Consider the following 115,343-nt stretch of genomic DNA (forward strand, 5'->3'; position numbering starts at 1 on the left):
TCATGCAGCGCACCGCCATCCTGAACGTCGTCGGCCTCACCACCCGGCTCATCGGCGAGCACACCCCGGCCATCCGTGCCTTCATCGAGCGCAACCGCTCCACCCTCATTGAGCCCGTCCTGCCCGCCGTCACCTGCACGGCCCAGGCCACCTACCTCACCGGCCGCCTCGCCCGCGATCACGGCGTCGTCGCCAATGGCTGGTACGACCGCGACTACGCCGAGCACCGCTTCTGGAAACAGCCCGAGCAGCTCATGCAGGGCGAAAAACTCTGGGAGGCCCTCCGCCGCGTCGATCCCCAGTTCACCTGCGCCAAGCTCTTCTGGTGGTTCAACATGTACTCCACCGCGGACATCTCCATCACCCCACGCCCGCTCTACCCGGCGGATGGCCGCAAAGTCTTCGACATCCACACGCATCCGATGCCCCTGCGGGACCGCATCAAAAAAGACCTCGGCCCTTTCCCCTTCCGCCACTTCTGGGGCCCCGGCTCCGACATCAAATCCTCCATCTGGATCGCCGAAAGCGCCAAATGGATCGAGGAAAAGCACTGGCCCGGCCTCTCCCTCGTTTACCTCCCCCATCTCGACTACAATCTCCAGCGCGTCGGCATCGACATGGAGAAAATCCGCTTCGACCTCCGCCAGATCGACAACGTCGTCGGCGATCTCATCCGCTTCTACGAAACGCGAAACATCAAGGTCGTCCTCCTCTCCGAATACGGCATCACCAATGTCGAGCAGCCCGTCCACCTGAACCGCGTCTTCCGCGAGAAGGGCTGGCTCAACATCAAAGACGAACTCGGCCGCGAAACCCTCGACCTCGGCGGCTCCAAAGCCTTCGCCATCGCCGACCACCAGATCGCCCACATCTACCTCAACGATCCCAGCATCCTCGCCACCGTGCGCGCCACCCTCGAAGCCACCCCTGGCGTCGCCCAGGTCCTCGGCAAGGTGGAAAAACACCTCGTTGGCCTCAATCACGAGCGCAGTGGCGACCTCATCGCCGTAGCCGATGCCAAAAGCTGGTTCACCTACTACTACTGGCAGGACGACCGCAAAGCCCCCGACTTCGCCCGCTGCGTGGACATCCACCGCAAATGCGGCTACGACCCAGCCGAGCTCTTCCTCGATCCCACCATCAAGTGGCCCAAGCTCAAAATCGCCGGCAAGCTCGCCAAGAAAGCCCTCGGCCAGCGCATGCTCATGGACGTCATCCCCCTTGATGCCACCCTCGTCAAAGGCTCCCACGGCCGCATCCCCGAAGACCGCGCCGACTGGCCCGTCCTCATCGGCGACTTCGATCAGCTCCCCCGCACCGGCATCCTCTCCGCCCACGAAGTCTGCAACCACCTCTTCCGCCTCTGCTCCAGCGGGAATGGGTATGCGGGTGTCTCCCGCTAGAGAACGTTTAACCTCCTAAACTGGGAACCTTGCGCCCGGGAAATTCTCCGACGGCCTGTGTGTGAAGTGGTCCGCACACTCTGTGTGCGGTTTATAGGCAATCTTGCACACGAGGAGCGGCGCAAAGGATGAGGCGGGTCTTAGTTACTCCAGCGCTTTAACGGCGAAATCTAAAGCTGTCATCATTTGGTGGCTATTCAACCTTCATTTACGGGCAAAAAACATAAAAATGTGGGTTGTGCGTGGGTGTGACTGTGTTATGATGTGGAAGGTAACGGCTTTTATTCGCCTCTTCTGTGTATCCATGGTCTTCCTGGCTTTGGCGGAAGGGACGGGCTGTTGCCTAATGAAAACGACACTAATGAAAATCACACTGATGACCCAGCCGGGTGCCTGCAACGCCCCGGCATTTTATAGCTAGTCACCTGGATAGTTCCTGGTGGCTGGTTTCCGCGACTGAATTCCATGTCCACGACACCCAAACCCAAACAAAATAATCCGTCCAACGACGATCGTTTCTCCAAATACGAACAAAGTTGGAACATCACCTTCAAAGATTGCTTCCTCGCGTGGCTCAAGTCAGAGAAGGTTCCTATTAGGAGATTTATGCTAATTCTCTTTATCTGCCTGCTGGCAGGTATTTCGGTACTAGCATGGCTCTCAGCTCCTCCCCAAGCTTACTGGATCGCCTCCTTCACGTTTATTGTGACCTTGGCGACCTCTCTTTATCTCCAACATTTTGAAAAAGGATAAGATCAGATTGAGCATGGACGTTACTCCAGAGGCAAAAGACAGACTGGAATCCGTTCAGCGCAAAAGCGGTGCTGGCACTCTCATTGAAGTTTTCAAAAAGGCCATGGCTCTATATGAGCTTGTGCTGGATCAACAGGCCTCCAAGGGCAAGGTGATCCTCGAAAACCCCGATGGTAGTCGCGAAGTACTGCGCATTCTCTAACTCATTTAACTAACTTCTAGCCAGCGCCCGGCTTGGGGCGTCGTGCGACAGTAATGAACTGGTCGCGGGAACTAAAAAGCCGCCTTTGGAGCAAAACTCCAAGGCGGCTTGTTTTATTTATATGAAGGCAACTAGTGCAGTGCTTTCGCCCCTCACCCCCCAGCAGTGATCTGCACCACCTCGATCACATCCCCCTCTTTCACGCTCGCCCCATCAATCTCTCTCGGCAGTAGCGCCACCTGATTCTGCTCCACCACCACCGGCTTGCCACCAAGTCCAATGCTCTCCAGCAGCGACCTCACCGTCTGCGGTCCATCCAGCTCACGCTTCTCTCCGTTCAAAGTGATCTTCATAGCAAAAGTCGTCATTTAAGCAGCCAGGATCGAAGCATCCCAGTCCTTCCACACCGGATCCAGCCCCTGCAGCCGCAGCATCTCCGCCACACTCTGCGGTGATCTCTGATCCGCGATGCCAAACTGCCCTTCGGCACGGTTTGACTCCGCCTTCTCAGCCACTTCCACGCGCTTCCCACGCACCGTCAGGTGCAGGTCATCATTTCCCGCGCCCGTGTAGCCACCCGGCTCCGTATGGCTGCCCGCGCTCATCACCGTGATCCCCAGCGGTGCCAGCGCATCCCGCAGCGGTGCAGATTCCCGCGTGCTCAAAATGATCCCCACTTCCGGGAAGATGATGCGGTAGGCGCAGATCGTCTGCACCAGCGCCCAGTCCGGAAAATCCGTCATCGGCGTAAAGCCTCCCGCCGCCGGCCGCAGCCGCGGAAACGCCACCGTAAAACTCGATTTCCAGCAGTGCTTGTACAAATGCTCCAGATGCGCCGCCAGTCGCAGCGCTTCCAGCCGCCAGTCGCTCAGGCCAAACAACGCGCCAATGCCAATCCGGCGAAATCCACCCGCATACCCGCGCTCCGGGCAGGCCAGCCGCCAGTCAAAATCCTTCTTCGGCCCCGCCGTGTGCATGTCCTTGTAAATCTCACGGTCATAGGTCTCCTGATACACCACCAGGCCCTCCGCGCCCGCCTTGACCATGCGCTCATACTCCGGCGCCTCCATCGGCCCGACCTCGATGCCGATCGTCGGCACAAACTCACGAATCGCCCGGATGCACTCCTCCAGGTAGCCATCGCTCACAAATTTGGGATGCTCGCCCGCCACCAGCAGGATGTTCCGAAAACCCTGCGCCACCAGATGCTTCGCCTCTGTCACCACCTGCTCGATCGTCAGCGTCACACGCAGGATCGAGTTGTTGTCGCGCGAAAATCCGCAGTAGCTGCAGTTGTTCACGCACTCATTGGAGACATACAGCGGCGCAAACAGCCGCATCGTCCGCCCAAAATTCCGCCGCGTGATCATCCGCGACTCCTTCGCCATCGCCTCGATCTGCGCCGGCCCCTTCGGCTCCAGCAGCGCCGCAAACCTCTCCATCAGCGGCGTTTTGCGCGCCGGGAGGGCATCAAGCGTGGGAATGAAGGACGTCAGCATAATTGGGGGGCTGATATAATACGCACCCGCCGCCCCATGCAACGCCACGAACACCAAATTCACCCCATTCACCCCATTCACCCCTCCAAGGCACGGGATCTCCCCACCCCGAGAAATCTACCTTCCCCACTCTTTCTCTGCCCCCTCTGCCTCTTTGCCCCTCCGCGGCAAAACCGAACGTCCCCAACCCACACTCCACCACTCCACCACTCCACCTCAGTCACCCCACATACTGCGTCATAAACACCTCATTCCCCTCCGCATCCCGAAACACCCCCAGCAAAATCGGCTCTCCCTCACGCTGTTGCGGCGACTGCAAAATCTTCGCCCCCGCTTCGGCAATCTTCTCCGCCATCGCCAGCACGTCTTCATACTGAAAGCTCAGCCCCGTCGGATTCCGCGAGCCATCATGCCCTCCATGCAGTGCGATGATCGCATCGCCAAACCGCAGCTCCGTCCAGAACTCGCTCACAAAGATCTCCTCCAGGCCGATCACATCGCGGTAAAACGTCACCGCCCGTTTCATGTCGGCGGCCATCAGCATAAACTTCACTTTTTCAGGTTTCATCGGCGGGAGGAATCGTTGTCGGGTTTCGCTGGGTCTGAGGCTGCCACCTGGCTGTAAAACCGGGCTTTGTCTTGGGCAAAGCTCACCTCAAATCGTTTGCTTAGCATCATCATGCCACCCACAGCGATCATCCAGATCAGCCCTCCTCCCAAAATCACCCCCGGGGAAAACCACAGCATCCACGTGTTTTCGATGAACATCTGTGCGGGATCTTGGGCATCGTAATAAACGCCAACCTCATCACCACGCTTAAAATGATCGGACCGCGCCGCCCGCGATGATTGGACCTTGTGCAAGCTTCCCCCCGCATCACGGAACTCCACCACCGGATAATAGCTGATCACCTGCTTCGCCTGCGGCGATTCACCCGGGCTCCGAGTGCTCAGAATGCCGACCACATCCACAATCACGCCCGTGGTTTTTTCAGAGCTGTAAAGAAACCTTGCCGTGCTGGCGGTCCATATCAGCCCGGCACCTGCAATCAGCGCACCAAAGACAAAAAACCCACACAGGATTCCCTGCATCGTCCATTTTTCAGGGGCCAGTTCCATCATGGCCGCAAGGTGAGTCCCCTCAGGTGATCCGGCAAGCGAAGAACAACGGGCAAACAGTCCGCCGCCTTCCCATCCTCCATTTCCCAGCACCCCGCTTGGCGCTTCTGCGTTTCAGGCTACACTCGGCCCATGTGGAAAAACATTGTCATCCTCCTGCTCGCCTCCGCGCTGGCGGCTTCGCTCCTTCTGCGGCGCGGTGCCGGATCGCATGCGGCACCTTCCGGGACAGCTGACCTTTCACCCTCCCGCCCTGTCCCTCCTCTGGTGCAGCCTCCTGCGGTCCTGCCTTCGCCCCCGGCTCCCGTGGTCACCCCCCCAGAGAAAGGCCCGCCTCAAGACGCCCCCGCCCTCCAGCCTCCCGCTCCTCTCAATGCCGTCGCAAAGGTGCTGCAGGAGGCCCGCGCCAATCCGGTTCTTACCGGCACCTCCATCGGCTTCTGCCTCATCGACAGCAAAGGCGCGGTCACCATGGATGAAAACGCCGGGACCGCCCTCATTCCCGCCTCCAGTTTCAAAACCCTCACCACCGCCACCGCTCTGGAAATCCTTGGGCCGGACTTCCATTTCACCACCGAACTCAAATCCACCGCACCCATCCAGGAGGGTGTCATCAAAGGCGATCTAGTCATCGTCGGCGGGGGCGATCCCATGCTGAAGCTCGAAGATCTGAAAGCCTGGGCCGCCGATTTAAAACAGCGCGGCCTGACTCGCGTCACCGGCACCATTCGTGTAGATTCCAGCTTCTTCAGCGGCAGTCTCTACGGCGACTTTTGGAATTGGGGCGACATCGGCAACGGCTACGGCAGCGGCGTCGCAGGGCTGAATCTCAACCACAACCGCTACATCCTGATGTTTCAGGCAGGGCCCGAGGTGGGTTCTCCCGCCCAGCTGCTCGGCATCAATCTCGAAGTCCCCGGCGCCATCTGGAAGAATGAAGTGACCACCGGCCCTGCCGATTCGGGCGATGGCGTCATGATTCACGGTGGCGAAAACACCACAGCCATCTACCTGCGCGGCACCGTCCCTCTGGGAGCCGCAAAATTTCAAGCCCGCGGTGCCGTGCCAGATCCCGCCCGCTTTGCCGCGCACCATTTCCGTGCCGCACTTCAGGACGCCGGCATCCAGGTGGGCAGCCCAGCCACCGGCGCTAGCCCCGCCAAAAAAAGCGGCAGTGGCAATGGCCCTGCCAAAAGCAGTGGCAGTGAAGGCGCCACCAGCATCGCCCCAGCCACCGCCAGTCATTCACTACTGAAACACGACTCCCCGCCGCTGCTCGACATCATCAAAAGCATCCACAAAGTCTCCGACAACCAGGAAACGGAATGCGTCTTCCGCCTGCTCGGCCTGAAGGCGGGCAAACCATCTGCGGAAGTGATCCGCGAACACTGGAAAACCCGCGGCCTCGAATTCGCCGGCCTCCGCATGGAAGACGGCAGCGGCCTCTCCCGCGCCGACTTCATTCGTCCTCTCGATCTCGCCCGCCTCCAGTTCCTCGCAGGCACCGGCCCGCAGGGGATCGCATACAAAGCATCGCTCCTCTCCGAAAACGGACTCACCTGGAAGATCGGTGCCATGTCCGGCATCCGCACCTACACCGGCTACGCCAAAACCAAATCCGGCGAGGAATACTGCTACGCCCTCATGGTCAATCACTACACCGATGGCAAAACCGTCTCCGAGCTTTGCCGCCTCGTGCTGGACGCGATGATGGGCCTCTAGCTCTCCATGGTTGGGCCATGCCAGCCACTGCTCAGGCGAAACAAAGTAGCCTTGTTCCTGCGGAACAAGGAACGCGCTGCTTCAACCCACCACACACTCATGGCAGTTCGCAAAACGAGCGCGCATGGGGTCTTCGGTTCACATTAGAAAGATAAAGAGGCAAAGACGGCAGAGATGGGATTCATTCTCTGCTCCCTCTGCATCTCTGCCCCTTTGCGGCAAAATCGAACGTCTCATCAACTTCGAAACCGCATGTCGTCGAGAGCTCCATCCGGCCCCTCCGCACCCTACTTCAGCTCCTGAATCCGCAGATTCCGAAACTTATACGTCTGCCCCTTCTCCCCATGATGCTGAATGGCGATCACGCCGCTCGCATCCTTGTCGTCTTCCACATCCGTGGTCAGCACCCCGTTCACGAAAATCTTCAGGCTCTTCCCACGGCATTCAATCCGGTAGTTGTTCCAGTCATTGCGCTTGAAGGCATCGCCCGCACGGGCGCGGAAGGCCGCTTCGCTTTCCTTGTTGCCCTTGATCGGACTCGCAAACCACATGCGCCGCCCTTCATCATACAAGCCGCCGCTCCACTTGCGGTTCGCATCTCCGTCCACTTCCGCCTGATAACCAAACACCTTGTTCTTCTCCACATGCGCCCGGAACATGAAGCCGCTGTTCGCCTGGCCCGGAGGCAGCAGAATGTCACCTTCAAAGATGAAGTCACCGTAGGTCTTCTCCGTCACCACAAAGAACTTCTTCTCCCCCGTGAGATGAATCTCCCCGTCCACAATGTCGATCTGGCCCCACTCATACGGGTTCTTCCAGCCCGTGAGCGTTTTTCCGTCAAAGAGTGACACAAAGTCATCAGCGAAAGCAGGAATCGAGACGGCCAGGGCGAGTGCGGCAAATAGAAGGCGTGGTTTCATGGTGGGTGTCCGGTATAAAGACGGTCAGTCGCATCAAACAAGGTGAAAAGCGCGGGGCTCTCGACAAACTCACCGCCTATTCCCATGCAGTCGCGCAAAGAAACAGCCTGGAAAAAGAACCGGAAGCTTGGAGATGTGAAAGGCGGCAGAACTCAGCCGAAAATCACCGACAACATTTTCGCGCGCGCCCATTCATTGCAGCGGCCGGCACCCGGAACTGAATTGCCCATTTTCATCTGCGACAATCCATCCAGGGACTTCTTCTTTCCCGTTTCCGAGCAGGAAATCCGGCGCGAACTGGCGCACTTGCCTCGCAAAGACTGGAAAGGCATCACCCACATCTGGTTCAGGCGCTTCAAAAAAACGGACTACGAAGGGGGCGAGCTCCCACTGGCTCAGTTTTGCTGTGGCTCCGGTGTGCGCCTAATCGTTCTCTACCCCTGGCCGGTGAGCATGGAATGGGAGCATGGCACCAGGATTCCGGCGTTAAAACAGCAGAGAACCCTCGAGATGTATGGCGCCAGCCTGCACCACCGGGTCGATGGCTGGGTGTCTTCCTGGACCCTGGCCGGGCTGAAGAATTTCTACATGGAGCATCTGTTCTACCATGAGGTCGGCCATCATGTGGATCGTTACTTCCGGCGCTGGAGCAAGGCCAATCACAGCGTCATTGAAGAAGTGGCCAATCAATACGCCTTCAGCAAAACCACCAAGCGCTCCATCGTCTTCCGGGACGATCAGTTATGACCTTCCCGCCAAAATCTCCAGTGCCTGCAAAACTCAGAGCATGCAGGCACCGTGCGTTGAGGAAGCAGCCTAGTTGCCGCCTCTCAATTCCCCCACCACTTTAGGCACCGCCATTTGGGTGGAGTTGCCAGAGCCGCCGGCCGCGCGGTTGTAACCGCCGCCCAGAGCCTTGTAGGCTTTCACAAACGCATTCAGCTGCTCCTGCTTCAGCTCGATCAGATCAATCTTGGACTCAAGCGCATCACGCTGGGTCAGCAGCACTTCCGTGTATTCCGCACGGGCGTTGAAGAAGAGCTGGCCGGCGATGTTGATGGAGTCGTTCAGAGCCGCCACCTGCTGGGCCTTGAGATCGTAGCTGCGGCCGTAGTTTTTGATCTGCGCGAGTTGGTTCACCGTCTCGACGTAGGCTTTCAGCACCGTCTGCTGGTAGGTGTAGATCGCCGCGATCTGACGCGCGCTCGCACCGAGGAACGCTGCCTTGATCGCACTCCGGTTGATCAGCGGTGCCATCACGTTGCCGGCAATACCATAAACCAGCGAAGCCGGGGTGGTGAACGCGGACTCCAGCGAGAAGGACTGCAATCCCAGGGCTCCTTTAAGGCTGAGGGAAGGGTAGAATCTCGCCGCCGCAGCCTTCACATCCAGCCCGGTCGCCGCCAGTTCCAGCTCCGCCCGCCGCACGTCCGGACGGTTCCGCAGCAGTTCGACAGGCAGCCCCGTGTTGATGCGGCCAAGCATCAGTTGCTCGAAGCCCTCCGACCTCCGCTTCACGTGCTGGGGGTAGCGACCAACGAGGTAGTTGAGCTTGTTTTCAGCCACCGTGATCTGCTGCTGAACTTGGAACTGATGGCTTTGGTTCTTGAGCACTTCAGCTTCAAATCGGCGCACGGCAAGCTCCGTCACCCGGGCGTTCGCTTTCTGCAGCCTCACCGTCTCGAGCGCATTCTTTTGAATCTCAATCATCCGCTTCAGGGTCGTCAGCTGGTTGTCAAACGCTACCAGCTCATAGTAGGTCTGGGCGATCTCGGAGACGATGTTCGTGATCATGAAGTTCCGCCCTTCCTGGGTGCCCAGGTAGCGCAGGATCGCGGCATCCCGCTCGTTGCGCAGCTTCCTCCAGATGTCCACTTCCCAGTCAAAGTCGGCGGAGAAGCCGAAGTTCGGCATGTTCTTGGGAAGTGGGACGCCTGCTGCAATTTCGTTGGCGGTATTGTCTTCCACGGCTCCGGCGGCCGTATGCCTGCCCACTTTGTCCAGCCCGGCGGTCGTGCCTGCGGTCACAAAGGGGAGAATGGCGCCTTTGCGCGCACGCACTTCGGCCTTCGATGCCTCAATCTCCTGCAGCAGGATGTTCAATTCCTGGTTGTTGCTCAGCGCGGTGCTGATGAGGGATGTCAGGTTTGGATCCTTGAAATACTCCTTCCATCCGATCACCGCAGAATTCTTCGTTCCAGCCGTGTCCGGAAAGTTGGCTGGCAGCGGCGGATCACTCGATGGCAAAGGGTCGCGGCGGAGCACGGAAGAGCACCCCTGCACCAGGACGATTAGACAAACGAAATTAAATGCTAGGAGCTTGTTCTTCAGGTTTTGCATGTTCATGATGGCCGTACTCTCCGAGTTCGCTCAGCGGTGTATCGTCTTCATCTGGGAGAAGTTTTCCACGGGCTGCGATTGTGCCGAAGATATAATAAAGTCCTGGGACGACAAGCAGGCCGATAACCGTCCCTAAAAACATCCCGCCAGCTGCCGAGGCACCAATCGTCTTGTTGGCGATCGCACCGGCACCATGCGCCCTGAGCAGCGGAATCATCCCCGCAATGAAGGCGAAAGAGGTCATCAAAATCGGACGGAAACGTACCTTGGCGCCTTCAATGGCCGACTCAAGGATGGACAATCCTTCCTGATGCCGTTGAGAGGCGAACTCGACAATCAGAATGGCGTTTTTGCCCAGCAGGCCCACCAGCATGATGATGCCCACCTGCGCATAGATGTCGTTGTCCAGACCCATCGCTTTCAGCAGCGCAAAGGACCCCATGACCCCGATGGGCAGGGACAGGATCACCGCCAGCGGCAGAGTGAAGCTTTCGTACTGTCCCACAAGCACCATGTAAACGAACAGCAGCACCACGATGAAAATATACATCGCCTCATTGCCTCGTCCCACCTCGTCAAACGAGAGACCGGCCCAGCCGATGTCAAAGCCTCGCGGCAGGGTCTTCTTCGCCACGTCTTGAATCGCTTTGATGGCATCACCGCTGCTGAAACCCACGGCCGGCGCACCCTGGATGGACGGGGCAGGGTAGGCGTTGTAACGGGTGATTTCATTCAAGCCCAGCTTCGGCTTAAGACTCATGAATGCCGAATACGGCACCATCTCGCCCTTTTCATTGGCGACGTACATGTCCTTGAGATCCTTCGGCAGTTTCCGGTAGTCCGGATGTGCCTGCACATACAGCTTGAAGAACTGGCCAAACTTGATGAAGCCCTGTTCGTACGTGCTGCCGATCATGACAGAGAGGTTGTCCATCGCCTTCCCAATCGAGACCCCCTTTTGCATCGCCACTTTGTTGTCAATCACGAGCTCGATCTGGGGATAGTTGGCGCTGAAGAACGTGAAGAGACCGCGGAGCTCTTTGCGCTTCCCGAGCGCCGTCATGAACTCATCGTTCACCACCTGCAGCTTGTCGTAGTCGCCCGTGTTGGTTTTGTCCAGCAGTCGGAGCGAGAAACCACCCGCAGCACCGTAGCCGGGAACCGCCGGAGGCTCGTAGAACTCGATCGTGACTCCTGATATGGCTTTGCACTTTTCTTCCAGTTCCGCGATGATCTGAGGTGCGGTCAGTTTCCGCTCCTCCCAGTTCTTCAGATTGATCAGACACGTGCCGGCGTTCGATCCGCGGCCCTCCGTCAGCACTTCGTAGCCCGCCAGCGATGACACGGAGTCAACCCCTTCAATGGTCTTGGCCAGCTGCTGCAGCTCGGTGGACTTCGCAGAGGTGCGTTCCAGGGTCGAGCCTGGGGGCGTCTGCAGAATCGCGTAGATCATTCCCTGGTCCTCCGCAGGAATGAAGCCTGCGGGCAGTTTTTCGTTGATGAAATAAATCGCCGCACCGGCCAGCCCCAGCACCGTGAACGTTATCAGTCGCCGGTGCACAATCCTTCTGAGAATGGCGACGTAAATGTCCGTCACCTTGTCAAACACATGATTGAAGGCGGCCAGCAGCAATGCAATCGGCCCGCGCCATTTGCGCTTGTGGCCGGGCTCGTGGTCGTGGCCATGCTCGGACTTTTTCAAAATCATCGCGCACAGCACGGGCGTCAGCGTCAGCGCCATGACGCCGGAGAGCACGATGGCCACCGCCATGGTGATCGAGAACTGCCGGTAAAAGACCCCCACCGGACCGGTCATGAACGTCACTGGCACGAACACCGCGGTCATCACCAGCGTGATCGCGATAACCGCACCCGCGATTTCATGCAGCACCATCTGCGTCGCCTTGTAGGGGGAGATGCTCGTGCCATGCATTTTCGCATGCACGGCCTCCACCACCACGATGGGGTCGTCCACCACGATGCCGATCGCCAGCACCAGCGCGAAGAGCGTGATGAGGTTGATCGTCACTCCAAACATCTGCATCAGGAAGAAGGCGCCGATCAGCGAGACCGGCACCGCCAGCGTCGGAATGAGCGTTGAGCGCCAGTCCCCGAGGAACACAAACACCACGAGCGCCACCAGAATGAAGGCCTCGATCAGCGTGTGCAGCACCTTCTCAATCGAGGCATCAAGGAAGTTGGCCACATCGTAGCTGATCTTGTAGTCCATCCCTGACGGAAACGTCTTCTCCTTGATCTCCACCAGCTTCTCCTTGATCTCCTTGATGACTTCGTTCGCGTTGCTCCCGAAGCTCTGCTTGATCACGATGGCCGCAGAGGGCAGTCCGTCCAGGTCGGAATACAGATCGTAGAATTCACTGCCCAGTTCCACGGACGCCACGTCCTTCAGGCGCAGCAGTTCACCATCTTCCGTGGCTCGCAGGATGACGTTCTCATACTGCTCGACGGTGTTGTATCGGCCCACATAAGTGAGCACATACTCCAGCGACTGGGAAGTCTTGCTGTCCGCTCGCCCGATTCGCCCTGGAGACCCGATCAAGCTCTGCTCCGAAAGCGAATGCATCACCGACTCTGTTGAGACGTTGTAGGCTCGCATGCGGTCCGGCTTCAGCCAGATGCGCATGGCGTACTGTCGCGTGCCCAGGATCTTGGCCAGACCTACACCGCGAATACGGCTCAGTTCGGGGATGAGATAGATGTAGCCGTAGTTGAACAGGAACTGCATGTCCGCATTCTTGTCCGTGCTGAAAAGGTTCACGTACATCAGCATGTTCGGCGTCAGGTTGTTCACGATCACGCCTTCGCGCTGCACCAGCGGAGGGAGACGGCTCATCACCTGGTTCACGCGGTTCATCACGTTCACGGTCGCCTGGTTCGGATCGGTCCCCATGTGGAAGATCACCTGAATGGTTGCCTCACCCGCACTCGTTGCGTCCGAGGTCATGTACTTCATGTTGGGCACCCCGTTGATCGAGCGCTCCAGTGGAATCAAACACGACTCTTCCAGAACTTTCGCGCTCGCTCCCGGGTAGTCCAGGGTGACCATGACCGACACCGGCGCCACATCTGGGAACTGGGAGATCGGCAGGGTGATCATCGAAAGCCCCCCCAGGAACAGGATGATCAGTGAGATAACAATGGCCAGGGCTGGCCGGCGCAGAATCTTCGTAAACATGGGTCAAATCCTATAATTATTCAGCATGCAGTTTCATGTCCTTGAAAGCCTCTTCGGGCTTCTTGAAAACATACTCTGCTTTCTCTCCGCTCTTGGCCTGCCTCATTCCTTCGAGAACAATCCTGTCCTTCTCGGTCAAACCTTCGCTGACGATGAAGACATCCTCCAACTCCTCGCTGATATGGATGCGCTGTTGCACCAGCACATCATCCGCTCCCACGATGAACACATAGTGATGGTCCAAAATCTCAAACGTTGCTTTTTGGGGCACCAGCAGCGCACCCTTGACCATTTTGTTCATGCGAATGTTGCCCGTCTCGCCGTGCCTGAGAAGGCGGTCCGGATTCGGAAAGTCCGCACGGAATGGAATGGTGCCGGTTTGATTGTTAAACTCCGCCTCGATCACGTTGACTCTTCCCGGCTGGTTGAACGTCTTGCCGTTGGCCATCACCAGTTCGACCTTCTTTCTCTCGTCCGGCTGCTCTTCAGACATGTAATCCAGATACTCTGCCTCAGGGACGTTGAAATAGACCCACATCTCGCTGTTGTCAGACAGCGTCGTTAGCAGATCCCCCTCATCCACCAGGCTGCCATTCCGCAGGTGCAGGCGGTCCATCAGCCCCGGAAAAGGCGCATTGATGTTGGTGAAGCCGAGGTGCGCCTGCGCGAGGTTCACCACCGCCACTTTTTGTTCCCATTTGGCCTTGGAAATGGCCAGCTCCTTGTCAGACACCACCTTGCTGTCCGTCAATCGCTTGGTGTTTTCATACTCAACCTTGGCCACTTGGGCCTCAGCCTCGGCGCTTGTCAGCTCTGCCTGGTAAACCAGCGGCAGAATCTTGAACATCGGTTCGCCTTCCTTGACGAGCTGGCCCTCCTTCACAAAGACCGATTGCAAATAGCCACGCTCCACCGCGCGGAGCTCAATGTTGCGGCAGGAACGAATCTGGCACACATATTCACGCGTGACCAGCGTATCCCTCTTGATGGGGTTGGTCAGGATCATCTGAGCCTCCGCCTCCTTCTCCTCATGCTCAGCCTCCTTGTGATGGCAGCCGCTTAACAGGAGGCTGGCCGCCAAGCCAGCATAAATGAGGGATTTCCGGGAAGCGATATGCAGTAATTCCATTCTTGGCCATACGAAGCCACAGAACCCGGGCTATTCATATACCCTCCTCAAGGGGTTTTAACCCCCACCCCCGACACCAGTGTTAGCGTTCAATAGGAACGATAAGCGCTACATGGCTATAAATAAAACAAGAGGTGTAATACGATAAAAAGTTAAGACTCAATCGTTAAAACCCATCCTCGCCCCACGCCACACGCCCTCCGTCATCACAATCCTCGGCGCCTCGGGGATGCCCCGCTCATTCTGCTGGTACTGCGTCACCAGCAGATCCACCGCCGCCGCACCGAGGACATCCGCCTGCTGGTCGATCCCCGCCACCTCCGCCATGTCCGCCCGCCAGCCCAGCGAGACATGATCCGGCCTGCGCGAGGAGGGCAGGGTGGCCAGCCACTCTTTCACCAGATGGCCTCCATCGATCACCACATCCGGCTTCGCCGTGCGCACCCACTGCAGGAAATCATTGCGACTCAGCGACTTGCGCAGCGCCAGCAACTCACCGGGCTTGGCCAGCGGGTGATGCGCCAGAAAACTCGCCGACCACGCTCGAAACATCCGCTCATTGATCGTGCTGCCGCAGTAAAAGCCGATCCGTTTGTACCGCTGCTTCTTCAGCATCCGCAGCGCCGTCATCATGCCCAGATAATGATGGTGATGCACCCGGTGCAGCTGCGGCCGCGCATACCCCAAGCCGATCACCACACTGCTGAACTTCTCCCACGCCATCGACACATGCCCGCGGCTGCGCGACACCAGCGGCGAAAGAATGAACCCCGGAATCCCCCGCGCTTCCAGAATGTCAGACAGCCGCCGCGCCGTCATCCCCCGCGCTGCCAAGTGAAACTCCTCCAGCTGAAAGCCCAGTTTCGCCGCCTGCCGGTGCGCCCCCAGCACCAGCTGCTGCGACCACGACGAACGCTCGATCTCCTGCGAACTCCGCTCCGCCCAAACAAAGGCCAGCGTCAGCGGCGCCGCCACACGCCGCGTGCTCCTCATGTGTGTCATCAGCTTCGCGATCTCAGGATCAGGCTGGTATCCCATCTCCTCTGCCGTCTGTACAATCCTCTCCCTCAGAGCCGCCTCCACATGCTTCCCCCCACGCAACGCGCGCGAGACCGTCATCTTGGAAATGCCGAGCTTGAGGGCGATGTCGTTCAATGAAGCGCGTGCCATCCCGCACTCTACACAAGCTCACCCATTGAATCCAATGTCGGTGTTGCAGCCGCTGCGTTGCATCGCTTCACTGCCATAGCCCGCATATTTAACCCGGACGTCCGGCCTCTCCCAAACGTATACCCCGCGAAGAAATCAAAATCATGGATATCCAACGAAACGGCTCACAACCCTCCGGCAAAGGCCCTGCCGACTGGTTCACCGGCACCGTGCGCATCGATCCACTTTTCCAGCCATCTTCACCAGCACGCGCCGCCGGTGCCTGCGTTACCTTCGAGCCCGGTGCCCGCACCGCATGGCACACCCATCCGCTTGGCCAGACCCTGATCGTCACCTCCGGCTGCGGTCGCGTGCAGCGCCTCGGCGGACCCATCGCAGAAATCCGCCCCGGGGATGTCGTCTGGTTCCCTCCCGGCGAAAAACACTGGCACGGCGCCTCGCCCACCACCGCCATGACGCACATCGCCATCCAGGAAAGCCTCGACGGCAAAGTCGTCGACTGGCTCGAGCACGTCACCGACGAGCAGTATCAATCCATCCAACCCAACTCCTAACCTCCCTCCCATCATGCCCACCGCCAAATCCTACGCCGCCTCCAGCGCCACCTCACCCCTCGCATCCCTCCAGATCCCGCGCCGCGATCCCACTGATCGCGATGTCGAAATCGAAATCCTCTTCTGCGGCGTCTGCCACTCGGACCTTCATCAGGTCCGCAATGAGTGGAGCGCCATGCCCACCACCTATCCTTGCGTCCCCGGTCACGAAATCGTCGGCCGAGTCACCCAGGTCGGCTCCGCTGTGAAGAAACACAAGCGCGGCGACATCGTCGGCGTCGGCTGTCTCGTCGACTCCGATCAAACCTGCCCGCAGTGCCAGGCCAATCTTGAGCAGTTCTGCCCGCACTCCACCTTCACCTACAATTCGCCCGACAAACACGGCACCGCCCCCGTCACCTACGGCGGCTACTCCAGCAGCATCGTCGTGGACGAGCACTTCGTCCTCAGCGTCCCCGGAAATCTCAGCCTCGCAGGTGTCGCCCCCTTGCTCTGCGCAGGCATCACCACCTACTCCCCCATGCGTCGCTGGGGCGATCTCAAAGGCAAAAAAGTCGGCGTCATCGGTCTCGGCGGTCTTGGCCACATGGGCGTGAAGTTCTCCCACGCCTTCGGTGCCCACACCACCGTGCTCAGCACCTCGCCCAAAAAGAAGGACTCCGCCCTCGCCCTCGGTGCCGATGAAGTCATCATCTCCACCGACGCCAACGACATGCAAAAGCACGCCGGCAGCTTCGACTTTATCCTCGACACCGTCTCCGCCGATCACGACATCAACGCCTACCTCAACCTCCTCAAAATCGACGGCACCCTCACCCTCGTCGGCGCTCCAGACAAGCCCCTCCCAGTCTCCGCCTTCGGCCTCCTCTTCGGTCGCAAGCGCCTCGCCGGATCCCTCATCGGCGGCATCGCCGAAACCCAGGAAATGCTCGACTTCTGCGGCCAAAACAACATCACCTCCGACGTCGAAATCATCCCCATCCAGCAGATCAACGAAGCCTACGACCGCCTCCTCAAAAGCGACGTCAAATACCGCTTCTCCATCGACATGGCCTCCCTCAAATCCGAGTAAGTGAAAGTGCGTGGCGTCCTATCAATTCAGGACGCCAAATCAGGCTCTCCCTCTCCCCGCCCCAGGCACACGCCAAAAACGCATCGTTGCCTTCGGGGAGAGGGTTGGGGTGAGGGGGCCGACCAAAAGCTCTCGCCAGCATCAAAGCCCCCATTCGTCATTCCTCGTGTTACCGTAACAGAGACTCAATGATTGCATTACGGGCCGTTTCCCGTTTAAAACCACCCTCAACCATGAAATCCGTCCTCCTCGCCACCCTCCTCACCCTCGGCTCCGCCAGCGCTCAGCCGCTCTGGATCGAAGCCGAATCCTTCTCCACCCCCGGTGGCTGGGTGCTCGACACACAGTTCATCGATGCCATGGGCTCCCCCTACCTCATGGCCCACGGCATGGGCAAGCCTGTCAAAGACGCCTCCACCGACATCGAACTCCCCGCAGGCACCTACACCCTCTGGGCCCGCACCAAAAACTGGGTCGGCCCCTGGGACGCCAAAGGCGCACCCGGCCGCTTCGAGATCAGCATCAACGGCAAAAAGCTCGACCACGAATTCGGCGCCACCGGCAAAGACTGGCAGTGGGAAAAAGCCACCCCCGTCAAAACCTCCGGCAAAACCACCCTCGCCCTCCACGACCTCACCGGCTTCGATGGCCGCGTCGATGCCATCATCCTCAGCAAAGACGACTCCTTCACCCCGCCCAACGACCTCGCCGCCACCAACAAACTCCGCCGCCAGCTCCTCGGCCTCCCAGACAAAGCCCCTGAGACCAGCGAATACGACCTCGTCGTCATCGGCGGTGGCTACTCCGGCATGGGCGCCGCCATCTCCGGCGCACGCCAGGGCTTGAAAGTCGCCTTCGTTCAAAACCGCCCCGTCCTCGGTGGCAACGGCTCCAGCGAAATCCAGGTCTGGGCCATGGGCGGCACCCGCCGCGGCCTCTACCCCCACCTCGGCGAGATCGTCGAAGAGTTCGCCGACCGCGCCAGCAACAGCCCCGCCGCCAATCCCCAGGAGTTCAACGACAAGCTCAAAGAAGACACCGTCGAAGCCGAAAAAACCATCTCCCTCTTCCTCAACACCCACGTCTACGGCGTCGAAATGAGCGCCGACAAAAAGAACATCCGCAGCGTCATCGGCCTCGACACCAAGACCGGCAAAGAGACCCGCTTCGTCGGCAAGTTCTTCGTCGACTGCACCGGCCACGGCAGCGTCGGCGCACTCGCCGGAGCCGAGTTCATGATGGAAGAAAAAGGCCGCATGGGCATGAGCAACATGTGGGTCATGCAAAACCTCAAGAAGCCCGTCACCTGGCCCCAGACCCCTTGGGCCCTCCCCCTCACACTCGAAGACTTCCCCGAGCCCAAAGCCCTCGCACCCGTCGGCAAAAAGAACGCCGAAAACATGAAAGGCTACGACCTCGGCTACACCCCCGTGCCCGATCCCGCAGACTACGTCCATGGCGAATGGTTCTGGGAAAGCGGCTTCGACAAGCACCCCATCAACGACCTCGAACTCATCCGCGACCACAACTTCCGCGCAGTCTACGGCGCCGTCACCGCCCTCAAAACCCTCAAGGCCGAAAAATACGCCGACTACGACCTCTCCTGGCTCGCCTACATCGGCGGCCCCCGTGAATCACGCCGCATCGTTGGCGACATGATCCTCAATGGCGAAGACATGGTCAAAGGCATCATCCATCCCGACGGCTGCGTCCCCACCACCTGGGACCAGGACCTGCACTATCCCAAAGAGCAGTACGCCAAAAACTTCCCCGACAATCCCTTCATCAGCCGCGCCGAATTCGGCAAGCACACCGACCGCAAAAACGGCTACCCCGTCCCCTACCGCTGCTTCTACAGCAAAGACATCGGCAATCTCTTCATGGCAGGTCGCACCATCTCCGTCGAGCGCCACGCCCTCGGCTCCACCCGCGTCATGCGCACCTGTGGCATGATGGGCGAAGTCGTCGGCAAAGCCGCCTGGATCTGCGTCCGCCACCACACCAGCCCCCGTGGCGTCTATGAGCAGTACCTCGACATTCTCAAAGACCTCATGTCCCAGCCCGGAGCCATGCGCCGCGACTCCCTCGAAGCCGATCTCAAGCTCCCCCCCAACGCCAAAAAACTTCCCGACCTTCCCCCTCCCGGCACCTCCGCCGACAGCATCGACCCCAAAAAGCTCGAAGGCCTCGTCATCGACGACACCGAAGCCGAGCTAAGCGGCAAATGGGCCCACGGCGAAGGCCTCAAGCCCTACGTCGGCAAACACTACAGCTACGGCTCCGACAAAGACGCCAGCGCCCGCTTCGCCTTCAGCGTCAAACAGACCGGAAATTACGAAGTCCGCATCTACTTCCAGCCCCACGAAAACCGCGCCAAAACCGCCCCCATCACCCTCCTCACCGCCGACGGCGAAAAAACCCTCACCGTCGATCAAACCAAAGCCCCCAAAGACCCCCAGGGCGCCTACTCCCTCGGCACCTACAAATTCACCGCCGGCGAAGAATCCGCCGTCATCTTCCGCACCACAGGCGCCGGCGGAAACGTCCACCTCGACGCCGTCCAAATCCTCCCCGCCAAGTGATCATCTCCTGCCTGCTCTTGCCATGGAAACGATCTCCATTCCGTTGAGCAAGCACAAGCTTGTGCTGATGACTGCGGGCAGTTGGGTGCTTGTGGCGCTTTGTGGATGGAACATCTTGGCGCATGATGGCCCGGCCAATGGATTGCTCGACAGGATGTTTTCTTGGATTGGATTTCTTTTTTTCGGCTGTTGCGGAGTGTTCGCAGCCTGGAAGCTTTTCGATAAGCAGCCAGGATTGATCATCGATGCCGAAGGCATCGTGGACAATTCCAGTGCAATCGCTGTCGGACGCATCCCGTGGGCTGAGATCACGGGATTCGGCATCTCTAAAGTCTTCGGGCAAAGGTTTATCACCATCAGGGTGACGACTCCTGAAAAGTACATCGGCGTCAGAGGCTTTGTTCGAACTTGGATCAATTCGACGAACATGAAAATGACCGGCAGTCCCATCAATATTTCAGAGGGCATCTTGGAAACAAATTTTGATGGTCTCTTAAACCTTCTGACAGATGCTGGGACGCACTTTAAAACGTCGGCCAACAGGTTCAAGGATGCGTCTGAATGCGTTGCAGATGTTGACGGCGAAGCAAAGTAGCCCAGTTGCGCCGCAACTGGGTTCATGCCCCGGGAGCGCGGCATTCCAATGCCGCTCTGGCTCACCAAGGGGTGGTTGAATCGATAACCTTTCATACACCCCCCCGCGTGTCTTCATTCCCTGATCCCGGAGGGATCACAGCCGGTAGCCAGGGGTAAGCTCGCGCAGCGAGCGCCACCCCTGGAAAGCCGCATCCAGATCCGGAAAGCAAACCCAGTGCTTTCTTCTCACACCGCGCTCACCAGAAGCGTCTGCACGAACCTCCGCCTCAGGTCGCAGGCTCAACACGCACCACTGAGACCCCATTCGCCCCCTCCTCGACCCCGCGCTTGCCCCACCCATTTTTTGCACCCATAATACCCCATGATCGCCACCTATGAATCCATCATGGATGCCGCCCTGCAGCTCACTCCCGGAGATCGTTGCCGGATTGCCGCAGGCCTGTGGGACTCCGTTGGCAGTCCTCCGCATGAACTCGAAGAAGACGACCTTGAGGCAGTCCTGAATCAACGTGAAGCAGAAATGGATCAAGACCCTTCACTGGAAATCAGCCATCAGGAATTCATGGCCCATTTCGATGCCCGGCGTCAGCCGTAAAAGCTCTGGCCAAGTACGATAGACACTCCTGTCTGTCGGCCTAGGCTCACTCGCGAGCGCGGAGTATTGGGATAGACAAAGAGCGCCTGTCGTATTTCGCCCTATGTCTCAATCGCATCATGATGCCCTGCAACTGAACTCAGGCTCCCAAGCCCATAAGCTGACACAGCCGTAGGTGCCAACCCACGGACAGCATTCCCACAAACGTCTTCTCATCGTGGAACCGCGTAGCGGTCATACATTCACGAGCCGCAGTAAATGAGTCCGCAAAAGGGGCCGCACAGTCCATTATGCGGCGCTGCGTAGGCTCTCACTTCCGCACAAAACGGCTGTCTTCTTCCTTACCAGAGCTCAATAGCAAAGCGTGGACGCCAGACGGCGAATCACGGCCAGCGGTAACCTTGCGCCGCTCCTCATACCAGCCGATTATTTTGAACTTGGCTTCTCTTATGAAGAAGAAGTAAATGAAAAACCTAATAATTAGAATCGGATAAATAAGGGTTTCACATGAATTCTCTTGCTGAAGACCGTTGTAAAGGATAACACCTGATTATCCATGTTGTACCAGGGTAAACTTGTTCCCGCAATTCGGACGATCCAGCCTCTCGCCGTAAAAATCGAAGATCTTCGTCCCCGCTCCGACCTTACTTTTAAGGTTTTCGATTCGCTCACGATCTGTAAACAAGATCTACACCATTCTCTCCTCAACGGATGTTTAATCAGAAACTGTGAATTCCATGAAGCCGTGCTGTCTCGATGTGATCTCGAACAGATGCAGGTAGTCAAGTGCAGGTTTATCAATGTGGATTTTCGAAATGTTGAAATGACCTCCACAGAGGTTGTGAATTGCGAGTTCATCGACTGCACATTCGATGCAATCCATATTGAAGAATGCCATTGGAAAGACTGTATAATTGAGAGAAGCTCTTTTAAACAGGCAGTCATTCAGGAAACAACATTCGAAAACTGCACGCTTAAAAGCAATGACTTTAGAGGCGCGTCCATCCAGCTAAATGTATTTCGCCGGTGCGCTTTTGAGAACATGGTCCTGGGAAACTGTACGTTCTTGAATCAAATCATGTTGATGTGCAGCTATAAAAACGTGCGCCTTAACACCGAATCGATTGGCTCATTATTTGGCATCACCGAGGCAGACCTGCTTTCTTTTGAACTGATTTATCTTGGCCAAAATGTAGTCAGTGTAGAAAAACCCGAGGAAATAGTTGCCTCTCTTGAGACCGATTATGCGCAGAGACATTGGTTTTTTATGCTGGAAATATTGCGTCTCAATTTCGGACGCGCTCCGAAGATCATTGCTTTAGAAGCCTGTCTAGGAGCGGTATTGTGGCCTTCTACTTTGGGCGTTCAAGTTAAGTCTGCTGACGTATGTTTTCTAGAGAACATCGTTACGGAATTGCGTGACAGCAAGGAGCTTCCTGGGTTGACCGTTTTGAACATGCCGGAAGAGATCAAACGCCATCTCGAGAAGAATTCATCCCTGGGACGCAAGCAAATTGGAGATCAAAAATTGCAGCATCTTTATTCTAAGATGCGCGAGATGATGTTAACCATGCTAGGCGAGCTTAACCATACCGTAGAATTTCTAGTGCCCTCCAAGAGAGACAAGCCCGTCACCATCAAACTCACATTTTGCTTCAAACCTCAGGTTAACATTACGCATTTTATGCAACAACTGGTTGAGTCGTCAGGAATGGTGGCCGCTCGACCAACAAAACTGATGCGGGAAAAAAACGGTTCTTATATTGCGTTTATCCAAACGACACTTGTAACGCTCGCGTCGCTTCAAATTGCGTTATGGCTCATCAATGGGTGCCTCCATCAGATCATTGAGTTGAAAAGCCGGGTGAAAATCGCCTCTCAAAAGAACCTACCCAAAGTAATTCGAGATCGAGCCCTGCTTCCTGAGCAGAACATTCCAAAATGGCTAACAATTGGAATTCAAGGCATTTATGCCAAGTTAATTGGAAACCCGGACCACCTCAAACAAGCAGCCATAGATTTTGGCAGGGACAATTTACAGGCAATCGAAGTTCAGGCATCAGAAAAAACACCCGCATCCAGCGCCGACAAAACTACTCGCATGAACGGTAGGAAGAAACGAAGCTAAGGACTCTTGCCACGGTGGGCATAAAACGCCTGTGAGCTCTGGCTAGATTCACCCTGAATGAGAAGCCGATATCTGGATTTAATCGGCTGCGGTTTCCGGGAATGATGGATCCCCCTGTTTCTTGTATCAAAGCACTCAAGAACTTCATGGAATTCCCCAAGCTTGCAGGATTTTCCGGTACATAGCAGCTGACAAAGTGACCGAGGGAATGGTCATCGATCTCTACAGACGTTTCATTTTTAGAAAGGCCCAAAAGCATTTTCTTTTGAGAATCGACAGCTTGTAAAAAATGATCAAGGTATGTCTCGAAATTTGACGACAGATAATGGGCGATAGCCATCATGGATGAACAGCCAAGCCCACCAGACCAAACATCCACCCATTTTTCCATCAACTCCTTGTGCCTGATGTCGAATGCCACCAAGGAAAATTTCATTCCATTAATGCACGCCGCTTTATGGGGAGAATATATTCCGATGAAATTTGGGTATTGTCCGAGTGAGCGCGTTAATTCTTTGCCGGGTAGTGAGAGGCATTCGTCGCCAATTACTATCCATCCAGACTCTAAAAGATTTTTTATTCGATCAATTTCATTATTATCAAGATAAACGCTAGCGCCATATACCGGATTCGTGACCCACAGAACCGATGGTGTTCGCCTTCTCTTTGATTGCAAGTGTGGAAGTACATAGCTCATCCCAATCCTGTTCATGAATTTCGTATGGATTCTGATTCCTAGGCGTGGACCAGCATGAAAAAGTGAAAAATAGGCAGGGCATGCGGCAATGACATCTTTAACACCCTGGCCTTTAAGCCAGTTCAGAACACATAAAATTGATGTTGTGTTTGATGAGTTCAGAATGGCGCTTTGGTTCGGCGTCCCTCCAAGCTTGCTTAGAATCTGAGGCGTATCGGTAATTTGATATGAAAAGTGATAAGGAATGACATCATTAAGACTTGGGATATCAAGATGGTGCAGGAGTTCTGATTGAAACTCTGGGGTAGGGTCCCAGTGAGAAACATTGAATGGGCTTATGCCTTGCCGGATTTTGTATTCATGTTCGATCGCCTCAATCGCTTCAATGCACTCAATTTCGGGTATGCCGTTGGATTTCATCGGATTTGCGGCACTCATTTTTAGGCTCTTTTGAAGGCGTGCAGCGTTGGATAATCAGGTGTTATCCTTCATTCAGCGGGCATGGATTGGCGAGTAGCTGGCGGGGGTGGTGCTGGGCAAGGATATCCCGTTGGGACTTCTGATTGACGTGGACGTAGATCGTCGTGGTGCTGATGGAACTGTGGCCCAGCAGGTGTTGGATGAAGCGGATGTCCACCCCCTGTTCCAGCAGCATGGTGGCGACAGTGTGCCGAAACACGTGGGGGGTCATCTTGGTAACTCCTGCTGCCGATGTGAGCCGTGCCAGTGCGAGCCTGATCGACTGCTCGGAAAGTCGCCGACCGTGCCGATTCACAAAGAAGAACTTGCTCTCCGGGCAGACCTTGCTGCGGAGCTCCGAATACCGGCTCAGTGCGGAGCATACCTGCTTGCCGGGAATGGGGATGAGTCTCTCCTTGCTCCCCTTTCCCTTTACCCAGACAGAGGCACGCACGAGATCGACCGCCGCAGGCGACAGATTGGAGATTTCCGAAACGCGCATTCCCGATGAGAACATGAGTTCGAAGACGGCGATGTCCCGGCATGCTTGGTGGCTGACGTGGTCATCAGTCGCATCTTCCTTTTGCTGGGAGTAGATTTGTTGGAAGAGGCCGTTGAGAGTGGTGAGCCCGACGGTTCTGGGCAGGGATCGTCCCAGGCGGATGTTCAAACGAAGGCTGGCTGCCGGGTTTTCTGTGGCGATGCCCTCCATCTCTAAGTAGCCAAAGCAGGACTTCAGGGCGGCCATCCGGCGGCGCTGGGTTCTGGGCTTGAACGCGTTCAAGGCCTGCAGATAGTCTTTAACGAGGGGACGTTTGATGGTCCCGATTTCCAGACCATCGCCATTGGGATCAACAAAATTGCTGAAGTGCTTGAGATCCAGGCGATAGGCTTTGAGAGTGTGCGAGCTGAAGTTTCGCTCGAATTGGCAGTGCCGTAGGAATGAGGTGATTGAGTCTTTGAGAAGGGCCATAATGCACTCCTCGCAATCACATCAGATGAACAACTCTCTTCTTGAGAAAATTTTTGTACAGCTCGGACTTTGGGGTTCAAGAAGAACTACGAGATGGAGCCGATGTGCTTGCAGAACATTTAGTTTGCTTGAGGCAATGAAATTGAAGCAGCTTCCGCCTCGTGACAAAATGTGAGGACGTGACATGAAAAGCTCTACGGCAGTTGTTCTTCCGGAGTGTGGCTGGTGATGCATTTCGGTCAACGACGATGGGTTCTGCTTCCCGGCCGCAGCTGCATCAAGCCTCCCCTACGCCACCCCCCGCCTCCGACTAAACAGCCCATACTTCGGACTGAAAACATACGCGATCACAAAGAACACCCCCAGCACCACAATGATCGTCGCGCTCACGCTCCACCCCAGCGGATACGATAAAAAGAAAGCCGCCACCGAACCCACGGCACCAATAATCCCACCGCCCCAAAACAGCGCACGCGCATTGTTCGTCAGCAGATAAACCGTCGCCGCCGGGGCCACCATCAGCCCCACGCTCAGAATGCAGCCCACCGCCTGCAGCGATGAAATCAGCACCAGGATCGTCACCGCAAACGTCGCATAGTTTAACAGCCGCACCGGCACTCCCAGACTCGCCGCAATGTTCGGCTCAAACAGATAAATGAGCAGCGGCCGCTGCAGCGCCGTCAGCGTGATCACCGCAATCGCGCTGATCCCAAACGCGATCCACAAGTCCGAGTCCGCCATGCCCACGATGCTGCCAAACAGCCACTCATCCAGCTTCTGCCGCATGTCCAGATTCTTCAAAATCAGCACGCCTCCAGCAAACGCCGTCGTGTACAGCACCCCCATCGCCGTGTCCTGATCCAGCCGCGAAGTCCGCGACAAAAAGATCGATCCCAGCCCCACAATCAGCGCCGCAAAAATCGCTCCCGCCAGCGCACTCCACTGCGTGAGTCCGCCGATCAACACCGCCAGCGCAATCCCCGGCAGCAGCGAATGCGACAACGTCCCAATCTTAAGCGCATCCTTCCGCAGCACCACAAACGCACTCACAAACCCATTGGCAAAACCAATCATCAAACACGCCATCAGCGTCCGCTTGGCAATCGGTTCAGCAAGGAAATCAGTGAAGGTGGACATAGGAAAATGCAGATTTACACCGCGATAGATTAGAAGGCCGCCGAGAATACCTTCAAACTCACCAGGGGTAATGACGTTAGCCTCATTTTAACCACAGAGGCACGATGAACACAGAGATGCTGACTCAAAATCCGTTTTAAAAACTCTGTGTTCATCGTGTCTCTGTGGTGAATTTCTTTGCCCAAATACAGGCCTGTTTTCAATGAAAGGCGGCATGTCTGTCAGATCATCTCTCTAATCTCCGGCCTCTGCGGTCTTCTAATCTCTGCGGTGCAATGGTTTGGTTCAGTCTGTTCATACGCTCATTCAGTTGGGGCATCAGAATTCTGGAGGATCGGATCAGTGTGCAGTCAGTGTCCCATCAGTGGTTTAAATTCTGGGCCTGGCCACGCCCCTCTCCGCTCTCATACGCACTCGCAATATTCCCCGGCGTGAACACCTCACTCACCGGCCCGAACGCAATCTGCTGCCTTCGAATCAGCAGCACGTCATCAAAGTTGCCCGTCACCGTTTGCAGATCGTGATGGCTCGCAATGAGCAGCCGCCCCTCCGCCGTCAGCTCTTTAAACAGCCGACTCAGATTCTCCTGCGCCGGTTTGTCCAGACCCGTGAACGGCTCATCCAGCAGCAGCACATGCGCCTCCTGCGCCAGCGCACGGGCAATGAACGCCCGCTGCTGCTGACCGCCCGAAAGCGCGCTGATCTGCCGGTCCTCCAAATCACACAGCTCCATGCTTTTCAACGCACGTTCGACGATCTCCGCATCATGTCGCGAATACTGCCGCCACCACCCAAGGTTCGGATAGCGCCCCATCTCCACCAGACCACGCACCGTGATCGGGAAATTCCAGTCCACATCCCCCCGCTGCGGCAGATAGGCGATCTCATGGCTGCTCCGCGTCAACGGTTTGCCACGCCACAAAATCTTGCCACCGCCCCCGGGAATCAGCCCCGCCAGCGACTTCAACAACGTGCTCTTGCCCGCACCATTGGGGCCAATCAGGGCCATGCTCCGACCACACTCCGTGGCAAAGTTAATTTTCTCCAGCGCCCGCACTTCCTGGTACTGCACACTGAGATCCACGACTTCCAGCCGATGATGCTGCGTATGCTCACAACCACCGCCCCAGCAGACGTGCTCCTTCGTATGGACATGGGGAACAGCAGCACTCATTTCCATTCAAAGGTAAGTACTTCATCCAGACTGCCCGCCGAAGACCAGCGCGTCTCGCTGCGCGAAGCAAAACCATCCGGCTCAAGCTCCAGCGTGATCGAAGTATCTGGCGTGCCATCAGCCCAAGTCGCACTCAAAAAAACATCCACACCATCTTTGACCGAGGGCAGGGCGGTCTGCACTTCGATGGGCGAGCCTCCAATCTCAGCCATCAATTCCTTGTCAGCAATCTTCACGCTCAGCGTCGCCGGCTTGTGCGCATACCGCAGCCGCAGCAAGGTCTTCACATGCTGCGTTTCCTCAACCTTCGCCGCAGCAGTCTTCGCCTGAGTCACCGTGCCAGTAAGATGGCTCAGCGGCACCGCCAGCACGATGAACGTGAGGGCGAGCAAAAAAATCTGGATGGGCGGAAAACCACGCATGGCTTATTTCACAGGAGCAGGAGCCAGCGCCGCCACAATCGACCTCACATTGTGCGCCAGCATCGTTTCAAACGTATGCGCCACCTTGGCCGTGCCATCAGCAATCAGCGGCTCACCAATCTTCACCCCTGTGCTGCGCGCAATCTCCGCCAGCACCTTCGGATTCGCCTGATCCTCCGGAAAGATCGCCTTGATCCCATGCTCACGGATCTCCTCGATCGTCTCCGCCACATGCTTTGATGACGCATCATCACTCCGTCCGATGCCCAGCAGCGAAATCGGCTCAAACCCATACTCCTTGCAGAAATACCCAAAGGCCCCGTGCGCCGTCACCAGCAGCCGATCCTTCTTCCCCACCTTCGCGATCTCCTTCTGCGCCCAGCTCTTGAGCTCTCCGAAACGCTTGCTCGCCGCCTTCGCCCCAGCCGCATACGCACTCGCATTCGCCGGATCAATCACACTCAGCTCATCCGCCACCACACGCGCCGCCCGCTTCATGTTCTCCGCGCTGTGCCACCAGTGCGGGTCCTCCGACCCGTGGTGATGATGATCATGCTCATCACCATCCTTCTCCGCATGCTCATGATGATGCTCCTCAAACGGGATCGACGGAATCTTCGCCCCCACTTCCACCAGCTTCACTCTCGCACCCAAGCTGTCGCGCAGCTTGTCCAAAAAGCTCTCCAGCCCTTTGCCAGACGCCAGCAGCAGCTTCGCCCCGCGCATCTCCGCCAGGTCTTTGGGGGCCGGTTCAAAATGATGAACGTCAGCCCCCGGCTTCAAAATCTCGACCACCTCCACATTCGCCCCACCCACCTGCTGCGCGAGATCGGCCAGGATGGGATGCAGCGTGGCGACTTTGGTGGTGCCAAAGCAAGGAAGTGCGGCAGCCAGAAAACCAAGGGAGCGGAGAAAAAGCTTCATAAATAAAAACTAGGATACGAAATCGAAAATACAAATGATTTGCAATTGCAATCAGTTTGCATATCTGATCAGTTATTATGCAACTCACTTGCACTATCTCACAACGACTCCGCCTCGGACTCCTCTTCACCCTCTCCTACGGCGCTCTGATTGCTGAATCCGACACAAGAATTCAGCAGTTGTCCACCCTCGACAGCCATGTCGAAGACATCCCTCTGGACGAGATGGTCATCACCGCCCCCCTGCAGCGCCCCCTCTTCCAGCAAGCCCAGGCCGCCTCAATCCTGAGCGGCCAAAACTTGACCCTCGCCATCGAACCCAGCCTCGGCCAAACCTTGGCCCGCATGCCCGGCGTCAGCAGTTCCTACTTCGGCCCTGCTTCCAGCCGGCCCATCATCCGCGGCTTGGATGGAGACCGCGTTCGCATTCTGCAAAACGGCCTCAATACCATCGACGCCTCCGCCACCAGCGTGGATCACGCCGTGAGCTTTGACACTTCCAATCTGAAGTCCGTCGAAGTGGTGCGTGGTCCTGCAACACTTCTCTATGGCTCGAACGCCATTGGTGGAGTCGTCAATTCGATCGATGGCCGCATCGTGGACGAGAAAATCGACGGAACGATTCGTGGTGCGCTGGGAGGTCGCTACAGTTCCGTAGACAACGGTTATCTCTCCAGCGTCATGGTCGAAGGCGGTTACAAAGGCCTGGCCTTTCATGTGGAGTCCTTTACGCGTGCGGCTGAGGACTTCCGCATTCCCGGCAATGCCCGAACGACCAACGAGCAGACGATCAATCCGCTTCCTCCGGGTGAAACAGAAACCCGCAAGATCATGCCCAACAGCAACCTTCGTTCCGAAGGTGTGACCAGTGGTCTGAGCTACATCTGGGACAAAGGTTTCTTCGGCTTCGCCTGGACGGAATTTCACACCAACTACGGTTCTCCTGCCGAGCAGAATGTGGTCATCGACATGCATCAGCAGCGCCTGGATGTGCGTGGTGCCTTCTACAAGCCGCTGCCGCGCATCAAGGAGATCAACTACAAGATCGCCACCTCCCGCTACCAGCACACCGAGTACGACGGCGGCATGCCGGGCACCCTCTTCAAGAACAATGGCTACGATGCCCGTGTGGAGGTGAAGCATGAAAAGATCGCCGGGATGGAAGGCGTGGTCGGTTATCAGTCAGACCGCAGCGAGTTCAGCACCTCCGGAGATGAGGCCTTTCTGCCATCGACGATCACGCAGGCGGATGCCGTGTTTCTCTATGAAGACATCAGCCGGGGGCCGCTGAGCTTCCAGTTTGGCGGGCGCTACGACCACATCTCCGTGGAATCACTCAACAGCGCCGCCTTTGGTCCGGCACTGGCACGAAGGTTTGACAATCTCAGCAGTTCGGTGGGCATCGTCTTCACTCCGAACGATGAATACGCCGTCGCATTCACCATCAACCGTGCCGAGCGTGCTCCAACCTATCAGGAGCTGTTTGCCAATGGCACGCATGCAGCCACCGGTGCCTTCGAAATCGGTGATCCCAACCTCCAGCAGGAGAAGTCATTGGGCTTTGATCTCAATGTACGAAAGCGCATCGGCTGGGTCACCGGCAGTGTCGGCGGCTATTACAATCGCTACAGCAACTTCATCGGCCAGTTTCCGACGGGTGTGGTGCATGTCGTCGGGGGGGAGAGCTACAACGAGCTGATTTATCAGGCCACAAATGCCGAGTTCATCGGCTCTGAAATGGAGGCCACCTTCCACCTGCTGCATCCCATCACCTCCGAGCCCTCCGAGCACCAGAACAACCTGCACCTGCAGTTGCGTGCTGACGTGGTGCGTGCGCGTGATACCAAAACGGGTCTGTCTCTGCCCCGCATTCCGCCGTTCCACCTATCCAGCACTTTGAGCATGGAGCGCGGTGCTTTCGGTGCTCGTCTCGAAGGCATCTATGCCGCGCCACAAAGCCAGCTGGCGATGAATGAAGCCCGAACCAACAGCTACTTTCTGGTCAATCTGACCCTGACCTACCGCATTGTTCAGGGGCCAACCACCCTCGATCTCTATGTCAAAGGCATGAACCTGACCAATGAAGATGCCCGTGAGCATACCTCTGTCCTCAAGGATCGTATTCCGCTGCCGGGACGCGGTCTCGTGGCGGGTCTTAAGCTAACTTTCTGAGTCGGCGTAAGTAGCCGTCGGGTTAATAAAGTATCAAAAATGATACGCTAAACGGTTCTTTTTTCCAAACATGAGATAATTTCCATAGTATTCGGTTGCCGCTAAACCTATATTGAGTATAATTTAGGGTATTCAGTAGACTTTAAGGCCATGGAAGCAACCAACACTCATTCCAAGATGCTAGACACGGGTGCCGTGTTCCAGGCACTCGAAGCACGGCGTGCATGGCGGGAAAATGAGCAGTTGTCCCCCCACTTTTGGGTGCTCGTCAGCGTATTGGGTGACTTGGTGATGGCCATCTTGGCGGCTTATCTGGCTTTCTGGCTTCGGTTCCATACGGTCCTCCGTGAAATTGGAAATTTCGACAGCATGTCGTTTCGTCAGTATGGTGGCCATATGGCGCTTGGGAGCCTGTCGCTCATCCTGGTGCTGGGCTGGCAGGAGATCTATCACAAGAATGTGCTGCTGCGCACCCGCTGGGTGTCTTCCAAGATTGCCAAGGGGGTGCTCGTCTGGACGGCCGGGTTCCTTGCCATCACGCTTGCTCTGAAGCTGGAGCCCAGCATCTCCCGTGTCTATGTGATGCTCAATGGAGCCACCGCGTTGCTGCTTCTTCTGGGCTGGCGCACGCTTTTCATCTCATGCCTGCGTGCGCCGGGCCGCATTGAGGCTTTGCAGCAGCGCACCTTGTTTGTGGGATGGAATGCTGAGGCAGTTTCCTTGTGGAAGACCATGAAGCGGGACCAGACCGGCTCCTTTGACATCATGGGCTGGGTCAGGACTGGCAGTGATGAGGATGGCTGTCCGGTGGACGAAGTCGTGCCATGCCTGGGGGATCTTCACGAAGTGGAGCACCTCGTCAGCACCCACGCCGTGGACATGGTTGTCGTGGCGGATCTGCATGGCCCACGTGAGCAGATGATCAGCCTCGCCAATCTGTGCGAGCGTGAAATGATCCAGTTCAAGGTCATTCCTTCATATTTCAGAGTGTTCGTTTCCGGTCTCACCCTCGAAACCATCGCCGGCACTCCGGTGCTGGGAGTCACTCGGCTGCCTTTGGATGACACGCTCAATGTCATGACCAAGCGCATTGTGGATGTTGTGGGTGCCACGATTGGACTTGTGCTGAGCGCCCCGATCATTGCCTTCTTCAGCGCCGCAGTGTGGCTGGAGTCACGTGGGTCGGTGTTCTATCACCAGCGCCGCTGGGGTTTCAATGGGGTGCCCTTCAGCATCATCAAGATCCGTTCCATGAAGATAAATGCCGAGTCTGCCAAGGGCGCGCAATGGTGCGTCAAAGACGATCCGCGCCGCCTCAAGGTTGGGGCCTTCATGCGCAAGTGGAACATTGATGAGCTGCCGCAGTTCTGGAATGTGTTGAAGGGGGAGATGAGCCTCGTTGGCCCGCGTCCGGAGCGCCCTGAGCTTATTGCCGGCTTCAAGCATCAAATCCCGCACTACAATGCGCGCCATCACTCCAAACCCGGCATGACCGGCTGGGCGCAGGTGAACGGACTGCGGGGCGACACGGATCTCGGTGAGCGTATCCAGTGTGACCTCTGGTACCTTGAAAACTGGAGCCTCTGGCTGGACTTCCAGATCATGCTCCTGACCTTCTTCAAGCGTGACAATGCCTACTGAGGAGTGAGCAAGGCTTGCGGGAAAGTGTTCGGCATCAGGTTTCGGCTTGTCCCTCAGTCTTAAGTCTTTACGATCCGGCTCAGTCATCGTCCCATGCCGCTCTTCACGGTTTTCACGCCCACCTTCAACCGCGCGCACACTCTTCACCGCGTGTTTGAAAGTTTGCAGGCGCAGACTTGCAGCGATTTTGAGTGGCTGGTGATCGATGACGGTTCCACGGATGACACGCCCGCTTTGATGGCCCGTTACCAAAGCGAAGCCAGGTTTTCTGTTCGCTACCTGCGTGAGCCGCACCGTGGTGCGCACCATGTGCACAACCTCGCCCTGCGGGAAGCGCGGGGCCAGCTCAGCATCAAGCTCGATTCCGACGACGGCTGCGTGCCGGAGGCACTTGCACGATTGAAGCATCACTGGGAAAATATCCCTGCTACCCGGCGCGAATCCTTTTCAGGAGTCACCGGCCTCTGCCGTGATCAAAACGGCCATCTCGTGGGCTCAAGTTTTCCATCGGACCCGCTGGACTGCTCAGCTGCGGAACTCGAGTACCTACACAAGGTGCGCGGGGAGAAGTGGGGCTTTCTTCGGGTGGATGTGCTCCGCCAGTTTCCCTATCCTGAGGACGTGCCTGGCAACTTCATCCCCGAGTCCTACATCTGGTGCCAGGTGTCAAAGCAGTATGTGACCCGCCACATCAATGAGGAACTGCGCATCTATTGGACGGATGCGCCCTCGCTGGTTCATGGTCCCTCCAGTCCACGCACGAATGCCGAGGGGCATCGTCTCATGTTCAAGATGGTGCTCGACCTTGAAAGCGGCTGGTTTTTCACCGCTCCGCTTAGGCTGCTGCGGGCCGCAGCGCAGTACAGTCGTTTTGCCTTTCTGCGTGGGCTTGGTGTGTCAGCGCAGTTTCGCGGCTTGAGATCCTTTGGCGGTCGTCTGCTCTGGCTGGCGGCGCTGCCGTTCGGTTACGTCCTCTGGCGGCGTGATTGTGCGCGGTTTCCGCAGTCTTAGCTTTATGAATCTTCACTCGTTCATTCATGGCAGGTCGCGGCTGCTACTGATCCTTTCCTTCCTGGTTGGAGTCCTATTCTCGGCAGAGGGCGCTGACGATGCTGTGGCGATCGGGTCACGACGTGAACTGTTTGTGGACCGCCTGCTGGTGGGGGAACTGAAAAACACGGTGCTCAAGCTGCATGAGCCGCAGCTCATGCCGCCGGTGCCGCAGCCACGCCCGCATGGGCATTATGCCACCGTGCTGCGGGCGCCGGACAAATTTCAATTTTACTACCGCGGCGACAAGGATCCCAAAGTGACGTGGAAAACGCAGGGCATCGAAGCTTATCACGATGGCGAGGTAACCCTCTACGCGGAGAGTGCTGACGGCATTCACTGGACGCTGCCGAAGCTGGGGCTGCATGAGCATCCCGCCTTCCCAGATGGCAATATCATTCTCATGAATGAGTTCATGGTGAATCACAATTTCACGCCGTTCATTGACACCCGGCCCGGGGTGCCTGCAGATGAGAAATACAAGGCGCTGGGCGGTCTGGCCTTTCAGCCGCAGCAGCAGGCGGTGCGTGAGAAGCGTGGCGTCGGCGGCCTGAAAGCGTTTGTTTCACCCGAGGGCATCCACTGGAAAAAGTTGCGCGAAGAGCCGGTGATTCCAGAGGCCTGGGGCAAATACTTTGACTCGCAGAACTACGCGTTCTGGAGTGAAGCCGAGCATTGCTACGTTTGTTATTTCCGCCGCTTCATTGGTGGATTGCGCGGCATCGCCCGTACAACCTCGCAAGATTTCATCCACTGGACGCCCTTCGTCGAGATGAAGGCGAATTTGCCAGGCGAGCATCTTTATACGGCATGTACGCAGCCCTACTTCAGGGCACCGCAGCTATATCTGGCCCTGCCCACACGATTCATGGAAAAACGTGGCGCGGCGACGGACATCCTCTTGATGAGCACACGCGGCGGGGAGACCTATGACCGCCTCTTCACGCAGAGCCTGATCCGCCCTGGGTTGAGCAAGGAGGGCTGGGCGAACCGCGCCAACTACGCTGCGATCGGAATTCATCAGACGGGGGACACGGAGCTGTCGCTGTTCCTCACCAACGGCAGGCGCTATACCCTCCGGCTGGATGGTTTTGTCTCGGTGAACGCGCCGCTGGAAGGCGGCGAGTTCATCACCCGGCCACTGACTTTCGACGGCAGCAAACTGACAATCAACTATGCGACGAGTGCGGCAGGACAGATGCAGGTGGAAATTCAGGATGCGCAGGGCCAGCCCGTTCCTGGCTTCTCGCTGGCTGAGTGTGATCCGATTTACGGTGACCACATCGACCGTGTCGTGACCTGGAAGAAGGAAAGTGATGTGGGCAGGCTGAAAGGCACGGTGATCAAGCTCAGGTTTGTGATGTCCGACGCCGACCTTTTCTCCGTGAAGTTTCAGGAAGCCTCAGGTGCCTCAAACACTGCTCTCAAAACTGGCGGTTAGGCATGAACATGCCCACTCCTCACCCCATGTCGACAACGTGCCAAACGCGGCAGTTTCACTGAGTGGTATCCACCGTATGCGGGAGGCGGTGCGCCATCGATCACTCCAAGTGGAAGGTGTAGCTGACCTGTCTGCCTGCATTGGTGTGATGACAGTGGCCTTGGGCGACGATGTATGCTTTTAGCCAAGTCCCATGCATGTCTTGCAATTCTTTTCGGCTGCTTCAGCGCCTCGGTCAGAAAATGAATGCCCCAGCACGTGGAAGCGAGAACCGATGTCAGCCCCCGCTTCCCGGTTCGAAAAAACTAAGGCCGCGTCACCTTCACACGCATGAACCGGCTCTGGCTGCCGGTGCCGATGGGGAGGTTGTCGCGAACTCGGAGCGTAGTGCTGGTATCCACCTCGATCGTGGTGCCGGTGGTGGTCCAGCTGGCGGGATTGGTCAGGTCAGTGGTGATTTCCACAGTGTAGGTCACGTCGGTGGCGGCGGGATTGCGGGCGACGGTGAGGCGCAGATTGCCGGTGCTCATGTCCGTGGTGATGGGATGCCGGGAGGGAGTGAAGGGCTCCAGGTTGAGCGCGTACTTCATGAGGTTGGGGATGCCGTCGTGGGCGGGCGTGGCGGAGTCGGCACCGGTGCCGGTGTTGGCGCTGCTGCCGAATTTTGCCAGACGCCAACTCTCGATGGGCGTGAGTGCGGGGGCGGTGATCTCGATGGTGGACACGCTCAACGCTGGCAGCGTGACCACCCAGTTTGCCAGATCCGCAGGCACCTCGCCCACAAACATGGGCGTGGTGGAGGTGCCCTGCAGGCGGTACACGCGGGCGGTGCCTGAGGCACTGATCCCATTGAATGCCACATCCTGGCTGGTGAAGGAGCGGTTGATGGCGACGATGACGTGGCGGTTTGCGTTCGTGCTGTCCTTGCTGATGTAGGACGAAACCTTGGCGGTGTCGCTGGAGGTGGTGGGGACGCAGACGTCGCCAAAGGAGCCGAGGTTGCCGTCGTAGTCGCGGTACATTTTGAAGCCCGCGAGCAGGAAGGGATAGCTGCCGCTCATGGGCCAGAAGTTGGCGGCGAAGATGCCCTTCTGTCCGAAGATGCCGAGGTAGTCGCACTGGGCGATAGTGCCTGCGATGTGGTTGTCGCCGGAGGTGTTGTACTCGGTGATGGCCAGCTTGGTGCCGGGCCAGTCGGCATCGATCTTGTCCTGGATGCGGTTCAGGATGGCCAAGGGCGCGTTCAGGATGTCCCGCGTGATCCAGGAGTCCTCGCGGTAGGTGCTGTCCCACAGGCTGCGAGGATTCTGCACGATGGCGTCGATCTCCGCATTGCTGAGCGTCGTGCCGCGCAGGGCGCCGAGACCCTTGGTGGTGCCGGGCACCACGGCATCGACATACCAGTGCATGTCATACACGTCCACCAGCCGGCGGCCTGCCGTCTGCGAGGCGGCTTTCATCCCGAGCAGGAACTTGTCGGTGAACCACATCGTGGCAGGGAATCCGGGCTCGACCTGCCAGTTGTACATGCCCATGAAGCCGTAGTTCACCGGGCCGAAGATCATGGCGTTCGGCGCCACGTCTTTGATGGCGCTGGTGAGATCGATGGTCTTTTGGATGAAGGTGTCCGAATTCACCGGCGTGCGCGTGATCTCCGAATGCGTGCTGGACCAGAGGTCGGGCTCGTTGTCGAGGCTGATGAAGGTGGGGGCCTGGGCATCGCCGTAGATGTCGCCGGTGAACTGACTGCGCAGGGCCCAGATGAACTCGTCCGCATACACATTGGCATCCGTGGTGGAGGGAGTGGCGGTAAAGGCTGAGCCTTTGCGATAGACGAAGGGCTTGAAGCGCGTGGCAAGATGATTGGGATCGTCCCGGTCCACCGGGCCGCTTTTGTCCGCCGCCACGTAGCCGAGCATCGGCACGGTGATAAGCGTGGCCTGGCCATGAGTGCGCAGGTCGGCGACGGGAGCGCGCACGGCCTCGCCGGGCACGGTGCCGCCGCCGAGGAAGTCATCGTTCTGGTAGAAGTAATCGAAGCCCGCATTGGATGCGTTGTTTTCCCAGTTGTAGGCCGTCCAGCGATTGCCGCCGTAGCGGCCGAAGGTGAGATTGCGCGGCGAGGTGGAGCGCTGCAGCAGGCGGTTCCACGTGCCCTGCGAATCATAGCCCAGCACGTCATTGATGCCGTAGATCCATTTGGAAATGGGGCGCGTGTGCGCGGTGTCTGCCGTGATGGTGACCGTGGGCGCGGCGGCTGCAGTGGTGGTGAAACTGGTGCTGGCCGTGGTGCTGAAGCCGAAGGCATCCGTGATTGTCACCGTGACGCTGTACTGCGTGAGCGGCTCGATGAGATCGAGCACAAGGGACTGGCTGATTTGCCGCGTGCTCAGGCTGCGCGTCATCACCTGCCCGCCTGCTTTTTGATAAGTGACCACGGCGGTGCTCGGCCGCTCCGCCGTCCAGGCAATGGTGGCGCGATTGCCCGTGATGTCCGTGACCCCGATGGGCGAAAGCGTGGGCGGTGTGGTGGGTGCGGGCGGCACGGTGAAGGTGCCGGTGTACACGCCCTGGTTTGGCGCGGCGCTGGCATCCGTGCGGTGACTGGTGGCGATGATGCGGTATTGATACGTCGTGTTGGGCGTGAGCCCCGTGAGCACGGTGCCGTGGGAAGTGAGGGGACTCGTGGCGGGGGCAAAGCCGGACCAGCCACTGGGCTCGCATTGGATGGTGGTTGCGTAATTGCCGATGCCGTAGTCCACCTGCGTGATGGCGGATTCATCCGTGGTGAAATTCAGCGTGTACTGCTGGTAGTCCTCGCTGAGGGAATTCGTGGTGAGCGAGATCGCCGGCGGCGTGGTGTCGGGTGCCCAGCCCGCCTTGATATCGGCGAGGCGGAAGTGCGTGGTCACCGCGCCGGCATTGTTGTATAGCAGGAAGCCCGCAAAGGCCGGCCACTTCGGCTTCATCTGCTGCAGATCGAGCGTGACGTGGATCCACTGCCCGAACTTCTGCGCGGGCGTCATCTCCAGCCAGCCGGGGATCAAATCGGTGAGGTAGGGAGGATTGTCCGTGAGGCCACCATCATCGAGATAGGCCATGAAGTTTTCGTGACCCGCGGAGTCCGGCTCGAAGTAGATGTCGAACTCGAGGGTGCGGAATTCATTGAGGAATTTCCACTGACTGTCCCAGCCCAGGCGGCGCTCGGCCAGGCCTACGGCTTCATACAGATTGGTGGGATCAAAGCGCACCTCAATCGCGTGGCCGCTGCGTCCCGGAGCGGTCGCGTTCATGTCCGTGAAGAGCGGGCCATTCTGCTCCCAGGCGGAGCGCACCCAGTCGCCCACCAGTGCATTCTGGTAGGCCCACACATAGGTCAGCGCGGGCGGCGCAGGCGGTGTGTAGGTCGGCCCCGGCACGGTATAGGTGCCCGTGGAAACGCCGCGATTGGGCAGCACGGCGGGATCGGTGCGGTGATCCATCGCGATGATGCGGTATTGATACGTCGCGCCCGGGATCAAGTACGGCAGCACGGCGCTGTGCGTGAGGTTTTGGTGCGTGCCCGCGTCAAAGCTGTCCCAGTTGCGCGAGTCATCGGACCAGGTGCGCGTGTTGTAATTGCCGATGCCGTATTCAATCGCGCAGATGGTGGGCTCGTCGGTGGTGAAGTTCAGCGTCAGGCTGTGCGCGGTGGCATCATACGTGGTCGTGCCCGTGGTCAGCACCGGAGCGGTGACATCGTCCGCCCAGCCCAGCTTCACATCGGCCAGCCGGTAATGCGGCGCGCCATTGCCCCAGCTCGCGATCAAGAGGCCCGCGAAGGCCTTCAGGCCCGGCTGCCACTGCGTCATGTCCAGCGTGATGTGAAACCACTGCCCGTAGCGCTGTCCGCTCGTCATGCCGGCCCAGCCGGGGATGAGATCGATCAAGCGCTGGTTGGTGGGCACGTCGTAGTTGCCCGTGGGCCAGAGCAGGATGTCCTCCACGCCCGTGGACCCCGGCTCGAAGTAGATGTCGAACTCGGCGGTGCGCATCTCGTTCATGTACTTCCACTGCTGGTCATTCCCTTGCTTCACATCCTGCAGTCCAAAGGCCCAGTAGGCATTTCCGGGAGCCGGGGTGACCTCGATGGCCGTGCCCGTGCGCCCCGGCGCGGTGCCCGCGAGATTCACATTCACCGGCCCAGCCAAATCCCAGACAAAATGCGACCACGTTCCCTGCAAAGTCCCGTCATACACCGGCAGGTAGTGCGGCTGCGCCGCGCAGGCGGATGAACCCAAAAACAATGGGGCCAGCACCGCCCCCAGCGCCAAACTCAAAACACGAACTCTCGAGGAAGACAGCATAAGGACAAAAGAAAGGATATGGAATGAACCAAAATGAGTCAACCACGCCGGTGAGGCAACCCCGTTGAGGGGCACGCCTGCGTCGGCCGATGATGTGCCATTTTGGGCGATGGCGGGGCCATCGCTTCATCATGGGTAGTCCCCAGCTCTTGGAGTGCTTTGTCTGTTTCCAGATGGTGCCAAATCCAGCCCGTGGTCAAATGGCGGGCATGATTGAATGCGGTGCCATTCATTTCTCGCGCCTAACCCTGCACGCTGGAGGCTCGCTCTACCATATGCAGGTCGTGCGTTTGCCCATTTTACCGCCGCACCAGTGCGGGTTCGGGATACTCAAAAGTCTTGCCTTCGTAATTGCGGATGACGACGCGTTGTTCGTCGCGGACCAGGACGTAATCGGGATTGAGGGGGACTTTGCCGCCGCCGCCGGGGGCGTCGATGACGAACTGGGGCACGGCGTAGCCGGTGGTGTGGCCACGGAGCTGCTCGATGATGTCGATGCCGTCGGCCACGCTGGTGCGGAGGTGGGAGCTGCCCTGGATCAAGTCGCACTGATACAGGTAGTAAGGGCGGACGCGGCACATGAGGAGCTTGTGCACGAGGCTCTTCATCACTTCGGCGTTGTCGTTCACGCCGCGGAGGAGGACGCTTTGATTGCCCAGGGGAACGCCGTGATTGGCCAGCATGGCGAGGCCGTCGCGCACTTCGGTGGTGAGTTCGCGGGGGTGGTTGGTGTGGATGCTCAGCCAGAGGGGATGGTGCTTTTGCAGCATCTTGCAAAGCTCGGGCGTGATGCGCTGAGGCACAAAGATGGGTACGCGGCTGCCGATGCGGATGAATTCGATGTGCTTGATGGCGCGCAGGCGCGTGAGCAGGGCATCGAGCTTGGCGTCGGAGAAGAGGAGTGGATCGCCGCCGGAGAGCAGCACGTCGCGTACTTCGGTGTGCTTTTCCAGGTAGCGGAAGGCGGCTTCGAATTCGGTGTGCAGTTCTTGTTCACCCACGCCGGAGACGACGCGGCTGCGGGTGCAGTAGCGGCAGTAGCTGGCGCAGCGGTCGGTCACCAGAAACAGGACGCGGTCCGGGTAGCGGTGCACCAGGCCCGGCACGGGCATGTGGCTGTCTTCGCCGCAGGGGTCGCTCATTTCATCGGGGTCTTCCCAGGTCTCTTCGATGCGGGGGATCACCTGCCGGCGGATGGGGCAGCCCGGGTCTTCGGCGTCGATGAGATTGAAATAATGGGGCGTGATGGCCATCGCCAGCTTGTTGCCGGAGAGCAGCACGCCAGCGCGTTCTTCCTCCGTGAGCGTCAGGTGCTCCTCAAGCTGTTTGAGGGTCGTGATCCGATTCTTGAGCTGCCAGGTGGAGCTGTTCCAGTCGGAGGGGGAGATGTTCTTGGCGGACCAATAACCTGGAGCGTAGGAGCGGAACTCCTTTTCAGGCAGCGGTGGGGTGTCGTGCATGTACTGCGGGATCGGTGGGCGCTGAGGTTAGGCGCGGGTGGGTTGCAATGTCAAACGTCCCCTGCGGGAGTTTGGGTGCATTCCATGCAAATGCCTCGCGGCCTGCGAGCGGTCAGATGCCCCCATGTCATTGATTTTGAGAAGCGGGCAGCTTCTTCCTCACGCCTGATGATCCAGCCCAGGCCGAATTAGTCGAGGTGCGAAACCACGATATAGATACACAGGGCCAGTGCCGTGAGCAGAAAGAGGTGACTGGGATGCAGTTTCATGAATGACTCGTTTCAGGGGCTCCTCATTCTTGGAATTTAAGAGGATGCCTGATGCGGAGCAGCGTGCGTGCCAATGTGGGAGGGCGGCTGCAGGATGGACCATGGCGAGCGCAAAGGAGTTTGCTGCGCAGCGACTACTCGGCCACACTCGGTGTGATGCCCGACATCGTCCTAGCCACGCTCAACGCCAAATACATTCACAGCTCTTTCGGGCTGCGCTACCTGCTGGTGAACCTGGGGGCCTTGCGGGAGCGGGCCTGCATCGCGGAATTTCAGATCAATCAGGCGCCGCTGGAAATCGTGGAGGCGGTGCTGGCGCTGGAGCCGCGGATTGTGGGCTTCGGGGTGTACATCTGGAATGTGGTGGAGACGACGGAGGTGCTGGGGATGCTGCGGCGTTTGCGGCCGGAGATCCGCATCGTGCTGGGCGGACCGGAGGTGTCGTATGAATGGGACGGACAACCCATCGTGGCGCTGGCGGACCATGTGATCACAGGCGAGGCGGATCTGAAGTTTGCCGAAGTGTGTGGTGTGCTGCTGGGTGAAGATGCGGCTGCGCTGGCGGCGCTGCCGAAGGTGATGCCCGCCGGACTGCCGACACTGGAGAAGGTGGTCATGCCCTACGATCTCTACACGGAGTCGGATCTGGCGCATCGCATCCTCTATGTGGAGGCGTCGCGCGGGTGCCCGTTCACCTGTGAGTTCTGCCTGTCCTCGCTGGATGTGCCGGTGCGTGCCTTTGCCATCGAGGCGTTTTTGCAGGCGATGCAGGGACTGCTGGATCGGGGGGCGCTGACGTTTAAATTTGTGGATCGCACGTTTAATCTGCATCTGCCGACGAGCATGGCGATCCTGCGCTTTTTCCTGGATCGCTGGAGGGACGGGATGTTCCTGCACTTTGAGATGGTGCCGGACCGCCTGCCGGAGCAATTGCGTGACATCATTCGTGAGTTTCCTGCAGGTGCGGTGCAGTTTGAGGTGGGCATTCAAACCTTTGATGAGGCGACGTCGAAGAACATCAGCCGGCGGCAGAATTTGACGCGGCTGGAGGACAATCTGCGCTTTCTGCGCGAACAGACCGGCATCCATGTGCATGCGGACCTCATCGTGGGGCTGCCGGGAGAAGACGTGGCGAGTTTTGGGCGTGGTTTTGACCGGCTGGTGAAGATGGGGCCGCAGGAGATTCAGGTGGGCATTTTGAAACGGCTGCGTGGGACGCCGATCGTACGGCACGATGCGGAGTTTGAGATGAAGTACTCGCCCGTGCCACCCTACGAGATGCTGGAGAACCGGGACATTCCGTTTGTTGAGATGCAGCGTATGCGGCGTTTTGCGCGCTACTGGGATCTGGTGGCGAACAGCGGGAACTTCACCGCTGTACTGGCGTTGCTGTGGGAGGGCAAATCGCCCTTTGCTGCGTTCATGACCTTCGCCGAGAGTCTGTATGCGAAGCTTCGGCGCACGCACCAGATCGCGCTACCGGTGCTGGCGCAGGCGTTGTTTGATCACCTGACAGGTGAGTGCGGAGTGCCGCTTGAGACTGCTGCTGGTGCCATGATGCAGGACTGGAACCGTGTGCCGGGGCGTGAGTCGCTGCGCCTGAGCGGAACGAAAGCTGCGGAGAGTGAAGCTCCGAAGCGCAGCACTGCGGGAAGCCGGCAGGCGCGGCATGTGGTGGCGGGGTAGGAGAAAATGATGGGAGTCTGCAGCAGACAGTTGCCGAAACTGCTGAGAGAACTTAACGGGCGGCTCACTGACACAGCACCATGGGACTCTTCGATAAATTCTTTGGCAAAAAGAACCCGCCTGCTGCTGCGCCAGCCAAGGCAGCGGCGCCCGCGCCTCCTAGCGATCCGGCCAAAGACCCGAACATGATCAAGGTCTTTGATTCGTTTGGAAGGGAGCTTTTCATCTCACGGGAGGAATGGGTGAAATCCATGCTGCTGCCGAACATCCAAAAGGCGTGGGATGAACCTGAAAAACTGGCGGGCTTCATCATCGGTGGTTTTGAGGATGGCTTCATCTCTGAATTGATCGAGGGCGCGGAGCGGCTGGCGGCGATTGATCCCAACCATGAGCGCGGTGCTGTTTTGCTGGCCATCGCTTTGCTGAAGAGCAAGCGGTTGGATGAGTCTGAGCGGGTGCTGCAGGCGCACATTGCCAAACATGGGGCGACTGGCGTGGTGCTCACCAATCTGGCGAAAGTGCATGCGGAACGGAATGAGCACCCACTGGCCATGCAAACTCTTTGGAAGGCGCTGGAACTGGATCCCAACCAGGACAATGCCCTCGGCTGGTACGAAGTGGAGCACCGTGAAAAGCAGGGGGAAGCGTCCGGGATTGATGCACTCAGACGCATCGCCGCCCTGCCGGGAAGCTGGCGGGCGCAGCTTTGGCTTGCACGTGCGGCCCTGCAGCGGCGCTCGCTGGATGAAGCACTTCTGCTTTACCAGGAGAGTCTGGCCAATGCGCCGCGCCCGGTGCCGGTGGATCTGCTGACACAAATGAGCGGAGACCTGGGGCAGCAAGGACATCTGCCGGAACTGGTGAACCTGACGGCCCCCCATTTTCAGGCTGAGATTCATGGCCTGCAGGTGGGCAACAATCTGATCAAGGGCCTGCTGGATCTCGGGCAGATGGATGATGCCAGATCCATCATGGACCAGCTGTATGCGCAGAAGCGTCCTGACTGGAAGGAGCATCTGAGTTTTTGGGACACAGAACTCGCCAAAACGCGGCTGGCCACTCAACCCGAAACCGTTGCTGAAAAACTGGAGGTCACTCTGCTGACCGTGGACGGACCGGTGTGGCTGAAGGCGGAATCTCCTGCGGCTGAATTGTATCCCGTCAAGGATGCGGGGGGACCTTCCATCTGCTTTCTGTGCGGCAGTGTGGAGCATGAGGCTCCGGCAGAACGTATTGAGCACCAATTGACGGATGCTGCAGGCAGGCTCAGCCGAGCACTGCCCTTGTTCTTTGCCGAACAAACCTACTGGCGGACGGATGCGCGTGTGGGCACGCTGATTCCCTGGGTGGTCAGCCCCACGAATGGTTTTATCGTCGGAGGTCGTGCGTGGAGCGATGAGCAAGCGGCGGGGATGGCGCGCCAGGGGAATGAGCCGAATGATTATGCCGTGACCGCGAATCTAAAGGTTCAAGCAGAGCCATGGCGTCTGGAGCTGCGGCTTTTGCGAACGATTGACGGAGCCTGCCTTGGCACACTGGACCGTGATTTTTCGATGGCATCGCCCGAGGCGGTCATTCCTGAGTTGATGGATGATATTCTGGCTTTGCTGCAGGCAGAGACTGGGGCCGAAGTGCTGCCGCCACCTGCCGCTTATGATGTGCCGGGAGGACAAAGCTTTTCGTATTATCTCCTGCGGCTGGAGCAACTGCTGGCCACGCGCTGCTCGGGCATGGACGGGGTGCAGCCTGGTTTTTTGAGCGGTGAGCGAGAGATCATCGAGGGGAACATTCACCTCTCTCTTGCTCATCCGAATTCACAATCGGTGCGGATCCTCCTGGCTCAAACGCTGCTGGCCATGAAAAGAATCCGCCCGGATGTGGTGGCTGAATTTCGCGACAAGGTGGAGCTCTTGCAAAGGCAGCATCCGCTGCCGGGTGCGGCGCAAGGAGTGATCGACCGTTTGATCAATGAATGCATGTCAGCATGACAAGCGATGATCCCATGCGAATGCCAGCAGTCATTCTGCCGCTCGACTACCCGCTCCTGAAAGTGGTGGGCAGTTTTGAGGAGCTGGTCATGACGCCGATGCGTGATGGCATCAATGCCTTGTGCTGGCCGCGCACGCTGCCGGGGGATTTTGGCGAGATTGTGGAGAAGCTGGGGGTGGGGAAGGGGATCACGAGCCTGGATGAGGAGCGTCTTCTGGCGCTGGAACTGAGCGATGAGGGACGGGTGGCCCGCGAGGTTTTGCTGCAAGATCAGGAGTTGCTGCGCGCCCGCGAGCTGCTGCCAAGCCTCGACTGCATCAACGGCTACGAAAATGAGATCGAGCCCGACCTGCTACGCACGGATGTGCAGTCCTGGCATGTGGACAGCGCTACTGTGGAAGCGGACACTTATTTGTGCACCTACTTCGGGGCTGCCTCCGAAGGGCTGCGGAATGAGGAGTCGATGCGGCGGGTGGATGTGCCTGAACTGCGTGCGGAACTGCGGCAGCTTTATGGCGGAGGTGATGAAGTGGGCTTTCGCGAATTCCTGAACGAAAATTATCTGGATCTGCATTACAAGCCGCTGCCGCACGCCCTGCCGTTTTCTTTTGGCCTGGGCCATCTCTGGCGCATCGCCACCCTGTATCCGGAAAGTCCGGTGCCCCCGTGCATTCACCGTGCCCCGGCGACGCTGCCCGGACAGCCGCCGCGCCTGCTGCTGATCAGTTGAAGGCAGGACGCAGCATTGCGTCCGGCGTGCAGCGGCGCTAGTCTGGGGGGCCAACCAAGCCATGCTAACCCTGCTCCGAGAAATGCTGCACTCGCCGGTGCTGGACATCGTCCAGCGCCTGAAGCATTCCACGGGCATGACGGTGACGGAGCTGTGCACGGCGATGAAGATGAGCTACATGGGGGTGAAGCAGCACTGCGTGGAACTGGAAAAGGCGGGGTTTCTGGACACCTGGCGCCGGCCCAAGGCGGCAGGGCGGCCTGAAAAACTGTACCGGCTCACGTCCAAAGCGGACGCGCTTTTCCTGAACTGCGGGTCGCCGCTGACGCTGGATCTGCTGGCAACGGCGGAGAAGGTCTATGGCGAAAGCGCTCCGCCGAAGCTGCTGTACACCTATTTCCAGTCCAAGGGGGAGGCGTGGGGGGCCAAAGTTGCCAAGGCGACGACTCTGGAAGAACGTGCCCGGCTGCTGGCCAAGCTGCGCAGCGCGGATGGATGCATGAGTGTCGTGGAGACGGATGCGCAGGGGCGGCTCCTTCTGGTGGAGCATCACCGGCCGCTGCGGGAACTGGCGGCGCGCTACGGCATCGTGGATGAACTGGAGTGTGAATTGATCGAGCGGCTCATGGGCTGTGAGGTGCGTCGTTCGGTGGAAGAAGTGTCGGGTCTGGTGCGTGTTACTTTTCACATCAAGACAACAGCGCAATCAGCATGATATCAGGTAACGCAGGCAGGACAATGGCATGGATCAAGGCAGTGGCAGCAGCAGGCATGTGCCTGCTGACATCGTGTGGCAGCAGCATCGCTCCGCTGCGGCCCGCCTGGCAGCAGGACCCGAATCTTTTTCATCACGGCTTTCCAGCTTATCAGGAGCAAATGACGAAGACCCCGCACATGGTCGCACGGATTGTCTATTCCTCGCCGGAGCGGATCGCGCAAATGATGGAACGTCAGGGCGATGTGCCGGATGCGCAGCGCGGATTTGCGCGCATGGGGGATGGCACGGTGGACCTTGCGGTACAGGACGTGGCTACGGGACAGTGGATTGAATCCTATCTCTGTGGTGGCATTCTGTTTGTGGCGGGACTGCCCCAGCAGGCTTACCGCATCGTGTTAAAAAACCGCACGCCGATGCCGCTGCAGATCGGCGTGGGGATTGATGGCAAGGACGCCGAAACAGGTGGTGTGGCGTCTCTGGGACGCGGCAACCTGCGCGTGGAAAAGAGCGGCACATTGGTGATGGATCACACGCCGCGTGGCCCGCTGTTGTTTAAGGCGGTCAACAGTGATGCGGCCTTGTTTGACACCAGCCCCCAGGGGCGCGTGGGAGTCATTCAACTGGCGGTGTTTCTTGCCTCCGACGCACCGAGCATCGGGCCGGAAAAACTGCGTGCCAGCCAGATCGCGCCTTTTGGACTGTTTCCGATCGGCAGGCCGGAGCAGTATCGCTGAGGTGCTGAGCGGTGAGTTGAGGGTTGTTTATCCAGAGCTTGTGGAGTTCGGAGAGCTTGGGTAACTTTGTAAGCTCATGCTTCGTTTTCTGCGCCGTCTTCTGCTTTTTCTGGTCGCCAGTTTTATGCTGGCGGGCGGCGTGTATTTGAACACGACGGCGTTTCATGAGCGCTGGCATGGGTTTGTGACCGGGGAGCTGGCGCAGCATGGGGTGCATCTGAATTTCGAACGCCTGACGGTGAATCCATTTGGCGGGCTGGTGGCGCGGGGTGTGAAGGTGTTCAACGATGCGAGCAAGCAGCACATCGTGGCGTCTGTGGACCGGTTGAATCTGGATGTTGATTTTGGCAGCCTGATCGAGGGCAGGGTCAAGATTGACGGGCTGGAGCTGCTGCATGCGAGCATGGCGCTGCCGGTGGACCCGGAACGGCCCGAACTGACGGTGATCGAGCTGAAGGATCTCAGCGCACGGGCTTTGCTGGAAGAGCGGCGTCTGGACATCCGGCATGCGGAAGGACTGCTGTCTGACGGGCTGCGCATATTGATCAGCGGGGTGCTGGAACTGCCGGAGTCCAAGTCAGACCAGCAGGGACCCAGTGCGCAGGAGCGGCTGATCGCGATACGCGAGCACCGTGTGCAGATTCAACATGGGCTGGACTGGCTGGCGCGGTTTCGTGCTCCGCATGTGCCCACCCTGAATGTGAAGGTCTCCGGGGCGCTGGACCGCCCTCAGGAGCTCAAGGCGGAGCTGCTGTTTCAGGCGGACGGTCTGGAGTTTGAAGATTACGTCTGGAAGGAACTCGTGGCGGAGGCGGAGTATGACGGCGGCTTTGTGGATTTGAAGCGGCTGCATTTGGTGGATCATCTGGGCACGCTGGAGGCCACTGCCACGTGGCGCATCGGTGCGGATCGCCTGCGCTTCCGGCTGACGTCGAGCGCCGACCTGCCGGGGCTTGCGCAGGCTTTCTTCAGCAGCGAGCAGCTGCGCGAGGTGGTGTTTTATGAAGCGCCGCAGCTGGCGCTGGAGGGGAACATCTTTTTGAACAAGAAACAGCCCGAGGATTTTCTGCCGGCGGAGGTGACCGGCCGGCTGGACTGCGGGCGGTTTGGCAGTCGCGGGGAGGTTTTCAATTCACTCAGCCTGACACTTGGAGCGAACCCTGAGGGCATCTTTGTGCGTGACGCGCTGCTGAAGCACAAGACAGGCACGCTGGCGCTGGATGTGATGAGACACCGCAGCCTGGGTTTCCGATACAATCTGGAATTGCGCATGGACCCTACTGTGTTTCTTCCTTTCGTGCTGCTGCCGAAGACTCGTGAAATCATCCAGCGGTTTGCCTTCGATGAGACATCGCAGATCGATGTGCATCTGTCCTGTGCCGGGCCGTCGACCAACATGCGCGAATGTCCCAGTTCAGGCCACGGTGTGCTGCGTCATTTCAGCTACAAGAATGTGGCGTTTGATTCCGCCGAAATGGATCTGGCATTTCTCGGAGACATCCAAAACTATGCGAATGTGCGGGTGCAGCGTCCGGATGGACCGGCGGAGGCGGAGCTGGTGTTTGTGAATGATGATGACAACGAGAAGTGGCTGCGGCTCGTCAATGTGCATACGGTCGCGGACGCGGCAGGTATTGTGCGTGCGTTTGCCCCGAAGGTGGCGGACCAGATCGCGCTCTACCGATTCTCCGCGGGGACGGATGTGACCGCCAACGGCACCATCGGCTACAAGGGGAACCCCCAGTTCAACAACTACAAAGTGGATTTCAAAAACCCGACGGGTGGCGCGCATTATGTGCTGTGGAACGAAGACTACCCGATCAATGCGCCGAATGGAGACGTTCATATCATTGGCAGCATGTTGAACTTCGATTTCAACGGACGACTTTTTGGGGACAGCCTGCATGCCAAAGGCGCTGTGAACCTTACGCCCGGGGTGAGAGGCTATGACGTGGAGGTGAAGGCGGGACGCTTCCCATATGCTGTGTTTAACCGCAAGCTGCCGTTTGAGGAGGTGCGGGCGGAGGTGCACAACCGGGATGGACTCTCCCGGATCGATATCGCGGCAGACGTGCTTGGAGGTGGCATGACCTTGAAGGGCAACCTCAACGACAACCGCGAGCCGAACACCTACGATGGCGAGCTGCGCATGAACGCCCTCAGCTTCCAGCGCTTTGCCCAGGTGTACTCCCCGGGCAATGAAAGCGTGGGAGACATCAGCGGCCATTTCAAATTCACCGGCCGAATGAACGACTGGAAAGCGCTGAAGGGCGGCGGGGCGCTGATGATTCTCAATGGCAACCTCCTTGCCCTGCCCGTCCTCGGGCCGCTGACTCCGATCATTGGTGCCTTCCTTCCTTCACCGATCAAGGGCTACAACGTGGCCAAGAAAGCGGACTGTACCTTTGAGGTGTCGGATGGTTTCATCGTCACTGGAAACATCGAGGCCGAGTCCAGCGCCTTTCGCATTTTCAGCCGCGGCAACGTGGACTTCATCCGCGATGACATCGACTTCAATGCCGAGGTGCGCATGCGCGGCCTGGGCATCCTGCTGTTTCCGGTGACGCAATTGCTGGCCTACAAGGGCTCGGGCACCATCGGCGACACCAAGTGGTCCCCGCGCATCTTTGGCGGTGGCAACAAGGATGAACGAAAACCACCCACTGAAAAAGAGCTGCAGGAAGCGCAACGCATCGGGGGCAGTCCGGCCCGGCCAAAGGCAACTCCCGCTCCGCCGAAGCAGCGACCGTTGTTTGGGAATTGATGCGGCTGGTTGAAGGATTTGCTGTCTTCAATGGGCGGACTGTGGCACGGAGGCCGCATGAAAGTAGAACGACTCAAATACGTCATCTGGGCCGCGGACATGAACCGCGCGGTGAATTTTTATGCCACCGTCTTTGGCGGCACGATCCTCAAGCAGAATGACATCATCAGCGAGGTGTCCATCTGTGATGGCATCATTGGCATTCATGGCGGCGGTGAGGGAAGCCGCACCTGGACCGGGCTCAGTTTTCAGGTGCCGGATGTGATCGAAGGCGCGCAGGAGATTGTCGCCGCAGGTGGTCAGCTCACGCGTGAACCGCAGCCTGAGAATGGCGAGCCGCCGCACCTGGCCATGTGCGTGGACACCGAGGGGAATGAGATCATGCTCACGCGGAAGCGCGCGCATTGATTCATGCGGTGGTCAGTGGCCTGCCGACAGGGGTTGGCTGATCATGTCCGAGCAATTCATCCAGAGGCGGAAAAGCGGTTGATAAACCGGTCAATTTGTGAACTTTCTTCAAAGTCATCTCTATGAGATCAATCAAATCCAGTATTACTGTCGGCTCTAGTATCACCGCTGGCTTTTGTATTGTCTTGGTCTGGACTTTTTTTTCTTCGGCTTTTCTGAAGCACGCTTCAGGAAAGAATGGGTACGGCGGTTTTCCCACCGCTGGCTGCAAGGATCTTTACAAGTACCTCGATCGTAGAGGTTTCATACCTGATCCTGTGCAGCATGGTACAGCAAAAGATAAGGTGCAATTTCATGGGAGCTATCATGAATCACGGCCATTCGATGTCACAATCTACACGAAGATAGCTGGCATTAAGGGGGTGCATGTCGAGATCGCGTACGACTTCCGAGGATCTGCGTGGAGTGTTAAAGACTCATCAACAAAGGCGCAAGAATTTGCACATACTTTGTGCGAATGGCTGACCGAGTACCAGAAGACGAGAAATTTGAATGCCGGATTATAGTTCTGCTGGGTTCGATCTAGGACGGATGTGTTGCGTAAGCGAGCCAATCGGAACATCTCTCATTCCTCCGATACAAAGAACTCCCGGCGAAGTTTGCTGAAGACAACTTCGGAGGTGCCGAATTTGGGGAGGAGACGGCGGCGGCCGGTGGTGTAGGTGACGTAGACTTCGTCGCGGTAGAGATGCATGAAGGGGGTGTTCACGGCGTTGTAATCGACGATGGAGAAGGCCTTGGTGTAGGTCTGGTAGTGGGAGTCGATTTGGACGACGTCGCACTTGTTGCGGGTGACGGTGTTAGCTCCCATGGAGACGCTGGGGGCGGTGAACAGGGCGACGAGGCCGATGGGCTTGCCGAAATCGCAGAGGGTGGGGCGGCCGATGCCGTAGGTCCATTTGGTGACGGGGGCGTCGAAGTGGTAGAGGTCGGTCTTGGCGGCTTTGCTCAGCATGTAGCCGGTTTCGATGACGTTGGAGCGCAGATGGAGATAGACGTGGGTTTTGTCCTGGGTGATGACGGGTTCGGCGAGGATTTTGACTTCGGTGGTCAGCAGGCGTGGATCGGGGGCGCCGAGGAGTTCCCAGGTCGCACCTTGGTCGGCGCTGCGCATGAGGATGTTGGTGAGGAGGCGTGTCTGGCCGTCCTGGGAGTTTTTGATCTGGATGGTGCTGTACAGGTGGCCGTCGAACTCGACGAAGTCGCAGGCGGTGCTGATGCCTTTGGAAAAGGATGCGCCGCTGCCAGGGCCGAAGAGGAAGTCGAGATGGCTCTGCAGGGCGGCCTGGGTGAGATCGAGCACCTTATCAGGCTGCTTGGCGATGGTGCAGCGCAGGGGATGGAGCTCGGAAAGTGTGGCGGTGGCGATGTGGTAGTCGCGGTAAAAGGCGCAGTAGGCAGGGACGGGATCGCCTTCCTGGCGGCCGGTGAAGAAGATGCGCAGGGTTTCCTCTCCCAGGGCATGGATCATGGGCGCTGAAACGAAGGTGCCGCCGAGGGTGATGCCGCCAGAGGAATCGCCTGCTTTGGCGATGTCGACCCATTTGGCTGTGGCGGTGGGATTGAGGATGTTGAAAACGGCCATGCGGGCGACCTGCCTGGCTTTGTTCTCCTCAGGGGTGGATTCATTGCACTGATACACCGCGTAGCCGATGCCCTGCACGATGCGCAAGCCGGACTGATGGGCGTAAAGCTCCTTCTGGTAATTACTGATAATCTGCGCCTGATCGACAAAGGAGCGGGAGGAGACGTGGCCGTCTGGTCGCAGGGTGGGCTCGGCGGCGAAACTGGTGCAGACCAGCGCTCCCAGGAGGGGCAAAGGGCGAAAAAAGGCGGGCAGCATGGTCTTGAAGTTATCGAGCGGCGTATGGATGTCCAAACGCGTTGCAATTGCCCCCCATTTGGGCCATTCATCCCCCCCGCCCATGACCCCCAAGATCGACCCCGCCCTGCATCGCGACAAAAAACCGGAATGGATCCGAGTGACGCTGCCGCGTGACCCGAAGTTTTGGAGCACGAAGGGGCTGATTACCGATTTGAAGCTGCACACGGTCTGCGAAGAGGCGCAATGCCCGAACCGCTGGGAGTGCTGGAGCCAGGGCTCGGCGACGTTCATGATCGCCGGGGACCGCTGCACGCGTGCCTGCGGATTCTGTGCGGTCAAAACGGCCAAACCTTTTGCGCTGGAAGCCGATGAGCCTCAGCGCGTGGCTGAGGCGACGAAGCGCATGGGCCTGAACCACATTGTCATCACCGCCGTGGCGCGCGATGACATGAAGGACGGCGGCGCAGAGCACTTTGCCCGGACCATCGAGGCCGTGCGTGAAGCGGTGCCGACGATCACGATTGAGATTCTTGTGCCTGATTTCAACGGCAAGGACGACGCGCTGGAAGTCGTGATGAAGGCGAAGCCGCACATCTTCAATCACAACCTCGAAACCGTGGAGCGTCTGACGCCGCTGGTGCGCAGCCGTGCGATGTATCACCGCAGCCTGCATGTGCTGAAGCGTGCGAAGGCAATGGCTGAAGAGCTTGGCACCAAGTGCGCGACGAAGAGCGGGCTCATGCTCGGCCTTGGCGAGACGGAGACAGAACTGTTTCAGGCGATGGACGACCTGCGCGAGCATGACGTCACCGTGCTGACCCTCGGCCAGTATCTGCGGCCATCACCGCAGCATCTGCCGGTGATCGAGTATGTCCATCCGGACACGTTTGAGAACTACAAGCAGATCGCTCTGAAAAAGGGTTTCCGCCATGTGGCGAGTGCGCCGCTGGTTCGCAGCTCGTATCACGCCTCGGATTTCAAGCCTGAGCTGGATCTGGAGTAGCGGATTATTTGCGGAAGCCGCCTGCCATGCGGTTCCAAAAGTTTGCGAGGGAGATCACGAAGCCCAGGGCCACGATTTCCTGCTCTGAGAACAGGGTGGTCAGTTGATCGTATTCCTGTGCATCGTCATGGACGGTGGCCTTGTGTGTCAGTGCCTCAGCCCAGGCCAGAGCGGCTTGCTCACGAGGGGTGAACAATGGGGAAGTCCGCCACTCAGGAAGATTTTCGATGCGTGCCTGATCTTCGCCCAAGTGTCTTGCTTCTGACTGATGGAGTTGAATGCAGTAGGCGCAGTGGTTGATCTGGGAGACGCGGAGTTCGACCAGTGCCCGCAGGTTGGGATTAATGGAGGTTTGGGCAAGGTCGCGGGTCAGATGTCGGAAGCGGGAGGTCAGTTCCGGTTCTATTTGGGAGTAATCAATTCTCATGGGCTGGTTAAAGGGTGCCGGTTTCCAACTGTTCCAGGTAGATGAAGTCGGGGGCTTTGACGCCTGCTTCGGCTCGGATTTGCACCAGCTGGGGGGATTCAAAGAACGTCCTGGCGTCGGCGATGGAAGTCCATGCGGAGAAGTGTACGATTTTGTTCGGATCGTCGTGGTAGCTGAGGACCTGAAAGGAGCGCTCGCCGGCTGCTTTGCGAATGCCTGCGGCGCGGTCAAAGATGCTTTTCCATGTCGTGTAGTCGGCGACTTCGTGAATGATGAGAACGTGCTGCACTGGGGTGGTGGGTTGAGGTGAGAGCACAGTTAAAGAGGCATTGATTCTTGTGGAAATGCTATCAATGCATCAGATTGATGCTCTAAACGCATGAGTCGACCTTCCCTACATGAGCTTGAGTGCTTCGTCGCTGTTGCCGAGGCTTTGAGCTTTTCCAAGGCTGCCGCGAAGCTCAACCTTTCCCAGCCCGCCTTGTCCCGGCAGATTCAGGGGCTGGAGTCCAAGCTGACCGCCCGCCTGCTGGAGCGCAACACGCGGTCTGTTTCATTGACGCATGCCGGCAGGTTGTACCTGGATGATGCGAAGCAGCTGCTGACCCAGCTTGACCGGGCAACCGAAGTCATCCGCCGCGTGGGGGCCGGAGAACCGCAACGACTGCGGCTGGCCTTTGTGGGGGCCTTGCTGGATGATGGTCTGGTGCGGCTGTTGCAAAAGTTTCGGACCGGGCGTCCCGATTGTCAGATTCACATGGTTGATATGGCCCCGGCAGAACAACTGACGGCTTTGGTGGGCGGAGAGATCGACGGGGCGTTCATCGGTGCGGCACCTGCCAAAGTTTCCCGGCAGATCGAGACCTTGGTCTGGAAGCGAGAGCCACTGCAGGTGGTGCTGCCGGAGCAGCATGCGCTGGCAAATGGTGCATCGCTGAAACTCGCCCAACTCAAGGCTGAAAGCTGGGTGATGGTTTCTGCCAAGGCCGCGCCGGGTTTTCGAGAGCACGTGAGTGTGCTTTGCAGGCAGGCGAAGTTTCAGCCGAAGGTGGTGCAGGAGTCAGATCGTGTGGCGGCTGTGCTTACAATGGTCGCCGCAGGGCAGGGGATCAGTGTCTTGCCGGAGTCTCTGTCACGCTGGCTCGGTGTCGGCGTGGTCTTTAAAAACATGCATGAATCGAAAGCGATGCTGACGCACGCCTTTGCATTCAGGCGTGGTGATCCTGGACATGAGTTGCAGGAGTTTGCCCGGATGCTGGCGGCTCAGGAAGGTTGATGCGGTTTTTGACATGCCATGCACAAGCATTAGGCGGAGACTAATGGAGCGGCGTTTAAAGTGAAAGCGTGTTGCGTGCGCGGCATTTCGCGTTCTCTTCGTACAACCCCAACCCACCACCATGTCCATTCGTCCTCCTGCCGAAGCCTACGAGAAAGTTCCGACTGTCATTTTCCCAGACTCCGCCAAGGCGGCCAAAACGCTGGCGCAGGAAGTGAAGCAGTTGATCGAAACCAAGAACAAGGCGGGCCAGCCTGCTGTGCTGGGCATGGCAACGGGATCAACACCTGTGCCGTTTTATCGCGAACTGATCCGTCTTCACAAAGAGGAAGGACTGAGCTTCAAAAACGTCATCACCTTCAACCTCGACGAGTATTATGGTCTCAGCGCGGATCATCCTGAGAGCTATTCGAAGTTCATGGCGGAGCAGTTGTTTGACCACATCGACATTCCGAAGGCGAACATCAATCTTCCCAGCGGCACGGTGCCGGGAGATCAGGTCTTCAACCACTGCCGCCAGTATGAGGAGAAGATCCAGGCCTCCGGGGGCATTGATCTGCAGATTCTCGGCATCGGTCGAACAGGCCACATCGGCTTCAATGAACCAGGTTCCAGCCGTGACTCGATGACACGCCGCATCACGCTGGACCGCGTGACGCGCCAGGATGCTGCCAGCGATTTCCGCGGGGAGCAGAACGTGCCGCACTTTGCGATCACCATGGGTGTGGGTACGATTTTGCGGGCGAAAAAGCTGGTGCTGATGGCCTGGGGAGAAAACAAGGCCGTCATGGTGGCCAAGGCCGTCGAAGGGCCGATGACGGAAGTGATTTCGGCCTCCTTCCTGCAGGATCACCCGGATGCGCGGTTCTTCATTGATCACGGTGCTTCGCGTGAACTGACGCGTATCAAGCTGCCATGGCTGGTGGGCCCGGCCTCCTGGACACCGCGTGAGACGCGCCGAGCGATGGTGTGGCAGGCCTTCAAGATCAACCGCCCGATTTTGAAGCTGGTGGACGAGCACTACAATGAGAACGGCCTCTCCGATCTGCTCTCCGAGCAGGGGCCGGCTTATCAGCTGAACATCCGCATCTTCAACCAGCTGCAGCACACCATCACCGGCTGGCCCGGCGGCAAGCCTGATGAGGACGACACGTACCGCCCTGAGCGTGCACGGCCGTATCCAAAGCGCTGCCTTGTTTTTAGTCCGGAGCCGCAGGATGCCATCACCGGCATGGGCGGCACGATAGATCGCATGGTGGAACAGGGGCATGATGTGCGCCTGATCTCGCTGACCTCCGGCAGCCTGCGCGTGCCGGACAGTGAGGCGGATAAATTTGCCGAGACCCTGCTGGAACTGGCCTCCAATGCGGCCAATCCCGCCACTTGGGCGGCGCAGGTGGCCTATGCGCGGGAAGCGCTGGGCCTGCTGGAAGCGAAAGGCGAGTTCGGCGAGGACCCGCCGCTGCTGCGGCAGCTCAAGGGCCTGATTCTGCGCGGGGAACTGCGCGATGCGGCGCATACGGTGGGGCTGGCCAATGACCGGGTCACCTTTTTGGACCTGCCCTTTTATGAGCACGGTCGTTACCGCCGCTTCAAGAGCACAGATGAAGACCACAAGGCGCTGGTGCGCCTGTTGCAGGAGCACAAACCGCATCAGATTTACGTCACGGGCGACGCAGCCGATCCATCGAGCGTGGCGGGCATCTGCTTCCGCCTGCTGATGGCCGCGTTGCAGTCGTGTGCGGGCGAGGAGTTCGCGGGTTCCTGCAGCGTGTGGCTGTATCGAGGCAAGGAGCGTCCGCTGGAGCCGCATGAGATCGACATGGCGATTCCGATGAGTCCTTTGCAGATCGAGCGCAAGGCCAACGCCTTGTCTCGCTACGGGGCCTTGTCCTCCCTGGAAAAAGAAGCGCCGGAAACCAATCGTGAAAACGCGCGGCTTTATGATGCACTGGGTCTGGCCGAGTACGAGGCCATTGAGACCTTCCAGCGCTGGCGCCGGGTTTAATCCGTCTTTTTAACCAGCTACCGCGAGCCTGGCATCGCGGTAGCTGCATTTTCCCAGCCGTCGAAGCTCGTCGCAGTGGGCTTCGATGCGCATGCTCTTCATGCTGGGCTGGAACCCAAGCCTGCGTGTGATGCAGTCATGCAGCAGGGCGGTGTGATCATCCTCAAACTCCACCACGCGATCGCAGTCGAGGCAGATCAGGTGGTTGTGCTGGGGCTTGTCGAGGAAATTGGGGTCGTAGTAGGTCTGGTCACGGCCCAGATCGACTTCGCGCAGGAGACCGCACTCAACCAGTAGGGTCAGGGTGCGGTAGACGGTGGCCCGGGAAACGGTGCTGTCGAGTTTGCGCGCCTTCTCCAGCAACTCCTCGGCTTTGAAGTGGTCATCGGTGGCAAAGGCAGCCTCCACAATGACATCCCGTTGCTTGGTACGGCGCAGTCCCTGGCTGGCCAGATGTTTTTCCAAGCGTTGAGTGATACGTTCGTCCATGTGGCAGAGAGGTTAGCCATGGCTGTGGATCGCGCAAGGCAGGGCTTTTTTGAAGAAGAGGGCGATGAAATGCCGGGTTTTAGGGAAATTGTGTGAAAAAATGCCGTGTAGGGCTGCGAGCTAAGCTGATGCTTAGTTTGTTATAATAGAGTGAACTAAGCGAAAAAAAGGTCGGAGGAGAGTTCCCATATAAAACAGGTCCATTTTGCAAGAAAAGCAGGCGTGGCGTTCAAATTAATTTAAAATAATTATGGATTTTATTGTTAATATTGATAAAATTACCCATACTGCCTGATTCCAAGCATGCCTTTACCATTTTCATTCTCAACCCAACGCCAAAGCTCTGAGGCCGAAAGTCCCGCAGAAGCCATAGCAATGGCTATTGCAGAGAAGGTGATGAACCATGCCCCCGGGCATGTCAGCACCGAGCCTCTGCAGGGAGTTCAGGGAAGCACCTTTACGGCTCCCGCATTGGAATCCCTGCCGCACGCAGTTCCTCAATTCCCACGTCCGGTTGCGGTGCATTCAGCCAATCCGCCCTTCAAACAAGAGCCGGAAGCCGTTCTGCCAGTGGAGATGCAGGTGACAGCCGCAATACCGCCGCCATCATCCCAGGAAGGAATGACTTCCGTCCATGACTTGCCGGCTCAAATCGAGCAGTTGCGCAACGACATCTTCGGCATCGCCATGAACGTGAGCGCCATGAATGATCGTATTGACCGCATGGAGCAGCGGCTTCCACAAGCAGGGCAGTCGGTGCAGGCCGGTATCGCCGCGTTGCGTGGTGAGATTGAAACCTGGCTGGAGAACCACCTCAATGCGGCCGTCGAGCACTGCATGAATCAAATCATCAACCGAGCCAATCCTTCGGCCAACCGTTCCGTCAACTGACCGCCGTATACCTGTTATTCGATCTTACACTTTATGAACTCCCTGAGACTCCGTATCCTGTTCCCCCTCTGGCTATTCGGCTTTTTGCCGGCCATGGGAGCCACCCGAATGATGGGGCAGCCACTTGAATGGTTCTTCGGCATGACAGGCGTCCTTCTCGGTGGCGGTGTCTTTCTGGCTGCCTATTTGATTTCAGGCTGGCTGCTCAAACCGACGACGGCGGTCATGAAGGGCACCACGGCGGTGCTGCGTGGAGTCCCCCCGGACGCTCAGTCCGCTGAATGGCTGCCGGCCGACTTCTGGAAGCTGCGCTGTGACATCAACATGATCTTTGCCAAGCAGCGCCAGGCACTCAATGCCGCCGAGCAGCATGCCTGCCAGACCGCGCAGCGCCTGCTCAATGCTGAACGCCTGTTGCGTGAGGCCTTCACGGCTCTTCAAGGCCTCTTTGCCGCCAGCGATGAAGGGGTGCTCGTGGTGGATGCCCAGGGCTCCATCATCGCCTCCAATGCCAAGCTGGATGATTTCCTCGGCAAGCCGGTCGAAGAAGTTGCCGGACGGGATTCCACGCGCGTTCTCAATGCGCTGATCGAGCGCTTTGAAGAAAAAGCCGTGATCACCGCCTGGATCGAAAAGACCACCACCCATCTCGAAGGCCAGTCTGAAACGCCGCCGCTCGTCTCCACTGACAACCGGGTTTTCTCCCTGCGCTCCAACCCGATGCGCACTGATGCCGGTGAAGTGATCGGACGCATCTGGATCGTGAAAGACCGCTCCGAAATGCGGGTGCTGGAGAACCAGCTGCGCGAGTCCCAGAAGATGGGAACCATTGGGCAGCTTGCCGGCGGCATCGCCCATGACTTCAACAACCTCCTCACGGCCATTCGCGGCAATCTCACGCTCGCCGAGCTCACCCCTGCTTCCAACCAAGCCGGAGTGCGTGACAAGCTGCAGAATGCCAACCACGCCACCACGCGTGCGGCGGAGCTCGTCAAATCCCTCCTCGGCTACTCACGCCGCAGCACCGGTGTCGCCGTACGCAAGGCCACCAATCTCAAGCGCCTCCTGGCGGACGTGCAGAACCTCCTCAAGCACAGTGTGGATCCGCGGGTCACCATTCAAATGCGCGGCGGCATGGATGCCTCCTACGCGACTGGAGACGCCACGCAGATCGAGCAGGTCATGCTCAATCTCTGCCTCAACGCCCGCGATGCACTGCCCGCAGACAAAGGCGTGATCGAAATCGCCGTCGAAAACGTCACCCATCGCATGCCGTCGAAATCAGCGGAAAGTGCTGAGGCTTCCGACTTCGTCATGCTGGTGGTGCGTGACAACGGCCACGGCATCTCTGAGGAGCACCGTCAGCGCATCTTTGAGCCCTTCTTTACGACCAAGGCTGGCAGCAAGGGCACAGGCCTCGGCCTTTCCACCGCGCAGGACATCGTGCGTGAGCACGGTGGCTGGATCGAATTCGACAGCGAAGTGGGCCGTGGCACCGAATTCCGCGTGTTTCTTCCACGACTGCTCAATCCTGAGCAGATTGAAGAGGAGATTCCGATCGACAACGGACCGGCCATCAACGCCCCGATTGGCGGTCAGACCACCATTCTGGTGGTGGATGATGAAGCTCCGGTGCGCTCCATCGCCATGAACATGCTCGGCTTCCTCGGCTACCGCGTTCTGGAGGCCTGTGACGGCCAGCAGGCGCTGGACATCCTTCTGCGCACGCAGGAGAAAGTGGACGCAGTGCTGCTCGATATCTACATGCCCAAGCTTTCGGGCCGCGACACCTTCAAGGAACTGCGCGCAGTCGGAAACGATGTGCCGGTGGTGGTTTGCAGCGGTTTTGTGATCGATCCTGACGAATTTACCATTCTCAGCCAGGGCCGGACACCGCCGGTGGACATCATGCTCAAGCCCTACTCACTGGACGGTTTGAGCAAGGCGCTTGCCAAGGCTGTGCAGAAAAAGCCAGGGGATTCCCCTGTCTTTGAGCTCACCACCAGCCGCGCACCGCAGCAGGCAGCGATGCTTGTTTCCTGAGCACAAGCGAAATCTGGGGGGAAGAACTGCCTGCCGGCGGTCATCTTTCCCCTTTTCGATTGCTGCAAAGGCGCTACCATCCGCGCCCCATGATCAAAGTCGGCCTCGTCTCCCTCGGTTGCGCGAAAAATCTTATCGACTCGGAAATCATGATCGGCCACCTCCAGCAGGCTGGCATGGTCATGACACCTGAGCCCGATCTCGCGGATGTACTCATCGTGAACACCTGTTCGTTCATCGACATGGCGAAGAAGGAGAGTGTCGGTGCGGTGCATGACGCCGTGGACCAGCGGGCGGGCTCGAAAAAGCGTGCGCGACAGAAGATCATCGTCGCCGGCTGCCTCTCGCAGCGCTTTTCAACGGAGCTCCCGGGCCTCATGCCAGAAGTGGATGCTTTCATTGGACTCGATCAGATCACGCAGGTGGCCCCCATCATTCAGAAGCTCATGGGCACCAAGGATCACGAGCAGGAAAACCTCGTCACCCGCCAGCCGCAGTACATCCCGGATTACGACACGCCGCGCTTCCGCCTCACGCCGCAGCACATGGCCTACATCAAGATTGCCGAAGGCTGCAATCATCCATGCTCCTTCTGCATCATCCCGCGCATCCGTGGCCGCCACCGCAGCCGGACTCAGGAAAGCATCATCAAAGAAGCGCAGCAGCTCATCGCGAGCGGGGTGAAGGAGATCAATCTGATCTCCCAGGACACCACCTACTTCGGCATGGACAAGTGGACGGAAGAGCGCCCCAAGCCGCGCAGCGGGGTCGATTCCACCAAGGGTGAATCTCTTTCCTCACTCATCCGCGAGCTCAACAAGATCGAAGGCGATTTCTGGATCCGCCTCCTCTACACGCATCCCGCGCATTGGAGTGACGACCTCATCCAAGCCATTGCCGAGAGCCCCAAAGTGGCGCGTTACATCGACATGCCGCTGCAGCACATCAGCGACCGCATGCTGGGCCTCATGAAGCGCGAGACCGATGGCGCCTACATCCGCGATCTCATCAAGCGCATCCGTGCCGGCATTCCCGGAATCGCCATCCGCACCACCTTCATCGTGGGTTTCCCCGGTGAGACCGAGGCTGATTTCAACGAACTGCTGCAGTTCATCCAGGACACGAAGTTTGAGCGTGCCGGCGTCTTCAACTACTCTCGTGAGGAAGACACCCGTGCGGCGAAGATGGAGGACCAGATCCACCACATGACCCGCAAGGCACGCTGGAACGAGGCCATGCGCGCCATCCAGCGTAGCATCGAAGGCTTCAACACCACGCAGGTCGGTCGCAAGATGCGTGTCCTCGTCGAGGAGCCTGGCGTCGCCCGCAGCGAGATGGACGCTCCTGACATCGACACCACTGTTTTCGTGAGCAAGAAGCTTCCCGTTGGCAGCTTCGCTGACATCACCGTCAAGGAATGGCGCGGCTACGATCTCGTGGCGGCCTAAGCAGCAAACGATCACTCAGCGGCCTTGGGCCGGAAACGTTCGGCGACGCGGTCCACACCACCGCGTGGTCCGTTCACCGGCTTGAAGGCACCGGATTCCCAGGTTGTTTTTTCCGGGTACGGGTAGAGAGGCATGTTGAGTTCGGTTTTGCCATCGATCACGCGCTGGGCGCTGAGGGTGTGAGGTGCTTCGCCATTTTCGCGCCAGTTCATGACCAGGCCGAGCATGTCGGGCAGTTTGTTGATGCCGGGGCCGGGGCCATGGCTCATGCCGGGAACGATGTAGAATTTGCAAAATGCCGCTGCTTTTTCGAGAGAGCCAAAGTGCTCGACGACGCGCTCGTAGTAATCGAGTGAGGCATGGTAGGGCACGCATGAATCGGCGGAACCAGAGATCATGATGAGTTTGCCTCCGCGCTTTTCGAAGGGGGTGAGGTCAGGGTTTTCAGCGTTGAGATAGGGGCCGAGTGCTGCGGTGTAGGTGTCGATGTCTTTGCCGAAGTCGAGGCTCTGCAGGTCTTTGTCCTTCCCGAAGACCCACTGAAAAAGATAGAGGTGACCGTGGGCGATCTTGAAGGAACTGCCGAAGGGAATGCCATCGAAAATGCGTTCGCCGGTAATCGCGTGCGTTGGGCCGTCGAAGAGTTTTTTGAGGGCATCGGCGTGCTTGTCGGTCAGCGTGGGATCTTTTTTCCGCGCCAGAGCGATCACTGCGACAATGTCTTTTTCGGTGCAGCGTGGGTCGGAGACCAGCTTGCCAGCAGTCTGTGGGAGTTCACGCGCGGCCATGTATTCGTTGCCGGCGGCGATGATGTTTTCCTCCTGCGACGCGGTGAACGGGCATTGATGGAAGATCTGCTCGTTCCACAAGAAGTAGGCATGCAGCGGAGTGCGGCAGTGGGCGGGGACATTGGCCACGATGCCGTCGTAGTCTTCGGGATAGCGCTGGGCTTCCTGAAGCGCCTGCTGGCCTCCGGTGGAGCCGCCGTTGAAATAGGAATATTCGGGGGAACGACCGTAATAGGCCTTGATGACCTGCTTGGCCGAAGTGGTCATGAGGTGGGTGGCGCGATAGCCGAAGTCTTTCCAGACATCCGGTTTGCCAATGCCGGAATCCGAGTTCGGGGCGGTGCCCATGTCCGTGGTGGCCACGGCATAGCCACGAGCCATGTAGCCCAGCAGGCTTCCGGAACTGATGCGGCCGGCGGCGCCGCCGTTGCCAAGGCCGATGAAGCGGTTGTTCCATTTTTCCGCCGCAGGCAGGCAGATTTCCACATTGATGTTGGAGTCCTTGCCCGGAGTGAGGATGAGCTTCACCACCGAGTGTGGCGGCAGATTTTTGTCTGCGGTGGCGTTGATTTCCTCGACGAGGACGATTTTACCAGCGTCGATTGGAAGCTGCCTGAGTGTGGCAAGCCGGTCTGTGTTCTCCGGAGGCGCGGCCAGTGCTGCAGTGGCCGCGAATGCTCCGAGAAAAAAGTGTCTGCAAAGATGCCGGGAAACTCTTGAGGTGGGATGGTTCATAGCTCAGTCACTGAATGATCTGTCCGTGTGGAGCTGAAAGTGCTCCGCTCATGAGCGTGCCGAATCACTGCGTTCCTTGCAACCGCTGAATGAGCTTTCCCGCGAACGAAGCGCGACTCCGAGGAGTCAGCGTCTTCTGGAGGTTCGTTTCCGCGCTTTGGCCTGCGCGCGGAGGGTCTCGTTGATTTCTTCCGGGGTCAGGACGATCGCGTGGCGGATGGTGACTTCCTCCAATTTAGCGACTTCAGCCGGCGGGGCGGACGGTGCTGCTGCTGGCGGATTGAGAGGAGCCTTCGGAGGTTCGGTAGCTGCTACGACCAGCGCAGGGGTTGATGACATTGCCGGGGCGGGAAGCGGAGCTGGATTGGTGGCAATCTCTTTTGGAGGGAGCGCGGGCTGAGAAGGTTTATTATTTTCCGGGGTCGTGAGAATGGCCCGGCGGATGACCGGTTCAGCATCGGGTGCCGGGATGCTGCTGACCGCATTCGCCGATGCCACAAGCTGAGGCTGCTGCTGGGAGGGCATGACCCTTTTTTCCGCAGGTTGCTTCTCCTCGCGTGTGATATTTCCGAGGAGGGGAAGTGCTGATGCTTCTGGCTCGAGCGCCACCGACATCGAATGATCCGCTACCACGGCAGGTGGCGGGGATGGTGAGAGGGTGGGAGGCTCGACCAACGCCACGGGCGTTTTATTCACGACGGGCTGGGGCGGCGCCTCAAGGGGCGGAATGGTCGCTGGTTTTGTAGGGATCTCTGCGACCTTCTCCTGCAAACGGACAGCGACTTGTGGGAGCGAATTCGGCGCCGCAGTGAGCACTCCTGAACTGGCATCTGGCAATTCACCAAAGATCATCCAGGTCAGTGCCCCCAGAAGCATGACCGTGGCAGCCAGGGCCAGCCATGGGAATTTAAACTGGGGATGAGAGGGACGATGGAAATCGAGTGACTTGAGATCACCACTGACAGGAGCAAGGAGGAAGGTTTTCCTCCCATGATCCACGGAGGCATCGACCGGGGCTTGGTCTTCCTCAAAATCGGAGACGAAACCTGCGCTGGTGACTTCCTGTGAAGCAAGCGGGTCCTCGATGGAGTTCATCTCGGCACTGGCTGCGGTCAGGAGGTGGGAGAGCTTTTCCGTGAATTCGGACGGGTAGGGGACGGTGCTGCCGCTCAATGCCCACTGCAGGCACTCATGCAGATAGCCTGCCGCCATTTCAGGCATGCTGGAGGGGAATTCGGCAATCTCGCGCAACTGACCTTCTCCCGTGAGAAGATAGGCCGCCAGACCGATGAAGGTGCGATGACGCTCATCACGGGCAGCGATGCCGCTTGTTTCTTCATCTGGGTTGTATTCCCATGGGCTCAGATCGATCAGCCGTGGCTTGCACAGGCTGCGCATCGTCTTGTGCAGGCGGAGCTTCACCACAAATTTTGGCCAGGCATCCAGCCGCTTTTGATGCAGGCGCTCCAGATCACGAGGGAGGACGGGGCCGTCGTAGCCGACACAGAGTTGAATATTGGCCGGATCCACATCCACGCGCTGAACACCTGTTTCCGCCGCCTGTTCCAAACCTGCATGGATCTGCCGCAGCAGAGTGATGACTTCTCCGGGATTGAGAGAGCCGCGTTTCGCCATGAGGGCGCTCAGGGACATGCCCGGCTCACGCGCTTCAGAAAGAAACGCCCAGTCAGGCCCCTTCCAGAGACCTATCATGTGCAGGAGGTTGGTCTGCCGGGCTGGATCCTGCCGCCAGACCTGCGGAGGAAGCGCCATGAAGTCAGACTGATGAGCGATGCGCTCGGGCGGCAGCAGATGCAGGGTGACCGGCTGTTCGGCGGACACGTTGACTGCCGAAATCGTGAAGGGATGGCAGCCAGAAAGCTCGGGGTTTTGGATCCGGAAACTCGCGCCAAACAGGGTTTTCAGCGGAATTTCTCCCAGCAGCAATGTCTGCAGGTGGGAGACGGGCAGCGTGGAAGGATCTGCCACCAGCAGCAGCTTGGGATTGCGCGCCTGCACCAGCGTTACGTAGGAGCACATTGCCTCGCGAATTTCGTCACGCAGAGACTTTCTCGAAATCGAATGAGCTGAGGGGCTTGTCAGGACCGATTTGATGACGAAGCGCAGGCTCGCTGGCAGTTCTGCGATGATGCTGAAGTCGTCGGGATTGCCGCCTGGATAGGTCTGCCCGGTCATGAGCAGAAAGAGCAAACGGCAGGCCTCGTCAACGAATCGCGAGCTGTGCTGGCCAAAGGCCTCGGACCTTGGCTGTGACAGGCCGTAATCATACAGCCGGAGCTGTAAAAACTCCTCTTCCTGGGTGGTGACCAACACCTGGTCCATGCGTACCGTTGAGAGCAACTGTCCTTGGTCCTCGGCTCTTCCCAGGTCTTGGAGAAGCTGATGCACCAAGGCCAGCGATGTCACGGTGGGCAGGGCCCCGCGTCGCTGGACATACTCCTGGACGAACTCTCCCTCATTCAGGTCGGTGACGAAATAGGGCAGGCCATCATCAACGCCGACTTCGAGAATCGTCATGAAGGACTGGCCGCGCATGACTGCCGCGCTTTGCAGCAGTTCCAGAGTGCGAAGCTGCAGGCCTTCATCGACCACTTCGGGCGTCACCTCCACTGGGGCCAAGGTGGTATTCGGCTCGTAAAACCTGTGGAGGAACTTGGATGGGCCCCGCGATTTTTTCGCTTTCCGGCGTGCACTGGACTTGGATTTGTGTCCTTCCAGCCGTGGGGCCGCCCACTGGCGGCGCGACTGCCAGCTCACGGGCTTGACCCAGCGTCTCATGGTGGGCTGCTGACTTGGGGCTGGAGCCGGAGCGGCTTTTCCGGTGAAAATATGGAGTTCCACCAAACGGCTGTTTCGCTGATCAAAGGCCAGCATGACCACCTCATCTTGTGCCCGCGGCAACTTGATTGGAGAGCCATTGCGATGACTTGCCAAGGCGAGGGATCCAAAGAGTTGTGGCCCTTCAATCATAACTCAAGCGTGCTGGTATGGAGAATTTAGAGAAATGTGTTCCGTTGGAGACATTGTTCTTGAGTATGATCTTTGCGACTCAATTGTGCAATGGAAATTATATATGATGGATATATATTTGAAAAACGAAGCTAGGTATGACTAATATCGTTTCCGAGTTAACCTGCGAAGGTTGCCCGAAACGGGTCATGCAATCAAAGCTGCTGAGTTGCTTGCTCTCAGGGGCAATCATGCGCATCCTGATCCATGACACGCAGCATTCTTGCCATCGGCGCACATTATGACGACTGTCCCTTTGGCATCCCTGGCACGCTTCTGCGGGCCGTGCAGAAACATCAGCGAGTGGTCATTCTCAGCCTGATCGGTGACTACACCAACTGGCCGCCGGTCAAAGGTCGGGAGCAGGGCCTGCTGGAGCTTTCAAAACAACTTGCCGCTGAGCGGGGCATCGAGATGCGTTTTTTGCCCTACAAGAGCCTGGGCTTCGAGCCGACGCTGGAGACCAAGCGAGCCGTGGCCGAAGTGGTGGCCGAGGTGAAACCCGACACCGCCTTCATGCTCTGGCCGCGCGACCGCCATCCTGACCACGAGGCTGCCAGCGCGATCTGCCATGCGGCCTTGTATCAACCGGCGCGCCTGCTCGGGCGCGATGAGGTGAAGGCACCCTCACGCGTGTATTGGTACGACAACGGCCCCGGGCATACGATCGGCTTTGAGCCGGACACCTATGTCGATGTTTCCACTGAATGGCCAGCTGCGAGCGAGTGGCTGGGACGGTTGATGGCCTACGTGCGCAAGGAAGAGTATGACCCTGCCAAAACGGATGCCGCGATGGAGACGAAGAGCGTGCTTTCCCGGTATCGTGGGCTGGCCTGCGGGGCGAAGTATGCCGAGGCTTTCAAGAGCGTGCGCCCGGTGGTGAATGCCGAGTTTTGAAACTCGTGCCACTCTTCCATGAGTGGTACCCCCGGTAGGATTCGAACCTACGACAAATTGATTAAGAGTCAACTGCTCTACCAACTGAGCTACGGAGGCATGTTTGAAACCAAACAGCGTTGGAAGGGAGGGAGTTTTAATCGTGTCTGGGCTTGGTGCAAGTGAGTTTTATTCTTGAAGGTCAACTTTCGGGTGTTGGAGCACCGACCAGAGGGGTGTAGACGCTGGAAACCCGGTATGATTTTGGATGTTTTCCATGCGCTGCCGTGGTATCCGGCCTGCATGCGTGTGCTTGTTTTCTTCCTTTTTGCGTCGCTGCATGCCGTTCTGGCGGCAGATCTTCCCCTGGCAATCACCTTGGCTGGCCAGCCGGGACCTTACACGATCAAGCGATGGAAGAACGACTGGCCGGGCTGTGAATTTGAGGGTGGCATCGCACAAGGGCGTGTCGACATTGTCGAACGCGATGCGGCGCCATGGCTGCGTGTGAACTTTGCCGTCGGGAAGATTGGTCCTGAGGAAGGTGGTGCGGGCTGGCGGATGCCGTTTGGAAAGCATGAGACGGCGGAGCTGAGCTACACGGTGCGCTTCAGCAAGGATTTCGATTTCGTCAAAGGTGGCAAGCTGCCGGGACTGTGCGGTGGTCCGGACAACGTGAGCGGTGGCCGCCGGGCGACAGGGACGAACGGCTTCTCAGCGCGTCTGATGTGGCGCAAAGACGGCCGAGGCGAGGCCTATGTGTACCACAAGAATCAAAAGGGTGACTATGGCGACAGCTTTGCCTTTCCCGCTGACTTCCGCTTTCCAACGGAAACGCCGGTCAAGGTGAGGGTCGCCGTGACGATGAACGCCGTGGGCAAACGTGATGGCACTTTGCGCGTGTGGATCGACGAAAAGCCGATGGTGGAACGAACCGACATGGAGTGGCGTACGGTGGGCAGCTTTGGCGTGGATGGTCTCTACTTTGAAACCTTTCACGGCGGTGGTGATGCCTCGTGGGCGCCGACACGGGCCTGCTGGGCGGAGTTCGCGGAGATGAAAGCCGGCAGATAGCGATCTTTCAAACGCCTCCAAATTGGGCATTGACCGCGTTCCTGCAAATCAGGACACTCAACGCAATCCCAACCAAGGAGGTCATCATGAATGAACTGCAATCCCGCCGTGCGTTCCTTGCCGATGTGGGCAAGGGAACCTTGCTAGCCACCCTCGGTCCCGCGTTCGCAGCTGAGTTCGGCATCAGCTCCGCCGGTGCGGAGGAATCGTCTGCCGCATTGAACTTCGGTGAAATGGAGGCGCTGGTCTGCTTCATGCAGGAGACGTCCGTGTCGAAACTGCAGCCTGCCCTTGCCGCAAAGCTCAAGGCGGGCGCGTCCTTGAAACAGCTTGTGGCCGCAGGTGTGCTGGCAAATGCACGAACTTTCGGCGGGGAGGACTACATTGGTTTTCACACGCTGATGGCGCTGCATCCAGCGCTGAAGATGGCCGCGTCAATGCCGGACAAGCAGGCAGCGCTGCCGGTGTTCAAGGTTTTGTACCGCAACACCAACCGCATGCAGGAACACGGCGGGCGTGGCGAAGAGGTGCTGCATCCTGTTTCAGCTGGAGGCGACAAACCAACGGCGGCGGATCTACACAACGTGGTGAGGAGCAAGGACACCGCCGCTGCGGAAAAAATCTTTGCCACGATGATGAAGCAAAACGCGGATGACGGTTTCAACGCCTTGCTAGAATGCGTGCAGGACAACCCCGAGGTGCACCGCACGGTGCTGCCGTACCGCGCCTGGGATCTGCTGGATGTCGTGGGCCGCGAGCATGCCACCACGATGCTGCGCATGTCTTTGCGCTACTGTCTGAACTCGGAGAATGCCCGCCGCCCCGAATGGGATGAACATAGCAAAGCGCTGTCGAAACTGATGGATGAGTACAAGCTCATGGGAAGGCAGCCCGGTACGAGGTCCATGGAGGACGCCATGGTAGAGAGACTTAGCATGACGATTTTCAGCGGCACACCAGAAGACGCCTCAGGTGCGGTCGCTGCGGCTTTGGCGGAGGGATTTGATCCGCATGAAATCGGTGAGGCGATCTCGCTGGCGGCGAACCAACTGGTGCTGCGGGATCATGGCCGCCCGCCTGAGTGGGAAGCTCCGGGCAAACCGCCTGGCAGCGTGCATGGCGACTCTGTGGGCGTGCATGCGAGCGACTCGGTGCATGCGTGGCGCAATCTCTCGCAAGTCAGCAAGGGGCGGAATGTCTTTGCCTGCCTGATTCTCGGTGCATGGCAGGTGGCGCGTGATCGTGGTGCGGCCACTGGTCAGCATTTTCTCGAATGGGAGCCAATGCCACCGAAGAGATACATCAGCCAGAACACGGATCAGGCGAAGCTGCTCGCTGAGCTGGATGAAAACATTCGACTGAATCTCCAAGCGCATGCCTCGGGTGTGGTGCATCGCTGTGGAATGCAGGGAATGGACTCGGAGGCTGTGTTCAAGACTTTGCTGCGCTACGCCGTCAGTGAAGATGGTGCGCTGCATGCGGAGAAGTATTTCCAGACAACCTGGGATGAGTTTCACCGTACCCGCCCCGCCTTCCGATGGCGCCAGCTGACGGCACTTGCACGTGTGACGGCGAGTGAGTTTGGCCGTCCGGCACCCGGGCAGGTGGAAGCACGCGAACTGCTGGGGGTGTAAACAGGGGATTTCAGCCTAGCATATAAAAAATTACGTGGCGGATGAACGAGTCATCCGCCACGTGCCAATGGGGGGCTGGCCAGAGAAATCAGAAGATGCCGAGACGTGTGTTGCTGTTCACATTGAGTGGCAGCCCACGAGTTCCCACACGAGCGTTCACGCCCGCAGGCCGGGGGGCAGGCCTGGAATGATAATAGGTCGGGTGATTGTGGCTGTGGCCGTAGTAGCTGTTCCCCGGGTAATACGGACGGGGTGCGGGCGCACGGTGATAATGTCCTGGGCGGGAATATCCTGGACGGGTGGCCACGTAGCCACCTGCATCCACGCAGCTGGACAAGGTCGCCATGAATAAACCAAGAGTGAGTAACTGGATGATGTTTTTCATTGGATAGTGGGGTTCTTGCCAATACATCGGTTCAAATTGATTCGTGGTCGTACTTTCCGTGTCTAGCGGGCCTTGATCAACTGCACAGCGTCAGCTCCGACGATGCCGTCCGTGTCCTTGGTGCTGATCGTGATGACGGCGCTCTTGTCTGCCGTGAATGGGAAGACGCCAAGGATGATGAAGAGCTTGTCGATGGGCGGTGCCTTGCGTTGATTCACGAGCACTGTCTGCGTGCCCTGGGCGTGTTCAACGGTCACCGGGACATTGCTGGCACGGTTGGGCGCAGAGGCATAGGACACGCGTACTTCGTATTTGCCTGTGGCGGGGATTTTCATCCGATAGATGACGCTTTTGGCACCTTTCTCGGTGTTGGCGTCATGGATGCTTGAGCCATCGACGGGATTGCCATAGGCGCTGCCGGTCCAGTGTCCGATCTGCTCAGCTTCCTGCTCGCTCATGACAATGCCAGGCAGCTTGGCGGAGCGGACCATGTGGGCGAGCGAGGCGAGTTCGAGCACGGCTTTTTGTTCGAGCAGTTTTTTCCGCAAGGTGGGAACGTCGATGTTTTGCACCGGGGTCTTCGCTTTGATCGCCATCACGGCGGCGAGGCCTGATGCATGGCCCAGTGCCATATAGACCGGTTCCATGCGCAGTGAGCAGTAGGCAATGTGGCTGGCGGAGAGGCAGACGGGTACGAGCAGGTTTTCACACTCGGTGCGCTTGGGCGCCAGGCTGCGATAGGGGATCTGATAAGGCAGTGCCGGGGTGTCTTGAAAGCTGCCCTCATCACGGACGGTGCCGTCTTCGGCAAGGATGCGCTGGACGATGTGGCAGTCGATCAGGAACGAGCCCATGCCGACGGAGTCGTCTTTGAAGATGTCGGTCTGCAGATCCTTCTGCACCATGACGTATTCACCGATCATGCGGCGGCCTTCACGTACATACAGTGCATAGGGCCAGTGGGCGTTGTCGGCGAATTCGTCTTTGCACAGGCCCCAGGAGTTGGTCTGGTCCAGCAGGCTCTGGGGCACACGTTCGTCATGGCCAAGGAACCACAGCATGCCCTGGATGAAGTCGGTGTGGTCCTGCCAGATGCGTGCGCGTGTGGCGGCATCCCCATCAGGGTAGTCGAAGTTTGCGCCGGGATAGTCGGTGGAGAACAGGCCTTGGGCATTGAGGTCGTATTTGCCATTGGCGACATTGCCGAGATGGAACAAGCGGCCGAAGCGAACGCCGGGGAATGCTTGAATCAGGCGCAGCAGCAGTTCGTATTTAGCGGGATCGTAACTCGCGGGCTTTGGGAAGGGAGCCAGGATGTCTGCGCGCTGCGTAACGCAGATGCGGAAGTTGTAGCTCTGGGTGCTTTTGTCCGCGCTGCCGGGGGCGAGCTTGGGATCTGGGAAGACGCCGAAGATGGGGTTGCCCTGCGCATCCAGACCGGAGATGCTCGTGGGGGTGCCGTGAATGTAGCTGGGGCCTTTGCCGCCGATGCTGGGGCAGTCGCTCTCCATCACTTCGATTGCGCGCGGACGAATCGGCATCGGGTGATAGCCCGCAAGCGGCTCGCCATACTGCGCGGTGCTCTCACGCCCGACGATGTAGCTGACCTTCGCCGCCGCCATGAGATCGCCCTCATAGGTGGCGTCGATGAACTCTTTGCCGTGGTAGAGAGTACCGTCGCTCGTGGTCAGGCTGGTGATGCGTGCGCTCTCCTTCTTGATGGACTTGAGCGACTGCGCCGTGACCACTTTAACACCGGCTTCCTGCAGCATTGTTTGAAGCGTGCTCAGGTTCACGCTCGGCTCCGCATACCACATGGGGGTGCCCGGCTTCGCGGCAGCGGCGCGGGCGAAAAACTCGCGTGGGAAACCGCCGATGGTCTCCTCCTTGCCGACGTCAGAGCGGCAGAGACCGCCGGTGACCATGCCGCCAATCCATTTTGTGGGCTCGATGACGACTACTGACGCACCTTCACGTGCGGCAATGATGCCGGCGCTCAGACCTGCGGGAGTGCCGCCGTAAACGACGAGATCAAAATCTGCTGCAGCTAGAGGCGAGGCGAGACCAAGAAGGAAGAGCAGGCGGTGAAAAAACATGAGGCGAAAAAAGAGCAGGCGGCAACGCCATGCATCTCTTTTCGCCTCGTCTTTTCAATCGGTGTGCTTACTGCTTGGCAAAGGCCTCGTAGGCTTCGGCAACCTTCCCTTCCTTCTCGTCACCTTTGTGGAAGAGGAAGAGATGGCGCAGGAGGGTGTATTCGCCCTTTTTGAGTTCATAGGCTCCGTCAGGGGCGTCTTTGTCGAGCGACTTGGTGCCGAAGGGATTGGCGGTGAAGAGGCCGTAGGTGCGGACGTGCCATGGGGTGGGGAAGCGGAAGCTGGAAGGATGATTCAGCATGGCGACGCCGAGTTTTTCTCCGCCGACGATGCCGTAGTAATCGCACCATTTGGCGCGTTTGCCCCAGGCTGCAGCATCGGTGAGGCCTTCGCTGTTGATGATGTGGCCGCTGCCTTTTTTGTTCTTTTCGATTTCAACGGCCATCTCCGTGGGAACGCGGATGCTGAGACCGGCGTCTTTTTTGTCTTCAAATTTGGCGGTGCCTTCGGTGGCGAGCAGGATCTGCTTCATCTCGATGCTGCGGGTGCCTTCTTCTGCGCGGAAGATCATGGTGCGCTCTTCTTCGAGGTATTTTTTTCCATCGGGATCAAGGTAGTCGATGATGGAGACGAGCACGGCGGAATCGGGTTTGGCCTCCAAGGTTTTGAACTCGCGGTGTTTTTCGCTGCCCAGCTTGCTGACACGTTCCGGAGTCTTGGATGTATTCCCAAAGGTGAGCCGTTCGGCCCAGGATTCGATGCCATTGATGCCCTCGCTGCCAAAGCAGATGCCGCGATGGTGCGGGTGGTCATGCTGCTCGCCTTCAATGGTTTTCATCGGGTAGTTGCGCGTCATCTGTTTGCCGGTCGGGCCGAAGACGGGGGCGAGGTAGGGCTTGTTGGCCTGATCGACGATGTATTCAGCGAAGACCTGCCCATCGACTTTGACGATGGCACCGCCCGTGGCGGTTTTTTCGACGGTGAATTGGGCGGCGCTCGCCATGGAGGCGAGCAGGAGGGATGCAGCAAGGAGCAGTTTCATGGGTGAGGCAGTGAACGTTGGTGAGATTGAAATGCTTTCGGCTGAGATCAATCCCAGCCGTGGAAGAATTGGAGTGCGGTCTGGCTCGTGTCGGTGGCGACTTTCTCGACGGCTTCGCCGCGCAGGGCGGCGATGGCGCGAGCGGTGTCTGCCACGTAGGCGGCTTCGCAGCGTTTGCCGCGATGGGGAACCGGAGCGAGGTAGGGCGCATCGGTCTCGATCATGTAGCTGCCCGCAGGCACGAGACGCGCGGTTTCGGCGATGATGCCGGCATTTTTGAAACTGACGATGCCGGTGAACGAGATGAGGTGACTGCGCTCCAGCAGTGGCTGAGCCTGCTCAAGGGTGCCGGTGTAGCAGTGGAATACACCGCGAAGGCGGTCGCTGAAGGGCAGCACGAGCGCGGTGAGATCTTCCCAGCTTTCGCGGTTGTGCAGGATCACGTTCAGTTTCAGTTCTGCCGCGAGTTCGAGCTGCGCGGTGAGCACACGGGCCTGATGCGCTTTCCACTCATCGAGGGTGAAGCCCTCCGGCGGGGCATGGAAGTAATCGAGGCCGATTTCGCCGATGGCGCAGACTTTGGGGTGACTGGCGAGTTCACGAAGCTCGTTGATCCAAGCGTCGCCACTGACCGAATCTGCATCACATGGGTGAATGCCGACAGCGACACGCACATCTGGCTGGTGTTCGGCGATGGCGAGGAGCTTGCGGGCGTTTTCGAGATCCGTGGCCGGAGCCACCATGCGGGTGACACCGGCTGCGCGTGCGCGCTCCAGCACGGCGGGCAGATCGCCGTCGAATTGTTTGCTGCCGAGGTGGGTGTGCGTGTCAAAAAACATGCCCTGCGCCTTCGCATCTGGGAACCGGGTGTCAAGCGTCACGAATTAGTCCTTTCCTCGTGCGCCCTGTTCATGATAAATCATACGCATGTCTTTTCGCCGGTTGCTTTTGGTTTTGCCATGCCTGCCAGCGCTTCTAGGTGCTGCACCGGCGGATTATTTTGGCATTCACGTGATCGATGAACAAACGGGGCTAGGCGTGCCGCTGATCACGCTGAAGACGACGAATCACATCGCATTGACGACGGACAGCGCGGGTTGGATCGCTTTTGAGGAGCCGGGGCTGATGAACCGAGCGGTGTATTTCAGCGTTGAAGGGCCTGGGTATGTGATGCCGAAGGATGGGTTTGGCTTTGTGGGCATGCGGCTGACTCCCGTGGCAGGAAAGTCCGTGGAGATTAAAGTGCTGCGCACCAACATTGCGGAGCGTTTGTGCCGGCTGACAGGGCAGGGGATCTACCGTGACAGCACTTTGCTGGGGCATGAGGCGCCTCTGCCGAGCCCCAATCTGTTTGCGGATGTCATGGGGCAGGACTCGGTGCAGGTGGTGTCTTGGAAGGGGCGCTACTTCTGGATTTTTGGCGACACGAATCGCCCCAATTATCCGCTGGGCAATTACCACTCCACGGCGGCGTGGAGCGATGCGCCGGACAGTGGGGGGCTTGATCCTGAGCACGGCATCCACTTTGAATACATCACGGATGAAAACGGAGCGGTGGCCAAGATGCTGCCGGTGGAGGAACCCGGCGCGGTGTGGCTCTTTGGCATGCACACGGTCATGGATGCAGCGAACAAGGAGCATCTCATGGCGCATTTCTCACGCTGGCGTGATCTGGGCAAACGGCTGGAGCATGGCCTGGCGGAGCTGGATGAATCCACCGGGCGTTTTCAGCGCACCACGGTGCTGGGGGATGAATTCGACTGGCAGCACCCGCAGGGCAATGCCGTGCGGACCAAAGGGGAGAATGGTGACTGGATTTACTTCTCCACGCCCTTCTGCCGGACCCGGGTGAAGGCGAGCTATGATTCCGTATTAAACACCTCCGCTTATGAGTCGCTGGCGTGGTCGGCGGAGCAGGGAGACTACGTCTGGCAGCAGGCGCAGAAACCGACGACGCAGAAAGACGAGGCAATCCTTATTGCCGCGAAGAAGATGCCCGAGGAAAAGGCGCGCATGCAGGTGGTGGATGCTCAAACAGGCAAGCCGGTGCATCTGCATGCAGGCAGCGTGCATTGGAACAAACACCGCGAACGCTGGATCATGATCGCGGTACAGGAAGGCAGCGCGGAATCTTACCTTGGGGAGGTGTGGTACGTGGAGGCGAAGCAGATTGAAGGCCCTTGGCGCAAAGCGGTGAAGATCGCCACGCATCCGAAGTACAGCTTCTACAATCCAAGCCATCATGCGTTTTTTGACCAGCAGGACGGACGCCTGATCTATTTCCAAGGAACCTATGCGGAAACATTTTCCGGCAATCCCATCGCCACGCCGCGGTATGATTACAACCAGATCTTGTATCGGCTTGATCTGGAGGATGAGCGGTTGAAGGCGGCGCGGGTGGAGTAGCGCAGGTAATTCTGCCAACCGGGCGAGGGCAGTCGCGCGCTATCAAGGGATTCGTTCTCCGTGGATTTTTACCCCGACTTCGCCGCGAGTGCATACTCCATCGAAAGTATTGTCATCTGTCAGTCTGATTTCCCAGTCCCATGTGTGAACGAGGAGATACTTGCCGCCTTTGTAGCTGAAATTGCCCGTGTCTTTCCAGTAGTTGTAGGTGTAGTCCTTGTTGAAGGTCATTTCCATTTTGAGGTCGTTGCTTTGCGTGACGTTCCATTTGCCAACGATCTTGAGCGGGCCTGCAGGAAGTGGCTTGAGACGATCCTGCCTGGCTTTGACAATCTGAGCATCCTCAAGCCGGCCTTCTTTTGTCAGCCGTATCACCAGCGGGTCCAACATCTTGGAATAAGCATCTTTCAATGGCTGCAGCTTGCGACTTTTCTCCTGAGACAGTTTTCCTGCCGCTGTGCGGTAAGCGGAACGCAGCTTTTTCAAGCCATCCTGAGTGCCAGCATCATCCGTCGAACGCACGGACTTCGTGGCGGCGATGGATTCAATTTCAGCCTTGTAGGCAAGTGCCTCATCCAGCTTCCCTGTCTTCTGGGCTGAAGCACGCGAGTTCTCAAGGGTCGCCAAATACTTTGCGTTCAAATCAGCCATCGCATTTTCATAAGGCTGAATGACCTGTGCTTTTGATTTCGAATCATAATCCGCCTGCAAGGGGGCTAATTCCGCCACCACTTTCTCCTGAACATCTTGAGCGTGAATGTCAGCGAGTGCAGGCATGGATGACAAGAAAAGGATGAGCGCACGAATTGTTTTCATAAGGGTTAGGCTGGATATTTAGGCTTTTCGGTCACTCAGTTTGCTAGCTAAAGCATGGGTTGCGAGGGTTTTAACGCCTGCAAGCATGCGTCATTTCGAAAAGCGCCCATGAACACGCGCGGGGGTTGATGGTTTGATGCAGGTCGGCGCGTGACGAAAAAGGCACAACGCCAGGGCTTCACGCCGCGCTTTGATTCGGCATGCATGGCGGCATGGAATCACTGCAACGCATGGATTGGCTGGCCTTCGTGGGCAGGAGTTTTCTTGGTGTGCTGTCGTGGCTGGGGCAGATCGCCGCATTGATGGGCGAGCTGATGATCGGATTGAAGAGCGGCAGGTGGAGGCTGAAACTGGTGGCGCACCAGGTGATGGCGATTGGTTACGGATCGCAGCTGGTCGTTGTGGTGACGGGGGCCTTCACTGGTGCGGTGTTTGCCTTTCAGTCCTATGCGAAGTTCAAGGAATTCGGCATTGAATCGACCGTGGGAGCCATTGTCTCAGTGGCGCTCTGCCGTGAACTGGGGCCGGTGCTGACGGGCTTGATGGTGTCAGGGCGTGTGGGGGCCGCGATGGCGGCGGACATCGGGACGATGAAAGTGACCGAGCAGATTGATGCCCTGCGCGTCATGGGCGTGCACCCGGTGGATTACCTCGTGATGCCGCGCTTTCTGGCGATGTGTGTTTCCATGCCGCTGCTGGTGGCGGAAAGCATCGCCTTCGGTTTGATGTCGTCTTATGTCCTCATCGTTTATGGCTTTGATGTGCCGGGCGGCTGGTTCTGGCAGCACACCGTGGATCACACCGAGGTGCTGGATGTGGGAATCGGCATGTTCAAGGGGCTGATGTTTGGCATCATCATCACGCTGATCAGCTGCCATCAGGGACTCATGGCGGAGAATGGTGCCGTCGGTGTGGGGCTCGGTACCACGCGTGCGGTGGTGTATTCTTCGCTGACGATGCTGGTTTCGAATTTCTTTCTGACCATCGCGCTGAATTATGTGTCGCCGATGGGCACGGCATCGTGAGGCGGGCTAAAAGCGGGTGATCAAGGTTTTGAGCCGGCGGCTTCCAGTGTCTTGATCCACTGAATGCCTTGTGGAATGCCCTCATTCAGCATGGAATCATAATGGTCACCGGTGGGGACTTCGACATGCTTGACGGTTTTGCCTGCCTTTTGAAGGCGTTCGACGTAAGCGTGGATGGTGACGGGCGGAATTTTGGAATCGTCCAGCGCATTGAAGACAAGCACCGGGCAGTGGATCTGCTCTGCATTCCGGAAGGGAGAATTTTCCTCCACGAACTTTCGGAATCCGGTGATGCCAGTATCTAGCTGTGAGATCACTTTGGCACCGAAACGTTGCTCCAAATCAGGAGCCGGTGCATAGGCGATGCAGCCGCGCAGCAGAGGCAGTTTTTGAGCGAGGTTCAGAGCTACAACACCAGCGGAACTATGGCCTGCCGCATAGACGTGGGAGTTGCTGAGAAAGGGGTGCTTCTCCTTGGCTAGTTGCAGAGCTGCAATGGCATCGTTGAGACCGCCCTGGCTTTGGATGAAGGTGGTGCTTGCTTTGATGACGCCAGCGTCGGTCACGGGATCCGCAGGCCACGGCCCGCTGAGACTGTAAGCCACGACGGCAAATCCAGCCTTCACATACGGCAAATGTTCAGGGACATCTCCGTCGCCTAGATCCATGCCATGAAACATGCGTGTGCCCGCAGCCGCGATGAGAATGCATGGAATGGAATCCTCCTTCATGATGGAGGGATGGTAAACCCACACCTGATTCCCATTTCCGGTGATCTGATATTCCTTCCGAACCATGCCTGTGGGGATGTTCGGGCTGGAGCTGGCAGCCGGGGATTGGGCCTGAACTGCTGCAGTGAAGAGCAAAAGAACGGAGAGTCCGGTTGGGAGGAATTTCATGCGCAGAAAGCCTAAATGGCTGTCCGAGCGGCGGCAATGCAAAAGCTGATTTGTGCTTCTCTCTTGCTCTTTTTCGCCCGGCCCGATAGCCTTCGCTGAAATTCAACCAATTAAGCACCGCCATGTCCGCCAATCTTGCAGAACTCCTCGGTACGATGATTTTGGTCCTCCTAGGCGACGGTGTCGTCGCAAATGTGGTGCTGAAGCAGACAAAGGGCAATAATGCGGGCTGGATTGTGATCACTGCGGGCTGGGGCTTTGCGGTGGCCGTGGCAGTTTATTGCGTGGCTGCCATCAGCGGCGGGCATTTGAATCCCGCGGTTACCATCGGTCTGGCGACGATCGGTAAATTCGAGTGGGCGCTGGTTCCCGGCTACATCGCCGCACAAATGGTGGGCGCGTTTCTCGGCGGCATTCTCGTCTGGCTGGCCTACCTGCCACACTGGCCGGTGACGGAATCCCAAGGCGACAAGCTGGCGGTCTTCAGCACCGGCCCGGCGATCCGCCACACGGCAGGCAATCTGATCTGCGAGGCCATCGGCACCGCCATGCTGGTGCTCGGTGTGCTGGCGATCCTGTCTCCTGCCAATCTGGTGCCCAATTCAGGCTTCGACAAAGGCCTCGCGCCTGCGCTGGTCGGCCTTTTGGTGGGTGCGATTGGCCTGTCCCTCGGTGGCCCCACAGGCTACGCCATCAATCCTGCACGTGACCTCGGCCCACGCCTTGCGCATTTCCTCCTGCCGATCCCTGGCAAGGGCAGTTCTGACTGGAGCTATGCGTGGATTCCAGTCGTCGGTCCGATCATCGGCGGGATTGTCGGGGCGCTGGTTTACAAGGCGCTGTGGTGATCACTTCGGAGTGTGAGGCACGAGCACATCCGGTGATTCATTCGACTGCCGCGCACGCTTGGCCATTTCGCGGGCAAACTGCTCCTGGGAGCGGCGCGCTTTGGCGGCGGTGACGTGGAGCAGTTGCCAGGTGCCATCCGCCTTGAGGACGCGACCACGGGCAGTGTCGGCGAAGTGGACTTCGAGGATGTGCTGCAGGCGTTTGCGCGCCTCCCGGTCTTCGACGGGGGTGAGGAGCTCGACGCGTTTGGAAAGATTGCGGTTCATGAAGTCCGCGCTGGCGATGAAGACAGCGGGCTTGCCGCCCTGACGGAACCAGAAGATGCGGGCGTGTTCCAAATAGCGGTCGATGATGCTGACGACGCTGATGTTTTCACTGATGCCCTTGATGCCCGGGCGCAGGCAGCAGATGCCGCGCACATTGAGCCGGATCTTCACGCCCGCCTGCGAGGCCTCGTAGAGCGCCGCGATCATCTGGCGGTCTTCGAGGGCGTTCATTTTGAGCATGATCTCGGCGGCTTCGCCCTGGCGGGCGCGTTCGGTTTCGCTGCGGATCATGGAGACCAGGCGCTCGCGCAGCCCATAGGGGGCCATGCTGAGCTTGCTGAAATGCACGAAGCGTGAGCGGCCGGTGACGGTGTTGAAAAACGCGGAGGCGTCAGCGCCAAAATCAGCCCGGCAGGTGAGCAGGCTGATGTCGGTGTAGAGCTTGGAGGTGGCCTCGTTGTAGTTGCCAGTGCCGAAGTGCATGTAGCGCGTCATGTGGCCGGATTCGCGGCGCATGACGAGGCAGACCTTGGCGTGCGTCTTTAAACCGGCGACGCCGTAGATGATCTGCGCACCTGCATTGATGAGGTCTGCGGCACGTTCGAGATTGCGGGCTTCATCGAAACGCGCTTTCAGCTCCACCAGCACGGTGACGTGCTTGCCGGCCTGCGCGGCGCGGATGAGCGCGGAGATGATGCGGCTGTTCTTGGCGGTGCGGTAGAGAATCTGTTTGATCGCGATGACGTTCGGATCAGCCGCGGCTTCTTCCACCAGAGCGAGGACGGGCTCGAAGCTCTCATAGGGATGATGCAGCAGGATGTCCCCGCGTTTGATCGCATCGAAGATGCTTTCGCCAGGTGTGATGGCGGTGCTGGGGAGGCTGTCCCAGGGCTCGACCTTGAGTTCTTCGAAACCTGAGATGCTGGCGATCTGAAAGTAGGCGCGCAGATCGAGCTCGCCGGGGATGTCATAAATCTGCGCGGTGCGTGCGCCGCAGAGATCGCGGATGATGCGGGTGTGCTCGCGCGAGGCACCGGACTCGATTTCGATGCGGATGGCGGGGCTCTTCAGACGCTTTTCGAGCACCTGTTCCATTTCACTGGCGAGGTCGAAAGCGCTTTCGTCATCGACGGAGATGTCCGTGTTGCGGCTGACGCGGAAGCGTGCGGGAGCGGAGACTTTCTCCGCAGGGAAAAATTCACCGATGAACAGCGCGACGACATCTTCGAGGTTCACATAGAGGTACTGGCCGCCCTCAGGATCAGGCACCAGAACATGGCGTGGCAGATTGGCAGGAAGCGGCAGCAGAACATGGCGCTTTTCCGAGTGACCATTGTCGCCGCCGGTCACGGTGCAGAGCATGATGATGTTCAGCGCCGGTATGGCTGCACGTGCGCTGGTGTCATCCACCACCACAGGGGAGAGCACCGGGAAGATGTGCTCGTCAAAGTACTCATGCAGCACCGTGCGCTGTGCGGGTGTGAGATCGGTGTTCAAGAGGCGCCGGATGCCCTTCTCCTTCATCATGGGCACGAGCTGCTGCTGCAGGATGTCATACTGCCGTGCCACAAAGGCGGCGGCCTGCTGGTGCACCTGCTCCCATTGCTGGGTGGGGGTGAGGCCGGCGTTGTCGCGTACGCGCAGGCCCTGCTCACGCAGAAACTGCAGGGCGCCGATGCGGACCATGAAGAATTCATCCAGGTTCGACGCGGTGATGGCGAGAAACTTGACGCGTTCGAGCACGGGCAGATCGATGCGCGCCACCTCATCAAGGACACGAGAATTGAAGGCGAGCCAGCTCAGCTCGCGGTTGATGAAGTGATCCTCGGTCAGGCGCAGCGGCGGCGGCGCGGTTGATAAATCAGGATTTGGCGAGGATGATGTCATAACCGTAAATTTCGCGGAAGAGATCGCATTTCATATCAATGGCGATCTGTTCGACTGTGGTGTCATCCGCCCCCTGGGTCAGCACGTTGAGCCGGGTGCCTTCGGGGCGGAGCTGGATGGATTTGATGCGCTGCGCGTGACTGCGATCCAGAGCGTCTGCAAGGCGCAGCAGCGCGGCGAGCTTGAGCACGATCATGCGCTCTTCGCGTGAGAGGTCGGAGAAGTGCGCGTGATTCGGCTCAGGATTGTAGCGGCGATGATAGCGGGCGAGCAGGGCGACCATCACGCGGTCATGCGAACTGAGACCAAAGATCTCGGTGTGCATGAGGATGTAGAGGCTGTGCTTGTGATGCTCACGCGGACTGATGAACATGCCGACCTCATGCAGCGTGGCGGCTATGCGGAGCACGAGTTCGTATTTGGCGTCCAGTCCGTGCAGATGCTGCAGCTCACGGAAGAGCTGGCGGGAGAAATTGGCGACGTGGTCGGCGTGTTTTCGATCAGTTTTATAGCGCAGGCCGATCTCGCAGGCGGCCTGCATGACTTCTTCCTGGAAAATCGCGGTGCGCGAGCCGGAGGTCATCAGATCCAGCATGAGTTCGAGTTGGAAGTCACCTTCGGGAACCCAGAGGGAATCATCGCCAAAACGACGTGCGAGCGCGAGATTGGTCTGCAGCGCGGGAATGATGCCTTCACCGCCGGTGTAATGCACGTGGAGCTCGCGCACGAGTTCATCGGGATTGAGTCGTGCCAGTTTGTCGGTGAGGCGGGCGAGATCATTCTCCAGCACGCGATGGGCGCCGTGGCGCGCTTTGCCAAGCCGTGGGGCAACGCTTTGAATCTCCGCACCGATGGCGACGTGGTGGTCGATTTTTACGTCGGAATAATCCTGCGCGAGGTGATCCACGACACCGCGGATGTGCTCTTCCAGATGCACCATTTGCTGGCGGGCCTCATCATCCGGCGTGGCGATGGCTTCGCGGGCGCGGAAGATGCCGAGGCGGTAGTTGCTGTAGGCAGCAAGGCGGCCCTGCTGGAAATAGATCGCACGCGTATTGCCGGGGCCGATGTGGGAGACAAAGGTGTTCCCTTTGGCGAGCAGGGGATTCTTCAGCAGCATGCGCTGGGCGATCTGATAGACGAGGCGAGTCATGTTGCCGTCATCAATGAGGCTCGGGGCGACCCCGCTGTGAACTTGGAGACGGTTCAGGAAAATTTCGTGATTGACGGCCTCCGCGAGGATGTTGGAGGTGAAGAGCCTCAGCTGCGAAGACGGGATGCCATACTCGCGCATCGTCTGAAGATAATCGCGGAGGATGGCGGCTGCTTGATCGACGGTGTTGCGCGAGATGCTGCGGGCGCGGAAAATATCACGCGCGACGGGCAGCGGGCGGTCCAGGCTTTCGATGCTGATGAACTGGCCTTTGTCATCCTTCCGGCCGATGACGAGCGAAACCGAAGCCGCACCCACATAAATGACGGCATGTTCTGGCGGCGGATTGAGCGTGACAGGTGGGGTCGCGTCACTCATGGAATGAATACGTGGTGAGGCATTCTGCAGTTGTTATTTTCCTGTGCTCCGCATCCATGCCACCGCACCGGCGGCCACGGCCTGACCGCCAAGCTTGGCGAGCGAGTATTTGATCCCGCGGGCAAGTTCCGGGATGGCGTAGTGCTCGACCTCTTCCTTGAGCAGATTCATGTAGAGTTCAGGCAGTTCCTCGACCAAACCGCCGCCGAGCGTGATGCGGTCGGGGGCCAGCAGGTTGACGACGGTGGCGACCCCCATGCCGAGATAGCGGATCGAGTTGCGGAACATGATCATGGCCGCGTCTTCACCGCTGCGGAAAGCATTGGCGAGCGCTTTGCTGCGGATGTTGCGGAGTGAGCCCTGAGTTTTTTTATCGAGATCGGCAAGCTGGCCGCGATAGCAGGCCAGCCCCGCCTGCGAGGCGAGCGCGAGACGGCTGGTGAGGTCTTCGAGTGTCACCGTGCCAAACACCGGGCTGCCGATGTGAGTGCCGGGCAGCAGCAGATTTCCCAGCTCCATGGCGGAAATGGCGCGGCCCATGACGAGCTGGCCGTTGTAGACGAACCCCGCCCCGACACCCGTGCCGGGAAACACGCCAAGCAGCGAACGCGCGCCTTTGCCTGCGCCGAGCACATACTCGCCATAGGTGCCGGCATCGACATCATTCAGCACTGCGACGGGGCATTTGAAATGGGTTTGCAGCAGCTTGCGCAGCGCCATGTTGGTCCAGCCCAGATTGGGCGCGAAAATGAGAATGCCTCTGTCAGGATTCACCAGGCCAGGGCAGCCGATGCCGATGCCCTGCAGGCCCTTGGGATCCACGCCAGCCTCGGCGATGGCCTCATGAATGGCTTTGACGATTTTGTTGCGGCCCTTGGCGGCACCATCGGAGCCGTTGGTGGATTTGCGCGCGGAGCCCAGCACGGTGTAGTTGGCATCGAGAACAGAAGCCATCATCTTCGTGCCGCCGAGATCAAAGCCGATCCAGAAGGGGACATTGCGAAGCTTTTTGGACGGCTTCTGAGACGGTTTCTTGGGCGCGGATTTGGTTTTCGCTTTTTTGGCGGGCATGGCGTGGGAAAGACAGCCCCAAGACACACGGGCTTTCGGATGCAGCAAGTGACAATGTGAACGTGAGCCTTCTTACTTGGACCAATGCCTTGCAGCAAAGTTCAGGTACTGCGTCCAGTCGAAATCAGTGACGTCGTGTTTGCCGGTGCGGATGTGGTAGCCGATGAAATCACCGACGGGGGTGTCGATGGCGGGCTGTGCATCCACGACGACGCCTTTTTTGCCGAAAAGGGAGTAAACCGGGCTGGCAAATTTGCCGGAAAGGAACTCGCCTTTTTGATCGGCCCAGTGGTCTTCGGCGGCGCTGGCGATGTAGATGGGACGCGGCGCGGCAAGGGCGATGAGCATGTGCATGTCCACGGGACAGGCGGCGGCGTTTCCCGCGTAGTTTTTGTAATTCGGTGTGAACCAGTGCGGGAAGGCCTTGGTGATGATGGCGGTGGTTTCGCCGAAATCGCGCCGCATGAGGGCGGCACCGCCTTCACCGGAATCATTGGAGATGACGATGCCGAAGCGGGTGTCCTGTGCGCCCGCCCAGAGGGAGGTTTTGCCGAGGCGCGAGTGACCGATGACGGCGAGGTGCTTGCCATCAATCTGCGAATCCGTCTGCAGGTAGTCGGCGATGCGGCTGAGCCCCCATGACCAGGCGCCGATGGCACCCCATTCACCGTCCTTCCAGACGGTGTTCGCCCCATCCTTGCTGACAGCGGCGCGGAGACCTTCTTTCCACCCGTCGGCGTGGTCGGGTTCGATGTCGCCGTAGTAGGCAGTGGCCACAGCGAATCCGCGCTTGAGGATCATTTCCAGCGGCCAGCGGCTGCTTTCGGTGCCTCGGGTGGCCTCAGTGGCGCGATGATCGACGATGTTCTTTTCCTTGCTCTCGCGCATCCAGCGGGTGCTGAGCGGGACGTCGGTTTCGGTGCTGACGGCATGGTTGCCGCCGAAGCTGAGGCCGACGAAGCATGGCGCAGCCTTGGTGGCATTGGGCGTGTAGAGCATCACATCCATGCCTGGCCATGCGGGGCGGCTGGGCAGCGAGATGTGGATGAATTTGCGTGTGGCCAGGCCGCCTAGCGCGTCCGTTTTCGTCGCGGTGACTTCGAATTTGGGCTCACCGATGTCGGCGGGTGTTTTGCCATAGACGTGATCTTCGAAGAGTTTGAAAATCTCGGGCCGGCGCTTTTGAGTCCAGTCATCGACGGTGGTAAGCTTCAAATCAGGCAGCGGATCAGTGCCGACTTTGGCTTCGTCGTAGTTCACCCCGGGGCGCGGGGTTTGAGCCAGGGCGGAGGCGGTGAGCAGGAGAAAGAGGAAGGTGCGCATGGTTGGAGAAGACTGAACGAGGCGGGAGGGCCGAATTGTTCGTGCCTTTGCTGATCAGGCGATGTTTGATCGGCGACCATTTATGAATGACTCTTCTGTACCACCACCACTGCCTGCATCGAAGCCTGTGATGTCCCCAAGCTATTCACGGATGGGAGCTATGCTGGCAGTGTGCGTGATCGCCGCCTGCGTGCTTTTTGTGGTGGGAAAGCAGTCGGCGAACAGGGCGGATGGTGGAACCGAAGTGCATCCGAACCGCATGCTGGAGCTGATGGCGCGTTACGTCGTGGGGGTGCAGGGGCTGATGGGTGGGGGCAATGCCCTGGGGGAATGGCAGTCAAACTTTGACGAGCAGCTGATGCAGAATGTGGTCAAGGTTTCCCGTGGAAAGGCAGACGAGCTGCGAGTTTTGATCGTGGAAGGCTGCGTGACCCATGTTTGGCCTGTGAAGGCGAAGTTTGATGCGCTGGCAGCGAAGGATGCGGATTTGCAGGCGGATGTGGCGACGCTGGAGCGCATGAAGGCGATGAACGGTGAGGTGCAGGATGAGGCCTGGACAAAATTCCGGAGGCGGCATGGCTGGATCGCTGAGCTGGCCCGTGCGCAGACAGGAAATGCTGAGGCCAAGCAGACCGTGGCTCAGCAAGGCATGAAAACGGCGGTGGCTTTGATTGGCTTCAGCCTGCTGGGAATGTGCGCGGCGGTGGGTGGTCTGGTGGTGTTGATCCTGGGCATCGTGCGCTGGCGCAGCGGGAAGATTTGTCTAACCCTGGCACCGCGCAGCCGGGTGGAGGGAGGAGTGCTGCTGGAGGGGTTTGCGATTTTTCTGGTGCTGTTTGTGTTTCCACCCTGGCTGCTGCGTGTGCTTTCAGTGCCTTTGCCGCGTTGGGCTGCCTACGGGCCTGCCGTGATTGCTCTGGTCATCGGCATGACGTGGCCGGTGCTGCGCGGCATGCAACGTTCCCATTGGCGTGAGGCGCTGGGACTGCACCGTGGGCAGGGAGTGTGGAGAGAGATGGGGGCGGGAGTGCTGGGCTGGCTGGCATCACTGCCGCTGCTGGTGGTGGGGATGATCGCGGCGTCATGGATCATGAAACTCACGGGCGAGTTTCCATCGCATCCGATTGTGGAAGTTTTTGCGGGTGATGGGTGGGCAAAATTCGGCGCGATCCTGCTGGCGGTGGTGTGGGCGCCGATTTCAGAGGAAATCACGTTTCGCGGGATGCTGTTTCCCGGATTGTCCGCATGGCTGCGCTGGCTGCTGGGTGCGTTGCTGGGCGCATTTGTGTTTGCGGTAGTTCATCCGCAGGGCTGGGCTGGAGTGCCGGCAATCATGGTGCTGGCATGCTCCTTCTCTTTTCTGCGCCTGTGGCGGCAAAGCTTGATCGCGCCGATGACGGCGCACGCGCTGAACAACGGGATCATGTGCGTGGCGATGCTGCTGCTGTGGTGAGAAGCGGGCATAAAAAAACCGGGCTGATTGCTCAGCCCGGTTTGGGTTAACAGGAACTTGTCCTGCAGTGATTAATGTTCGTAGCCTGATTCGCCGTGTTCGGCGAGGTCGAGACCCGTGCTTTCCACTTCAGGCTCAGGGCGAAGGCCGACAACGATCTTCACGATAATGGTGATGACCAGGGTGGCGGCGACGCTCCAGCCAATGGTAAGGGCGACGGCCTTGAGCTGGTTCATGAGCAGACCTTCCTTGAGGCCGGCAACGATGGAGTTGGCCTTCTCATCAGCAAACACGCCGGTGAGGATGGCTCCCATCGTGCCACCGACGCCGTGAACACCAAAGGTGTCGAGGGCATCGTCATAGCCGAGGATGTTCTTCAGGTAAGCAACTGCAAGGAACGGAACGATACCGGCAGCCACACCCATGATCATGGCGGAGTTGGCGGTGACGAAGCCTGCAGCAGGAGTGATGACCACCAGACCTGCAACGATGCCGGAGCAGAAGCCAAGGACGGAAGGCTTGCCTTTGAGGATCCATTCAGTGACAGCCCAGACGAAACCAGCAGTGGCTGCAGCGAGCGTGGTGGTCATGAAGGCATTGGAGGCAATGCCGTCAGCACCGAGAGCGGAACCAGCGTTGAAACCATACCAGCCGACCCAGAGCATTCCGGTGCCGATGGCGCAGAGCACCATGCTGTGAGGTGCCATGGGTTCCTTGCCGTAACCTTTGCGCTTGCCAAGAATGAGGCAGAGAACAAGGGCGCTCCAGCCGGAGGTCATGTGAACGACCGTGCCACCTGCGAAGTCGATAGCTTTGATGGCTGCACCCGGGTTAAGAGGACCGCACATCAGGCCCGTCGTGCTCCACACCATGTGGGCGAAGGGGAAATAGACGGCGAACATCCAGAGAGTGACGAAAACCAGCACTGCGATGAACTTCATGCGTTCGGCGATGGCGCCGATGATCAGAGCAGGAGTGATGATGGCGAAGCTGAGCTGGAACATGGCCCACATGGCGTCTGAAATCCACCAGTAGCCGGCACCCGAAGCGTAAGGGGAGACGCCTTCGAGCATCTTATACGACAGATCTCCAATGTAGGCGTTGCCCGCACCGAAGGAGAGGCTGTAACCACATGCCCACCACAGAATGGTAACCAGACCTGCGATGCCCATGCACTGGGCGATGACGGAGAGGACATTCTTCTTGCGGACGAGGCCGCCGTAGAACAGCGCGAGACCGGGGAGGGTCATGAAAATAACCAGCGCAGTGCTGGTCATCTGCCAGGCGTTGTGGCCGGGGCCAGGGCCTGCGATGTTGGACTTCCACACGGTGTCACCATCTTTACCGGCCTGACCATTGGTCACGTATTTTTCCAAGTCGAAAATACGTTGTTCAATGGTTGCAGCAGCAGGCTCGGCGGCGGCTGGAGCAGCTGCTGGGGCCGGAGCCGGGGCGGGAGCTGCCGCAGGAGGGGCAGCCGGGGCGGGAGCGGCAGCGGGTGCCGGTGCAGCAGTCTGACCTCGGGCGTCGCCGGGGTTGATTGCGAGTGTGGTGAGGGCAACTACCGCAGCAATTGCCATGCTGCGCCAGATTCGAGTGTGGTTGAGTTTCAGCATAAGTCAGTGGGTGGAATTTAGCTCCGATCCAAGCTCAAGCATGGCGCGTGCCAACTTCGCTTTTGTTTTTTTGAACCCCTTGCGTCAAAACAACCGTGCACTCCTGCATCGACTCCGGCAGATGGGCACAAAAAAGCGGGTGGAGGACCACCCGCTTTTGAAAACGAACCAGTTGTTTCAAGCTCCGCTTACTTGGCGAAAGGGCTGAGGACGATTTTTTTGAAATCATCCGCCAGCTTGGCGATGGCATCCTTGGGACCTGTGAGTTTCACAAAGATGTTCGACTCTCCGGCTGGAACAATGGCGGCGATGAGGCTGTAGTTCTCACGTGGAGTTTTGGCACCCATGGGAGGGCCGTCATTGTAGGTGCCGGTGGCTGTCACCAGGGTGATCTTCTTGCCTCCGGCGTCGAGTTCCTCACGCTTGGACTCAGGGGTGCCCTGAAACTGCCCCAGCCAGCGTTTGACGTTGGCCTCAGTATCACCACCACCGCCGGGGCCCGGGAAGCTGTAAAACACGGCTTCCACGGGCTTCTCGGCGCCCTCCACTTTGGCAGACAGCGTTCCTGCACGGAACATGCCGGTGCTTTGGATTTCAGCCCAAGGCGTGGCGAACTTGAAAGTGAGCCCGTTGACTTCGAGCTTGCCCTCCTCGCCACGAACGACGGAAGTGAGCGAGATCAAGGCGATGAACGTGGGGATGAGGAGGAATTTCATGGTGGTGCTTTGAGTGGAGTCTGAGTGGCTTGATTACTTGGTGACGTGCATCACACCGCGCATCAGCAGCCAGTGGCCGGGGAATGTGCACATGTAAGGATAGTCGCCGGCCTCAGCAGGTGCGGTGAACTCGATGGTTTCGCTCTGGTTTGGCATGACGAGCTTGGTGTTGATCACGATGTCAGGCTTGGCTGCATCCGGGATATAGCTCTTGGCCATGCCCTGGGGATCGGCCAGCATGGCGTTTGCCAGGGCGCCGACGGCGTCAAGCTTGCCGGGTTTGAGCAAAAGGAAATTGTGCGGCTGCGGGGCGATGCTGCCGGTGTTGTTGAGAGTGAGCTTCACCTTCTGCCCCGCTTGGACGCTGAGCTCGGTCTTGTCATAGCCCAGCGGATTCTTGGCGTCCGGCTTGAGTTCGATGGTGGCGACGCTGGCATCCTGGGCAAAGCCGGAGAGTGCGAAGGTTGCGATGGAAAGGATAAGGAGGCGGGTGTTCTTCATGTTTTTTAAGGGGGATTGGCGGGGAAAGCTTAATCGGGCTGTGTCTAGGCGGAATTTCAACTACTTTCGTGGCAGTTGCGTCCAGTATGCTACTGTCTGGCACGAAAGTTTCTTCCCGCCTCCGGCGTAATCACAATGTATATGAACGAGTTTCGCGAAACCTCCCTCGCCGCCCATTCGCTCAGCCGCCGCCAAGTTTTGCGGGGGCTGGGTTCGATGATTTCACTGCCGCTGCTGGAATCATTCGGCGCGCGCGCCTTTGCTGCGACCAAACCGGCAACCAAGCCCATTCGTGCCGCATGGATGTACATTCCCAATGGTGTGAATGTGGAGCAATGGATGCCCACGGGAGAAGGCGCGAATTATGTGCTTTCGCCTTCGCTGAAGCAGATCGAGCAGCATCGCAATGATTTCATGGTGGTCTCGGGGCTGATGCAGGATTTCGCGCGCAGCCATGGCAATGGCGGCGGCGACCATGCGCGTGCGACGGCCACTTTCCTCACGGGCTGCATGCCGAAGAAAACTGCGGGTGCAGACATTCATCTTGGCATCTCGGTGGATCAGATCGCGGCGCAAAAGATCGGCCATCTCACACGACTGCCCTCGTTGGAGCTGAGCACGGATGGGCAGCGCAGCTCGGGCAAGTGTGATTCCGGCTACTCCTGCGCCTACCAGTTCAATCTGGCATGGAAGAACGAGACCATGCCGATGGCTCCTGAAATGGACCCACGCTTGGTGTTTGAGCGCATGTTTGGCCTCGGTGCCACAGCAGGCAAAGGGCCGGAAGCGGCGCGTGCCAAGCGGATGCAGAAAAGCATTCTCGACACCGTCCTCGACGAAGCAAAAAGCCTGCAGGGCAAGGTGGATGCGGGAGACCGCCGCAAGCTCGACGAATACTTTTCTTCGGTGCGTGATATTGAACTGCGCATCGAGCGTGCGGAGAAGTTTTCCGCACAGATGCCCGATGTGAAAATCCCTGAGGGCATCCCGGATTCCTATGAGGAGCACATCCGCACCATGTTTGACCTGATGGTCCTCGCCTTCCAGACCGACACGACACGCCTTTCGACGTTCATGCTCGCGCATGACGGCAGCAACCGCAGCTTCCCTGAGCTGGGCGTGCCGGACGCGCATCATTCGCTGTCCCATCATCAGAGCGATCCGCAGAAACTGGCCAAGATTGCGAAGATCGACCAGTTCTATCTGCGTCAGTTCGGCTACTTCCTCGACAAGATGAAATCGGTGAAGGAAGGGGACAGCACGCTGCTGGACAATTCCATGATCGTTTTCGGCGGCGGCATTGGCGATGGCAACCGCCATAACCACGACAATCTGCCGATTCTGCTGGCAGGGCGTGCCGGTGGCACTCTGACACCGGGCAAGCGCATGGTGCTCCCGGGTGAAACTCCGATGACGAATCTCTATCTCTCCCTGCTGGACCGCCTCGGCGTGCCTGCAGAGAAGGTGGGAGACAGCACGGGCAAGCTGGAAGTCAGCTAAGTCGAGGGCCTGCGTCCTTTTGCACTTCAGCGGCCGCCGGGGATGAGCGGTCGCTTGATCGTGTCTGGCAGGCCAGGCGTGGACTTGCGAATGCCTGGAGGTGGCATGCTGTTGTTAGATGGGGTGACGGATTTGCCACGACTACCATTTTTAGAAATGCCAGGAGGCAGTTCATCCACCCCTGCGGTTTTCGGCGGTGCTGCACTGGCTTTGGGCACCATTGGCAGGGAATACCAGTGCATCTGCGGGACCGCGCTGAGTTCCACCCACTGCTGTGAGCCAAGTTTTTTCCATTCCAGCTCCACCACCGCCCACACATGAGTTTCCCACGGCATTCGGACGCGCAATTCCTGGGCAAGGGCGGAATCTTTGTCGAGGAATACGGATGCCTGGAAGGAATTGGGCGGGGCAGGGCTGACACGGAAGGCATCCTTGCGATCCACGTTGGGCACGCCGTCTTCGAAGAAATGATGGCGGATGATGCCGACATGAAAGCATGCTTTGCCGGGCATGTATGTCTGGAAGAATTTTTCCAGCATGCGGTCCTTGAATTCCACAAAGGCGACCCAGTCCACTTTGAAGCCGTCTTCTTTCTCCTCCAGCATGACTGGAACTGAAAACTCCCAGGTTTTGTTTTCCAGGCTCAGGATGCAGTGCTTGCCGGAACCGAGCTCGGGATTGGGGTCCATGCGCACAAACTGAATGCGGTCCACCAAGATGGGGCCGTCAGGTGCATGCGCGTAATAGCGCTCCATGTGGGGTTTCATCATGTCGGCTCCGAGCGTGTATTTGAGGCGCTCTTCGAGGGATTTTGCTTGGAGGAACTTTTTGAGTGCTTCCACGGCAGGCTGGGCGGCAGCCGGTACGTCATCTTCCTCGATGGTGTGAGATTGTGCCAGACTGGAGGGCGTGGAGGCAGGGGCACCGGGCGACTCCGCATTCATGGCAGGTTTGGCGGGCACTTCGAGAAGGGTGCCTGCTGCAGGCGGAGGGGCTGGTGTGGCGGCCATCGGTGTGGCGCCTGTTGCCGACGGGGGGCTGGGTACAACGGCTGTGGCGGTCTTTTCATCAGCTGCGGCGGATGTCACTTTTTCGGGCGTGGGTTCTTGAGGATCAAAGCCAACCGTGAGTGATGTCGGCTTGGCCTTGGCATCGGAAGAAGAGGAAGGAAGAGGAGCAGGCTTTTCCGCTGTCGTGTTGTTATTGGAAAGCTTGGACGATGTGCCAGGATCTGGACTGGGGATGGGCGGCGTAGGGATGCCGGGCTCGTCCTGGGAGGCTTCTTCAGCCACATCATGCCCGGTCAGGCTGGGGATCAGGCCAGGGAAGTAATCCTTCAAGAGGAATCCGACGAGCGCGAGAAATCCGAGAAGGAAGATGGCCGCGAACGCGAGCCGGATGAAATTGGTCCCGCGTGGAGCCCTCAGGCTGGCAATGCTCCTGCCTGATGGAACGGGTGCCATGTGTGGCGCGGAAGCAGGTTCATGACCAAGGGGGCCACCCAGACTGAGCGAGGGACCACCTGCAGAATGGAGATGCTGTGTGACTGGGGAGATGGGTGCGGGGGAAACATCTCTGCCGAGGAGTGACGAGCCTTGCAGGTTGCTGAGCATTCCTGGCATTCCACCAGAGCCACCCAGCGGCCCCATGTTCGGCAAGGCTGGTGAGCCTGGAATGAAGCGTGACTGATTGGGCAGTCCATTTCCCGAGAGCCCCGCAGGCACATCGAGCGAAGCCAAATTCGGCATTGCTGCTGGTGATGCCGGAGGCGAAGACCACGGCGTCTGGCCGGCAGGAACATTCAACGTAGTGCTGAGGGGTGGCTGGCCCGGAGCACGCTTTGGAGGCAGTCCTGTGTTGAGATTCAGTCCTGCGTTAAGACCAGAGGCAGGCATGCCAGTCCCTGGTATTTCTCCCATCAAGGGGGATTGCGGAGCTGGTGGCCAGGCGGGTGCGGGGGCCGCAGCTTGGGCTGCCATAGGTGCAGGGGACCAATGCGGCACTGGCACTTCTACGGGTGCAGGCGTGGGTGAAGTTATCGTTTGTCCGCAACTCGGGCACGGACCCGTGACGCCTGCCATGTGAGCAGGTACCGTCAGGATCGTGTGGCAGAAGCCACATTGAAACTGGATCGTGTCCGGGTTCATTGGATTAAATGATCATGGTCAATTTTATTAATTATCATTCAAGGATTGGTTTTGACAAATTGAAGTTGGGAAAGTGTCTGGGATATTGAAGCTTGGGAGCTGTTGAAAATCAGGCATATCGGATCATGCCGCCGCCACCGCCGGTAAAAGCGCCTCCTAGTCGAGGGGCCGTGTCAGGTTCAGCAAGCATCCAGACGCGGCGTTGCTTTCTAAGTTGTAGAAGGTGCAAAAATCGACGGCAGACGATGACGCAGAGACCGAGGAGCAGCAGACTGCCAGACATCCAAATCATTGCTTGGGTGAGGCTCTGGCTGTTAGGAGGAACTGCGGGAACTTTCAATTGGGAGCTGAATTCAGCCAGGGCCTGGTCTTTGTCCGTTTTGCCAGCAGGGTCAGGGGCCAGAGCTTTTTGCAGCCAGAACAGTCGTGTTGAAAGGTGGATGGTGTAGCGACGCAGCTGATCGTGAACATTGCTGGTTTGAAGGGATTCTTTCAGGCATGCCTGAATCGTTTCGCTGAGAAATTCCGTGGAGATCTGGTTGTGGATGGACCTGCTCACAAACAAACGGGTCCGCCAAGGTTCTCCCAGGGGGTAGACCACCAGGCAGGCATCTGATTGCAGCAGGCTGCCGGAGGCGAATTTCTCCAGGTTAACGCCTTCGGGAAGCTTTTGATCATGTCCAATCACCAAAACATACAACTTGATGCGCGCATCCTGGGCATGGAATCCAAGAAGGCGCAGCATGTCATGATTCTGGATCTCCGGAACAAGCTGGTCAGGGTCGATGAGATATTCTTTGGGCAGGCTCTGAGCGCATGCGGCAAGAAATTCACGGGGCACATCCTTGAGGGAAGCGAGCGGCGTAGGCAGTTCCACCGCGCTGGCCGGGCCTTGCGTTGGCAGTCCAAGAATGGCTTCGGGGAGAAAGAGCCGCATGTCTTCGGCCTGCAGGCGAGGGGAGAGCTCGCTGTCGCGGTTGTTGAAAAAATGATCCAGCCGGGGACCGCTGGACAAGGGGGTATGGATGAGTTCGTTGATGTCAGAGACGGACTCGCCACTTTTGGGCGGCAGAACTCCAGGGCTGTTGCCACCGGGCAGACTTTCGCGGAATTTCCTAAGCTCCTGCTCACTCCAGCGCGGCAGTGGCAATGAGTGATCTTCGGCCTTCTCAACAGGCGGGCCATCATCGGCGGACGCATTTCCAGCAAAGCACAGCAGCGTGAGCAGCAGTACTAAGGGAAGATTTTTGGCGCTGGGAGCTGCAGCAGCCATTGCATCATGAAATGGCTTGGTCATGTTTTGGGGCGGGTAGATCAGCCAGAGGCCGTGAGGTGGGCCGATGCCCGCTCCTCAAAGGCTGCAGGCCAATGTCAGAAACGGAGTCTGCCATTCCCGCTGCCTCGGGCTGCCATTGCATCGGACGGGCGTGTTTTCGCAACACTTCGCCCGCGCGAATGCACGAGGCTTCAATGGCCATCCCGAAAGCACCTTTGCTCAGATGGCTGCCGGCGGTTTGCATCATGCGGCTGATGATTTTTGGGCTGAAACATTTTTCGATGGCATATCCCAGAGTGATGCAGGCGGTTTGCGCTGAGGGATCCACGACCAGCACCATGCCAAAATCATTGCGACGGCTGACGGAGTGTGTGTTGAACGCTCCTTGATTGAGCAGCCAGAAGCCCAACTCTGCGACGCTTAAATTATTGGGCAGCGTGCCTAAGTAGACGGCAAAAAAGGCTTGGGGGAAGCTGCGTTCAAAATCGTCCAGAATGATCTCAAGGCGCCGGGTGTCTTCCAGTCGCAGGCAGTGGGCCGCATCGGTGATCCGCTCCAACCTAACCCATTGATTTCCAAGGTAACTATGAAGTAATGTCGCTGAAAATCCGCAAGCAGAGCAGGTGCTCTGCTCTGAGCGGACGCTTGCTTGGCAGCGCGGACATTTCATTGTTATAGAATATATGGAATATACAACTAATCAAGTCCTATTTCGTCACTCATGACACAGAAAAAATGTTTACACCGGGTGGCCTTTGTGGTGTAACTATAAGTTGATTCAACAATTTAAAAACGAACGCTGATTTTTTCCGGCTTTCATACTCCGAATTCAACGCTCAATTTTCCATCAACTGATCATGAAGCTCGCCTCTACCATTGTCATTCTCGGCAGTCTGCTGACTGCCGGTTCCATTCATGCCAAATGGTCGCGTATTCCGATCATCAAGGAAAAGCCGGTAAACGCGATCAGTGGTCCTGCCAGCAATGCATCGCTCGACAGCTCGTCTGGCATTGGTCGTGCAGATTCCATTCTTTCCAGTGACATCACTGCGTCATCGACGGTCTCCGCCGGTAAAAGCTTTCTGCTGATCAACCTCGGCAAACCGGTGTTGATTTCATCCTCTTCATTTGTGAACGACGGCATTGAAGGGCGCGCAACGCTCTCTGCAAGCGCTGACAAAAACGGCTGGGCGGTTCTCGAAGAGAAGGTCTTTTCCGCAGCTGATCGCACGGTGGAATTTAAATTTGCCGGGATGCAGGCCAAGTATGTCAAACTTGAACTGGCTCTCTCCAAAGGGGGGATCATCCGCAACCTTCAGTTTTTTGGTGCTGCGACCGACAAGGGTTACGCCGTCAAGCAGTCTGCTGATGGCAAGGGTGGCAAGCCAGCGGATCTGATCAACGGTCTGGGTGGTGCTCGCGTCGTTTACGCAGCTCCGAGACCTGCCAACGGTCTCGATACCGCCATCACCTACAACAAGTTCGCCTTCCCCGAGTCCGATGAAAAGTATCGTACCATCATCTATGACTTCGGCCAGCTGCGTATTCTGAATGAGTTCGCCTCCGTTCACTCGCCACGTCCAGTGCGCTTCGAAGTGTTCGCCTTCGACAATCTGCCGGAAAAAGAAGACTGGCGCGGTCGCATGGCCTTTGACCCAAGTGATTTTGGCAACATTGCTCCAGTGGCGGTGGCTGAGGACACTCGTGGCACAGGAACCCTCAAAGCTAAGCCTGCCAAGGCTGTCAAGACACGCTACTTGGCACTGCGCTGGGAGCCGGAGTTCAACCCGCCGGATTTCCAATGCACAGGCTCTGCTGAAGGTAATGTCATCAACATTGTGACGACCAACACAATCACCATCACCAATGCAGATGGCTCCAAAACCGTGATTACTGTGACCGTTGGAGATGCTCATGGTGCAGGTGCTTCCACAAGCGAAATCACTCCTGAAAATGCCGGCCAGATGGTGGCTCAGGGCGAAGCCAAGAGCGGTGACACGACCACAGTCACGACCGCGACGTATGCGCCAGGAGTGGATCCCTCTGCGCCAGGCGCGACGCCAGTCAGCACGACTACGACTACAGGCACCTCAACGGTGACCGTAACAACGCAATCCAATGGTACGGTGGTGACTACCAGCACTTCCACGACCACGGACTCCTCTGGAAATACAACCACCACGACCATCACCGAGAGCAAGGATTCAAACGGTAACACTACCACGACGGTGAACCAATCCACGACCGACCCCAACGGGAACACCACCACCACGGCCGATAATACCAACACTGGATCGGGCGGAAACAACAGCCAGACGAGTACCACAGGTACCAACAGCGATGGCAACCTCGCTGGTGGCAGTTCTCCATCTCCTGGTGGTAACGGCTCGCTGAACGCCAATCAGACCAACACGATCTCGACGGCTGCCACCTCGCCTTAATCGATTCGTCATTCATCTCGATCCCGCACTGGTTATACCGGTGCGGGATTTTTTATGCCTCGGAGCTGCCTGATGAAGCTGCCTTGGGAGCTCTCAGTTTCCTGCCACGCACTTCGGGCATAGGCCGTAGAACTCCAACTCGTGGTAGAGCTTCTGAAAGCCAGATTCTTTTTCGATCTGCTTCTCCAGGGCTTCCACCGGGCACGCGATGTCCAGCCGCTGGATGCGGCCGCATTGGGTGCAGATGAGGTAATCGTCATGATGACCGGGCTGCAGGAGGGTGTAATACGCGCTGCGATCATGCAGGCCCAGCCGCCGGATGAGCCCCAGCTCCTCCAGCTTGACCAGCACCCGGTAAACCGTGGCCTTGTCTGCGCTGCTGGTGAGATCGGGGGACTCTGCGATGTCCGCCAGTGACAGTGGCTGATGGGAATGGACGAGGATGGAAAGGACATTTTCCAGCGCCTTGGTGCGCCGCAGGCCGGCTTCACGTGCGCGTTCCATCATCGTGGCCGCCAGTTCGCGTGCAGAATCTGCATCATGATGCTGGCAGGTGGCGGAGTGGTGGTGGTGGAGCATCGCTTTCGAGGTGGGCGGATTTAAGGGGCTGACATGGCCTGCTTTTTCTGCTGAAACAACCATTCATGCAGATCGGCACGAGGATATACGACGCCCGTGATGCCGTGGCCGGCCCCTTCCAGTTCAGTGTAATTCATTCGTTCGCCACCCGCTTGCTTCACAGCTGCCACAATGGCGCGTGAACGCTCGACGGGCACCATGTCATCCTTGTCGCCATGGAAGACCCAGAAGGGGATGGGTTTCAAAATCTCCGCGTTTTTGACATCGCCCCCGCCGCAGAGCGGGACGCACGCAGCAAAGACCCCCGGATACTTCGCCGCGATGCTGAATGTGCCAAAACCGCCCATGGAGGACCCCGTGAGATAAAGACGGTCTGCGTCGATGGGGAGGTGTTCGGTAAGATCGGCGATGAGCGCGAGCAGGTTGTCCGCCACCTGGTTCTTCCAGCCGATGTCGGCGGAGGGGCATTGCGGGGACAGCAGAAAGCAGGGCTGCCTGGCCAGATTCTCAGCATTGGTCCAGATTTTCGGTGCACCACCCAGCTGCGATTCGTTGTCGGTGCCGCTCTGGCCGGAGCCATGAAGCCAGATGACGAGGGGGTAGCGCTTGGTGCCATCCAATGAGGGGCTGCCCCAGAGCTGGTAGTTCAGGCCCTGCTTGGAAACGCCTTTCACAAACTGCCCGGTGACCTTCTCGGCGTAGGCCCCCTCCTTCAGGCCTGCATCACGGCGTTTCTCGCGCAGCAGGCTGCGGATGTAGTCCTGATCTTCCTTGGAGAGCTTGTCCAAGGCCAGCCGGTACTGGTTGAAGTCGGTGCTGCGGCGGATTTTGACCTCCTTGTCGGAGAACTCGACAAGGTTGCCCATGAACTTCGATTTGCCATCGCTGGAAGTCCATTGCCGCGGCGGGTCGGCAGACTGCGCTCCAGTGAGCAGCAAACTGAAGGTAATAGCGCGAAGCAACACTTTCATGCCACATGCTAAGCCGCACCCATCTGTTACGGCAAGCACTTTGCATGGCGGGCGGCACCTCAGGGCGTGATGCGTGCGCCGGCCTTCTTCATTTCATCCACGAGTTTTTTGGAAGCATCGTCGATGGCATTCCCGTCGATGAAAATCTGGCAGTACGGCGCCCATTCACGCGGGCCGTCGTTGTCTTTTTTCCACATGCGGTGCAGGGGCGTGAGGTCGGTGATCTGGTTGTTTTCGAGAAAGAGGAACTGCAACTCCGTCAGGGGCTCCAGAGGCGAGATGTCCTTCACGCCATTGCCTTTGAGGGAGAGCATGGAAAGCCACTTCATGCCACCGATGCCGGCGATGTTGCTCACCTGATTGCCTTCGAGATACAGCGTCCACACCTTGGGCAGCTTGAACAGCGCCGTGGCGTCTTTGATCTGGTTGTTCGCGAGGTAGAGGGATGTCAGGGATTGAATGCCACCGAGCGCGGAGACGTCCGTCACCTTGTTGCCGGTGAGCTCGATGTATTGCAGCGCCTTGCACGCGGCCAGCGGCGCGATGTCGCTGATCTGGTTGTTGGAGACATCGAGAAATTGCAGGCGCTCCAGGCCTTTGATCGGCGCGAGGTTGGTGATCTGATTCTCCGGCAGAGTCAGGGATGCCAGGGATTTGCATTTTTCGAGGCCGGTCAGGTCCTTGATGCCTGCTTTCTTGCCTTCAATGATGGAGACAGTCGCCACATCTTCCGCAGTGATCACTTCCTGATTGTCGCGCTTGGCAAAGACCTGCTTTCTCACGGCGGCTTCGAGCGCCTTGTCAGGGAAAATGGCCACGGGTTTGGGGGCCGGTGGCTTGGCAGCGGCGGGAGCAGGTGTGGGTGGAGGAGTAGCGGGCTTTGCAGGAGGCGCCGCGGGTTTGGCCTGAGGCGTGGCTGGCTTGGCGGGGGCAGGAGTGGTTGCAACCGGGGCCGGTGCAGGCTTCGCAGGGGCTGCCGCAGGTTTGGTTTCGGGCTTGGCCGGGGGAGTGGCTGCCGCAGGCTTGGGCTCCACCTTGGCTGGAGCTGCGGGGGCAGGCTTCGTCTCGGCCTTGGGGGCCGCTGCCGGTGCTGGCTTGGTGTCTTGAGCGTGAAGACTGAGGGCGAACAGCGCGGGGAGGACGAGTCGAAGTTTCATGGCTGGGGAGATGTTAAGGCCATGATACGTAGAACGCAGGTTGCATGTTCAGCAAAAATCGCCTCTCTCTTGCTGTCATGGTCAATGTTATTGTCATCCTCGAGATCGATCCGGTGAAGATCGATGAGTTCCTTGCTGTCATCCTTGAAAACGCCGCCGCTTCGCGTTTGGAGCCGGGCTGCCTTCGTTTTGAAGTCAGCCGGGACAATGAGCAGTCCAATCTCTTCGCGCTGAGCGAGAGCTACGTGGATCAGGCCGCCTTTGATCTGCACTACACCACCCCGCATGTGGCGAAATGGCGCGCCAAAGGGCCGGGCTTTGTGCTCAAGCGCTGGGCCGTCAAAGGCCCCGTCTATTAAAAGCGCCCCGCTTCAGGATCTGCCTTGCTGAGGCAGATTCGAAGTCACAGATGGCGTGCAAGAGGCTAGCAGTGCGCGATGAAACGCCTTGTTATTCTTTTCGGTCTTTGCCTGGGTCTGGTTTGGTTGGCCGCGTGTGCGCACAAGACTGATCCTGAGCATCCTTTTGAAGCGGTGGCCGGTTACGGATACTTCATGCAGTACGTCAAACCGGTGCTCGAAACCCACTGCCTGGCCTGTCATCGCGGCAGCCATCCTCCTGCCGGACTGACACTGGTCCAGCGCAGCGGTCTTTATGCCCCGAGGAGATATGGACGTGCGTTTGTCGTCCCTGGAGATCCCAATGCCAGCAGGCTGCTAACGGCTGTGGCAGAGGGCGGCAATCACCCAGGCTTGTACCATGGCGGCCCCATGCTCGCCGGGTCGGAAGTGGACATCCTGTATGAATGGATCGAGGACGGCGCGTACTGGCCGGACAACCCAGCGGGCTTTCTGCAGCCACGAGTGGTCATTCCGCGCCAGAAGGGTCTGCTTGAGCGCTGATGCTTACTTGATGCCGATCACCATCGAGTCCGGGCCCACCAGGTGCTCTACGCGGCAGTTCGTAAAGCCAGCTTCCTGCATCCAGCCGATGCAGTCTGCGCCGGTGTAGTCAAACCCGCCCGGTGTCTCGATGAGCATGTTCAGGCTCATGAGCAGGCCGAAGGCATTCTCCTTGCGCGCATCGTCAATGATCGAGTCATACACCACCACGGCACCACCGGTGGGCAGCGCGGCGTAGGCCTTTTGCAGCAGCATCCGTTTCGTTGCCAGATCCCAGTCATGCAGGATGTGGCCAAAGAGCAGCACGTCCGCCTTGGGCAGTTCATCGGTGAAGAAGCTGCCGCCTGCAAAGCGCACGCGGGCATCCAGTTCGTTTGAGGCGATGTACTCTTCGAAGATGGGGCCTACTTCTGGCAGATCAAAACCAATGCCTTGGAGATGCGGCTGCGCCAGAGTGATCTGCGTCACCAGATCTCCCTGTGCGGTGCCGATGTCTGCACAGCTGCGATAGTCACCCCATGGAAACTTCTGCGCGATGGCCATGTTGGCTCCGCGGCTCACACCTGACATGGCACGCAGAAATTCGCGCAGCTTGGCAGGATCGGCATAGAGCGCGGTGAAGGGATCATGCCCGCCTTTGGATTCGTTTTGAGCCTCACCAGTGCGGACCGCTGTCGTCAGGCTGCCCCAGAATGGGTAGAGACGATGGTTGGCCATTTCCAAGATGCCGCCGATGTAGGAGGGCTTGGACTTGTCCAAAAACAACTCGGTATCCGGTGTGTTGCGGTAGATGCCATCGCCGTCCCGCTGGAGGAAACCGAGCGCCACCAGTGCATCCAGAAAATCACGCGCTCCACGCGGATGCAGTCCGAGCCGTCCTTGCAGCGTGGCGAGATCCCCCGGGTGCTTTGCCAGTTCCGTGAAGATTTCCATCTCCACTGCGCTGAGCAGTGTCTTGGAGCTCCAGAAGGCGAGACCGGTGTGCAGGATGTGATCAGGAGTCGGGTGCATGGGGTGGATGAGTTTTGTCCGATTGTGGCAGAAGGAGTCCAATCGTCATCAAAGATTTTGCCGGGAGCACGGCTGTTCGGTGGCTTTACAAAATGGCGGCAATTTATTCATCGCGTTTGTTGATGTGGCTCCTATCATCGGCCTCATGAAATCGCTCCTGGTTGTCCTTGGTGTTGTTGCTGTCATCGTCCTGACCGTCATGGCCGGCTACAACGGTCTTGTTTCGGGTAATCAGGCCGTCGAAGGGCAGTGGGCCCAGGTGCAGAACGTGTATCAGCGGCGCGCCGACCTGATCCCAAATCTGGTGAAGACCGTGGAAGGTGCGGCGAATTTCGAGAAAAGCACACTCACGGAAATCACCGAGGCCCGCGCATCCGTCGGCAAGGTGCAGGTCAACAACGCACCTTCCGATCCTGCGCAGTTTGAAGCCTTTGAAAAGGCACAGGGCGCGCTGGGTGGAGCACTGAGCCGGTTGCTCGTGGTAGCGGAGCGTTATCCCGACCTCAAGGCGAATGCGGGCTTCCTAGCCCTGCAATCGCAGCTGGAAGGCACGGAAAACCGCATCGCTGTGGAGCGCGGGCGCTTCAACGAAGTGGTGCAGAGTTACAACACCAAGATCAAGAGCATCCCTGCTGTGTTTTACGCAGCGGCGCTCGGCTTCAAGGAGCGGCCCTACTTCCAGGCGAAACCAGGTTCTGAGGAGCCGCCCAAAGTGGACTTTAAATTCGGTGGCAGCGCTGCCCCCAAACAGCCGTGAATAGACTGGCCACATCCTGGCTCGGCCCGCTGCGGCTGGCGTCCGCCATGCTGGTGCTTGCCGTCACCGCTGTGGTGGCCGCTGAACAGTTGCCGGAAAAGCCCGCGCGATTCTTCAATAATTCCACGGGCGTCGTGGACCATGGCGTGGCTGATCAGTTGAACGAGCGTCTGGCCCAATATGAGCGTGAAAGCTCAAATCAACTGCTCGTGGCCATCTATTCCCGCATGCTCACCGATTCGAGTCTGGAGGATTATTGTACACGTGCTTTTGAGAAATGGGGGGTGGGTCGTGCTGATCGTGACAATGGCGCGGTGCTGTTCGTCTTCATTGATGATCACAAGATGCGCATTCAGACCGGCTATGGCCTGGAGGCAAGCCTGACGGATGCGGAGTGTTTTCGCATCATCGAAGGCATGAAGCCGTTTTTTCGGAAACAAGATTACACCGGCGGTGTCAGCTTCGCGGTGGCCGCAATGATTGAGGCGACGAAGGGCGAGTACCAAGGCTCTGGCAAAACCTTGGCCGAGTCCCATGGCAATCCACAGGTGTGGGTGCTGGTCCTTTTCCTGACGTTCATTCTGTTCGCCATCGGCCTTAATCTTTATTTTCGAATTCGCGGTGACCAACTCTATGACGCGAAGGGGCGGCGTCATGTGCAGGGTGGTCAACCCTGGTACAATTGGAACTGGAGCAGCAGCGGCAGCTGGAGCAGTGGTGGTGGAGGATGGAGTAGCGGAAGCGGTGGCGGAGGAAGTAGCGGCGGCTCCTCATTTTCCGGGGGTGGCGGCAGCACCGGCGGAGGCGGTGCCAGCGGAGGATGGTAACCATGAACGCGAACCAATTCATCGCCACGATTGCAGATCACCAGGTGATCCAGGCGATCCAATCTGCGGAAGCGCAAACGAGTGGAGAAGTGCGCGTTTTTGTGACGGACAAGTTCGTTGAAGACCCGATTGCGGAGGCATGGAGAACCTTCGCGCGTCTGAACATGCAAAGCACAAAGCAACGAAACGCCGTTCTCATCTTCGTGGGCCCCAAGGCACGCAAGTTTGCCATTGTGGCGGATGAAGGCATCCATCACTTCTGCAAAGAGGCGTTCTGGAACCAGCTCGCGCATCAGTTGTCCGAAGGCTTTAAAGCGGGCGATTACACCAGTTCGCTCGTGCGTCTGATTGAAGACATCGGCCGCGCGCTAGCAGCTCATTATCCTCGTTTGGAAGCCGATGCGAACGAACTGCCTGACGAAGTGCTCCGGGATTGAGGCGGGCTATTTGACCTCAAGTCCGGCTTTCATTTCATTCACCAGCGGCTGGAGGAGGCTGAGCAAAGGAGCCAGTGCATCAGTCAGTTCGCTTTCGGCTGCCTCCCAGCCCAGACACAAGGAGGCACCCTGCACCTGCAGCTCTAGGCCGCGATGGTAATGCCGATTGTCGCAAGCGCGCACGCCGGGATTCAGCGGGATTTTGAGTGCGTTGAAAGTGTCTTCAATTTGAGTGGCGAGGGGCTCCGGCAGATCAAGCTGATGCCAGACGGTGATCGGCAGTTCCGGCATGTCATGGGTGTAAAAAATCACCCGCTGATCACTGTCTTCCAGCCTGGCAAACACATGAAAGCGGCGACCCTCCTCGCTTTCAGCGAAGCACTCGCTGTAAATAAAAAGTGCGGTATGGGGGATGGAGGGCGGAGTCATTGGGACGAGTGTGAGGCAGCCAGGCAGTGATGCAACCGGAACCCCAACTCATCAGGAAATGGGCCAAGGCCTATTTTCCCACCGCCCGCTTCAGCGCATGCTGCGCTTTGTTGAAATCGGTCACGGCCATGACGCGGCTCTGGCGCGCACGAGTTAGTTCTTCACGTGCGAGGAGGTATTCGAGAACGACACCCACCTGGCTGGCCTGGCGTTCCTTGGCCAGCTTGGTCATCTCTTCGGCGGCAGCCACGGCTTCGTCGTTGATCTTGATCTGATCATTCGCGGACTGTGCACGGGTGGCGGCTTCGACGACTTCGCGACCGACGGCGGCTTTGACCTGACTGGTTTGCAGGGAGGCGCTTTCTTCACGGGCATCCGCCAGCTTTTGACGCTGACGGTCAAACAAACCGCCGGGGCCGATCTTCCAACCAAGACCGAGGTAGTAGTCTTGCTGGCTGCCAAAGTTGCCCCACTGGTTGCCCACGTTGGGCCCGCCGCCCAGTCCGCCTGTAGTGTAGCCAGCCTGCACACTCGGGATCAAGGGGGCGACACGGGCGCGATCTTTTTCAGCATCCATGGAACTGTGAATGGCCTGCGCGGCATGAATCTCAGGCCGGTGCTGCTGCGCGAGCGAGATCATGGTGGCGACGCCTTTGCCGGCCATCATTCTCACTGGAACGAGATCCGACTTCGCGGGACGCAGCACGGCATCGGGAGTGAGGCGGAGAATTTCAGCGAGTCGCGCGACGGCGAGATCGCGTTGCTCCTCACCTTGGCGAATTGCCAGCTTGGCGCGGCTGATCTGCGATTTGACGCGCAGCAGGTCGGCGCGGAAGGCGGTGCCTGCGGTGACAGCGCCATCAAGCTGCTTGCCATAGTCTTCGGTGAGTTGCAGGTCGTCTTCAATGATGGTGAGCATGGCCTCGGCGGCGAGCAGGTCGTAATAGCGCTCCACGGACTGCGTCACGATGTCGATGCGTGCCTTTTCCGCGAGGTGCTCGGCGGCGAGTGCGCGCTGCTTGGCGGCGAGTGCGGAATAGTAAATGTCACCGGGAGACCAGTCGATCATGGCACCGGTGCCGACATTGTACTGCTGCTTGTTCGCATTGAAGACATTGCCTGCAATGTCCTGCAAGCGGCCCTCATGGCCACGATACCCTGCACCGAGACTCAAGGTGGGCCAGAAGCGCTGCCAGGCCTGCTTGGACTCCGCCACGGCTTCATCATGCTTGGCACGTGCGAGCTGAATCTCGTCGTTGTTGGCACCCGCGAGGCGCATGACGGTGCGGAGATCGACGAAGGCGGGATCGGCGTGGACGAGTGTCGCGATGAAAAAAATAGAAAGGAAGAGTTTCATGGCTTCGCGAGAGTCACTGGTTGTTTGTCGGTGAGCAACGTGGTGCCGGGCAGCAGGATCACGTCGTCTGCTTTAAGATCAGGAATCTCGACATTGGTTCCGTCATTGAAGCCGGGCTTAACCGCGGTCTTCATTGCCTTGCCATCCACATGCTTGAAGACAAAGGCATTGGTCTTTTCCATTACGAGTCCGGCGACGGGGATGAGCGTGGCCTTGTCGTGTTTTTCGACGGCGATCTTCGCCATCGCATACATGCCGGGGCGGAGCTTGAGCTCGGCGTTTTTGAGGTCAGCTTCAGCGAGCATGGTGCGGGTGGCAGGATCGAGCGCATAAGCGATGCGTGAGATCCTGGCTTCGACAGGTGCGGGGCCGCTGGCATCGATCTGGGCTTTCACGGGTTTGCCGACGGCGACGAGCCCGGCTTCCATTTCGGTGACGGGGATCTGGAGGCGCAGCGTGCTGGCATCGACGATCTCGACGACCTTGCTGGTGTGGGCGTTGACCAGTGCTCCGACATCCACATGGCGTGCAGTGATGATGCCATCGAACGGAGCTTTGATCTCCGCAAAGGCGAGCATGGTGGTGACGCGGTCCATGCCAGCTTTGGCGATGGCCAGCTTGGCTTCTGCATCCTCAACCGACTGCGGCAGCACGATGTCCGGCGATTTGGCGCGGGCTTCATGCATGCGCTTGGATTCAAGACTGGCGGCGGCGACTTCGGCTTTGCTCTTGGCGAGGTCCGCCTGGAGTTCGGGCACTTCGAGTTTGGCGATCACCTGACCGGCTTTGACGGCATCGCCTTTATCAACGCTGATGGTGGCGATGTAGCCAGTGACTTTGGCATAAAGCACCGCCTGCTGAAATGGCGCGAGCGTGGCAGGCAAGGCGACCCAGCGGTGGATGGTGCCGGTGGTGGGCTTGGTGGCGGGGAGGTCCAGCGCAGAAGAGAGGGTGGTGAGGAGGAGGAAGATCAGCAGGCGCATGGGAGTGGCGGAGGATTGAAAACTGAAAACTGGGAACTGAAAATTTTAAATTGGCCGGAGGCTCGATGTTAGGAGAACGTTGTCGGTTGAATGATGACTTGTGATCCGTCAGGAACATCTTGTAGCTGACGGTGAATCGATCCCCAGACTCCAAAGTGCTCGTGTACAGGAAGGGAGACTCGATTCTCGATGTCATACGCACCGCCCAAGACCGGTAAAATCCGATAGCTGAAACATCTTCCTGGTTCAAGGACATGTCCCAACTGGGACAACCGGTCGATGATCGGAATCATCAACCAGTCATCAGCATTATCTGCCTCATCAATCTTGGTGCAAAACTCATCACGACTGCCAACCAGATTCTCCAAGGTGCCGCCGCCTACTTCGAGCATTTTGATCGAACCATCAGGCATGGCGATGAACAAGTCTCCAGCACGAGTGAAAAGCCATACAGTGAACTCATTGGGCAAAAGCCAATGCCATTCCTGCAACAGCTCGCTCCAATTGAAGCTGGTATGATCGATCAAGTAGTCGTGAACGTTCATCAATTTAGCTCTCAATGGGTTCCAGCGATGCGGTTTTGGCCGTCTTGCTCGCGAGCAGCGCATACACGGTAGGCAGCACGAGCAGCGTGGCCACGGTGGCGAGTGCGAGGCCGCCGATGGTGGCGATGGCTAAGGGGCTGGTCTGTGAGCGGGCGAGGGCCATGGGGATCATGCCGGCGATCATGGCGAGGGTGGTCATGAGGATGGGGCGCAGGCGGGTGGTGGCGCTTTCCAGTGCGGCGTCGCGTTTGCTCAGACCGGTGAGCTGGGCGCGATGGGCGAAAGTGACGAGCAGGATGGCATTGGCCACGGCGACCCCGACGGACATGATGGCGCCCATGAAGCTTTGCAGGTTCAAGGTGGTGCCGGTGAGCATGAGGGCGAGCACCACACCGAGCAGCGCTGCGGGAATGGTGGTGAGCACCATGAGGGCAAGGCGCACGCTTTGGAAATTGGCAACGAGAAGCAGGAAGATCGTCACGATGGCGATGAGCAGGCCGGTTTGAAGGCCGCTTTGGAGTTCCTTGAGCGGCGGCACCTGACCGCGCAGCGTGACACTGACACCAGCGGGCGCAGGATTGGCAGCGATGACCTTTTCGACCTGCTTGGCAATGACGCCGAGCGGCTGGTCATGAAGATTTGCGGTGATGGAAACGGTGCGGGCCATGTTGTAGCGGTCGTACTGGCCGATGACGCTGCCTTCACTGATCTTGGCGATGTTGCGCAGCGGCACAGGGGACCTGTTCTGCGCAGTGACGGGCAGGTTGCGCAGATCTTCGAGTCCTTTCATCAGCGTCTGTGGCACCTGCACCTGCAATGAGTAGCTGACGCCTGTCTTGGTGTCGGCCCAGAAGTTCGGCACGGTGAAGCGGCTGCTGGCGGTCGCGGCCACAAGGCTGCGGGTGGCATCGCTCATTTTCACACCGAGCAGACCGGCGCGCTCGCGGTCGATCTGAACATCCACGCTGGGATAGTCGAGGGTCTGGCTGAACTGCACATCCCGCAGGTCTTTGAGTTCGGCGAGCTTGGTTTTGAGCAGTTCAGCGTGGGCGCGGCTGGCGGCGAAATCCTTGCCGCTGACAGCCACTTCGATGGGCGTGGGGGAACCGAGGGCCATGACGCGCGAAACGATGTCCGCAGGCTCAAAGGAGAACTGCACCTGCGGAAACTCGGCGGCGAGGCGGGCGCGGAGTTTTTCGCGCAGCGGAGAGATGGCAACGCCGCTGCCGTCTTTGAGCTGGATTTGCAGGATGGCCTCCTCGGGGCCGCTGTTCCACTGATGGATGAGATTGACGGGATAGTTCGGCGCATGCACGCCGACGAGGCCCATGCTGATGGAGACTTTGTCGGGCCCCGTTTCCTCACCGATGATCGCCAGCGTGCGCAGGGCGATCTGCTCGGTGGTTTCAAGCCGCGTGGCGGTGGGCGCACGCAGGCGGAGCTGGAGCTGACCGGCATCGATCTGAGGAAAGATCTCGGTGCCGATGAAAGGGAGCAGGATGATGATGGCGAAGATAACGCCGCCGAGGTAGGCGGGAACGAGAATGTGGCGCGTGGTGAGCGAGGGAAGGAAAATCCAACGCAGCGCGGATTCGCCTGCGGGTTTGGCTTTCGCCTCTGCACGCGGGGCGGAATGCCACCAGATGTTCAGGATCGGCACCAGTGTGCTGGAGAGCAAATACGAGGCGATCATGCTGAAGCCCACGGCGAGGGACAGCGGCAGGAAAAGCGCCTTGGCTGCACCCGTCATGAAGAAGCTCGGCACGAAGACGGCGAGAACGCACAGCATGGAAAGCGAGCGCGGGCCGATGGTTTCCTCAGACGCGTCCAAAACAAGCCGGGCAAGCGAACGACCTCCGCCCTGTTTCATGTGGCGATGAATGTTTTCGATTTCTACGGTGGCTTCATCCACGAGAATGCCCACGGCGAGCGCGAGGCCGCCGAGGGTCATGAGATTGATGGTGTAACCGCCAATCCACAGCGCGAGCACCGCTGCTGCGATGGCGAGGGGGATGTTCAGAACGACGATGAAGGCGCTGCGCAGATCTCGCAGGAAGAGGAGCACCATGAGGCCGGTGAGCGCGGCGCCGAGGATGCCTTCTTTGACGAGATCGCGGATGGCGCGGATGATCCAGGGGCTTTGATCAAACTCGAAGGTGACGTTGATGTCCTCGGGGCAGGCGGCTTTGAACTTGGGCAGGTTTTGTTTCACCAGCTCGACGACGCTGAGCGTGGAGGCATCACTGCGTTTGGTGACGGGCATGTACACGGTGCGCTTGCCGTTCACCATGGCGATGCTGTACATCATGTCGCTGCCGTCGCTGACTTCGCCGATGTCGCGCACATAGACGGCACCCTGATCGGTGACCTTCACCGGCACGGCGGCGAGGTCCTGGATGTTTTTGACGACGGCGTTGGTGGGGACGATGGGGAAGCTGCCGGGCAGCGCGAGATTGCCGCTGGGGCTGATGGTGTTCGCGGCAGTCATCGCTGCCACGATGTCATCGGGTGAGAGGCCGTAGGCGCGGAGGCGGTCCGGCTTCACATTGATCAAAATGGTGCGCGCACTGCCGCCGAAGGGGGGCGGTGCGGAAACACCGGGCAGCGTGGCAAAGAGCGGGCGCACCATGTTGAGCGCGGCGTCCTGCATCTGGCCCACGGTGCGGGCGGGATTCTCCGTGGAAAAGACGAGATTGCCCACCGGCACGCTGCCTGCATCAAAACGTGTGACGAAGGCCCCCGGCGTCCCCGCCGGCATGAAGGAGCGCGCGCGGTTCACATACGCGATCGTTTCCGAGAGCGCGGCGGACATGTCGGTGCCGGGATGAAACTGCAGCTTCATGATCGAAGCGCCTTGGATGTTCTTGGACTCCACGTGCTCGATTCCGGCGATGTAGAGGAAGTGGTACTCGTAGTAGTAGGTCAGGTAGCCTTCCATCTGCAGCGGGTCCATGCCCCCGTAGGGTTGCGCGACGTAGATGGTCGGAATGCCCAGCGTTGGGAAGACATCGCGCGCCATCTTTTCCTTGGCCTGCCATGCGCCGAGCAGGATCGCCACGACGATAACGATGACGGTCCAAGGATGGCGGAGGGCGAAGCGGGGAAGGGACATGCGGGAGAAATGACCAATGGCTGGAAAGGGGGCTGGTAACTGGCCGGGAGGTCAGGTTCTATCAAGCAACAACACTCACCAGACTAGCCGGTTATTGCACTCGGTGGCAATCCCATAGACTGGTTTTGTCAGGAACAATCTGCACGATCCGTCTTGCAGCTACGGTGTTAACGCAGGATGCTCAGGGCATGAGTCATTCTGAAAATCATCGTGCGCATCGCATCGGCTGGCTGCGTGCCGCAGTTCTCGGAGCCAATGATGGCATTGTTTCCACGGCGAGTTTGATTGTGGGGGTGGCTGCGGCGGAGTCTAGCCAGAGCAATGTGCTGGTCGCGGGCATCGCAGGATTGGTCGCCGGGGCGATGTCGATGGCAGCGGGTGAGTATGTGTCTGTCAGCTCCCAGTCGGATACGGAACAGGCAGACATCGCACGAGAGCGTCAGGAACTGGCCGAAGATGGCGAGAATGAACACGCCGAACTGGCGGCGATCTATGTGAGCCGTGGGCTTGAACCAGAGCTGGCCAAACAGGTGGCAGTCCAGTTGATGAAGAAGGATGCGCTGGGCGCGCATGCCCGCGATGAACTGGGTATTTCTGATACGCTGATCGCACGGCCGGTGCAGGCGGCGTTTGCCTCGGCGGCTTCTTTTGCAGTGGGCGCCGCGCTGCCGCTGCTCCTGGTCGTGGTGGTGCCTGCATCCGTTCTTTTGTGGACGGTGTCGCTCAGCTCGCTGCTGTTTCTGGCCTTGCTGGGTGCTCTTGCGGCTCGCGCGGGTGGTTCGCCCGTGCTGAAGTCCGCCTGGCGTGTCACATTCTGGGGAGCTTTGGCGATGGGTCTGACGGCGGGCGTGGGTGCGCTGTTTGGTGCAGTGGTTTGATCGACTGACGAATGCGCTCAGGCTAAAGCGATTTGTTTGACGAGACCCAGGAGTGCGCAGGCGCCGATGACGGGCATGAGTCCGACCTTGAAGCGCTGCATGGCGATGAAAGCGGCAATGGCGAGCACGGCGATGAAGGCATCAAAGCCTCCGCTGGCAGGCCACAGCGCGTGGGTGGTGAACTTTACGCCGAGATTGAGAATGACACCGACGACAGCGGCTGTGATGGCTGTGAGCGCAGCGCTGAGGCGCGGCTGCTCGCCGAGTTTTTCAATGTGCGGTGCGCCGAGGAAGATGAAGAGAAAGCAGGGAATGAAGGTGACCCAGGTAGTGATGAGCGCGCCGACCGTGGCTCCGGCAAACGGCGTCAGATCACCCGGATGCTGCCAGCCGCCGACGAAGCCGACGAACTGCAGCACCATGATGAGCGGACCGGGTGTGGTCTCGGCCAGGGCGAGGCCGCTCATCATCTGTGGATGCGACAGCCAGCCGTGGATTTCCACCGTCTGTTGCGCGACATAAGGCAGCACCGCATACGCACCGCCAAAAGTGACGAGCGCGGCCTTGCTGAAAAACAAGCCCTGCTGTGCCTGCGTGCTGCTCCAGCCAAGCCACCCTGCGATTGCAAAGACCGGCAGCCACCAGAGCGTGAGGCAAAGGGACGTGATGGTGAAGCTGCGCGTCCACGTTACCTTGGGCGCAGGCGGTAGCTCAATGGATGAGGTGCTGTCTTTGGCGGCACCGTGTCCTTTGCCAGCGGGGAACTGTTTTGGCAGCAAGCGGTTGCCAACGTAGCCTAACACGGCAGCACCGAGCACGATAAGGACGAACGAGATTTGGAAGACGTAGATGGCGACAAAACTCAGCGCGGCCACGAACCATAGCGTGGGGCTTTTGAGCGCCTTTTTGCCAATGCGCAGCACCGCCTCTGCCACCACGGCGATGACGGCAGCGAGAAGGCCGTGGAAGATGGCCGCGAGCCATGGGAGATGCCCGCCTGCCATGTAGAGCCAGCTCAAGCCGAACAGGATGAAGACCGAGGGCAGCACAAACAAGGCCCCTGCTGCGATGCCGCCCTTCGCGCCATGCAAGCGCCACCCGAGATAAGTGGCCAGTTGCTGCGCCTCGGGTCCGGGCAGCAGCATGCAGAAATTCAGCGCGTGCAGGAAGTGGGCATCACTGATCCAGCGGCGCTTGTCCACGAGCTCCTTGTGCATGATGGCGATCTGCCCGGCAGGGCCGCCGAAGCTGATGCAGCCGAGTTTGAACCAGTAGCGCAGTGCCTGGCCAAAGGTGGGCATGGAAGGAGGTGTTTCATCGCTGCTCATCAGCGCCTTCATGCCTGAGGTCGCTGTTATGATCAACCAAGGAAGATTGCCTCAGGCAGAGGAAGGGGCATCTCCAGCGTGACCGTTTCATCCGTCAGAGCAGTACGTTGTTTTCGGGCTGCAGCTTCGGGGGCAGCTTTTCTTCGCCAAGGATCTCGCGGACATCGATCTCGATGTTGCGGCAGATGGTGGAGATGGGAGTGTCGTTGATGGCGTTGTCGAATGGGTTTTCGCTGAACTCACCGGTCTGCTCCATGGTGTAAAAGACCCAGGAGATGAGCACCGAAAAGGGAATGGTGAGCCAGACGCCGGGCCCGCCCACAATGGCGCTGAGATCCTTCAGCAGGCCAAAGGGGAGCAGCAGGATGAAGATGTGCACAAAGATATGGCTGGAGATGCTGTACTGGCGGAAGAGCGGGGTCGTCTTGATGCGCTCGCATCCACCCTGAAGATTGTGGAACTCAGTGACGAGGCGCATGAGTTCGATGTGCTCGAAGGCATCGAGCGCGCCCTCGCGCTTCAGCCTGGCAAGGTGCTCGGCATGCACCTTGAGGAGCATGCAGGCGGGATTGTTGAGGCTCTTGAGGTGGTCGAAGTAAACCATCTTGTCGTGCTCCCCGAGGATGCGCTCGAGACCTTTCTCAAACTCCTCAAGCTCGCGGCGCTCGCCGGCGAAGGTCTTGTGGAGGTTCTGCTTGCTGGTGGCCCAGGGGATGGTGCGGCGCAGCTGCAGACGGAGGATGTTGATGAAGGCGAGGTGGCGGTAGGCGGCCTCGCGTACTTCCTCAGAGGCGGCGGGAAGACTGGCCTTCAGGTGGGCGACGAAGCTGCGGGAGGCATTGGTGATGCCACCCCACAGACGGCGTGCCTCCCACAGGCGGTCAAAGGCCTGGTTGTTCTTGAAACCGACAAAGAACGCCACTGCGGTGCCGATGGTGCCGATTGGCAGAAAGGGAATGGCGATCCAGCTCATTCCCGCGAAACGATAGAGGACAACCGCCAAAGTGCTGATGAACAGGGACTCGATGAAATTTCGACGTGCGAAATGCCAGAGCAGGATCAAACGGAAGTCTTTGCCGACGTACATGGGGTGCTGATGCGATTTGGGAAGTGATGCTGAAGGGGGCCAGTTCAAAGCACTCTGCATGCCAGGCAGGGCTTCGGTGAATGACGCGGTCTATACGATGGCAGACGCGTGCTGCGCGATCAGTTTTTTGCGTCATTCATGTTGTTGAAGATGGCAGGGTGCAGCACATCCACCTTCCCGAAGGAGGTTGGAATTTCGCCGTTGATGAGCTTGAGGGCCACGTTGCGGTTCAACGTGGCCCTCAAAAGCTGCGGATGTTCTGGCGACGACTCATGGAATCAAGGCCGCCAGATCCCATCGTCGTACCACTCTTTGCAGACGATTTTGGCGATGGGTGCGGTGTCCTCCCGGGATTTCCAAAGCGGCAGGCGCAGTGCTTGGGCGAAGGTGTGATCATAGGCGGCAAAGAGATGGCGCAGGGCGGCGTGTGAGCGGCGTGCATAAACGGGGAAGCAGACGAGGTGACCGCTGTCGGAAATGGCGACGAGCTGCCGCGCCCAGACACGCCCCTGCGTATCGCGTGCGTAAAGCACACGTTTGTTGGCATCGAGCGCGTTTGCGACGGTGGAGAAGCTGTTGAAGCTGCCTGCGCTGAGGCAGGTGCCGAAGTCGGTGCCCATGCGCAGGATGGCCTGCAGATCATCTTCCGGTCCGATGCGCACGGCACCGATGTCACGCACATCGTGCTCGATGAAGAATCCATCATTCCACTGCTCCGCGCGCTGACGCGGCAGCTTGCACAGCCACTGCTGGTTGGCGGGATGGGAGAGCGTCCACTCGCGCGTGGCCTGCCGGTGTTCACAGGCGTGCAGCAGGCGGCGGAAGGAGCGGCGGTTTTCTTCGCCTGCACCCGCCGCGACACGCAGCGTGTGCGTGGCGATGTGGCCGCCATGCAGATGGGGGAAGCGCCGGCGCAGGGCCCACTCCGCCAGATCATCGAGCACTGCGAGACGCAGCCGGTGGATGTTGCGCGTGAGTTCCTCCATGTAGTGTGTCTTCACATGCTCATGCAGTTTACCCGCAGCGCGCAGCTTGTCCGGCACGCCGGGGAAGCGCGGGTGAGATGCCTGAATGGTGTCCACCAGCACGATGACATGCGGCAGGGGCGTGTGCACTGCATTGCACGGGGTCAGCGGATGTTCGCGAAAGGCTTCCCACAATTCCTTTCGTTCGCGCCATTCCAGTTCGCCGATGCGGCGCATGGTGCGCGCCCACTCCAGGGGTGAGGCCAGCAGCATGCCAAGCAGGCACCCAGCCGGCAGCCGTCTGGCATGAGAGAGACCTATGACAGCATTGGTTCGGGAAGACCAGCCCACGAGCGCGGGCTGCATCTGCCGCCAGGCTTTCTCGGGCACCTGCAGCAGTGCCGAATGATCTTCTATGGAAATAGACTCCCACAGGGCTTCGATCATCACGGGAATGTCCTCTCCCGGGTGCTTTTCAAAAGTGCGCACGCGCTGCAGCCAGAGCAGCAGTTGATGCACTGAATGTGTGGTCATGCTGAGGTGTTCCGGATTGATGCGCCAGGCTTCAATCAGATCGGCCGCGAGTTGCCGCCGCGCCCACGGCGTGGCGTACGCTTCACGAAGCATGGCATCCCAGAGGTTGAGCCAGCGCGTCCATTTGACGGCGGCTTTGCCGCGCTTGCGCCCCAGATGACGCAGGGCTTCAAGAATGCTGTCGAGCACTTCCTTGTACAGAGGCCGTGCCAGCAGACGCTGAATGGCCGAGGACCAGTCCTTCAATCCCGTGGCCTGCTGCCAGATCTGTTTCGGGCTGCGCAGCCATTTGGCGGCTTTGCAGTGGAGGACGAGATGAAGCTGCCGCCTGCAAGGTTCATGCATCGGGCATGCTTGAGTCTGAAACTCCAGCTTCCACTGCCGATGGTAATGAAGCGCATGCGCGAGAAAGCGCGGGGTGCAGTTGTTGGCGAGACTCAGGTAGCAAGTCCGGGCT

The 115,343-nt window shown here is 58.6% G+C and carries 96 protein-coding genes and 1 tRNA gene (1 of these 97 cut by a window edge); 44 read left to right on the plus strand and 53 right to left on the minus strand.

Annotated elements, in window-relative coordinates; all coding sequences use genetic code 11:
- The first annotated feature begins 2 nt into the window (after positions 1-2).
- From AC24GY_RS03365 to AC24GY_RS03375, 3 genes are all read left to right on the plus strand, one after another.
- A complete protein-coding gene (locus tag AC24GY_RS03365; protein ID WP_487680281.1) occupies positions 3-1,403 on the plus strand; it encodes an alkaline phosphatase family protein in 1,401 nt (466 codons plus the stop codon).
- A gap of 465 nt (positions 1,404-1,868) precedes the next feature.
- The gene (locus AC24GY_RS03370; protein ID WP_422322901.1) at positions 1,869-2,156 is read left to right on the plus strand and encodes a hypothetical protein; all 288 of its coding nucleotides are present in this window, start codon (positions 1,869-1,871) and stop codon (positions 2,154-2,156) included.
- 13 nt (positions 2,157-2,169) lie between these two features.
- A complete protein-coding gene (locus AC24GY_RS03375; protein ID WP_422322903.1) occupies positions 2,170-2,358 on the plus strand; it encodes a hypothetical protein in 189 nt (62 codons plus the stop codon).
- 152 nt (positions 2,359-2,510) lie between these two features.
- On the opposite strand, the gene thiS is transcribed toward AC24GY_RS03375, so the two are convergent.
- The 4 genes from thiS to AC24GY_RS03395 form a co-directional block, all read right to left on the minus strand.
- A complete protein-coding gene (gene thiS / locus AC24GY_RS03380; RefSeq protein WP_487680284.1) occupies positions 2,511-2,726 on the minus strand; it encodes a sulfur carrier protein ThiS in 216 nt (71 codons plus the stop codon).
- On the minus strand, positions 2,727-3,857 hold the full coding sequence (locus AC24GY_RS03385) for a radical SAM protein (protein WP_487680286.1): 1,131 nt from the start codon (positions 3,855-3,857) through the stop codon (positions 2,727-2,729). It abuts the gene before it with no gap.
- 220 nt (positions 3,858-4,077) lie between these two features.
- Complete coding sequence (locus tag AC24GY_RS03390; RefSeq protein ID WP_487680288.1) at positions 4,078-4,425, minus strand: VOC family protein; 348 nt, start codon at positions 4,423-4,425, stop codon at positions 4,078-4,080.
- Positions 4,422-4,979: a DUF3592 domain-containing protein gene (locus AC24GY_RS03395; protein ID WP_487680289.1), complete on the minus strand. Its 558-nt coding sequence runs from the start codon at positions 4,977-4,979 to the stop codon at positions 4,422-4,424. Before AC24GY_RS03395 ends, AC24GY_RS03390 begins: the two co-directional genes overlap by 4 nt.
- A gap of 129 nt (positions 4,980-5,108) precedes the next feature.
- Here AC24GY_RS03395 and dacB point away from each other — a divergent pair, with 129 nt between their 5' ends.
- On the plus strand, positions 5,109-6,698 hold the full coding sequence (dacB, locus tag AC24GY_RS03400) for a D-alanyl-D-alanine carboxypeptidase/D-alanyl-D-alanine endopeptidase (protein ID WP_487680291.1): 1,590 nt from the start codon (positions 5,109-5,111) through the stop codon (positions 6,696-6,698).
- Positions 6,699-6,985: 287 nt separating this feature from the next.
- Here dacB and AC24GY_RS03405 read toward each other — a convergent pair whose 3' ends face one another.
- Positions 6,986-7,618, minus strand: coding sequence for a 3-keto-disaccharide hydrolase (locus AC24GY_RS03405; RefSeq protein ID WP_487680293.1), 633 nt, complete (start codon positions 7,616-7,618; stop codon positions 6,986-6,988).
- 222 nt (positions 7,619-7,840) lie between these two features.
- Between AC24GY_RS03405 and AC24GY_RS03410 the strand changes: the two genes are divergently transcribed.
- Positions 7,841-8,365: a hypothetical protein gene (locus AC24GY_RS03410; RefSeq protein ID WP_487680295.1), complete on the plus strand. Its 525-nt coding sequence runs from the start codon at positions 7,841-7,843 to the stop codon at positions 8,363-8,365.
- A gap of 69 nt (positions 8,366-8,434) precedes the next feature.
- Here the strand turns inward: AC24GY_RS03410 and AC24GY_RS03415 are convergent, their stop codons facing one another.
- The 4 genes from AC24GY_RS03415 to AC24GY_RS03430 all read right to left on the minus strand — a co-directional run bounded on the left by AC24GY_RS03415 (position 8,435) and on the right by AC24GY_RS03430 (position 15,453).
- Positions 8,435-9,883 (minus strand): TolC family protein, encoded by a 1,449-nt coding sequence (locus tag AC24GY_RS03415; protein ID WP_487680297.1) that lies wholly within the window; start codon positions 9,881-9,883, stop codon positions 8,435-8,437.
- 40 nt (positions 9,884-9,923) lie between these two features.
- Positions 9,924-13,154, minus strand: coding sequence for an efflux RND transporter permease subunit (locus tag AC24GY_RS03420; RefSeq protein WP_487680299.1), 3,231 nt, complete (start codon positions 13,152-13,154; stop codon positions 9,924-9,926).
- Between the two features lie 16 nt (positions 13,155-13,170).
- Positions 13,171-14,235, minus strand: a complete 1,065-nt coding sequence (locus tag AC24GY_RS03425; RefSeq protein WP_487680301.1) for an efflux RND transporter periplasmic adaptor subunit — start codon at positions 14,233-14,235, stop codon at positions 13,171-13,173.
- Between the two features lie 207 nt (positions 14,236-14,442).
- Entirely contained in the window at positions 14,443-15,453 is a 1,011-nt protein-coding gene (locus AC24GY_RS03430) for a LacI family DNA-binding transcriptional regulator (RefSeq protein WP_487680303.1), read from the minus strand.
- 143 nt (positions 15,454-15,596) lie between these two features.
- Between AC24GY_RS03430 and AC24GY_RS03435 the strand changes: the two genes are divergently transcribed.
- The 6 genes from AC24GY_RS03435 (at position 15,597) to AC24GY_RS03460 (ending at position 22,981) form a co-directional block, all read left to right on the plus strand.
- Positions 15,597-16,007 (plus strand): (R)-mandelonitrile lyase, encoded by a 411-nt coding sequence (locus tag AC24GY_RS03435; protein ID WP_487680305.1) that lies wholly within the window; start codon positions 15,597-15,599, stop codon positions 16,005-16,007.
- A gap of 13 nt (positions 16,008-16,020) precedes the next feature.
- Positions 16,021-17,079 (plus strand): NAD(P)-dependent alcohol dehydrogenase, encoded by a 1,059-nt coding sequence (locus AC24GY_RS03440; RefSeq protein ID WP_487680307.1) that lies wholly within the window; start codon positions 16,021-16,023, stop codon positions 17,077-17,079.
- A gap of 233 nt (positions 17,080-17,312) precedes the next feature.
- On the plus strand, positions 17,313-19,661 hold the full coding sequence (locus AC24GY_RS03445; protein WP_487680309.1) for an FAD-dependent oxidoreductase: 2,349 nt from the start codon (positions 17,313-17,315) through the stop codon (positions 19,659-19,661).
- Positions 19,662-19,683: 22 nt separating this feature from the next.
- Positions 19,684-20,256 (plus strand): STM3941 family protein, encoded by a 573-nt coding sequence (locus AC24GY_RS03450; RefSeq protein ID WP_487680311.1) that lies wholly within the window; start codon positions 19,684-19,686, stop codon positions 20,254-20,256.
- Positions 20,257-20,619: 363 nt separating this feature from the next.
- On the plus strand, positions 20,620-20,853 hold the full coding sequence (locus AC24GY_RS03455) for a hypothetical protein (RefSeq protein ID WP_487680313.1): 234 nt from the start codon (positions 20,620-20,622) through the stop codon (positions 20,851-20,853).
- Positions 20,854-21,676: 823 nt separating this feature from the next.
- Positions 21,677-22,981 carry a hypothetical protein gene (locus AC24GY_RS03460; protein ID WP_487680315.1) on the plus strand — a complete coding sequence of 435 codons (1,305 nt, stop codon included), beginning with the start codon at positions 21,677-21,679 and terminating at the stop codon, positions 22,979-22,981.
- Here AC24GY_RS03460 and AC24GY_RS03465 read toward each other — a convergent pair.
- From AC24GY_RS03465 to AC24GY_RS03490, 6 genes are all read right to left on the minus strand, one after another.
- A complete protein-coding gene (locus tag AC24GY_RS03465) occupies positions 22,947-24,098 on the minus strand; it encodes a hypothetical protein (RefSeq protein WP_487680317.1) in 1,152 nt (383 codons plus the stop codon). The two genes, AC24GY_RS03460 and AC24GY_RS03465, sit on opposite strands and share 35 nt — an antisense overlap.
- 61 nt (positions 24,099-24,159) lie before the next feature.
- Complete coding sequence (locus tag AC24GY_RS03470; RefSeq protein WP_487680319.1) at positions 24,160-25,110, minus strand: tyrosine-type recombinase/integrase; 951 nt, start codon at positions 25,108-25,110, stop codon at positions 24,160-24,162.
- A 288-nt stretch (positions 25,111-25,398) separates the two neighbouring features.
- Entirely contained in the window at positions 25,399-26,247 is an 849-nt protein-coding gene (locus AC24GY_RS03475; protein WP_487680321.1) for a metal ABC transporter permease, read from the minus strand.
- 361 nt (positions 26,248-26,608) lie between these two features.
- The gene (locus AC24GY_RS03480; protein ID WP_487680323.1) at positions 26,609-27,421 is read right to left on the minus strand and encodes a metal ABC transporter ATP-binding protein; all 813 of its coding nucleotides are present in this window, start codon (positions 27,419-27,421) and stop codon (positions 26,609-26,611) included.
- Positions 27,418-27,843 carry a hypothetical protein gene (locus AC24GY_RS03485; protein WP_487680325.1) on the minus strand — a complete coding sequence of 142 codons (426 nt, stop codon included), beginning with the start codon at positions 27,841-27,843 and terminating at the stop codon, positions 27,418-27,420. The genes AC24GY_RS03480 and AC24GY_RS03485 overlap by 4 nt, the downstream gene beginning before the upstream one ends.
- Before the next feature lie 3 nt (positions 27,844-27,846).
- Positions 27,847-28,767, minus strand: coding sequence for a metal ABC transporter substrate-binding protein (locus AC24GY_RS03490; protein WP_487680327.1), 921 nt, complete (start codon positions 28,765-28,767; stop codon positions 27,847-27,849).
- 77 nt (positions 28,768-28,844) lie between these two features.
- Between AC24GY_RS03490 and AC24GY_RS03495 the strand changes: the two genes are divergently transcribed.
- The 4 genes from AC24GY_RS03495 to AC24GY_RS03510 all read left to right on the plus strand — a co-directional run bounded on the left by AC24GY_RS03495 (position 28,845) and on the right by AC24GY_RS03510 (position 35,070).
- Positions 28,845-30,938, plus strand: coding sequence for a TonB-dependent receptor (locus AC24GY_RS03495; RefSeq protein ID WP_487680329.1), 2,094 nt, complete (start codon positions 28,845-28,847; stop codon positions 30,936-30,938).
- A 150-nt stretch (positions 30,939-31,088) separates the two neighbouring features.
- A complete protein-coding gene (locus AC24GY_RS03500) occupies positions 31,089-32,579 on the plus strand; it encodes an exopolysaccharide biosynthesis polyprenyl glycosylphosphotransferase (RefSeq protein ID WP_422320515.1) in 1,491 nt (496 codons plus the stop codon).
- 93 nt (positions 32,580-32,672) lie between these two features.
- Complete coding sequence (locus AC24GY_RS03505) at positions 32,673-33,590, plus strand: glycosyltransferase family 2 protein (RefSeq protein WP_487680331.1); 918 nt, start codon at positions 32,673-32,675, stop codon at positions 33,588-33,590.
- 4 nt (positions 33,591-33,594) lie between these two features.
- Positions 33,595-35,070: a hypothetical protein gene (locus tag AC24GY_RS03510; protein ID WP_487680333.1), complete on the plus strand. Its 1,476-nt coding sequence runs from the start codon at positions 33,595-33,597 to the stop codon at positions 35,068-35,070.
- Positions 35,071-35,375: 305 nt separating this feature from the next.
- On the opposite strand, the gene AC24GY_RS03515 is transcribed toward AC24GY_RS03510, so the two are convergent.
- Both AC24GY_RS03515 and AC24GY_RS03520 read right to left on the minus strand, forming a co-directional pair.
- Positions 35,376-39,416 (minus strand): glycoside hydrolase family 44 protein, encoded by a 4,041-nt coding sequence (locus AC24GY_RS03515; RefSeq protein ID WP_487680335.1) that lies wholly within the window; start codon positions 39,414-39,416, stop codon positions 35,376-35,378.
- A 299-nt stretch (positions 39,417-39,715) separates the two neighbouring features.
- Complete coding sequence (locus AC24GY_RS03520; RefSeq protein ID WP_487680337.1) at positions 39,716-40,876, minus strand: KamA family radical SAM protein; 1,161 nt, start codon at positions 40,874-40,876, stop codon at positions 39,716-39,718.
- A gap of 389 nt (positions 40,877-41,265) precedes the next feature.
- Here AC24GY_RS03520 and AC24GY_RS03525 point away from each other — a divergent pair, with 389 nt between their 5' ends.
- The 7 genes from AC24GY_RS03525 (at position 41,266) to AC24GY_RS03555 (ending at position 50,174) form a co-directional block, all read left to right on the plus strand.
- Complete coding sequence (locus tag AC24GY_RS03525) at positions 41,266-42,831, plus strand: B12-binding domain-containing radical SAM protein (protein ID WP_487680339.1); 1,566 nt, start codon at positions 41,266-41,268, stop codon at positions 42,829-42,831.
- A gap of 80 nt (positions 42,832-42,911) precedes the next feature.
- Positions 42,912-44,819 carry a tetratricopeptide repeat protein gene (locus tag AC24GY_RS03530; RefSeq protein WP_487680341.1) on the plus strand — a complete coding sequence of 636 codons (1,908 nt, stop codon included), beginning with the start codon at positions 42,912-42,914 and terminating at the stop codon, positions 44,817-44,819.
- A 20-nt stretch (positions 44,820-44,839) separates the two neighbouring features.
- Entirely contained in the window at positions 44,840-45,550 is a 711-nt protein-coding gene (locus AC24GY_RS03535; RefSeq protein WP_487680343.1) for a DUF1826 domain-containing protein, read from the plus strand.
- A 61-nt stretch (positions 45,551-45,611) separates the two neighbouring features.
- Complete coding sequence (locus tag AC24GY_RS03540; protein ID WP_487680345.1) at positions 45,612-46,265, plus strand: helix-turn-helix transcriptional regulator; 654 nt, start codon at positions 45,612-45,614, stop codon at positions 46,263-46,265.
- A complete protein-coding gene (locus AC24GY_RS03545) occupies positions 46,262-47,002 on the plus strand; it encodes a hypothetical protein (RefSeq protein WP_487680347.1) in 741 nt (246 codons plus the stop codon). Before AC24GY_RS03540 ends, AC24GY_RS03545 begins: the two co-directional genes overlap by 4 nt.
- Before the next feature lie 76 nt (positions 47,003-47,078).
- Entirely contained in the window at positions 47,079-49,766 is a 2,688-nt protein-coding gene (locus AC24GY_RS03550; protein WP_487680349.1) for a hypothetical protein, read from the plus strand.
- 57 nt (positions 49,767-49,823) lie between these two features.
- Positions 49,824-50,174 (plus strand): VOC family protein, encoded by a 351-nt coding sequence (locus AC24GY_RS03555; protein WP_422320504.1) that lies wholly within the window; start codon positions 49,824-49,826, stop codon positions 50,172-50,174.
- A gap of 625 nt (positions 50,175-50,799) precedes the next feature.
- Here the strand turns inward: AC24GY_RS03555 and AC24GY_RS03560 are convergent.
- Positions 50,800-52,077, minus strand: a complete 1,278-nt coding sequence (locus AC24GY_RS03560; RefSeq protein WP_487680351.1) for a hypothetical protein — start codon at positions 52,075-52,077, stop codon at positions 50,800-50,802.
- 82 nt (positions 52,078-52,159) lie between these two features.
- Here AC24GY_RS03560 and lipA point away from each other — a divergent pair, with 82 nt between their 5' ends.
- On the plus strand, positions 52,160-53,062 hold the full coding sequence (lipA, locus tag AC24GY_RS03565; protein ID WP_397381680.1) for a lipoyl synthase: 903 nt from the start codon (positions 52,160-52,162) through the stop codon (positions 53,060-53,062).
- Between the two features lie 4 nt (positions 53,063-53,066).
- Here the strand turns inward: lipA and AC24GY_RS03570 are convergent, their stop codons facing one another.
- On the minus strand, positions 53,067-53,489 hold the full coding sequence (locus tag AC24GY_RS03570) for a carboxymuconolactone decarboxylase family protein (RefSeq protein WP_487680354.1): 423 nt from the start codon (positions 53,487-53,489) through the stop codon (positions 53,067-53,069).
- Between the two features lie 7 nt (positions 53,490-53,496).
- Entirely contained in the window at positions 53,497-53,778 is a 282-nt protein-coding gene (locus AC24GY_RS03575) for an antibiotic biosynthesis monooxygenase (RefSeq protein WP_487680356.1), read from the minus strand.
- A 90-nt stretch (positions 53,779-53,868) separates the two neighbouring features.
- On the opposite strand from AC24GY_RS03575, the gene AC24GY_RS03580 reads away from it, so the two are divergent.
- Both AC24GY_RS03580 and nagB read left to right on the plus strand, forming a co-directional pair.
- Positions 53,869-54,765: a LysR substrate-binding domain-containing protein gene (locus AC24GY_RS03580; protein WP_487680358.1), complete on the plus strand. Its 897-nt coding sequence runs from the start codon at positions 53,869-53,871 to the stop codon at positions 54,763-54,765.
- A 121-nt stretch (positions 54,766-54,886) separates the two neighbouring features.
- Positions 54,887-56,773, plus strand: coding sequence for a glucosamine-6-phosphate deaminase (gene nagB, locus AC24GY_RS03585; RefSeq protein WP_422323094.1), 1,887 nt, complete (start codon positions 54,887-54,889; stop codon positions 56,771-56,773).
- A gap of 9 nt (positions 56,774-56,782) precedes the next feature.
- On the opposite strand, the gene AC24GY_RS03590 is transcribed toward nagB, so the two are convergent.
- The gene (locus tag AC24GY_RS03590; RefSeq protein WP_422323096.1) at positions 56,783-57,262 is read right to left on the minus strand and encodes a Fur family transcriptional regulator; all 480 of its coding nucleotides are present in this window, start codon (positions 57,260-57,262) and stop codon (positions 56,783-56,785) included.
- Between the two features lie 303 nt (positions 57,263-57,565).
- Between AC24GY_RS03590 and AC24GY_RS03595 the strand changes: the two genes are divergently transcribed.
- The 3 genes from AC24GY_RS03595 (at position 57,566) to rimO (ending at position 61,644) form a co-directional block, all read left to right on the plus strand.
- Positions 57,566-58,153 (plus strand): hypothetical protein, encoded by a 588-nt coding sequence (locus tag AC24GY_RS03595; RefSeq protein WP_422323098.1) that lies wholly within the window; start codon positions 57,566-57,568, stop codon positions 58,151-58,153.
- A 93-nt stretch (positions 58,154-58,246) separates the two neighbouring features.
- Positions 58,247-60,196, plus strand: a complete 1,950-nt coding sequence (locus AC24GY_RS03600; RefSeq protein WP_487680361.1) for a hybrid sensor histidine kinase/response regulator — start codon at positions 58,247-58,249, stop codon at positions 60,194-60,196.
- An 89-nt stretch (positions 60,197-60,285) separates the two neighbouring features.
- On the plus strand, positions 60,286-61,644 hold the full coding sequence (gene rimO / locus AC24GY_RS03605; protein ID WP_397381436.1) for a 30S ribosomal protein S12 methylthiotransferase RimO: 1,359 nt from the start codon (positions 60,286-60,288) through the stop codon (positions 61,642-61,644).
- A gap of 11 nt (positions 61,645-61,655) precedes the next feature.
- Here rimO and AC24GY_RS03610 read toward each other — a convergent pair whose 3' ends face one another.
- Positions 61,656-63,167 (minus strand): tannase/feruloyl esterase family alpha/beta hydrolase, encoded by a 1,512-nt coding sequence (locus AC24GY_RS03610; RefSeq protein ID WP_487680363.1) that lies wholly within the window; start codon positions 63,165-63,167, stop codon positions 61,656-61,658.
- A 126-nt stretch (positions 63,168-63,293) separates the two neighbouring features.
- On the minus strand, positions 63,294-65,966 hold the full coding sequence (locus tag AC24GY_RS03615) for a protein kinase family protein (RefSeq protein ID WP_487680365.1): 2,673 nt from the start codon (positions 65,964-65,966) through the stop codon (positions 63,294-63,296).
- Positions 65,967-66,404: 438 nt separating this feature from the next.
- Here AC24GY_RS03615 and AC24GY_RS03620 point away from each other — a divergent pair, with 438 nt between their 5' ends.
- Positions 66,405-67,094, plus strand: coding sequence for a PIG-L deacetylase family protein (locus AC24GY_RS03620; RefSeq protein WP_487680367.1), 690 nt, complete (start codon positions 66,405-66,407; stop codon positions 67,092-67,094).
- Positions 67,095-67,117: 23 nt separating this feature from the next.
- Here the strand turns inward: AC24GY_RS03620 and AC24GY_RS03625 are convergent.
- Positions 67,118-67,193 (minus strand) — tRNA-Lys (locus AC24GY_RS03625).
- A 138-nt stretch (positions 67,194-67,331) separates the two neighbouring features.
- Here AC24GY_RS03625 and AC24GY_RS03630 point away from each other — a divergent pair.
- Both AC24GY_RS03630 and AC24GY_RS03635 read left to right on the plus strand, forming a co-directional pair.
- Positions 67,332-68,147, plus strand: coding sequence for a polysaccharide lyase (locus tag AC24GY_RS03630; protein ID WP_487680369.1), 816 nt, complete (start codon positions 67,332-67,334; stop codon positions 68,145-68,147).
- 86 nt (positions 68,148-68,233) lie between these two features.
- Positions 68,234-69,781, plus strand: a complete 1,548-nt coding sequence (locus AC24GY_RS03635; protein ID WP_487680371.1) for a hypothetical protein — start codon at positions 68,234-68,236, stop codon at positions 69,779-69,781.
- 88 nt (positions 69,782-69,869) lie between these two features.
- Here AC24GY_RS03635 and AC24GY_RS03640 read toward each other — a convergent pair whose 3' ends face one another.
- The 4 genes from AC24GY_RS03640 to AC24GY_RS03655 form a co-directional block, all read right to left on the minus strand.
- Positions 69,870-70,127 (minus strand): hypothetical protein, encoded by a 258-nt coding sequence (locus tag AC24GY_RS03640; protein WP_487680373.1) that lies wholly within the window; start codon positions 70,125-70,127, stop codon positions 69,870-69,872.
- A gap of 101 nt (positions 70,128-70,228) precedes the next feature.
- Positions 70,229-72,262: an FAD-dependent oxidoreductase gene (locus AC24GY_RS03645; RefSeq protein WP_487680375.1), complete on the minus strand. Its 2,034-nt coding sequence runs from the start codon at positions 72,260-72,262 to the stop codon at positions 70,229-70,231.
- A gap of 67 nt (positions 72,263-72,329) precedes the next feature.
- A complete protein-coding gene (locus AC24GY_RS03650) occupies positions 72,330-73,304 on the minus strand; it encodes a DUF6807 domain-containing protein (RefSeq protein WP_487680377.1) in 975 nt (324 codons plus the stop codon).
- A 47-nt stretch (positions 73,305-73,351) separates the two neighbouring features.
- Positions 73,352-74,143, minus strand: a complete 792-nt coding sequence (locus tag AC24GY_RS03655; protein ID WP_487680379.1) for a TatD family hydrolase — start codon at positions 74,141-74,143, stop codon at positions 73,352-73,354.
- 88 nt (positions 74,144-74,231) lie between these two features.
- Between AC24GY_RS03655 and AC24GY_RS03660 the strand changes: the two genes are divergently transcribed.
- Complete coding sequence (locus AC24GY_RS03660) at positions 74,232-75,710, plus strand: hypothetical protein (protein ID WP_487680381.1); 1,479 nt, start codon at positions 74,232-74,234, stop codon at positions 75,708-75,710.
- A 42-nt stretch (positions 75,711-75,752) separates the two neighbouring features.
- Here AC24GY_RS03660 and AC24GY_RS03665 read toward each other — a convergent pair whose 3' ends face one another.
- Positions 75,753-76,526, minus strand: a complete 774-nt coding sequence (locus AC24GY_RS03665) for a lipocalin-like domain-containing protein (RefSeq protein WP_487680383.1) — start codon at positions 76,524-76,526, stop codon at positions 75,753-75,755.
- Between the two features lie 212 nt (positions 76,527-76,738).
- Here AC24GY_RS03665 and AC24GY_RS03670 point away from each other — a divergent pair, with 212 nt between their 5' ends.
- A complete protein-coding gene (locus AC24GY_RS03670) occupies positions 76,739-77,551 on the plus strand; it encodes an MlaE family ABC transporter permease (RefSeq protein ID WP_487680385.1) in 813 nt (270 codons plus the stop codon).
- A 20-nt stretch (positions 77,552-77,571) separates the two neighbouring features.
- Here the strand turns inward: AC24GY_RS03670 and AC24GY_RS03675 are convergent, their stop codons facing one another.
- Positions 77,572-78,450, minus strand: a complete 879-nt coding sequence (locus tag AC24GY_RS03675) for an alpha/beta hydrolase family protein (RefSeq protein ID WP_422320116.1) — start codon at positions 78,448-78,450, stop codon at positions 77,572-77,574.
- A 122-nt stretch (positions 78,451-78,572) separates the two neighbouring features.
- Between AC24GY_RS03675 and AC24GY_RS03680 the strand changes: the two genes are divergently transcribed.
- On the plus strand, positions 78,573-79,298 hold the full coding sequence (locus AC24GY_RS03680; protein WP_422320117.1) for an MIP/aquaporin family protein: 726 nt from the start codon (positions 78,573-78,575) through the stop codon (positions 79,296-79,298).
- On the opposite strand, the gene ppk1 is transcribed toward AC24GY_RS03680, so the two are convergent.
- The 4 genes from ppk1 to AC24GY_RS03700 form a co-directional block, all read right to left on the minus strand.
- Positions 79,299-81,452: a polyphosphate kinase 1 gene (ppk1, locus tag AC24GY_RS03685; RefSeq protein ID WP_487680387.1), complete on the minus strand. Its 2,154-nt coding sequence runs from the start codon at positions 81,450-81,452 to the stop codon at positions 79,299-79,301.
- Entirely contained in the window at positions 81,427-82,983 is a 1,557-nt protein-coding gene (locus AC24GY_RS03690) for a hypothetical protein (RefSeq protein WP_487680389.1), read from the minus strand. The genes ppk1 and AC24GY_RS03690 overlap by 26 nt, the downstream gene beginning before the upstream one ends.
- A 33-nt stretch (positions 82,984-83,016) precedes the next feature.
- Positions 83,017-84,054 (minus strand): ROK family protein, encoded by a 1,038-nt coding sequence (locus AC24GY_RS03695; protein WP_487680391.1) that lies wholly within the window; start codon positions 84,052-84,054, stop codon positions 83,017-83,019.
- Positions 84,055-84,126: 72 nt separating this feature from the next.
- On the minus strand, positions 84,127-85,377 hold the full coding sequence (locus AC24GY_RS03700; protein WP_487680393.1) for a glucuronyl esterase domain-containing protein: 1,251 nt from the start codon (positions 85,375-85,377) through the stop codon (positions 84,127-84,129).
- Positions 85,378-85,459: 82 nt separating this feature from the next.
- On the opposite strand from AC24GY_RS03700, the gene AC24GY_RS03705 reads away from it, so the two are divergent.
- Positions 85,460-86,830: a CPBP family intramembrane glutamic endopeptidase gene (locus AC24GY_RS03705; protein WP_487680395.1), complete on the plus strand. Its 1,371-nt coding sequence runs from the start codon at positions 85,460-85,462 to the stop codon at positions 86,828-86,830.
- Positions 86,831-86,901: 71 nt separating this feature from the next.
- Here AC24GY_RS03705 and AC24GY_RS03710 read toward each other — a convergent pair whose 3' ends face one another.
- The 3 genes from AC24GY_RS03710 to AC24GY_RS03720 form a co-directional block, all read right to left on the minus strand.
- Positions 86,902-88,446: an ammonium transporter gene (locus AC24GY_RS03710; RefSeq protein WP_487680397.1), complete on the minus strand. Its 1,545-nt coding sequence runs from the start codon at positions 88,444-88,446 to the stop codon at positions 86,902-86,904.
- Between the two features lie 188 nt (positions 88,447-88,634).
- A complete protein-coding gene (locus AC24GY_RS03715; protein WP_422323276.1) occupies positions 88,635-89,162 on the minus strand; it encodes a hypothetical protein in 528 nt (175 codons plus the stop codon).
- A gap of 33 nt (positions 89,163-89,195) precedes the next feature.
- A complete protein-coding gene (locus tag AC24GY_RS03720; RefSeq protein ID WP_487680399.1) occupies positions 89,196-89,663 on the minus strand; it encodes a plastocyanin/azurin family copper-binding protein in 468 nt (155 codons plus the stop codon).
- Between the two features lie 141 nt (positions 89,664-89,804).
- Here AC24GY_RS03720 and AC24GY_RS03725 point away from each other — a divergent pair, with 141 nt between their 5' ends.
- Complete coding sequence (locus tag AC24GY_RS03725) at positions 89,805-91,163, plus strand: DUF1552 domain-containing protein (RefSeq protein WP_422323273.1); 1,359 nt, start codon at positions 89,805-89,807, stop codon at positions 91,161-91,163.
- 26 nt (positions 91,164-91,189) lie between these two features.
- Here the strand turns inward: AC24GY_RS03725 and AC24GY_RS03730 are convergent, their stop codons facing one another.
- The gene (locus tag AC24GY_RS03730) at positions 91,190-92,626 is read right to left on the minus strand and encodes a hypothetical protein (protein ID WP_487680402.1); all 1,437 of its coding nucleotides are present in this window, start codon (positions 92,624-92,626) and stop codon (positions 91,190-91,192) included.
- A gap of 793 nt (positions 92,627-93,419) precedes the next feature.
- Complete coding sequence (locus AC24GY_RS03735; protein WP_487680404.1) at positions 93,420-94,055, minus strand: hypothetical protein; 636 nt, start codon at positions 94,053-94,055, stop codon at positions 93,420-93,422.
- On the opposite strand from AC24GY_RS03735, the gene AC24GY_RS03740 reads away from it, so the two are divergent.
- Positions 94,032-94,463, plus strand: a complete 432-nt coding sequence (locus tag AC24GY_RS03740) for a hypothetical protein (RefSeq protein ID WP_422323267.1) — start codon at positions 94,032-94,034, stop codon at positions 94,461-94,463. The two genes, AC24GY_RS03735 and AC24GY_RS03740, sit on opposite strands and share 24 nt — an antisense overlap.
- 124 nt (positions 94,464-94,587) lie before the next feature.
- Here the strand turns inward: AC24GY_RS03740 and AC24GY_RS03745 are convergent, their stop codons facing one another.
- Positions 94,588-95,145 (minus strand): TPM domain-containing protein, encoded by a 558-nt coding sequence (locus AC24GY_RS03745; protein ID WP_422323265.1) that lies wholly within the window; start codon positions 95,143-95,145, stop codon positions 94,588-94,590.
- A 298-nt stretch (positions 95,146-95,443) separates the two neighbouring features.
- On the opposite strand from AC24GY_RS03745, the gene AC24GY_RS03750 reads away from it, so the two are divergent.
- Positions 95,444-97,027 carry a hypothetical protein gene (locus AC24GY_RS03750; protein ID WP_487680407.1) on the plus strand — a complete coding sequence of 528 codons (1,584 nt, stop codon included), beginning with the start codon at positions 95,444-95,446 and terminating at the stop codon, positions 97,025-97,027.
- A gap of 93 nt (positions 97,028-97,120) precedes the next feature.
- Here AC24GY_RS03750 and AC24GY_RS03755 read toward each other — a convergent pair whose 3' ends face one another.
- Genes AC24GY_RS03755 through AC24GY_RS03765 form a run of 3 tightly spaced genes read right to left on the minus strand, consistent with a single transcriptional unit; the run spans position 97,121 to position 99,734 of the window.
- Entirely contained in the window at positions 97,121-97,606 is a 486-nt protein-coding gene (locus AC24GY_RS03755) for a Fur family transcriptional regulator (protein WP_422323261.1), read from the minus strand.
- A 20-nt stretch (positions 97,607-97,626) separates the two neighbouring features.
- A complete protein-coding gene (locus AC24GY_RS03760) occupies positions 97,627-98,577 on the minus strand; it encodes a carboxylesterase family protein (RefSeq protein WP_487680409.1) in 951 nt (316 codons plus the stop codon).
- A gap of 59 nt (positions 98,578-98,636) precedes the next feature.
- Positions 98,637-99,734: a leucine-rich repeat domain-containing protein gene (locus tag AC24GY_RS03765; protein WP_487680411.1), complete on the minus strand. Its 1,098-nt coding sequence runs from the start codon at positions 99,732-99,734 to the stop codon at positions 98,637-98,639.
- Between the two features lie 44 nt (positions 99,735-99,778).
- Here AC24GY_RS03765 and AC24GY_RS03770 point away from each other — a divergent pair, with 44 nt between their 5' ends.
- On the plus strand, positions 99,779-100,093 hold the full coding sequence (locus AC24GY_RS03770; RefSeq protein WP_487680413.1) for a putative quinol monooxygenase: 315 nt from the start codon (positions 99,779-99,781) through the stop codon (positions 100,091-100,093).
- Positions 100,094-100,171: 78 nt separating this feature from the next.
- The gene (locus AC24GY_RS03775; protein WP_487680415.1) at positions 100,172-100,636 is read left to right on the plus strand and encodes a c-type cytochrome domain-containing protein; all 465 of its coding nucleotides are present in this window, start codon (positions 100,172-100,174) and stop codon (positions 100,634-100,636) included.
- 3 nt (positions 100,637-100,639) lie between these two features.
- On the opposite strand, the gene AC24GY_RS03780 is transcribed toward AC24GY_RS03775, so the two are convergent.
- Complete coding sequence (locus AC24GY_RS03780) at positions 100,640-101,647, minus strand: methyltransferase (RefSeq protein WP_487680417.1); 1,008 nt, start codon at positions 101,645-101,647, stop codon at positions 100,640-100,642.
- 145 nt (positions 101,648-101,792) lie between these two features.
- Here AC24GY_RS03780 and AC24GY_RS03785 point away from each other — a divergent pair, with 145 nt between their 5' ends.
- Genes AC24GY_RS03785 through AC24GY_RS03795 form a run of 3 tightly spaced genes read left to right on the plus strand, consistent with a single transcriptional unit; the run spans position 101,793 to position 103,668 of the window.
- Positions 101,793-102,404 (plus strand): LemA family protein, encoded by a 612-nt coding sequence (locus AC24GY_RS03785; RefSeq protein ID WP_487680419.1) that lies wholly within the window; start codon positions 101,793-101,795, stop codon positions 102,402-102,404.
- The gene (locus tag AC24GY_RS03790; protein WP_487680421.1) at positions 102,401-103,231 is read left to right on the plus strand and encodes a TPM domain-containing protein; all 831 of its coding nucleotides are present in this window, start codon (positions 102,401-102,403) and stop codon (positions 103,229-103,231) included. Before AC24GY_RS03785 ends, AC24GY_RS03790 begins: the two co-directional genes overlap by 4 nt.
- Positions 103,232-103,233: 2 nt before the next feature.
- Complete coding sequence (locus AC24GY_RS03795) at positions 103,234-103,668, plus strand: TPM domain-containing protein (RefSeq protein WP_487680423.1); 435 nt, start codon at positions 103,234-103,236, stop codon at positions 103,666-103,668.
- Positions 103,669-103,674: 6 nt separating this feature from the next.
- On the opposite strand, the gene AC24GY_RS03800 is transcribed toward AC24GY_RS03795, so the two are convergent.
- The 5 genes from AC24GY_RS03800 to AC24GY_RS03820 form a co-directional block, all read right to left on the minus strand.
- A complete protein-coding gene (locus tag AC24GY_RS03800; RefSeq protein ID WP_487680424.1) occupies positions 103,675-104,097 on the minus strand; it encodes a hypothetical protein in 423 nt (140 codons plus the stop codon).
- A gap of 70 nt (positions 104,098-104,167) precedes the next feature.
- Positions 104,168-105,454: a TolC family protein gene (locus AC24GY_RS03805; RefSeq protein WP_487680426.1), complete on the minus strand. Its 1,287-nt coding sequence runs from the start codon at positions 105,452-105,454 to the stop codon at positions 104,168-104,170.
- On the minus strand, positions 105,451-106,437 hold the full coding sequence (locus AC24GY_RS03810) for an efflux RND transporter periplasmic adaptor subunit (protein ID WP_487680428.1): 987 nt from the start codon (positions 106,435-106,437) through the stop codon (positions 105,451-105,453). Before AC24GY_RS03810 ends, AC24GY_RS03805 begins: the two co-directional genes overlap by 4 nt.
- A 68-nt stretch (positions 106,438-106,505) precedes the next feature.
- Complete coding sequence (locus AC24GY_RS03815; RefSeq protein ID WP_487680430.1) at positions 106,506-106,982, minus strand: T6SS immunity protein Tdi1 domain-containing protein; 477 nt, start codon at positions 106,980-106,982, stop codon at positions 106,506-106,508.
- A gap of 4 nt (positions 106,983-106,986) precedes the next feature.
- Positions 106,987-110,094, minus strand: coding sequence for an efflux RND transporter permease subunit (locus tag AC24GY_RS03820; protein ID WP_487680432.1), 3,108 nt, complete (start codon positions 110,092-110,094; stop codon positions 106,987-106,989).
- A 188-nt stretch (positions 110,095-110,282) separates the two neighbouring features.
- Here AC24GY_RS03820 and AC24GY_RS03825 point away from each other — a divergent pair, with 188 nt between their 5' ends.
- Positions 110,283-110,972 carry a VIT1/CCC1 transporter family protein gene (locus AC24GY_RS03825; protein WP_422321452.1) on the plus strand — a complete coding sequence of 230 codons (690 nt, stop codon included), beginning with the start codon at positions 110,283-110,285 and terminating at the stop codon, positions 110,970-110,972.
- Between the two features lie 17 nt (positions 110,973-110,989).
- Here AC24GY_RS03825 and chrA read toward each other — a convergent pair whose 3' ends face one another.
- The 4 genes from chrA to AC24GY_RS03845 form a co-directional block, all read right to left on the minus strand.
- Positions 110,990-112,312: a chromate efflux transporter gene (chrA, locus tag AC24GY_RS03830; protein ID WP_487680434.1), complete on the minus strand. Its 1,323-nt coding sequence runs from the start codon at positions 112,310-112,312 to the stop codon at positions 110,990-110,992.
- An 82-nt stretch (positions 112,313-112,394) separates the two neighbouring features.
- Complete coding sequence (locus AC24GY_RS03835; RefSeq protein WP_487680436.1) at positions 112,395-113,387, minus strand: bestrophin family protein; 993 nt, start codon at positions 113,385-113,387, stop codon at positions 112,395-112,397.
- Between the two features lie 119 nt (positions 113,388-113,506).
- Positions 113,507-113,632 (minus strand): hypothetical protein, encoded by a 126-nt coding sequence (locus tag AC24GY_RS03840; protein ID WP_487680438.1) that lies wholly within the window; start codon positions 113,630-113,632, stop codon positions 113,507-113,509.
- A gap of 33 nt (positions 113,633-113,665) precedes the next feature.
- Positions 113,666-115,343: the 3' portion of a hypothetical protein gene (locus AC24GY_RS03845; protein ID WP_487680440.1), read on the minus strand. It continues 749 nt past the right edge of the window; the window shows 1,678 of its 2,427 coding nt (coding positions 750-2,427); the start codon falls outside the window, past its right edge; it ends in the stop codon at positions 113,666-113,668.

The sequence above is a fragment of the Prosthecobacter sp. Pr1 genome (genome assembly GCF_057652315.1).

What these genes read in the sequence shown, in the direction of transcription:
- AC24GY_RS03430 (WP_487680303.1), bottom strand. Translation starts at nt 15,453, where the DNA reads ATGGCACGCGCTTCATTGAACGACATCGCCCTCAAGCTCGGCATTTCC.
- AC24GY_RS03770 (WP_487680413.1), top strand. Translation starts at nt 99,779, where the DNA reads ATGTTCAGCAAAAATCGCCTCTCTCTTGCTGTCATGGTCAATGTTATT.
- AC24GY_RS03375 (WP_422322903.1), top strand. Translation starts at nt 2,170, where the DNA reads ATGGACGTTACTCCAGAGGCAAAAGACAGACTGGAATCCGTTCAGCGC.
- AC24GY_RS03555 (WP_422320504.1), top strand. Translation starts at nt 49,824, where the DNA reads ATGAAAGTAGAACGACTCAAATACGTCATCTGGGCCGCGGACATGAAC.
- AC24GY_RS03450 (WP_487680311.1), top strand. Translation starts at nt 19,684, where the DNA reads ATGGAAACGATCTCCATTCCGTTGAGCAAGCACAAGCTTGTGCTGATG.
- nagB (WP_422323094.1), top strand. Translation starts at nt 54,887, where the DNA reads ATGTCCATTCGTCCTCCTGCCGAAGCCTACGAGAAAGTTCCGACTGTC.
- AC24GY_RS03485 (WP_487680325.1), bottom strand. Translation starts at nt 27,843, where the DNA reads ATGCGTGGTTTTCCGCCCATCCAGATTTTTTTGCTCGCCCTCACGTTC.
- AC24GY_RS03750 (WP_487680407.1), top strand. Translation starts at nt 95,444, where the DNA reads ATGAAGCTCGCCTCTACCATTGTCATTCTCGGCAGTCTGCTGACTGCC.
- AC24GY_RS03620 (WP_487680367.1), top strand. Translation starts at nt 66,405, where the DNA reads ATGACACGCAGCATTCTTGCCATCGGCGCACATTATGACGACTGTCCC.
- chrA (WP_487680434.1), bottom strand. Translation starts at nt 112,312, where the DNA reads ATGAAGGCGCTGATGAGCAGCGATGAAACACCTCCTTCCATGCCCACC.
- AC24GY_RS03760 (WP_487680409.1), bottom strand. Translation starts at nt 98,577, where the DNA reads ATGAAAGTGTTGCTTCGCGCTATTACCTTCAGTTTGCTGCTCACTGGA.
- AC24GY_RS03820 (WP_487680432.1), bottom strand. Translation starts at nt 110,094, where the DNA reads ATGTCCCTTCCCCGCTTCGCCCTCCGCCATCCTTGGACCGTCATCGTT.
- ppk1 (WP_487680387.1), bottom strand. Translation starts at nt 81,452, where the DNA reads ATGACATCATCCTCGCCAAATCCTGATTTATCAACCGCGCCGCCGCCG.
- AC24GY_RS03550 (WP_487680349.1), top strand. Translation starts at nt 47,079, where the DNA reads ATGCTTCGTTTTCTGCGCCGTCTTCTGCTTTTTCTGGTCGCCAGTTTT.
- AC24GY_RS03825 (WP_422321452.1), top strand. Translation starts at nt 110,283, where the DNA reads ATGAGTCATTCTGAAAATCATCGTGCGCATCGCATCGGCTGGCTGCGT.
- AC24GY_RS03835 (WP_487680436.1), bottom strand. Translation starts at nt 113,387, where the DNA reads ATGTACGTCGGCAAAGACTTCCGTTTGATCCTGCTCTGGCATTTCGCA.
- AC24GY_RS03715 (WP_422323276.1), bottom strand. Translation starts at nt 89,162, where the DNA reads ATGAAATTCCTCCTCATCCCCACGTTCATCGCCTTGATCTCGCTCACT.
- AC24GY_RS03475 (WP_487680321.1), bottom strand. Translation starts at nt 26,247, where the DNA reads ATGTCCACCTTCACTGATTTCCTTGCTGAACCGATTGCCAAGCGGACG.
- AC24GY_RS03595 (WP_422323098.1), top strand. Translation starts at nt 57,566, where the DNA reads ATGCCTTTACCATTTTCATTCTCAACCCAACGCCAAAGCTCTGAGGCC.
- AC24GY_RS03445 (WP_487680309.1), top strand. Translation starts at nt 17,313, where the DNA reads ATGAAATCCGTCCTCCTCGCCACCCTCCTCACCCTCGGCTCCGCCAGC.
- AC24GY_RS03805 (WP_487680426.1), bottom strand. Translation starts at nt 105,454, where the DNA reads ATGAAACTCTTCCTTTCTATTTTTTTCATCGCGACACTCGTCCACGCC.
- AC24GY_RS03510 (WP_487680333.1), top strand. Translation starts at nt 33,595, where the DNA reads ATGAATCTTCACTCGTTCATTCATGGCAGGTCGCGGCTGCTACTGATC.
- lipA (WP_397381680.1), top strand. Translation starts at nt 52,160, where the DNA reads ATGACCCCCAAGATCGACCCCGCCCTGCATCGCGACAAAAAACCGGAA.
- AC24GY_RS03395 (WP_487680289.1), bottom strand. Translation starts at nt 4,979, where the DNA reads ATGATGGAACTGGCCCCTGAAAAATGGACGATGCAGGGAATCCTGTGT.
- AC24GY_RS03800 (WP_487680424.1), bottom strand. Translation starts at nt 104,097, where the DNA reads ATGACTCCGCCCTCCATCCCCCATACCGCACTTTTTATTTACAGCGAG.
- AC24GY_RS03390 (WP_487680288.1), bottom strand. Translation starts at nt 4,425, where the DNA reads ATGAAACCTGAAAAAGTGAAGTTTATGCTGATGGCCGCCGACATGAAA.
- AC24GY_RS03460 (WP_487680315.1), top strand. Translation starts at nt 21,677, where the DNA reads ATGACCTCCACAGAGGTTGTGAATTGCGAGTTCATCGACTGCACATTC.
- AC24GY_RS03580 (WP_487680358.1), top strand. Translation starts at nt 53,869, where the DNA reads ATGAGTCGACCTTCCCTACATGAGCTTGAGTGCTTCGTCGCTGTTGCC.
- AC24GY_RS03780 (WP_487680417.1), bottom strand. Translation starts at nt 101,647, where the DNA reads ATGCACCCGACTCCTGATCACATCCTGCACACCGGTCTCGCCTTCTGG.
- AC24GY_RS03795 (WP_487680423.1), top strand. Translation starts at nt 103,234, where the DNA reads ATGAACGCGAACCAATTCATCGCCACGATTGCAGATCACCAGGTGATC.
- AC24GY_RS03545 (WP_487680347.1), top strand. Translation starts at nt 46,262, where the DNA reads ATGATATCAGGTAACGCAGGCAGGACAATGGCATGGATCAAGGCAGTG.
- AC24GY_RS03495 (WP_487680329.1), top strand. Translation starts at nt 28,845, where the DNA reads ATGCAACTCACTTGCACTATCTCACAACGACTCCGCCTCGGACTCCTC.
- AC24GY_RS03540 (WP_487680345.1), top strand. Translation starts at nt 45,612, where the DNA reads ATGCTAACCCTGCTCCGAGAAATGCTGCACTCGCCGGTGCTGGACATC.
- AC24GY_RS03635 (WP_487680371.1), top strand. Translation starts at nt 68,234, where the DNA reads ATGAATGAACTGCAATCCCGCCGTGCGTTCCTTGCCGATGTGGGCAAG.
- AC24GY_RS03570 (WP_487680354.1), bottom strand. Translation starts at nt 53,489, where the DNA reads ATGAGAATTGATTACTCCCAAATAGAACCGGAACTGACCTCCCGCTTC.
- AC24GY_RS03505 (WP_487680331.1), top strand. Translation starts at nt 32,673, where the DNA reads ATGCCGCTCTTCACGGTTTTCACGCCCACCTTCAACCGCGCGCACACT.
- AC24GY_RS03530 (WP_487680341.1), top strand. Translation starts at nt 42,912, where the DNA reads ATGGGACTCTTCGATAAATTCTTTGGCAAAAAGAACCCGCCTGCTGCT.
- AC24GY_RS03690 (WP_487680389.1), bottom strand. Translation starts at nt 82,983, where the DNA reads ATGAGTGACGCGACCCCACCTGTCACGCTCAATCCGCCGCCAGAACAT.
- AC24GY_RS03640 (WP_487680373.1), bottom strand. Translation starts at nt 70,127, where the DNA reads ATGGCGACCTTGTCCAGCTGCGTGGATGCAGGTGGCTACGTGGCCACC.
- AC24GY_RS03700 (WP_487680393.1), bottom strand. Translation starts at nt 85,377, where the DNA reads ATGCGCACCTTCCTCTTTCTCCTGCTCACCGCCTCCGCCCTGGCTCAA.
- AC24GY_RS03615 (WP_487680365.1), bottom strand. Translation starts at nt 65,966, where the DNA reads ATGAGACGCTGGGTCAAGCCCGTGAGCTGGCAGTCGCGCCGCCAGTGG.
- AC24GY_RS03365 (WP_487680281.1), top strand. Translation starts at nt 3, where the DNA reads ATGCAGCGCACCGCCATCCTGAACGTCGTCGGCCTCACCACCCGGCTC.
- AC24GY_RS03675 (WP_422320116.1), bottom strand. Translation starts at nt 78,450, where the DNA reads ATGAAATTCCTCCCAACCGGACTCTCCGTTCTTTTGCTCTTCACTGCA.
- AC24GY_RS03370 (WP_422322901.1), top strand. Translation starts at nt 1,869, where the DNA reads ATGTCCACGACACCCAAACCCAAACAAAATAATCCGTCCAACGACGAT.
- AC24GY_RS03695 (WP_487680391.1), bottom strand. Translation starts at nt 84,054, where the DNA reads ATGCCCGCCAAAAAAGCGAAAACCAAATCCGCGCCCAAGAAACCGTCT.
- AC24GY_RS03515 (WP_487680335.1), bottom strand. Translation starts at nt 39,416, where the DNA reads ATGCTGTCTTCCTCGAGAGTTCGTGTTTTGAGTTTGGCGCTGGGGGCG.
- AC24GY_RS03740 (WP_422323267.1), top strand. Translation starts at nt 94,032, where the DNA reads ATGGAATCCAAGAAGGCGCAGCATGTCATGATTCTGGATCTCCGGAAC.
- AC24GY_RS03705 (WP_487680395.1), top strand. Translation starts at nt 85,460, where the DNA reads ATGAATGACTCTTCTGTACCACCACCACTGCCTGCATCGAAGCCTGTG.
- AC24GY_RS03385 (WP_487680286.1), bottom strand. Translation starts at nt 3,857, where the DNA reads ATGCTGACGTCCTTCATTCCCACGCTTGATGCCCTCCCGGCGCGCAAA.
- AC24GY_RS03560 (WP_487680351.1), bottom strand. Translation starts at nt 52,077, where the DNA reads ATGCTGCCCGCCTTTTTTCGCCCTTTGCCCCTCCTGGGAGCGCTGGTC.
- AC24GY_RS03730 (WP_487680402.1), bottom strand. Translation starts at nt 92,626, where the DNA reads ATGGCACCCGTTCCATCAGGCAGGAGCATTGCCAGCCTGAGGGCTCCA.
- AC24GY_RS03755 (WP_422323261.1), bottom strand. Translation starts at nt 97,606, where the DNA reads ATGCTCCACCACCACCACTCCGCCACCTGCCAGCATCATGATGCAGAT.
- AC24GY_RS03630 (WP_487680369.1), top strand. Translation starts at nt 67,332, where the DNA reads ATGATTTTGGATGTTTTCCATGCGCTGCCGTGGTATCCGGCCTGCATG.
- AC24GY_RS03670 (WP_487680385.1), top strand. Translation starts at nt 76,739, where the DNA reads ATGGAATCACTGCAACGCATGGATTGGCTGGCCTTCGTGGGCAGGAGT.
- AC24GY_RS03470 (WP_487680319.1), bottom strand. Translation starts at nt 25,110, where the DNA reads ATGGCCCTTCTCAAAGACTCAATCACCTCATTCCTACGGCACTGCCAA.
- AC24GY_RS03810 (WP_487680428.1), bottom strand. Translation starts at nt 106,437, where the DNA reads ATGCGCCTGCTGATCTTCCTCCTCCTCACCACCCTCTCTTCTGCGCTG.
- AC24GY_RS03500 (WP_422320515.1), top strand. Translation starts at nt 31,089, where the DNA reads ATGGAAGCAACCAACACTCATTCCAAGATGCTAGACACGGGTGCCGTG.
- AC24GY_RS03710 (WP_487680397.1), bottom strand. Translation starts at nt 88,446, where the DNA reads ATGCTGAAACTCAACCACACTCGAATCTGGCGCAGCATGGCAATTGCT.
- AC24GY_RS03435 (WP_487680305.1), top strand. Translation starts at nt 15,597, where the DNA reads ATGGATATCCAACGAAACGGCTCACAACCCTCCGGCAAAGGCCCTGCC.
- AC24GY_RS03655 (WP_487680379.1), bottom strand. Translation starts at nt 74,143, where the DNA reads ATGTTTTTTGACACGCACACCCACCTCGGCAGCAAACAATTCGACGGC.
- AC24GY_RS03815 (WP_487680430.1), bottom strand. Translation starts at nt 106,982, where the DNA reads ATGAACGTTCACGACTACTTGATCGATCATACCAGCTTCAATTGGAGC.
- AC24GY_RS03720 (WP_487680399.1), bottom strand. Translation starts at nt 89,663, where the DNA reads ATGAAGAACACCCGCCTCCTTATCCTTTCCATCGCAACCTTCGCACTC.
- AC24GY_RS03645 (WP_487680375.1), bottom strand. Translation starts at nt 72,262, where the DNA reads ATGTTTTTTCACCGCCTGCTCTTCCTTCTTGGTCTCGCCTCGCCTCTA.
- AC24GY_RS03785 (WP_487680419.1), top strand. Translation starts at nt 101,793, where the DNA reads ATGAAATCGCTCCTGGTTGTCCTTGGTGTTGTTGCTGTCATCGTCCTG.
- AC24GY_RS03590 (WP_422323096.1), bottom strand. Translation starts at nt 57,262, where the DNA reads ATGGACGAACGTATCACTCAACGCTTGGAAAAACATCTGGCCAGCCAG.
- AC24GY_RS03455 (WP_487680313.1), top strand. Translation starts at nt 20,620, where the DNA reads ATGATCGCCACCTATGAATCCATCATGGATGCCGCCCTGCAGCTCACT.
- AC24GY_RS03680 (WP_422320117.1), top strand. Translation starts at nt 78,573, where the DNA reads ATGTCCGCCAATCTTGCAGAACTCCTCGGTACGATGATTTTGGTCCTC.
- AC24GY_RS03665 (WP_487680383.1), bottom strand. Translation starts at nt 76,526, where the DNA reads ATGAAAACAATTCGTGCGCTCATCCTTTTCTTGTCATCCATGCCTGCA.
- thiS (WP_487680284.1), bottom strand. Translation starts at nt 2,726, where the DNA reads ATGACGACTTTTGCTATGAAGATCACTTTGAACGGAGAGAAGCGTGAG.
- AC24GY_RS03405 (WP_487680293.1), bottom strand. Translation starts at nt 7,618, where the DNA reads ATGAAACCACGCCTTCTATTTGCCGCACTCGCCCTGGCCGTCTCGATT.
- dacB (WP_487680291.1), top strand. Translation starts at nt 5,109, where the DNA reads ATGTGGAAAAACATTGTCATCCTCCTGCTCGCCTCCGCGCTGGCGGCT.
- AC24GY_RS03480 (WP_487680323.1), bottom strand. Translation starts at nt 27,421, where the DNA reads ATGAGTGCTGCTGTTCCCCATGTCCATACGAAGGAGCACGTCTGCTGG.
- AC24GY_RS03775 (WP_487680415.1), top strand. Translation starts at nt 100,172, where the DNA reads ATGAAACGCCTTGTTATTCTTTTCGGTCTTTGCCTGGGTCTGGTTTGG.
- AC24GY_RS03420 (WP_487680299.1), bottom strand. Translation starts at nt 13,154, where the DNA reads ATGTTTACGAAGATTCTGCGCCGGCCAGCCCTGGCCATTGTTATCTCA.
- AC24GY_RS03465 (WP_487680317.1), bottom strand. Translation starts at nt 24,098, where the DNA reads ATGAAATCCAACGGCATACCCGAAATTGAGTGCATTGAAGCGATTGAG.
- AC24GY_RS03520 (WP_487680337.1), bottom strand. Translation starts at nt 40,876, where the DNA reads ATGCACGACACCCCACCGCTGCCTGAAAAGGAGTTCCGCTCCTACGCT.
- AC24GY_RS03725 (WP_422323273.1), top strand. Translation starts at nt 89,805, where the DNA reads ATGAACGAGTTTCGCGAAACCTCCCTCGCCGCCCATTCGCTCAGCCGC.
- AC24GY_RS03490 (WP_487680327.1), bottom strand. Translation starts at nt 28,767, where the DNA reads ATGAAGCTTTTTCTCCGCTCCCTTGGTTTTCTGGCTGCCGCACTTCCT.
- AC24GY_RS03660 (WP_487680381.1), top strand. Translation starts at nt 74,232, where the DNA reads ATGTCTTTTCGCCGGTTGCTTTTGGTTTTGCCATGCCTGCCAGCGCTT.
- AC24GY_RS03440 (WP_487680307.1), top strand. Translation starts at nt 16,021, where the DNA reads ATGCCCACCGCCAAATCCTACGCCGCCTCCAGCGCCACCTCACCCCTC.
- AC24GY_RS03600 (WP_487680361.1), top strand. Translation starts at nt 58,247, where the DNA reads ATGGGAGCCACCCGAATGATGGGGCAGCCACTTGAATGGTTCTTCGGC.
- rimO (WP_397381436.1), top strand. Translation starts at nt 60,286, where the DNA reads ATGATCAAAGTCGGCCTCGTCTCCCTCGGTTGCGCGAAAAATCTTATC.
- AC24GY_RS03535 (WP_487680343.1), top strand. Translation starts at nt 44,840, where the DNA reads ATGCCAGCAGTCATTCTGCCGCTCGACTACCCGCTCCTGAAAGTGGTG.
- AC24GY_RS03735 (WP_487680404.1), bottom strand. Translation starts at nt 94,055, where the DNA reads ATGCTGCGCCTTCTTGGATTCCATGCCCAGGATGCGCGCATCAAGTTG.
- AC24GY_RS03765 (WP_487680411.1), bottom strand. Translation starts at nt 99,734, where the DNA reads ATGAAACTTCGACTCGTCCTCCCCGCGCTGTTCGCCCTCAGTCTTCAC.
- AC24GY_RS03650 (WP_487680377.1), bottom strand. Translation starts at nt 73,304, where the DNA reads ATGAAACTGCTCCTTGCTGCATCCCTCCTGCTCGCCTCCATGGCGAGC.
- AC24GY_RS03610 (WP_487680363.1), bottom strand. Translation starts at nt 63,167, where the DNA reads ATGAACCATCCCACCTCAAGAGTTTCCCGGCATCTTTGCAGACACTTT.